The sequence below is a fragment of the Streptomyces marianii genome, assembly GCF_005795905.1.
GTDB classification, from domain to species: Bacteria; Actinomycetota; Actinomycetes; order Streptomycetales; family Streptomycetaceae; genus Streptomyces; species Streptomyces marianii.
Genome location: NZ_VAWE01000001.1, coordinates 6,688,873 through 6,802,573 on the forward strand (window position 1 = coordinate 6,688,873; position 113,701 = coordinate 6,802,573).

99 protein-coding genes, 3 rRNA genes, 3 pseudogenes and 1 riboswitch (2 of these 106 running past the window's edge) are annotated in these 113,701 nt (G+C 72.1%); of the genes and pseudogenes, 63 read left to right on the plus strand and 42 right to left on the minus strand.

Annotation, left to right across the window (positions count from 1 at the left end; translation table 11 throughout):
* Together FEF34_RS30280 and FEF34_RS30285 are read left to right on the plus strand one after the other, a co-directional pair.
* Window positions 1-174, plus strand: the 3' portion of a protein-coding gene (locus FEF34_RS30280) for an aldehyde dehydrogenase (NADP(+)) (RefSeq protein ID WP_138055997.1). Its footprint begins 1,359 nt before the window's first position; 174 of the gene's 1,533 nt are visible here — the last part of the coding sequence; its start codon lies beyond the left edge, outside the window; its stop codon occupies window positions 172-174.
* Window positions 175-632: 458 nt separating this feature from the next.
* On the plus strand, window positions 633-1,676 hold the full coding sequence (locus tag FEF34_RS30285) for an aminotransferase class V-fold PLP-dependent enzyme (protein ID WP_138055998.1): 1,044 nt from the start codon (window positions 633-635) through the stop codon (window positions 1,674-1,676).
* A gap of 637 nt (window positions 1,677-2,313) precedes the next feature.
* Here FEF34_RS30285 and thpD read toward each other — a convergent pair.
* From thpD to ectA, 4 genes are all read right to left on the minus strand, one after another.
* Window positions 2,314-3,204 carry an ectoine hydroxylase gene (thpD, locus tag FEF34_RS30290; RefSeq protein ID WP_138055999.1) on the minus strand — a complete coding sequence of 297 codons (891 nt, stop codon included), beginning with the start codon at window positions 3,202-3,204 and terminating at the stop codon, window positions 2,314-2,316.
* Window positions 3,205-3,206: 2 nt separating this feature from the next.
* A complete protein-coding gene (locus FEF34_RS30295) occupies window positions 3,207-3,635 on the minus strand; it encodes an ectoine synthase (protein WP_138056000.1) in 429 nt (142 codons plus the stop codon).
* 58 nt (window positions 3,636-3,693) lie between these two features.
* Window positions 3,694-4,962, minus strand: coding sequence for a diaminobutyrate--2-oxoglutarate transaminase (gene ectB, locus FEF34_RS30300; protein WP_138056001.1), 1,269 nt, complete (start codon window positions 4,960-4,962; stop codon window positions 3,694-3,696).
* 123 nt (window positions 4,963-5,085) lie between these two features.
* Entirely contained in the window at window positions 5,086-5,580 is a 495-nt protein-coding gene (ectA, locus tag FEF34_RS30305; RefSeq protein WP_171053151.1) for a diaminobutyrate acetyltransferase, read from the minus strand.
* A 629-nt stretch (window positions 5,581-6,209) separates the two neighbouring features.
* Here ectA and FEF34_RS30310 point away from each other — a divergent pair.
* Together FEF34_RS30310 and FEF34_RS30315 are read left to right on the plus strand one after the other, a co-directional pair.
* A complete protein-coding gene (locus FEF34_RS30310) occupies window positions 6,210-7,298 on the plus strand; it encodes an amidohydrolase family protein (protein ID WP_138056002.1) in 1,089 nt (362 codons plus the stop codon).
* Window positions 7,299-7,608: 310 nt separating this feature from the next.
* Window positions 7,609-8,526: an SCO1860 family LAETG-anchored protein gene (locus FEF34_RS30315; RefSeq protein WP_138056003.1), complete on the plus strand. Its 918-nt coding sequence runs from the start codon at window positions 7,609-7,611 to the stop codon at window positions 8,524-8,526.
* Window positions 8,527-9,071: 545 nt separating this feature from the next.
* Here the strand turns inward: FEF34_RS30315 and cobC are convergent.
* Genes cobC through FEF34_RS30330 form a run of 3 tightly spaced genes read right to left on the minus strand, consistent with a single transcriptional unit; the run spans window position 9,072 to window position 11,433 of the window.
* Window positions 9,072-10,121: an Rv2231c family pyridoxal phosphate-dependent protein CobC gene (cobC, locus tag FEF34_RS30320; RefSeq protein WP_138056004.1), complete on the minus strand. Its 1,050-nt coding sequence runs from the start codon at window positions 10,119-10,121 to the stop codon at window positions 9,072-9,074.
* Window positions 10,118-10,912 (minus strand): sirohydrochlorin chelatase, encoded by a 795-nt coding sequence (locus tag FEF34_RS30325; RefSeq protein ID WP_138056005.1) that lies wholly within the window; start codon window positions 10,910-10,912, stop codon window positions 10,118-10,120. Before FEF34_RS30325 ends, cobC begins: the two co-directional genes overlap by 4 nt.
* Window positions 10,909-11,433, minus strand: coding sequence for a cobalamin biosynthesis protein (locus tag FEF34_RS30330; RefSeq protein ID WP_138056006.1), 525 nt, complete (start codon window positions 11,431-11,433; stop codon window positions 10,909-10,911). The genes FEF34_RS30325 and FEF34_RS30330 overlap by 4 nt, the downstream gene beginning before the upstream one ends.
* A gap of 47 nt (window positions 11,434-11,480) precedes the next feature.
* On the opposite strand from FEF34_RS30330, the gene FEF34_RS30335 reads away from it, so the two are divergent.
* A complete protein-coding gene (locus FEF34_RS30335) occupies window positions 11,481-12,224 on the plus strand; it encodes a ZIP family metal transporter (RefSeq protein ID WP_138056007.1) in 744 nt (247 codons plus the stop codon).
* Between the two features lie 83 nt (window positions 12,225-12,307).
* On the opposite strand, the gene FEF34_RS30340 is transcribed toward FEF34_RS30335, so the two are convergent.
* The 7 genes from FEF34_RS30340 to FEF34_RS30370 all read right to left on the minus strand — a co-directional run bounded on the left by FEF34_RS30340 (window position 12,308) and on the right by FEF34_RS30370 (window position 20,754).
* Entirely contained in the window at window positions 12,308-13,681 is a 1,374-nt protein-coding gene (locus tag FEF34_RS30340; protein WP_138056008.1) for a cobyrinate a,c-diamide synthase, read from the minus strand.
* A 19-nt stretch (window positions 13,682-13,700) separates the two neighbouring features.
* Window positions 13,701-14,309 carry a cob(I)yrinic acid a,c-diamide adenosyltransferase gene (cobO, locus tag FEF34_RS30345; RefSeq protein WP_138056009.1) on the minus strand — a complete coding sequence of 203 codons (609 nt, stop codon included), beginning with the start codon at window positions 14,307-14,309 and terminating at the stop codon, window positions 13,701-13,703.
* Entirely contained in the window at window positions 14,309-16,372 is a 2,064-nt protein-coding gene (locus FEF34_RS30350; protein ID WP_234043267.1) for a putative cobaltochelatase, read from the minus strand. Before FEF34_RS30350 ends, cobO begins: the two co-directional genes overlap by 1 nt.
* Window positions 16,373-16,410: 38 nt before the next feature.
* Window positions 16,411-17,964 carry a cobyric acid synthase gene (locus tag FEF34_RS30355; protein ID WP_138056011.1) on the minus strand — a complete coding sequence of 518 codons (1,554 nt, stop codon included), beginning with the start codon at window positions 17,962-17,964 and terminating at the stop codon, window positions 16,411-16,413.
* Window positions 17,961-18,944 carry a cobalamin biosynthesis protein gene (locus tag FEF34_RS30360; RefSeq protein ID WP_138056012.1) on the minus strand — a complete coding sequence of 328 codons (984 nt, stop codon included), beginning with the start codon at window positions 18,942-18,944 and terminating at the stop codon, window positions 17,961-17,963. The genes FEF34_RS30355 and FEF34_RS30360 overlap by 4 nt, the downstream gene beginning before the upstream one ends.
* A gap of 31 nt (window positions 18,945-18,975) precedes the next feature.
* Window positions 18,976-19,127: riboswitch (cobalamin riboswitch) on the minus strand.
* A 136-nt stretch (window positions 19,128-19,263) separates the two neighbouring features.
* A complete protein-coding gene (locus FEF34_RS30365) occupies window positions 19,264-19,485 on the minus strand; it encodes a hypothetical protein (RefSeq protein ID WP_138056013.1) in 222 nt (73 codons plus the stop codon).
* 12 nt (window positions 19,486-19,497) lie between these two features.
* Window positions 19,498-20,754 carry an inorganic phosphate transporter gene (locus FEF34_RS30370; RefSeq protein ID WP_138056014.1) on the minus strand — a complete coding sequence of 419 codons (1,257 nt, stop codon included), beginning with the start codon at window positions 20,752-20,754 and terminating at the stop codon, window positions 19,498-19,500.
* 410 nt (window positions 20,755-21,164) lie between these two features.
* Between FEF34_RS30370 and FEF34_RS30375 the strand changes: the two genes are divergently transcribed.
* The 6 genes from FEF34_RS30375 to FEF34_RS30400 all read left to right on the plus strand — a co-directional run bounded on the left by FEF34_RS30375 (window position 21,165) and on the right by FEF34_RS30400 (window position 28,696).
* Window positions 21,165-21,881 (plus strand): class II aldolase/adducin family protein, encoded by a 717-nt coding sequence (locus tag FEF34_RS30375; protein ID WP_138056015.1) that lies wholly within the window; start codon window positions 21,165-21,167, stop codon window positions 21,879-21,881.
* Between the two features lie 59 nt (window positions 21,882-21,940).
* Window positions 21,941-23,068, plus strand: coding sequence for an alpha/beta hydrolase (locus tag FEF34_RS30380; RefSeq protein ID WP_138056016.1), 1,128 nt, complete (start codon window positions 21,941-21,943; stop codon window positions 23,066-23,068).
* Between the two features lie 565 nt (window positions 23,069-23,633).
* Window positions 23,634-25,010, plus strand: coding sequence for a hypothetical protein (locus tag FEF34_RS30385; RefSeq protein ID WP_138056017.1), 1,377 nt, complete (start codon window positions 23,634-23,636; stop codon window positions 25,008-25,010).
* Window positions 25,011-25,280: 270 nt separating this feature from the next.
* Window positions 25,281-26,879, plus strand: a complete 1,599-nt coding sequence (locus tag FEF34_RS30390; protein ID WP_138056018.1) for an ABC-F family ATP-binding cassette domain-containing protein — start codon at window positions 25,281-25,283, stop codon at window positions 26,877-26,879.
* Window positions 26,880-27,543: 664 nt separating this feature from the next.
* A complete protein-coding gene (locus FEF34_RS30395) occupies window positions 27,544-27,765 on the plus strand; it encodes a helix-turn-helix domain-containing protein (protein WP_017948860.1) in 222 nt (73 codons plus the stop codon).
* A 139-nt stretch (window positions 27,766-27,904) separates the two neighbouring features.
* Window positions 27,905-28,696 (plus strand): enoyl-CoA hydratase/isomerase family protein, encoded by a 792-nt coding sequence (locus tag FEF34_RS30400; RefSeq protein ID WP_138056019.1) that lies wholly within the window; start codon window positions 27,905-27,907, stop codon window positions 28,694-28,696.
* 304 nt (window positions 28,697-29,000) lie between these two features.
* Here FEF34_RS30400 and FEF34_RS30405 read toward each other — a convergent pair whose 3' ends face one another.
* Window positions 29,001-29,897 carry a hypothetical protein gene (locus FEF34_RS30405; RefSeq protein ID WP_407698317.1) on the minus strand — a complete coding sequence of 299 codons (897 nt, stop codon included), beginning with the start codon at window positions 29,895-29,897 and terminating at the stop codon, window positions 29,001-29,003.
* 62 nt (window positions 29,898-29,959) lie between these two features.
* Here FEF34_RS30405 and FEF34_RS30410 point away from each other — a divergent pair, with 62 nt between their 5' ends.
* The 6 genes from FEF34_RS30410 (at window position 29,960) to FEF34_RS30435 (ending at window position 32,721) form a co-directional block, all read left to right on the plus strand.
* The gene (locus FEF34_RS30410; RefSeq protein WP_171053152.1) at window positions 29,960-30,412 is read left to right on the plus strand and encodes an Asp23/Gls24 family envelope stress response protein; all 453 of its coding nucleotides are present in this window, start codon (window positions 29,960-29,962) and stop codon (window positions 30,410-30,412) included.
* 24 nt (window positions 30,413-30,436) lie between these two features.
* The gene (locus FEF34_RS30415) at window positions 30,437-30,628 is read left to right on the plus strand and encodes a hypothetical protein (protein ID WP_138056021.1); all 192 of its coding nucleotides are present in this window, start codon (window positions 30,437-30,439) and stop codon (window positions 30,626-30,628) included.
* 6 nt (window positions 30,629-30,634) lie between these two features.
* Window positions 30,635-31,057 (plus strand): Asp23/Gls24 family envelope stress response protein, encoded by a 423-nt coding sequence (locus FEF34_RS30420; protein ID WP_138056022.1) that lies wholly within the window; start codon window positions 30,635-30,637, stop codon window positions 31,055-31,057.
* Entirely contained in the window at window positions 31,054-31,728 is a 675-nt protein-coding gene (locus FEF34_RS30425) for a DUF6286 domain-containing protein (protein WP_138056023.1), read from the plus strand. Before FEF34_RS30420 ends, FEF34_RS30425 begins: the two co-directional genes overlap by 4 nt.
* Window positions 31,729-31,733: 5 nt before the next feature.
* Window positions 31,734-32,312 carry an alkaline shock response membrane anchor protein AmaP gene (gene amaP, locus FEF34_RS30430; RefSeq protein WP_138057818.1) on the plus strand — a complete coding sequence of 193 codons (579 nt, stop codon included), beginning with the start codon at window positions 31,734-31,736 and terminating at the stop codon, window positions 32,310-32,312.
* 217 nt (window positions 32,313-32,529) lie between these two features.
* Window positions 32,530-32,721, plus strand: a complete 192-nt coding sequence (locus FEF34_RS30435; RefSeq protein ID WP_171053153.1) for a DUF6381 family protein — start codon at window positions 32,530-32,532, stop codon at window positions 32,719-32,721.
* A 316-nt stretch (window positions 32,722-33,037) separates the two neighbouring features.
* Here the strand turns inward: FEF34_RS30435 and FEF34_RS30440 are convergent, their stop codons facing one another.
* The 6 genes from FEF34_RS30440 to FEF34_RS30465 all read right to left on the minus strand — a co-directional run bounded on the left by FEF34_RS30440 (window position 33,038) and on the right by FEF34_RS30465 (window position 39,028).
* A complete protein-coding gene (locus tag FEF34_RS30440; RefSeq protein ID WP_138056025.1) occupies window positions 33,038-33,793 on the minus strand; it encodes an SDR family oxidoreductase in 756 nt (251 codons plus the stop codon).
* 4 nt (window positions 33,794-33,797) lie between these two features.
* The gene (locus tag FEF34_RS30445; protein WP_138056026.1) at window positions 33,798-35,594 is read right to left on the minus strand and encodes a glycoside hydrolase family 15 protein; all 1,797 of its coding nucleotides are present in this window, start codon (window positions 35,592-35,594) and stop codon (window positions 33,798-33,800) included.
* Between the two features lie 324 nt (window positions 35,595-35,918).
* On the minus strand, window positions 35,919-36,722 hold the full coding sequence (locus FEF34_RS30450) for an SURF1 family cytochrome oxidase biogenesis protein (RefSeq protein ID WP_138056027.1): 804 nt from the start codon (window positions 36,720-36,722) through the stop codon (window positions 35,919-35,921).
* Between the two features lie 111 nt (window positions 36,723-36,833).
* Window positions 36,834-37,067, minus strand: a complete 234-nt coding sequence (locus tag FEF34_RS30455) for a hypothetical protein (protein ID WP_017948874.1) — start codon at window positions 37,065-37,067, stop codon at window positions 36,834-36,836.
* A 156-nt stretch (window positions 37,068-37,223) separates the two neighbouring features.
* Window positions 37,224-38,201: a DEDDh family exonuclease gene (locus tag FEF34_RS30460; protein WP_138056028.1), complete on the minus strand. Its 978-nt coding sequence runs from the start codon at window positions 38,199-38,201 to the stop codon at window positions 37,224-37,226.
* Window positions 38,202-38,401: 200 nt separating this feature from the next.
* Window positions 38,402-39,028: a TetR/AcrR family transcriptional regulator gene (locus tag FEF34_RS30465; protein ID WP_138056029.1), complete on the minus strand. Its 627-nt coding sequence runs from the start codon at window positions 39,026-39,028 to the stop codon at window positions 38,402-38,404.
* Between the two features lie 214 nt (window positions 39,029-39,242).
* On the opposite strand from FEF34_RS30465, the gene FEF34_RS30470 reads away from it, so the two are divergent.
* A complete protein-coding gene (locus FEF34_RS30470; protein WP_407698364.1) occupies window positions 39,243-39,914 on the plus strand; it encodes a VIT1/CCC1 transporter family protein in 672 nt (223 codons plus the stop codon).
* Between the two features lie 43 nt (window positions 39,915-39,957).
* A pseudogene (locus tag FEF34_RS30475) lies at window positions 39,958-40,202 on the plus strand (IMP dehydrogenase); the annotation flags it as partial.
* A 291-nt stretch (window positions 40,203-40,493) separates the two neighbouring features.
* On the opposite strand, the gene FEF34_RS30480 reads toward FEF34_RS30475, so the two are convergent.
* A complete protein-coding gene (locus FEF34_RS30480) occupies window positions 40,494-42,032 on the minus strand; it encodes a S8 family peptidase (RefSeq protein WP_138056031.1) in 1,539 nt (512 codons plus the stop codon).
* A gap of 275 nt (window positions 42,033-42,307) precedes the next feature.
* On the opposite strand from FEF34_RS30480, the gene FEF34_RS30485 reads away from it, so the two are divergent.
* From FEF34_RS30485 to moaA, 3 genes are all read left to right on the plus strand, one after another.
* Window positions 42,308-42,673 (plus strand): DUF485 domain-containing protein, encoded by a 366-nt coding sequence (locus FEF34_RS30485; protein WP_138056032.1) that lies wholly within the window; start codon window positions 42,308-42,310, stop codon window positions 42,671-42,673.
* Complete coding sequence (locus FEF34_RS30490) at window positions 42,670-44,304, plus strand: solute symporter family protein (RefSeq protein ID WP_138056033.1); 1,635 nt, start codon at window positions 42,670-42,672, stop codon at window positions 44,302-44,304. Before FEF34_RS30485 ends, FEF34_RS30490 begins: the two co-directional genes overlap by 4 nt.
* Window positions 44,305-44,534: 230 nt before the next feature.
* Complete coding sequence (moaA, locus tag FEF34_RS30495) at window positions 44,535-45,524, plus strand: GTP 3',8-cyclase MoaA (protein ID WP_138056034.1); 990 nt, start codon at window positions 44,535-44,537, stop codon at window positions 45,522-45,524.
* Here the strand turns inward: moaA and FEF34_RS30500 are convergent.
* Both FEF34_RS30500 and FEF34_RS30505 read right to left on the minus strand, forming a co-directional pair.
* Complete coding sequence (locus FEF34_RS30500; RefSeq protein ID WP_138056035.1) at window positions 45,507-45,767, minus strand: hypothetical protein; 261 nt, start codon at window positions 45,765-45,767, stop codon at window positions 45,507-45,509. The two genes, moaA and FEF34_RS30500, sit on opposite strands and share 18 nt — an antisense overlap.
* Before the next feature lie 202 nt (window positions 45,768-45,969).
* Complete coding sequence (locus tag FEF34_RS30505; RefSeq protein ID WP_138056036.1) at window positions 45,970-46,395, minus strand: DUF3099 domain-containing protein; 426 nt, start codon at window positions 46,393-46,395, stop codon at window positions 45,970-45,972.
* A 215-nt stretch (window positions 46,396-46,610) separates the two neighbouring features.
* On the opposite strand from FEF34_RS30505, the gene FEF34_RS30510 reads away from it, so the two are divergent.
* Window positions 46,611-46,886 (plus strand): GlsB/YeaQ/YmgE family stress response membrane protein, encoded by a 276-nt coding sequence (locus FEF34_RS30510; protein ID WP_138056037.1) that lies wholly within the window; start codon window positions 46,611-46,613, stop codon window positions 46,884-46,886.
* 150 nt (window positions 46,887-47,036) lie between these two features.
* Here FEF34_RS30510 and tyrS read toward each other — a convergent pair whose 3' ends face one another.
* The 3 genes from tyrS to FEF34_RS30525 form a co-directional block, all read right to left on the minus strand.
* A complete protein-coding gene (gene tyrS, locus FEF34_RS30515) occupies window positions 47,037-48,305 on the minus strand; it encodes a tyrosine--tRNA ligase (protein WP_138056038.1) in 1,269 nt (422 codons plus the stop codon).
* Window positions 48,306-48,388: 83 nt separating this feature from the next.
* The gene (locus tag FEF34_RS30520; protein ID WP_138056039.1) at window positions 48,389-49,780 is read right to left on the minus strand and encodes a metallopeptidase TldD-related protein; all 1,392 of its coding nucleotides are present in this window, start codon (window positions 49,778-49,780) and stop codon (window positions 48,389-48,391) included.
* Window positions 49,777-51,300 carry a TldD/PmbA family protein gene (locus tag FEF34_RS30525; protein ID WP_138056040.1) on the minus strand — a complete coding sequence of 508 codons (1,524 nt, stop codon included), beginning with the start codon at window positions 51,298-51,300 and terminating at the stop codon, window positions 49,777-49,779. The genes FEF34_RS30520 and FEF34_RS30525 overlap by 4 nt, the downstream gene beginning before the upstream one ends.
* A 201-nt stretch (window positions 51,301-51,501) precedes the next feature.
* On the opposite strand from FEF34_RS30525, the gene fabG reads away from it, so the two are divergent.
* The 3 genes from fabG (at window position 51,502) to FEF34_RS30540 (ending at window position 53,537) form a co-directional block, all read left to right on the plus strand.
* Window positions 51,502-52,221 carry a 3-oxoacyl-[acyl-carrier-protein] reductase gene (gene fabG, locus FEF34_RS30530; RefSeq protein ID WP_138056041.1) on the plus strand — a complete coding sequence of 240 codons (720 nt, stop codon included), beginning with the start codon at window positions 51,502-51,504 and terminating at the stop codon, window positions 52,219-52,221.
* Window positions 52,222-52,225: 4 nt separating this feature from the next.
* Window positions 52,226-52,996, plus strand: a complete 771-nt coding sequence (fabI, locus tag FEF34_RS30535; RefSeq protein ID WP_138056042.1) for an enoyl-ACP reductase FabI — start codon at window positions 52,226-52,228, stop codon at window positions 52,994-52,996.
* A 202-nt stretch (window positions 52,997-53,198) separates the two neighbouring features.
* Window positions 53,199-53,537 carry a hypothetical protein gene (locus FEF34_RS30540; RefSeq protein ID WP_138056043.1) on the plus strand — a complete coding sequence of 113 codons (339 nt, stop codon included), beginning with the start codon at window positions 53,199-53,201 and terminating at the stop codon, window positions 53,535-53,537.
* 252 nt (window positions 53,538-53,789) lie between these two features.
* On the opposite strand, the gene FEF34_RS30545 is transcribed toward FEF34_RS30540, so the two are convergent.
* Window positions 53,790-54,464 (minus strand): FadR/GntR family transcriptional regulator, encoded by a 675-nt coding sequence (locus tag FEF34_RS30545; RefSeq protein ID WP_138056044.1) that lies wholly within the window; start codon window positions 54,462-54,464, stop codon window positions 53,790-53,792.
* A 129-nt stretch (window positions 54,465-54,593) separates the two neighbouring features.
* Here FEF34_RS30545 and FEF34_RS30550 point away from each other — a divergent pair, with 129 nt between their 5' ends.
* The 4 genes from FEF34_RS30550 to FEF34_RS30560 all read left to right on the plus strand — a co-directional run bounded on the left by FEF34_RS30550 (window position 54,594) and on the right by FEF34_RS30560 (window position 57,288).
* Window positions 54,594-56,057, plus strand: a complete 1,464-nt coding sequence (locus FEF34_RS30550) for a CynX/NimT family MFS transporter (RefSeq protein WP_138056045.1) — start codon at window positions 54,594-54,596, stop codon at window positions 56,055-56,057.
* 4 nt (window positions 56,058-56,061) lie between these two features.
* The gene (locus FEF34_RS43785) at window positions 56,062-56,178 is read left to right on the plus strand and encodes an SGM_5486 family transporter-associated protein (RefSeq protein WP_267905275.1); all 117 of its coding nucleotides are present in this window, start codon (window positions 56,062-56,064) and stop codon (window positions 56,176-56,178) included.
* Window positions 56,179-56,326: 148 nt separating this feature from the next.
* The gene (locus FEF34_RS30555; RefSeq protein ID WP_138056046.1) at window positions 56,327-56,659 is read left to right on the plus strand and encodes a hypothetical protein; all 333 of its coding nucleotides are present in this window, start codon (window positions 56,327-56,329) and stop codon (window positions 56,657-56,659) included.
* Between the two features lie 110 nt (window positions 56,660-56,769).
* Entirely contained in the window at window positions 56,770-57,288 is a 519-nt protein-coding gene (locus FEF34_RS30560) for a SixA phosphatase family protein (RefSeq protein ID WP_138056047.1), read from the plus strand.
* A gap of 166 nt (window positions 57,289-57,454) precedes the next feature.
* On the opposite strand, the gene serB is transcribed toward FEF34_RS30560, so the two are convergent.
* Window positions 57,455-58,669, minus strand: a complete 1,215-nt coding sequence (gene serB, locus FEF34_RS30565; RefSeq protein WP_138056048.1) for a phosphoserine phosphatase SerB — start codon at window positions 58,667-58,669, stop codon at window positions 57,455-57,457.
* 889 nt (window positions 58,670-59,558) lie between these two features.
* On the opposite strand from serB, the gene FEF34_RS30570 reads away from it, so the two are divergent.
* The gene (locus FEF34_RS30570) at window positions 59,559-62,153 is read left to right on the plus strand and encodes an ABC transporter ATP-binding protein/permease (protein WP_171053154.1); all 2,595 of its coding nucleotides are present in this window, start codon (window positions 59,559-59,561) and stop codon (window positions 62,151-62,153) included.
* Between the two features lie 104 nt (window positions 62,154-62,257).
* Here FEF34_RS30570 and FEF34_RS30575 read toward each other — a convergent pair whose 3' ends face one another.
* From FEF34_RS30575 to FEF34_RS30585, 3 genes are all read right to left on the minus strand, one after another.
* Window positions 62,258-63,004, minus strand: a complete 747-nt coding sequence (locus tag FEF34_RS30575) for a transglycosylase SLT domain-containing protein (RefSeq protein WP_138056050.1) — start codon at window positions 63,002-63,004, stop codon at window positions 62,258-62,260.
* Window positions 63,005-63,294: 290 nt separating this feature from the next.
* A complete protein-coding gene (locus FEF34_RS30580; protein ID WP_138056051.1) occupies window positions 63,295-64,395 on the minus strand; it encodes an S-adenosylmethionine:tRNA ribosyltransferase-isomerase in 1,101 nt (366 codons plus the stop codon).
* Window positions 64,392-65,090, minus strand: coding sequence for an SDR family NAD(P)-dependent oxidoreductase (locus FEF34_RS30585; protein ID WP_138056052.1), 699 nt, complete (start codon window positions 65,088-65,090; stop codon window positions 64,392-64,394). Before FEF34_RS30585 ends, FEF34_RS30580 begins: the two co-directional genes overlap by 4 nt.
* Before the next feature lie 185 nt (window positions 65,091-65,275).
* Between FEF34_RS30585 and FEF34_RS30590 the strand changes: the two genes are divergently transcribed.
* From FEF34_RS30590 to FEF34_RS30600, 3 genes are all read left to right on the plus strand, one after another.
* A complete protein-coding gene (locus tag FEF34_RS30590; protein ID WP_138056053.1) occupies window positions 65,276-66,421 on the plus strand; it encodes a GAF domain-containing sensor histidine kinase in 1,146 nt (381 codons plus the stop codon).
* On the plus strand, window positions 66,414-67,109 hold the full coding sequence (locus FEF34_RS30595) for a response regulator (RefSeq protein WP_138056054.1): 696 nt from the start codon (window positions 66,414-66,416) through the stop codon (window positions 67,107-67,109). Before FEF34_RS30590 ends, FEF34_RS30595 begins: the two co-directional genes overlap by 8 nt.
* Before the next feature lie 186 nt (window positions 67,110-67,295).
* Complete coding sequence (locus FEF34_RS30600) at window positions 67,296-67,538, plus strand: chaplin (RefSeq protein WP_138056055.1); 243 nt, start codon at window positions 67,296-67,298, stop codon at window positions 67,536-67,538.
* A gap of 486 nt (window positions 67,539-68,024) precedes the next feature.
* Here the strand turns inward: FEF34_RS30600 and FEF34_RS30605 are convergent, their stop codons facing one another.
* Window positions 68,025-68,822, minus strand: a complete 798-nt coding sequence (locus FEF34_RS30605) for a hypothetical protein (RefSeq protein WP_138056056.1) — start codon at window positions 68,820-68,822, stop codon at window positions 68,025-68,027.
* Between the two features lie 127 nt (window positions 68,823-68,949).
* On the opposite strand from FEF34_RS30605, the gene FEF34_RS30610 reads away from it, so the two are divergent.
* The 4 genes from FEF34_RS30610 to FEF34_RS30625 all read left to right on the plus strand — a co-directional run bounded on the left by FEF34_RS30610 (window position 68,950) and on the right by FEF34_RS30625 (window position 72,171).
* Window positions 68,950-69,741, plus strand: a complete 792-nt coding sequence (locus FEF34_RS30610; protein WP_138056057.1) for an ABC transporter ATP-binding protein — start codon at window positions 68,950-68,952, stop codon at window positions 69,739-69,741.
* Between the two features lie 61 nt (window positions 69,742-69,802).
* Window positions 69,803-70,231 (plus strand): NfeD family protein, encoded by a 429-nt coding sequence (locus FEF34_RS30615; protein ID WP_171053155.1) that lies wholly within the window; start codon window positions 69,803-69,805, stop codon window positions 70,229-70,231.
* 115 nt (window positions 70,232-70,346) lie between these two features.
* Window positions 70,347-71,315 carry an SPFH domain-containing protein gene (locus FEF34_RS30620; RefSeq protein WP_138056058.1) on the plus strand — a complete coding sequence of 323 codons (969 nt, stop codon included), beginning with the start codon at window positions 70,347-70,349 and terminating at the stop codon, window positions 71,313-71,315.
* A gap of 79 nt (window positions 71,316-71,394) precedes the next feature.
* Window positions 71,395-72,171 (plus strand): sulfite exporter TauE/SafE family protein, encoded by a 777-nt coding sequence (locus FEF34_RS30625; RefSeq protein WP_171053156.1) that lies wholly within the window; start codon window positions 71,395-71,397, stop codon window positions 72,169-72,171.
* 111 nt (window positions 72,172-72,282) lie between these two features.
* On the opposite strand, the gene FEF34_RS30630 is transcribed toward FEF34_RS30625, so the two are convergent.
* The 3 genes from FEF34_RS30630 to FEF34_RS30640 all read right to left on the minus strand — a co-directional run bounded on the left by FEF34_RS30630 (window position 72,283) and on the right by FEF34_RS30640 (window position 74,384).
* On the minus strand, window positions 72,283-72,828 hold the full coding sequence (locus tag FEF34_RS30630; RefSeq protein ID WP_138056060.1) for an HNH endonuclease: 546 nt from the start codon (window positions 72,826-72,828) through the stop codon (window positions 72,283-72,285).
* 172 nt (window positions 72,829-73,000) lie between these two features.
* Complete coding sequence (locus tag FEF34_RS30635) at window positions 73,001-73,534, minus strand: YbhB/YbcL family Raf kinase inhibitor-like protein (protein WP_138056061.1); 534 nt, start codon at window positions 73,532-73,534, stop codon at window positions 73,001-73,003.
* A gap of 67 nt (window positions 73,535-73,601) precedes the next feature.
* A complete protein-coding gene (locus tag FEF34_RS30640) occupies window positions 73,602-74,384 on the minus strand; it encodes a sporulation protein (protein WP_138056062.1) in 783 nt (260 codons plus the stop codon).
* Between the two features lie 85 nt (window positions 74,385-74,469).
* On the opposite strand from FEF34_RS30640, the pseudogene FEF34_RS30645 reads away from it, so the two are divergent.
* Both FEF34_RS30645 and FEF34_RS30650 read left to right on the plus strand, forming a co-directional pair.
* Window positions 74,470-74,703 (plus strand): annotated as a pseudogene (locus tag FEF34_RS30645) (DNA-3-methyladenine glycosylase); the annotation flags it as partial.
* A 20-nt stretch (window positions 74,704-74,723) separates the two neighbouring features.
* Window positions 74,724-75,335, plus strand: a complete 612-nt coding sequence (locus FEF34_RS30650; protein WP_138056063.1) for a DNA-3-methyladenine glycosylase — start codon at window positions 74,724-74,726, stop codon at window positions 75,333-75,335.
* Window positions 75,336-75,495: 160 nt separating this feature from the next.
* On the opposite strand, the pseudogene FEF34_RS43310 reads toward FEF34_RS30650, so the two are convergent.
* Window positions 75,496-75,669 (minus strand): annotated as a pseudogene (locus tag FEF34_RS43310) (TetR family transcriptional regulator); the annotation flags it as partial.
* Window positions 75,670-76,726: 1,057 nt separating this feature from the next.
* Between FEF34_RS43310 and FEF34_RS30660 the strand changes: the two are divergent.
* The 5 genes from FEF34_RS30660 (at window position 76,727) to FEF34_RS30680 (ending at window position 84,070) form a co-directional block, all read left to right on the plus strand.
* Window positions 76,727-78,244 (plus strand): 16S ribosomal RNA (locus FEF34_RS30660).
* Window positions 78,245-78,555: 311 nt separating this feature from the next.
* A 23S ribosomal RNA gene (locus tag FEF34_RS30665) occupies window positions 78,556-81,673 on the plus strand.
* Window positions 81,674-81,783: 110 nt separating this feature from the next.
* A 5S ribosomal RNA gene (gene rrf / locus FEF34_RS30670) occupies window positions 81,784-81,900 on the plus strand.
* The 16S, 23S and 5S rRNA genes sit together here, the layout of an rRNA operon.
* A gap of 269 nt (window positions 81,901-82,169) precedes the next feature.
* The gene (locus tag FEF34_RS43320) at window positions 82,170-83,318 is read left to right on the plus strand and encodes a hypothetical protein (protein WP_234042617.1); all 1,149 of its coding nucleotides are present in this window, start codon (window positions 82,170-82,172) and stop codon (window positions 83,316-83,318) included.
* Complete coding sequence (locus FEF34_RS30680) at window positions 83,201-84,070, plus strand: tetratricopeptide repeat protein (protein ID WP_234043268.1); 870 nt, start codon at window positions 83,201-83,203, stop codon at window positions 84,068-84,070. Before FEF34_RS43320 ends, FEF34_RS30680 begins: the two co-directional genes overlap by 118 nt.
* A 105-nt stretch (window positions 84,071-84,175) precedes the next feature.
* Here FEF34_RS30680 and FEF34_RS30685 read toward each other — a convergent pair whose 3' ends face one another.
* A complete protein-coding gene (locus FEF34_RS30685; RefSeq protein ID WP_138057821.1) occupies window positions 84,176-85,417 on the minus strand; it encodes a DUF1015 domain-containing protein in 1,242 nt (413 codons plus the stop codon).
* A 163-nt stretch (window positions 85,418-85,580) separates the two neighbouring features.
* Here FEF34_RS30685 and FEF34_RS30690 point away from each other — a divergent pair, with 163 nt between their 5' ends.
* The 4 genes from FEF34_RS30690 (at window position 85,581) to FEF34_RS30705 (ending at window position 89,717) form a co-directional block, all read left to right on the plus strand.
* On the plus strand, window positions 85,581-86,615 hold the full coding sequence (locus tag FEF34_RS30690; RefSeq protein ID WP_138056064.1) for an HAD hydrolase-like protein: 1,035 nt from the start codon (window positions 85,581-85,583) through the stop codon (window positions 86,613-86,615).
* Window positions 86,616-86,704: 89 nt separating this feature from the next.
* Window positions 86,705-87,763, plus strand: coding sequence for a FecCD family ABC transporter permease (locus FEF34_RS30695; RefSeq protein WP_138057822.1), 1,059 nt, complete (start codon window positions 86,705-86,707; stop codon window positions 87,761-87,763).
* Entirely contained in the window at window positions 87,760-88,797 is a 1,038-nt protein-coding gene (locus tag FEF34_RS30700; protein WP_138056065.1) for a FecCD family ABC transporter permease, read from the plus strand. Before FEF34_RS30695 ends, FEF34_RS30700 begins: the two co-directional genes overlap by 4 nt.
* 65 nt (window positions 88,798-88,862) lie before the next feature.
* On the plus strand, window positions 88,863-89,717 hold the full coding sequence (locus tag FEF34_RS30705) for an ABC transporter ATP-binding protein (RefSeq protein ID WP_138056066.1): 855 nt from the start codon (window positions 88,863-88,865) through the stop codon (window positions 89,715-89,717).
* Window positions 89,718-89,756: 39 nt separating this feature from the next.
* Here the strand turns inward: FEF34_RS30705 and FEF34_RS30710 are convergent, their stop codons facing one another.
* Window positions 89,757-90,104: an SCP2 sterol-binding domain-containing protein gene (locus FEF34_RS30710; protein WP_138056067.1), complete on the minus strand. Its 348-nt coding sequence runs from the start codon at window positions 90,102-90,104 to the stop codon at window positions 89,757-89,759.
* Window positions 90,105-90,146: 42 nt separating this feature from the next.
* Here FEF34_RS30710 and FEF34_RS30715 point away from each other — a divergent pair, with 42 nt between their 5' ends.
* The 5 genes from FEF34_RS30715 (at window position 90,147) to FEF34_RS30735 (ending at window position 95,997) form a co-directional block, all read left to right on the plus strand.
* The gene (locus tag FEF34_RS30715; protein WP_138056068.1) at window positions 90,147-90,581 is read left to right on the plus strand and encodes a hypothetical protein; all 435 of its coding nucleotides are present in this window, start codon (window positions 90,147-90,149) and stop codon (window positions 90,579-90,581) included.
* A 7-nt stretch (window positions 90,582-90,588) separates the two neighbouring features.
* Window positions 90,589-91,404: a TlyA family RNA methyltransferase gene (locus FEF34_RS30720; RefSeq protein WP_138056069.1), complete on the plus strand. Its 816-nt coding sequence runs from the start codon at window positions 90,589-90,591 to the stop codon at window positions 91,402-91,404.
* A 20-nt stretch (window positions 91,405-91,424) separates the two neighbouring features.
* Window positions 91,425-92,342, plus strand: coding sequence for an NAD kinase (locus FEF34_RS30725; RefSeq protein WP_138057823.1), 918 nt, complete (start codon window positions 91,425-91,427; stop codon window positions 92,340-92,342).
* Window positions 92,343-92,710: 368 nt separating this feature from the next.
* Window positions 92,711-94,429, plus strand: coding sequence for a DNA repair protein RecN (gene recN, locus FEF34_RS30730; protein WP_138057824.1), 1,719 nt, complete (start codon window positions 92,711-92,713; stop codon window positions 94,427-94,429).
* A gap of 479 nt (window positions 94,430-94,908) precedes the next feature.
* Window positions 94,909-95,997: a glycosyltransferase family 4 protein gene (locus FEF34_RS30735; RefSeq protein ID WP_138056070.1), complete on the plus strand. Its 1,089-nt coding sequence runs from the start codon at window positions 94,909-94,911 to the stop codon at window positions 95,995-95,997.
* A 289-nt stretch (window positions 95,998-96,286) separates the two neighbouring features.
* Here the strand turns inward: FEF34_RS30735 and FEF34_RS30740 are convergent, their stop codons facing one another.
* From FEF34_RS30740 to FEF34_RS30750, 3 genes are all read right to left on the minus strand, one after another.
* Window positions 96,287-97,927 carry a PucR family transcriptional regulator gene (locus tag FEF34_RS30740; protein ID WP_138056071.1) on the minus strand — a complete coding sequence of 547 codons (1,641 nt, stop codon included), beginning with the start codon at window positions 97,925-97,927 and terminating at the stop codon, window positions 96,287-96,289.
* Window positions 97,928-97,967: 40 nt separating this feature from the next.
* Complete coding sequence (locus FEF34_RS30745; protein ID WP_138056072.1) at window positions 97,968-99,350, minus strand: FAD-binding oxidoreductase; 1,383 nt, start codon at window positions 99,348-99,350, stop codon at window positions 97,968-97,970.
* An 87-nt stretch (window positions 99,351-99,437) separates the two neighbouring features.
* Window positions 99,438-101,240, minus strand: a complete 1,803-nt coding sequence (locus tag FEF34_RS30750; protein ID WP_138057825.1) for a glycoside hydrolase family 15 protein — start codon at window positions 101,238-101,240, stop codon at window positions 99,438-99,440.
* A gap of 481 nt (window positions 101,241-101,721) precedes the next feature.
* Between FEF34_RS30750 and FEF34_RS30755 the strand changes: the two genes are divergently transcribed.
* From FEF34_RS30755 to FEF34_RS30795, 9 genes are all read left to right on the plus strand, one after another.
* The gene (locus FEF34_RS30755) at window positions 101,722-103,407 is read left to right on the plus strand and encodes a CTP synthase (RefSeq protein ID WP_138056073.1); all 1,686 of its coding nucleotides are present in this window, start codon (window positions 101,722-101,724) and stop codon (window positions 103,405-103,407) included.
* Between the two features lie 77 nt (window positions 103,408-103,484).
* Window positions 103,485-104,111: an NUDIX domain-containing protein gene (locus FEF34_RS30760; protein WP_138056074.1), complete on the plus strand. Its 627-nt coding sequence runs from the start codon at window positions 103,485-103,487 to the stop codon at window positions 104,109-104,111.
* 260 nt (window positions 104,112-104,371) lie between these two features.
* Window positions 104,372-106,471, plus strand: a complete 2,100-nt coding sequence (locus FEF34_RS30765; protein WP_138056075.1) for a tetratricopeptide repeat protein — start codon at window positions 104,372-104,374, stop codon at window positions 106,469-106,471.
* A gap of 161 nt (window positions 106,472-106,632) precedes the next feature.
* Window positions 106,633-107,748, plus strand: a complete 1,116-nt coding sequence (gene ald / locus FEF34_RS30770) for an alanine dehydrogenase (protein WP_138057826.1) — start codon at window positions 106,633-106,635, stop codon at window positions 107,746-107,748.
* A 411-nt stretch (window positions 107,749-108,159) separates the two neighbouring features.
* On the plus strand, window positions 108,160-109,305 hold the full coding sequence (locus FEF34_RS30775; RefSeq protein ID WP_138057827.1) for a ParA family protein: 1,146 nt from the start codon (window positions 108,160-108,162) through the stop codon (window positions 109,303-109,305).
* A complete protein-coding gene (locus FEF34_RS30780) occupies window positions 109,302-109,868 on the plus strand; it encodes a hypothetical protein (RefSeq protein ID WP_138057828.1) in 567 nt (188 codons plus the stop codon). The genes FEF34_RS30775 and FEF34_RS30780 overlap by 4 nt, the downstream gene beginning before the upstream one ends.
* 992 nt (window positions 109,869-110,860) lie before the next feature.
* Complete coding sequence (locus FEF34_RS30785; RefSeq protein WP_407698365.1) at window positions 110,861-111,931, plus strand: segregation and condensation protein A; 1,071 nt, start codon at window positions 110,861-110,863, stop codon at window positions 111,929-111,931.
* A 131-nt stretch (window positions 111,932-112,062) separates the two neighbouring features.
* A complete protein-coding gene (gene scpB / locus FEF34_RS30790) occupies window positions 112,063-112,635 on the plus strand; it encodes an SMC-Scp complex subunit ScpB (protein WP_234043270.1) in 573 nt (190 codons plus the stop codon).
* On the plus strand, window positions 112,635-113,701 hold the 5' portion of the coding sequence (locus tag FEF34_RS30795) for a pseudouridine synthase (protein ID WP_138056076.1). The gene runs 16 nt beyond the window's last position; the window shows 1,067 of its 1,083 coding nt (coding positions 1-1,067); it begins with the start codon at window positions 112,635-112,637; its stop codon lies beyond the right edge, outside the window. Before scpB ends, FEF34_RS30795 begins: the two co-directional genes overlap by 1 nt.

A 113,701-nucleotide genomic window follows, 5' to 3' on the forward strand; every position in this document is an offset into this window, starting at 1 on the left:
CCGGCCACCACGTCCACCTCGACCTCGGTCGGCGTCACCGCGATCGAGCGCTGGCTGCGGCCCGTCACCTACCAGTCGGCGCCGTCCGCCCTGCTCCCGCCCGAGCTGCGCGACGACAACCCGCTGGGGCTGCCGCGACGGGTAGACGGGTATCCGGAGGCCCTGCGAGGCTGACCGGGTGGCCGACGAGACGGACCCGCCCGAACTCCCTTCCCTCTGTCACCGACCCGCCCGGCCGGACGGCCTCCGCGACGGCTCCCCACCACCCCGCCGGTCCACCGGTCCCGGTCCGGGCCCCGTCACGGCCTTCCGCGGGCCGGCCGACCGGTCCTCGTCACGGCGCGGGGGCACGCGCCGGCCGCTCCGCCCGTCCCGCGTCCCCGCGGCGGACGGGCGCGACCGCCGCGCGGTCGGAGACTCAACGCACGCCCGGCGTGCGCGTTGGTGTGCCGCGCGGCCGGAGGACGGACGCCCGGCCCCGGCGGCCCGTGCGGGGGAACGCCGGGGGCCGACGCTCCGGCCCCGGGAACGAAGCGCCCTCCGCCTTGCGTCGACCGCCTCGCCGCCGGGCTGACCGCCGGCCGCGGGACGGATCACCCGGTGCGCCCGGACGCGCCGTAGGGTACGGACACATGGACACCCTGGGAGGCGCCGAGTTCGCGCCCACGTCGACCTATCTGAACACCTCGAGCTGCGGTCTGTGGCCGAGGCGCTCGGTGGAGGCCGTCGGAATGCTCGCTCAGGAGATCGCCGACGGCCGCCCGGAGGGCTCGGGGAGCACCGGTGCCGTCGAGGCGGCCCGGGCCTCCTTCGCACGGCTGACGGGCGTGTCCGCGGACCGCGTGGCACTGGGCGGCTCCGTCGCCGTCCATGTGGGGCTGATCGCGGCATCCCTCCCCGCCGGATCCGAAGTCCTCGTCCCCGAGGGCGAGTTCAGCTCCATGGTCACCCCGTTCACCACCCGGGACCTGAAAGTGCGGTACGCCCCGCTCGACTCGCTCGCCGAGGCGGTGGCGTCCGGCACCGCGCTGGTGGCCCTCTCCGCGGTGCAGTCCGCCGACGGCCGGATCGCGGACCTGCCCGCGGTGCGGGCCGCGGCGGCCGCGCACGGGGCGCGCGTCCTGCTGGACGCCAGCCAGGCAGCCGGCTGGCTGCCGCTGGACGCCGGCCGGTACGACTACACGGTCACGGGCGGTTTCAAGTACCTGATGTGCCCGCGCGGCGCCTCCTTCCTCACCGTCACCGAGGAGGCCCAGGAGTCACTGGTCCCGGTGCACGCGGGGCTGTTCGCGGCCGAGGACCCGGAGGGCAGCACGTACGGGCCCGTCGAGCGGTTCGCCCGTTCCGCCCGGCGCTACGACGAGCCGCCCTCGTACCTCGCCTACCACGCGGCCGCGCGGTCACTGCCCCTGCTTGAGGAGATCGGCATCGCGGCGGTCCACGCCCACAACACCGCGCTCGCGGCCCGGTTCCGGGAAGGACTGAGGGAGCTCGGGCACGAGCCCGTACCCGGCGACTCGGGCATCGTCGCCGTGCCCGGACTCGGCGAGCGCCGGCCCCTGCTGGCCCGCGCCGGGATCGTCGTGTCGGCCCGCGCCGGCAATCTGCGGGCCTCCTTCCACCTCTACAACTCGGCGGCGGACGTCGACCGGGCGCTCGACGTGCTCTCGGGCTGAGACGAGGGTGCCGACGGCCACGGCCGGGCCCGGCGCAACGGATGCGCCGGCGCACCCGGAGCGCTCCGACGGGTCCTGCGGCAGGGCGCACGTCGGCCCGGTCCCGGGGCGGTCCGGCGTGCTTCCGGGCCGGGATGTCGGCGCCGCCGCGCGGTGGCGGCACGCCGCCGCGGCCTCCGCGCACGGATCGCCCTCGCCCTCGGCCGGCAGCCGGCCCGGTTCGGTGCGCTCGACCTGAGGGGACTGCGTGGCCGACCTCGTCTCCTACGGCGCGCTGTTCCCCGCCGACCCCGACCCCGACCCCGACCCGGCGGCCCGGGCTGAGGGCGGACGGCCGTTCAACACCCCCGACGCCGCCACCTTCTCCGGCGGCGGGGACAAGGGCCGCACCGGCTTTCCCGGCTCTGGCCGGCTGAGCGCGGCCCGGGACGGTCATCGACCGGCTCGCGAAGGAGGGCGACCCGGAGGCGATCGCCTTCCCGCGCGGGCCGACCGGTCCCCGCGACCCCGGGCACGGGAAGGGGCCGGCCGCATGAGCGGCCGGCCCCCTGCCCGCACCTCACGGTGGCCGCACCGGGGTGCGGCCACCGCGCTCCGACGCCGTGCTCCGGAGCGTCCCCCGGAACCGGCCCCGAGCTCACCTCACCGGTGTGAAGTCCCGCGCCCCGATGAAGTCCGGGCGCGGCACCGGTGCCGCGAACGGCTCCCGCGCGGCGTTCTCCACGCTGTTGAACACGATGAAGACGTTGCTGCGCGCGTACGGGGTGATGTTGTCCCCGGAACCGTGCATCGCGTTGCAGTCGAACCAGGTCGCCGAACCGGCCTTGCCGGTGAACAGCCGGATGCCGTGCCGGTCGGCGAACGCGGTCAGCGCCTCGTCCGACGGGGTCCCGGCGTCCTGCATCTGCAGCGACTTCTTGTAGTTGTCCTTGGGCGTCTCACCGGCGCAGCCGAGGAAGGTCTTGTGCGAGCCGGGCATGATCATCAGCCCGCCGTTGGTGTCGTGGTTCTCGGTGAGGGCGATCGACACCGACACGGTCCGCATGTGCGGCAGCCCGTCCTCGGCGTGCCAGGTCTCGAAGTCCGAGTGCCAGTAGAAGCCCGAGGCCCCGAAGCCCGGCTTGACGTTGATCCGCGACTGGTGGACGTAGACGTCCGAGCCGAGGATCTGCCGCGCCCGGCCCACGACGCGCTCGTCGCGGACCAGGGCCCCGAAGATCTCACTGATCTTGTGGACCTCGAAGACCGAACGGACCGACTGCGACTTCGGCTCGACGATCGAGCGCTCGTCGGCGCGGATCAGCGGGTCGTTGACCAGCCGGTCCAGCTCGGCGCGGTAGACGTCCACCTCGGCCGGGGTGATCAGCTCCGGCATCGCGAGGAAGCCGTCGTGTTCGTACCCCTGGAGATCGGCCGCGGAGATCGGGCCCGGCGCTCCGGGCGCCGACCACACGACCGGGTCCTGGCGGGGGACGGCCGTCTCCGTGGCGCCGCGGGTCGGGTAGAGATCGGTGATCGCGGTGGTCATGGTCAGCCCTCCTCGGTGTGCTGGGGGTCCCCCCAGGCCTCGGGCTCTGGGGGAGGATAGGCGCCGTTCTCGTCGTGGTCCTCCCGCCCGGTGACGGGCGGGTTGAAGACGCAGACGCAGCGGAAGTCCGTCTTGGGACGCAGCGTGTGGCGCTCGTGGCCGTCCAGCAGGTACATCGTGCCGGGCTCGATCCAGTGCGCCTCACCGGTCTCGTCGTTGGTCAGCTCCGCCTCGCCCTCCACGCAGAGCACGGCCTCGACGTGGTTCGCGTACCACATCGACGTCTCCGTACCCGCGTACAGCACGGTCTCGTGGAAGGAGAAGCCGACCTTCTCCTTGGCGAGCACGATGCGCTTGCTCTCCCAGGTGCCGGACTTCGACTTGACGTGCCGGTCGGTGTTCTCGATGTCCTTGAGCGATCGGACGATCACGGTGTGTTCAGAACCTTTCTTTTCCTCGCCGTACGGGTGGGCCGCCGCGGGGGCGGCGTCAGGCGGTCTCGCGGACGGCTCGGGCCAGCGTGCGCAGGCCCTCGTCCAGCTCCTCGGGCGTCACGGTGAGCGGCGGCAGCAGCTTCACCACCTCGCTCTCCGGCCCCGAGGTCTCGAGCAGCAGACCGAGGTCGAACGCCCGGGCGCAGACCGCCGAAGCACGGCTCTTGTCGGTGAACTCCAGGCCCCAGACCAGACCGCGGCCGCGGTAGTGGGCGCCGAGGGCGGAGTTCTCGTCGCAGATGCCCAGGAGGGCCTGCTCGGCCTGCTCGCCGCGGGCGATGGTCTGCTTCTCCATCTGCCCGTCGGCCCAGTACGTGTCCAGCGCGGCGGCCGCCGTGACGAAGGCCGGGTTGTTGCCGCGGAACGTGCCGTTGTGCTCGCCCGGCTCCCAGAGGTCCAGCTCCGGGTTGAACAGGCAGAGCGACATGGGCAGGCCGTAGCCGCTGATGGACTTCGACAGGGTGACGATGTCCGGGGTGATGCCCGCCTCCTCGAAGGAGAAGAAGGCACCGGTGCGGCCGCAGCCCATCTGGATGTCGTCGACGATGAGCAGCATGTCCTGGCGCCGGCACAGATCGGCCAGCGCGCGGAGCCACTCGGCGCTGGCGACGTTGATGCCGCCCTCGCCCTGCACGGTCTCGACGATGACCGCGGCGGGCTTGTTCAGCCCCGACCCCTGGTCCTCGAGCAGCCGCTCGAACCAGAGGAAGTCCTGGACCTGGCCGTCCAGGTAGTTGTCGAACGGCATCGGGGTGCCGTGGACCAGCGGGACGCCGGCGCCGGCGCGCTTGAAGGCGTTGCCGGTCACGGCGAGGGAGCCGAGCGACATCCCGTGGAAGGCGTTGGTGAAGGAGACGATCGCCTCACGGCCCTTCACCTTCCGGGCCAGCTTCAGCGCCGCCTCGACGGCGTTGGTTCCGGTCGGGCCGGGGAACATCACCTTGTACGGCAGGTCACGCGGCCGCAGCACGACGTTCTGGAAGGTCTCCAGGAAGGCGCGCTTGGCGGTCGTCGCCATGTCCAGGCCGTGGGTGATGCCGTCGCGCTCCAGGTAGTCCAGCAGCGCGCGTTTCAGTACGGGGTTGTTGTGGCCGTAGTTGAGTGATCCGGCGCCGGCGAAGAAGTCCAGGTAGGTGTGACCGTCCTCGTCGGTGAGGCGTGCGCCCTGCGCGCGGTCGAACACTGCGGGCCAACCGCGGCAGTAGCTGCGCACCTCCGACTCCAGGGTCTCGAAGACACTCAGGGCGGGCGGGGTGATCGTCACAGCGTTTCACTCCTGATAGGGGGTGGACGGAGCTGGGATGCGGGTCGTGCGGTGGTCGCGCCGGGCGGGCCGGAGCCGGCCCTGCGCGGAAAGTGGGGTCCGGGATCGGCCGGTCCACCGGTCTCAGTCGCCGATGGGGCCGATGCGGTACAGCACCTCGGGCTCGTGTCCCCCGTCGGGGAAGAGCCCGCCGTCGAACAGGACCTCGCGGTCCAGTGACGCGCCGTGCCGGGCCGCGTAGGAGGTGAAGAGGCGGTCCGAGGCGGTGTTGTCCGGAGTGACGGTCGTCTCGACCGCGCGGACTCCGTGCGGGACGACTCGGTGGGTGAGCGCGTCGAGGAGCGTGCCGGCCAGTCCGCGGCCGCGGTGATCCCCGTCGACGGCGACCTGCCAGACGACCAGCACGTCAGGCCGCTCGGGCCGGATGTAGCCGGTGACGAAGGCGATCGGCTCACCGTCCGGGCCGCGGGCCACCACGGAGGTCGCGGCGAAATCGCGGCACCACAGCAAATAGCTGTACGAGGAGTTGAGGTCCAGGACCTCGGAGTCGCGGGCGATACGCCAGATGGCGGCTCCGTCCTCCACGCTCGGGCTGTCGATGCTCAATGCGGTGGTCATGCGGATTGAATTTACCGAGCAAATTCGTAAATTGCATCGTGGAGAGGGGTTGGCAGAGCTCGATGTGTGTGCTATCACGCGGGCGCGCGCACTGGCGCGAGCCGAGGGCGAACTCTGCGTATTTGACCGGGAGTTATCGGACATAAAAACATCTGTGTGGTGTCCGTCACACAGATGTAATGCCCGTGGAACGACCTCGGGATCGCGTGGGAACTCATGCGTTTAGGGTCCGAAAAAGCGGGCAGACGAATGCAGGGCGCCACTCGCGATAAATGCAGTTCCCCATGCATTCATTTAATAGTGCGCTGTTTATTTCTCGGTGAGATCGAGAGGAAGTCGGGGGAATTGGCTCTGCCGGGTTTCCGCGACCGCGCGGCGGGCGCCGACGGCATCCGCGCATGGCCGTGTTCGACGGGCGCCGTCCCCGGCGCGGTGAGTGAGGAGGGCGTCACGCCCCGGCGCGGTGAGTGAGGAGGGCGGCGACCCGTCGCCCGACGGCCGCGAAGTGCGCGGCGGTCAGCGGGGTCGGGGCCGGGTGCGGATGGGGCGCGGCGGTGCTCGCTCCGCTCGGATGGGTGTCCGGTGGTCTCCTCGGTCGAGGGTGGGCCGGGGCTCGTAGAGTGCTCGGCATGAGCGATGACGCGGTGCTGCATGTCAAGGGGCGGGTGCTCGTCGGGCCGGACGACGTACAGGACGAGCTGTGGGTGGTCGGCGGCCGCGTCACCTACCGGCGCCCGGCCGCCGGGGACGTCCGCACCGTCCGGGGCTGGGCGCTCCCCGGCCTGGTCGACGCCCACTGCCACGTCGGGCTCGACCGGCACGGCGCGGTGGACGAGGCGACCAGCGAGAAGCAGGCGCTGACCGACCGCGACGCGGGCACCCTCCTCATCCGCGACGCCGGATCTGCCGCGGACACCCGCTGGATCGACGACCGCGAGGACCTCCCGAGGATCATCCGCGCCGGTCGGCACATCGCCCGCACCCGCCGCTACATCCGCAACTACGCCCACGAGATCGAGCCGGAGGACCTCGTCGCCTACGTGGCTCGGGAGGCCCGGCGCGGCGACGGCTGGGTCAAGCTCGTCGGCGACTGGATCGACCGGGAGGCCGGCGACCTCACCGCCTGCTGGCCGCGCGGCGCCGTCGAGGCCGCCATCGCCGAGGCGCACCGCCTCGGTGCCAGGGTCACCGCGCACTGCTTCGCCGAGGACTCGCTGCGCGACCTCGTCGAGGCGGGCATCGACTGCATCGAGCACGCCACGGGACTGACCGATGACCTGATCCCGCTCTTCGCCGAGCGCGGTGTGGCCATCGTCCCGACGCTCGTCAACATCGCCACCTTCCCGGAGCTCGCGGTCGGCGGCGAGAGCAAGTTCCCGCGCTGGGCGGACCATATGCGACGGCTCCACGAGCGCCGGTACGACACCGTCCGCTCGGCCTGGGACGCGGGCATCCCCGTCTACGTCGGCACCGACGCGGGCGGCTCCCTGCCGCACGGGCTCGTCGCCGCCGAAGTCGCCGAGTTGGTCGAGGCGGGCATCCCGGCGGTGGACGCGCTCTCCGCGACCGCCTGGCGCGCCCGGAGCTGGCTCGGCCGGCCGGGTCTGGAGGAAGGCGCACCGGCGGACCTGGTCGTGTACGACAGCGACCCGAGGGCGGACGTACGGGTGCTGGCGGCGCCCCGGACGGTGGTCATGCGGGGACGCGTCGTCGGTTGACGGACCGTGACGCGGGCCGGCGCCGGCCGTTGAACCCCTTCGGTTTCGGTTCGCCCCGCGTTGCGCGTCATCCGGGAGCCGACCGGAATGCGCCCTTCGCGCCCACCCTGCGGGGGACTCGAAGGGAACGCCCGTGCCCCGGTAATCGAATGCGGGCACGGAAACATCACTTTGGAGTGAACTCACCCCAGGTGTCGGACGGTTCACTCTCGGTGCGTAAGTATTCCGGTGTTCCCGGTCGCCGCCGCCCCGCACGGTCCCTGTCGCGGGCGTGCGGCGACGTCGTGTCTCCCGTGGGGGTTCCACCACCGTGAAGAGCAACACCTTCCGCATGCCCGTACGCCGCTCGACGGCCGCGGTGGTCGCCGCCACGCTGGCCGTCGGGCCCGTGGCGCTCGCCGCCCCGGCCCGGGCGGCGGGCGGCGGCGACGGACGGTCGAGCGCGGTCGTCCTCCGGACCGGCCTGGACGTCTCGCTGCTCAACAAGAGCGTCCAGGTACCGCTGAAGACGTCCCTCAACGAGGTCCAGGCGCCCGCGAGCGCCGAGAAGACCGCGCTGGCCGTCCAACTCGAAGGTGTCGACCAGGGCAGGCCGTTCAACGTGCTGCAGGCCGAGGTGGCGAGCGCGAAGGCCTCCGCGGACAGGGACAGCGCGGAGGGCCGTGTGGAACTCGCGCACGCCAAGGTGCACGTGCCGGGGCTGCCGCGGCTCTCCCTCGTCGAGATCGGCCAGGTCACGGCGGAGGCGGTCTGCGAAGTGGGGAAGAAGCCGCTCGCCCGGTCCAACCTGCTCGGTTCCGTCACGGTGCTCGGCAGGAAGACCACGCTGTCCACGGGCGGCCCGACCGAGGTCGAGGTGCCCGGCGTCGGCGTCGTCACCCTCGACCTGTCCCGTACCGGCACGACCTCGCGCACGGCCGCGGCCACGGCGCTCGAACTCAAGCTCTCCGTCAACCCGCTGAAGCTGAACGTCGCAGAGGTCGACGGCACGCTGACGCTCGCGGAGGCGACCTGCGAGACCCCGTCGGGCGAGTCCGTCGACGAACGGCCCGTCGCGACGGCGCCCGACGTGAGGCCCCGGATCGGCGGGGAAGAGGCGAAGCCGCCCGCGACGGACGGCCTGGCGGCGACCGGCGGGGACGCGTCGATCCCGTGGTTCGCGGCGGGCTCGGTGGTCCTCCTCGCGGCCGGCGGCGGCGCGGTCGCCCTGGCCCGGCGCCGCGCCTAGGGCGTGTTGCGAAAGTAGCTCCGTCCGCCCGCAGGGCGGGGCCCCTGCGGCGTCTGGTGCATGGGGTCTGGCCCGGCCCTCCGGTCGAGGGGTGGGGTCTGGTCCGGCCCTCCGGTCGAGGGGGGTGCATGGGGTCTGGTCCGGCCCTCCGGTCGAGGGGGGTGCATGGGGTCTGGTCCGGCCCTCCGGTCGAGGGGGGTGCATGGGGTCTGGTCCGGCCCTCCGGTCGAGGGGGTGGGGTCTCCCCAGGCCCTCCGGGCCGAGGGGAAGATCGCAAGGCGGAGGATCACCCCCGTACCGGACGTACTCGGATGACTCCGCCAACGCAGCGGGCGTGCGTGCCAGACGTCGCGGGCCAGGAGGGACTTGCGCAACACGCCCCAGCCGCCGCGCCCGCCGGTGGGGCGGCGGGTCCGTGGAGCCTCCCGGGCTCCTCCGGTGGGCCCCACGGGGGCGAAGCACACACGCGTCACGCGCCCTCGGCGCAGCCACCCGCACGAAACCGCGACGCCCCGCGACGCCCGCGCCCGCGCCCGCGGCGGCGCCTACGCGCCGACGAGGGCCAGTGCCTGGTCCAGCGCCTGGAGGAAACGGTTCGTCGTGGCGCGGTCGCGGACCGCGAGGCGCAGCCAGTCACGGTCCAGCCCCGGAAACGTGTCCCCGCGCCGGGCCGCGAAGCCGAGCGCCCGCAACCGTCCGCGCACCTCGTCCGCCCGGTCGATGCGGACGAGGACGAACGGCCCCGCCGCCGCCGGCACCGCACGCACCTCGTCGAACTCCGCGAGACCGGCGAGCAGATGCGCCCGGTCCGCCGCGATCCGCTGCGCCGCCTCCGCCGCCTCCGCGAGTGCGTGCGGCGACATGCAGGCCTCGGCGGCCGCGAGCGCGGGGGTACCCACCGGCCAGAGCGGCTGGGCCCGTTCGAGCCGGGCGACCGTACCGGGCTCGGCGAGGACGTAGCCGATCCGCAGCCCCGCGAGCCCCCAGGTCTTGGTGAGGCTGCGCAGCACGACCAGCCCGGGTACGTCGGTCCGCGGTGCGAGGGCTTCCGGCTCGCCGGGCACCGCGTCCATGAACGCCTCGTCGACGACCAGGATCCGCCCCGGCCGGGCGAGCCGGGCCAGCTCGCCGGCCGGATGGAGCACCGAGGTGGGGTTGGTGGGGTTGCCGACGACGACGAGGTCCGCGGACTCGGGCACGGCCGCCGGGTCCAGCCGGAAGCCGTCCTCCGCGCGCAGCACCACGCGCGCCACGTCGTGCCCGGCGTCCCGCAGTGCCGCCTCGGGCTCCGTGAACTGGGGGTGCACCACGACCGGCCGGCTCACCCGCAGGGCCCGTGCGATCAGTACGAACGCCTCCGCCGCCCCCGCCGTCAGCAGTACGCGCTCCACGGGCAAACAGTGCCGTTCCGCGACGGCAGCCCGTGCCGCGCGGCCGTCCGGGTAGGCGGCGAGGGACGTCAGCGACGCCGCGATGCGCTCCCGCAGCCACTCCGGCGGGGTACCGGTGCGGACGTTGACCGCGAGGTCGGTCAGACGGCCGTCGCGTACCTCCGCGTCACCGTGGTGCCGCAGATCGTGGAAGTCGCCGTTCACGGGCGCCCCGCGGAGGCCGGAACCGGTGGGGCGACGGCCTCCCGGTAGCGTTCGACGACCAGATCGGCCAACTCCTCGGCTGCGCCGATCACTCCGGCCGGCCGCACGTCCGTGTCCGGGTGGGCCTCGGCCCAGCCCTCGGCGTGCAGCACGGCCCGTTCGGCCGGGCCGCCGTCGAACAGGGCGTACGGGAGGACCACGATCCGGCGTGCCCCGAGCCGTACGCACCGGTCGAGCCCCGTCGGCACGTCGGGCGCGGCCGTCGAGACGAACGCGGTCTCGACCCCCGCGTACCCACGGCCCTCCCAGAGAAGCCGCGCCGCCCGGTACACCTCCGCGTTGGCCTGTGGGTCGGCCGAGCCGGGCGCGACCAGCAGCACCGTCACGTCGGCGCGGTCCCGCGGCGAGCGCGCACCGCCGCCCAGCGCCTCGTCGAGCCGCTGTTCCAGCAGCGCGAGCAGCACCGGGTCGGGGCCGAGTGCGCGGCTCGCGCCCACGGCGAGTCCGGGCCGTTCCTCGCGGACGGCGTCGAGCGCCCTGGACAGGGCCTCCCCGCTCCGCCGGTCCGGTACCAGCGTCAGGGGAACGGCGGCCAGCCGATCGGCTCCGGCGGCGACGAGTTCGCCCACGGCCTCTTCGATCGGCCAGCGGCCGGTGCCGACGAGGCCGGCCGCGACGGGTATTCCGGGATGGCGGCTGCCCAGGTGCTCCACGAAGTCCAGCAGTGCCGCGGCTCCGGCGTCGTGTTGGACGCCGTCCGCGGCGATGAGCAGGGCGGGCGGGGAAGTCACAGGTTCTCCTTGCGGTGGTGGCGATGCCGCCGGTGCCGGCCGACCGGCCCGCCGTCGTTCACGTCCGAGATCATGTCCGGCGTCACCGGTTCCACGCACGGCGGGACCGGTCCCGGACTCGAAGTATCCGCAAGCCGCACGATGGCACAGGTCACCGCACCGGGTCGCCCCTGACCTCCGGATTTCCGTTTCCCCACCACGAGTTCTCCCCCGTCCGCGAGGGCCGCGGCCTCCGCCACCGAAGGTGTGCCCACCGCGGCCGCCGCCGCGGACGGGTTCGGCACCGGTACCCGGGCGAGCTCCGCGGCGGCGTACGTCCGCAGCGGGACGCCGAGCGCGGCCGCCGCGGCCGCGATGCCCGGTTCGCGTGCCTTGGCGGCCACCGTCGCGACCGCGACGACCGAACTCGCCGACGCCCCCGCCTCCCGCAACGCGTCCCGGACGAGAGCGAGCACCTCGTCCGCGGACGCGCCCCTGCGCGCCCCGACACCGACGACGAACCGGCCCGCGCGGCCGGTCATGGCGTGGCACCCGGCGGGGCGGTGGCGGGATCGGCTAGCAAGAACCCATGGCGGTGTTCGTCGCGCTCGGCGCGTTCCTGATGACGCTGTTCGGCGGCTGGGCGGCGCAGCGCGTCACCGACCGCCGGCACCTCGTGCTCGGTCTCGCCGGGGGACTGATGCTGGGGGTCGCCGGACTCGATCTGCTGCCGGAGGCGATGGCGGCCGCGGGGGAGGAAGTCTTCGGCGTACCGCAGGCGATGCTGCTGTTCGCCGGCGGCTTTCTGCTGGCCCACGTGGTGGAGCGGCTGCTCGCCGGCCGGCAGGCCGCGCACGGGGCGTACAACGGCGGCCGGCACGCCCACGACCACCGCGTACCGCAGGTCGGTATGACCGCCGCCGCGGCCATGGTGCTGCACAGCCTGATGGACGGCATCGCCATCGGCGCGGCCTTCCAGGCGGGCGGCGGGATGGGGCCCACCGTCGCGCTCGCGGTCATCACCCACGACTTCGCCGACGGGTTCAACACGTACACCGTCACCAGCCTGTACGGGAACGAGCGCCGCAGGGCCGTCGCCATGCTGTTCGCCGCGGCCCTCGCCCCGGTGGTCGGCGCCGCCTCGACCCTGCTGTTCACCATGCCGCCCGAGGTGCTCGGCAGCTATCTCGGCTTCTTCGGCGGCGCGTTGCTCTACCTCGCCGCCGCGGAGATCCTCCCGGAGGCCCACCACGCGCACCCGGCCCGGTCTACCCTGCTGTGCACGGTCTCGGGCGTGGCGTTCATCTGGCTGGTGACGGGCCTGGCGGAGTGACGCGCCGGGACCTGGGGCGTGTTTCGAAGGTCCCGTCTGGGCGGGGGCGGACGGAGCTGCTTTCGCAACACGCCCTGGGGCGCCTATACCGCCGCGTCCCACGCCGCGCACCTCTCCGTGAACCGCCGTGCCGCGCCCGGCGCGCCCGCCCAGTGCGTGTGCACATAGCTCGCGTGCACCCCGCCCCGGACGAAGCCCTCCACCCGGGGCTCCGGCTGCCGGAGCCCCCAGGCGGGGTCCGCGCCCGCGCCCGGCTCCGTGACGGTGCGGTGGAACTCGTGGCCGCGCATCCGGGTCCCGGCCTGGGCCAGGACGCTGTCGCTCACCGCCACGGCGTCCCGGTAGCCCAGCGTCAGCCGTTCCGACATCCGCGCGTCGGCGTCCAGCACCCCGCACATGGGCCGGCCGTCCAGCGAGCGCGCGAGGTACAGCAGCCCGGCGCACTCGGCGGCGACGGGCGCCCCCGAGCGAGCCAGCCCGGCGACCGCCTTGCGCAGACGGGAGTTGGCCGACAGCTCCGGCGCGTACACCTCGGGGAAGCCGCCCCCGACGACCAGGCCGGCCGTGCCGGCGGGCAGTTCCTCGTCGTGCAGCGGGTCGAAGGTGACGACCTCCGCGCCGGCGGCCGCCAGCAGCTCCGTGTGCTCGGCGTACGAGAAGGTGAACGCGGCGCCCCCGGCCACGGCGACGAGGGGCCGCCGGTCCCGCGCCCGGACGGCGGGGGAGCCCAGCGCCGTCCCGGGATCCCAGAGGTGCCCGGGGAGCGGCGGCGCGCTGCGCGCCAGGGCCAGCAGCGCTTCCAGGTCGCAGCCCGCGCGTACCTGCTCGGCCTGCGCCGTGACCGCGTCGACCGCCTCGCTCCGCCGCTCGGCGACCGGCACGAGCCCCAGGTGCCGCGACGGCGTCGCCACCGAGGGAGCACGCCGCAGCACCCCCAGTACCGGCACCCCGGACTCCTCCAGGGCCTCCCTCAGCAGGGCCTCGTGGCGGTCGGTGGCGACCTTGTTGAGGATCACCCCGCCGAGTCGCACCTCCGGGTCCCAGGAGGCGAATCCGTGCACCAGGGCCGCCACCGAGCGGGACTGCGAGGACGCGTCGACGACCAGCACCACCGGTGCCCCGAGCAGCTTGGCGACCTGGGCCGTGGAGGCCAGCTCACCGGCGCCCGCGGCCCCGTCGTACAGCCCCATCACGCCCTCGACGACGGCCAGTTCGCAGCCGCGCGCGCCGTGCGAGAACAGCGGGGCCATCAGCTCCGTGCCGCACATGTAAGCGTCGAGGTTGCGTCCCGGGCGCCCGGTCGCGAGCGCGTGGTACCCGGGATCGATGTAGTCGGGACCCACCTTGTGCGGGGAGACGGTGAGCCCGGCGGCCGTGAAGGCCGCCATCAGACCCGTCGCGACGGTGGTCTTGCCGCTGCCGGAGGCCGGTGCCGCGACGACGAGACGCGCTACCACGTTCTGCCTGCCACTCGCTCTACCACTCGATGCCCCGCTGGCCCTTCTGGCCCGCGTCCATCGGATGCCTGACCTTGGACATGTCGGTCACCAGGTCGGCGAACTCCTGCAGCTCCCGCGGGGCGTTGCGGCCGGTGATCACGACGTGCTGGGTGCCGGGCCGGTCGCGCAGCACCTCGATCACCTCGGCCGTGTCGATCCAGCCCCAGTGCAGCAGATAGGCGAACTCGTCGAGCACGTAGAACCGGTACGTCCCGGCGGCCAGATCGCGCTTCACCTGCTCCCATCCCTCGCGCGCCTTGTCCTCGTGGGACTGCTCGCCCTCGGCCGTCGGGCGCTGGATCCACGACCAGCCCTCGCCCATCTTGTGCCAGTGGACGGTGCCGCCCTCGCCGCTCGCCCCGAGGACCTTGAGCGCGTTCTCCTCGCCGACCTTCCACTTCGCCGACTTGACGAACTGGAACACCCCGACCGGCCAGCCCTGGTTCCAGGCGCGCAGCGCCATCCCGAAGGCGGCCGTGGACTTCCCCTTGCCGATGCCCGTGTGCACCATCACCAGCGGCCGGTTGCGGCGCTGGCGGGTGGTGAGACCGTCGTCCGGAACCACGTCCGGCTTTCCCTGCGGCACTACGCTGCCCTCCTGTTGCGGACCGTGCTGTCGGTTCCCGTCGTCGCCGCCCGTACGTCCCGGACCAGCCCCGCGATGCTGTCGGCGCGCAGCTCGTCCAGGGTGACGGCGGTGCCGCCGAGGTCACGGGCGAGGTTCCCGGCGAGGCCGAGCCGCACCGGGCCGGCCTCGCAGTCCACGACCACCGAGGCCGTGCCCTCGGCGGCGTGCAGCCGGGCCGCGCGCCCCGCGAGCGCCAGGGCGTCGCCGCCGCGCGCCCCGGTGGCCCGTCCGTCGGTCACGACCACCAGCAGCGGCCGCCGCGACGGGTCACGCAGCCGCTCCACCCGCAGGACGTCATGGGCCTTCAGCAGCCCGGCGGCCAGCGGCGTCCGGCCGCCCGTCGGCAGTTCCTCCAGCCGTGCGGCCGCGGCGTCCACGGACGAGGTCGGCGGCAGCGCCACCTCGGCGCCGGTGCCCCGGAAGGTGACCAGTCCGACCTTGTCCCGGCGCTGGTAGGCGTCCAGCAGCAGCGACAGCACCGCGCCCTTCACGGAACTCATGCGCCGGCGGGCCGCCATGGAGCCGGAGGCGTCCACGACGAAGAGCACGAGATTGCCCTCGCGGCCCTCGCGGGCGGCCTGCCGCAGATCGTCCCTGCGCACCACGAGGCCCGGCCCGGAACGGCCGCGGGCCCGCTGGTGCGGTGCCGCGGCTCGCACGGTCGCCGCCAGGTGCAGCTTGGTCAGCATCCCGCGCGGCCGGCGCGCCCCGGTGGTCCTGCCGTGCTCGGTACGGGCCCGGGAGCGGCGTCCCGCGGCGCCCTCGCCGAGGCCGGGCACGCTGAGCACCTTCGTACGGAACGGCTCCGCGGCCCGCTCGGCGGCCCGCTCGCCCGGGCCGGTGCTCGCGGCGGGCGGCCCTGCGGGTTCGGACGGCTCCGGCTGCCCGGCGGGCGACTCGGACGGCTCGGGCTGTCCGGCGGGCGGGGCGGAGTCGGGCCCCTGGCCCTGCGGCGGGACGCCTCCGCCGCCGGGGCCGCCGTCCGGGCCGGACGGGTCCGTGTCGGGGTCCGGATCGGGGTCGGCGTCCGGGTCCGGCCGGTCGTCCCCGCCGAACTGCTCCAGCGTCTCGTCGAGTTTGTCCTCGTCGAGGCCGGGCGCGTCGAACGGGTTGCGCCGGCGCCGGTGGGGGAGTGCGAGGAGCGCGGCCTGCCGCACGTCGTCCTCGCGTACGTCCGTACGGCCCGCCCACGCGGCCAGCGCCGTCGCGGTGCGGGCCATCACGATGTCGGCGCGCATGCCGTCCACCTCGAACGCCGCGCAGGTGGCGGCGATCTGCCGCAGGGCGGCGTCGCCCAGTTCCACCCGGGGCAGCAGCGTCCGGGCGGTCTCGATGCGCTCCCGCAGCGTCGCCTCCTCGTCCGCCCAGCGGGCCGCGAAGGCCGCGGGAGCGTCGTCGTAGGCGAGTCTGCGCCGGACGACCTCCACCCGCTGCTCCGGCTCCCGGGACGCGGCGACCTCCACCGTCAGCCCGAAGCGGTCGAGCAACTGCGGCCGCAGCTCCCCCTCCTCGGGGTTCATCGTGCCGACGAGCAGGAACCGCGCGGCGTGCCGTACGGACACGCCCTCGCGCTCGACGTAGGAGGCGCCCATCGCGGCCGCGTCCAGCAGCAGGTCGACCAGATGGTCGTGGAGCAGGTTGACCTCGTCGACGTACAGCACGCCCCGGTGCGCGTCGGCGAGCAGACCGGGCTCGAACGCCTTCACCCCGTCCGCGAGGGCCCGTTCGATGTCGAGCGCGCCGACGAGCCGGTCCTCCGAGGCGCCGACGGGCAGTTCGACCATTCTGGCCGGGCGTGCCGTGGCGGACGCGGCGTCGTGCGGCCCGTCCGGGCAGCCCGGGTCGGGTGCGCCGGGCGCGCAGGAGAAGCGGCAGTCCGCGACCACGTCGACATCGGGCATCAGCGCGGCGAGGGCGCGCACGGCCGTCGACTTGGCGGTGCCCTTCTCCCCGCGGACCAGCACTCCGCCGACGGCGGGGCTGACCGCGTTCAGCAGCAGCGCGAGCCGCAGGTCGTCCATGCCGACGACCGCCGTGAACGGGTAGTGGGGTGCGTTGCTCACTGTGCGGCTCCAGGGGTTCCGGCGGCGGGCGCACCGGGGAGGTCGGGTGCGCCCGGCGGGATGAACGGCAGGCCCGAGGGCGCGCCGCCCTCGATGAGACGGAGGAGCGCGTCCGTGTCCGCGTGCTCCTCCACGAGGTCGCCGAGGCGGTCGAGCTGGGCCTCGCGCAGAGCGGCGAAGGAGGTGTCCGGGGCGGGGACGAAGCGGCGGCCCGTCGCCGCGGCGACGGCCCGCAGGAACGCCCGGCGGAAGTCGTCGCTCTCCAGCGATCCGTGCCAGTGGGTGCCCCACACCTCACCGACCCGGCAGCCGTCGAGGAAGGGCTCGCCGCCGAGCACCTCGGCGACGCCGTGGTGGATCTCGTAGCCCTCGACCGGCTGCCCCAGCGCCGTGCCGGAGGGCCGGGCGAGCGTCTTCTCCGCGGCGAACCGCACCCGGACGGGGAGCAGTCCGAGCCCCGGCACGGCTCCGGCCCGGGACTCGACCTCGTCGTCGATGTGCCGGCCGAGCACCTGGAAGCCGCCGCAGATGCCGAGCACCGGCCAGCCCTCCGCGGCACGCCGGGCGAGCGCGCCGGCGAGACCGCGCTCGCGCAGCCACTCCAGGGCGCGCACGGTGCCGCGTGTGCCGGGCACGATCACCAGGTCGGCGTCGGCCAGTTCCTCGGGGCGGTCGACGAATCGCACGATCACGCCCGGTTCCGCGGCCAGCGCGTCCACGTCGGTGAAGTTGGACATCAGCGGCACGGCGCACACGGCCACGCGCAGCACGTCCTCGCCGACCGGCGGGGCCACCGCCGACTCGCGCACGGTGCCGCGCAGCGACACCCGCAGTCCGTCCTCCTCGTCGATGCCGAGCCCGTGCGCGTACGGCAGCACGCCGAACGTCCGCCGCCCGGTGAGTCCGTGGAGCATCTCCAGTCCCGGCTCCAGCAGCGTGACGTCGCCGCGGAACTTGTTGACGAGGTATCCCGCGATCAGTTCCTGGTCCTCCGGGGCCAGCAGCGCGGTCGTACCGAAGAACTGGGCGAAGACCCCGCCCCGGTCGATGTCGCCCACGACCAGCACGGGCAGGCGAGCGGCGCGGGCGATGCCCATGTTGACGATGTCCGTGCGCCGGAGATTGATCTCCGCGGGGCTGCCCGCGCCCTCGCAGATGACCGCGTCGTACGTGCTCCGCAGCTCGTCGAGGCAGCCCATCACCGGTTCGAACAGCGCCTTCTGGCGCCCTCCGTGGTAGCCGCGCGCGCTCAGCTCGCCCACGGGCCTGCCCATCAGCACGACCTGGCTGGACCGGTCGCCGCCGGGCTTCAGCAGCACCGGGTTCATCAGGGCCGTGGGCTCCACCCGTGCGGCCTGCGCCTGCATGGCCTGTGCCCGGCCGATCTCGGCGCCCTCGCGGGTGACGAAGGAGTTGAGGGACATGTTCTGCCCCTTGAAGGGTGCGACCTTCACGCCCCGGCGCACCAGCCAGCGGCAGATCCCCGCCGTGACGACGCTCTTGCCGGCGTCCGAGGTGGTGCCGGCGACCAGCAGCCCGCCCCCGCTCATGCGCGCCTCCGACTCAGGGTCCCGGCCGCGAGGCGCGCGCCCGCGCACACCGCGAGCGCCAGCACCCCCACCCGCCGCGAGAGCCGTACCGCCCGTTCGATGTCCGCGACCTCGACGGCCCTGCCGCCGGCGCCGTTGAGCACGGGCCGGTGCTCGACCCGGCCGCCGTACGAGAGCGTCCCGCCGAGCCGTACGCCGAGGGCTCCGGCGAACGCGGCTTCCACGGGACCGGCGTTGGGGCTCGGGTGCTTCGCGGCATCCCGGCGCCAGGCGCGGGCCGCGCCGCGCGGGTCGCCGCCCGCGGCGGTCGCGAGCGCCGCGGTGAGCCGGGCCCCGGGCCAGCCCAGGAGATCGTCGAGCCGGGCCGAGGCCCAGCCGTACCGCCGGTAGCGGGGTGACTTGTGACCCACCATCGCGTCCAGGGTGTTGACGGCGCGGAACCCGACGAGACCTGGCACGCCGCCGATCGCGCCCCAGAACAGCGCGCCCACGACCGCATCCGAGGTGTTCTCGGCGACGGACTCGACGACGGCGCGGGCGATGCCGGGGCCGTCCAGCGCCTGGGGGTCGCGTCCGCACAGATGCGGCAGCCGCTCCCTGGCGATCTCGATGTCCCCGGCCGCCAGCGCCCCGCCGATCGCCCGGGCCTCCCGGCCCAGCGAGGTGCCGCCGACGACGGCCCAGGTGGCGGCCGCGGTCAGGGCGGCGGCGGCGCCGCGCGACCGGCGTGCGGAGGCGGCGGCCAGTGCGCCCGCGGCGACCGCGCCGCCGGCGCACACCGCGGTGTGCAGGGCGCCCCAGCCGCGGTGGTCGCGCCAGAGTCTCCGTTCGACCGCGGCGGCGGCCCGGCCGAAGGCGGCGACCGGGTGCCCGCGGCGTGGATCGCCGAGGAGCAGGTCGCCGGCCAGCCCGGCCGCGGCGCCGTACGCGAACGTGATGTCCGGGCGCGGCACGCCCGGCCCCCCCGGTTCGGCAGGCATGTTCGTCCTCACTCAGGGTCCGCGCCCTGGCTCGACGTGACCGGCGGGAGAGAGTTCCTGGCTCCGGGGCGCTCCGTGAGGGGGAGCGCACCCGTGACAGTGGCGGGACCGCGCCGGATTCGCACCGGCTTCCTCTTCTGCCGCCGTAAATGGCTCCGGAAGTCCACCACGGTCCCCGAACGCCCGTCAACTCGCCCTTGACCTGCGACGGGACAGTGTGCCGAGGCCCACACGGGGCGGGTGCGGGCACACACACGACAGGGGCCGGACCCACCCGGAGGTGCGCCCGGCCCCTGTGCGAGGAGGTGCCGTACGGCCGTCAGACCACGATCAGATAGATCCCGAAGGCCACCGCCGCCACGCAGAGCGCGAAGCAGGCGTACGCACCCGTGCGGGCGAGGCCGGCGGAGCCTCCCTGCGCCGCCGCGGCCTCCTGCTTGGAGAGACCCGCGACACCCAGGGTGAACAGGCCCACCAGGGCGACGGTCACGACGAGACTCACGCCGAAGACGGAGCCCAGAGCTGCCCAGTCGATCTTCATGCTGTTCTTTCCTTACACCGTGGCGGCGGGCGCCGGAGTGGACTCGGATGCCTGGGCCGGAACGGTGGCCTTCGGCGCCTCGGGCTCGGTCACCGAGGTCCCGACGACACCGGCCGGGGGCGGGGTGACGGCCGCGATGGCGGCGGTGATGACGCCCGCCGGCTCGATCTCGTCGTCCGTGACGTTGGTGTGGTCGACCGGCTTGCGGCGCGAGATCACCCAGATGGCCCCGGAGCCCGCGACGAGCAGCACGGCCACGGCGGCGATGCCCCAGGTGCCCTGCTTGGTCAGGAACTCCGCGGCCGCGGCGACCAGGCCGGCGGCGGGCAGGGTCAGACCCCAGGCGACGAACATCCGGGTCGCGGTGGACCAGCGGACCACACCGCCCTTGCGGCCGAGACCCGCACCCATCACGGCACCCGAGCAGGACTGGGTGGTGGAGAGCGAGAAGCCGAGGTTCGAGGAGGCCAGGATGACCGTCGCCGCGCTGGTCTGGGCGGCGAAGCCCTGCTGCGGCTGGAGGTCGGTCAGGCCCTTGCCCATCGTGCGGATGATGCGCCAGCCGCCGAGGTAGGTACCGAGCGCGATCGCGACGCCGGCGGAGACGATGACCCACATCGGGGGGTTCGAGCCGGGCGCGAGGACGCCTCCGGTGACCAGGGCCAGGGTGATGACGCCCATGGTCTTCTGCGCGTCGTTGGTGCCGTGGGCGAGGGACACCAGGCCGGCGGAGGCGATCTGGCCGGCGCGGTAGCCCTTGGAGGTGGCCTTGTTCTCGGTCGTGCCACCGATCCGGTACGTCAGCCTGGTGGCGACCAGGGCCGCGAGGCCGGCGACGAGCGGAGCCGCGACGGCGGGGATCAGGACCTTGGTGACGATCGTGCCGCCGTTGACGGCCGAGAAGCCGGCGGACATCACGGCAGCGCCGATGAGGCCGCCGAAGAGGGCGTGCGAGGAACTGGACGGGAGGCCCAGCAGCCAGGTCAGCAGGTTCCAGAGGATCGCGCCGACGAGCGCGGCGAAGATCACTTCTGTGCGGATGCCCTCTTCGTTGATGATGCCGCCCGAGATCGTCTTGGCGACCTCGACGGAGAGGAACGCGCCGACCAGGTTCAGCACGGCGGACATCGCCACTGCTGCCTTCGGTCTCATCGCACCCGTCGAGATGGTCGTCGCCATGGCGTTGGCGGTGTCGTGGAAGCCGTTCGTGAAATCGAACACGAGTGCTGTCACGACCACAATCGCGAGCAGCAGGGTGATGTGCTCCATTTACCGGGTACCCAGGCAATCGTTCGGATGTCAGTGGCTCGGGTGAACGTAGGGTTGCCGAGTGAACGGAAGGTGAACTGGGGCGGGCTTTGGAGTGTCTCCAACTGGGGTGAGGCTCCTCCGCTTACGCCTGCGGCGGTACGCCGGGATCCCTCGGGGCCGGGACGCATCGATCGGAATCGGCCAAATCTCGGGCCTTTACCTCCCTCAGGTGGTCGCAGGATGGCTGTTGTGTGATCGGATCCCGTCATCTGGGTGAACATCGAAAGAGATTCTGGTCACTCCGGACTTTCCGTCGCCGAGTCCGTCGTCCCGTCCGTCCTCCGCGCCCGGCCGCCGGAGCGCGGCGACGGCGGCCCGGCACCGTCCCGCCGTCGCCCCCACCGGTCCGGGCTGACACGATCGGCCGCATGACGGAACAGGGGCAGCCCGACGAACATTCGGACGAACAGCCGGAGGGCGAGGAGCGGGAAGCGATATCCCGGGCCTGGTCGGACCTCGTGGCCACCGCACGCAGAACCGTCACGGACGGCCTGGTCGTCGGAACCTCGGGGAACGTCTCCGTACGCGTCCCCGGACGCGCCGGCGACATCGTGCTGGTCACCCCCAGCGGGGTGCACTACGACCGGCTCACCGCGGCGGACGCCGTCGGTGTCCGCCTCGACGGCCGGCAGGTTCTCGGGGAGCTCACACCGACCAGCGAACTCCCGATGCACCTCGCGATCCACCGCACCACCGACGCGGTGGCCGTCGTCCACACACACGCCGTGCACGCCACCGCCGTCTCCACCCTCGTCGACGAGCTGCCGCTGATCCACTACATGACTGCGGCCCTCGGCGGCCCCGTCCGTGTCGCCCCCTACGCCCTGTACGGCACCGGAGAGCTGGCGGCGCACATGCTCCGCGCCCTGGAGGACCGCACCGGCTGCCTGCTCCGCAACCACGGAGCGGTCACCTACGGATCCTCGCTCGACCAGGCCTTCGACCGCACCGCCCAGCTGGAGTGGATGTGCCGCCTCTGGCTCACCGCCGGCTCCGTCCCCGGACGCACCCCCAACCTGCTCTCCGAAGCGCAGCTCCGGGAGGTCGCCGAGAAGCTCCGCGGCTACGGGCAGCCGTCCCGCTGACGTCACTCCCGCCGCCCGGTCCACTGGCACCCCGGCACGGACCTCACCACACTGGAACGGTGCGCCCGGCAACAGCGACGGCAGCGGCCGTCACCACCCTCATCGGTCTCGGCGCGGCCGCGTTCGCCGCCGGCCGCTACGCCAGCGACGCCGCGCTCAGGGCCCCCGCAGGACGACCCCTGCCCGGTGAAGGACGGCTCACCGTGCACGCCACCGGGCCGGGCCGGGTCACCCTCACCCGCAGCCTCGTCTCCCTGCGCCCCGGCACGTACGGGCTCTGCGGGCACGACGTGCACGCCCTCGCGGGCCCCGTCCTGGCCCAGGTGCCGCACGCGGCGGACACCGTGGTCCGCAGGTTGGAGCGGGTCGAGCGCGGCAGCCTCGACCCCGGCACCAAGGTGCGGCTCACCCCTCAGCTGCACGTCGGCGACCCGGACAGCGCGCTCGGCATCGACCACGAGGACGTGGACATCCCCGGCGAACTCGGGCCCCTGCCCGGCTGGTTCGTCCCCGGACCGCGCTCGACCTGGGTCATCGCGGTGCACGGCCTCGGCACCACGCGTGAACTCACGATGAACCTCATGCCGTTCTTCACCGAGCAGCGCCTCCCGGTACTGGCGCCCGCCTACCGCGGCGACCCCGGCGCGCCCGCGTCCCCCGACGGCCTCGGGCACCTCGGCGACTCCGAATGGCGCGACCTCGACGCGGCCGTGCGCTTCGCGGTCCGCGGCGGCGCCGAGCGCGTCATCCTGCACGGCTGGTCCACCGGCGCGTCCATGGCTCTGCACGCCGCCGCCAACTCCGCGCTCCGCGAGCGGATCGCCGGACTCGTCCTGGACTCCCCGGTCCTGGACTGGGAGACCACTCTGCGGTCCCTCGCCGCGGCCCGCCGCATGCCGACCGCCCTGCTGCCGCTCGCGGTACGCGCGGCCCAGGGGCGCACGGGACTCCACGGCGACCGGCTGAGGGCGGCCGCCGACCCGGACGCACTGCGCGTACCCACGCTGGTCTTCCACGGCCCGGACGACACCATCGCCCCCTGGGGCCCGTCCCGGGAACTGGCGGCCCGGCGGCCCGATCTGGTCAGTCTGCAGACCGTGCCGCACGCCCCGCACGCGGCCATGTGGAACGCCGACCCGGCCCGCTACGAGGAGGCCCTCCGGCGCTTTCTGACCCCACTGATCTAGTGCCGCATCAGGCAACGTTCGCCCCGTCGCGGCGCCCGGCACGGCGACTCGCGGCGTTGCCGAATCAACCGAGTAGGCCCACTGCGAGGATGACTCCGGCAACGCAGCGAGCGTGCCGGGCGTCGCGGGCCAGGAGGGACTTGCGCGACACGTCCTCATGGCGCTGCCCACGGAGGCCGGGTGGGGGCGGTGGCGATCACGGGGGTGCGAACCGCGGGGCGGTGGCGATCACGGGCGTGCGAACCGCGGGGCGGGGTGAGGAGGGCGCGGCGGGCCGCGCCGACGACCGGCAACGCCGGCGTGGGGGCACCTTCGGTGCCCGAACGGCCACGGGGGAGTGCGCGCCGGACGGTCCCGCTCTGAGGGACTTCCGACAAGGCGCCCGGTGCCGCGACCGGAGCGGTGTGCTGCCGGCCCTTCCCGGTCACGGAGCCAGGGCCCGCGGCCCGGCCGGGGCCCGGCGGGGCCCCGCGAACGCCGCTCGGCAGGACCTCTGACGACCCCTCGGCACGTGTTCCCCCCTTCCGATTGGGCTTTCGGGCCGACAGCGGGGAGACTGCTCCCCGTGACGTCCCGTAACCTGCGCGACTCCAGGCTCCGTCTTGTCCGCCCGCGGCCCACCGCCACGGCTCGCCGCGCCGTGACGAACAGGCGCACGCGACCCGCTCCGCGCCCACCCGAGGGAACGCCGCCGACCGCGGAGCTGGCCGGCCAGGCACGCGGGGTCCTCGCCGACGCGGTGCGCATCGCCCGCTGGGCGGCAGCCCACCACGCCGAGGGCAGCGCCGCCGAGCGGGAACGGGCCGCCGCGGACCTGCGGCTGACACCGGGACAGGTCCACGCGGGCTGGGACCGCGCCCGGCTCGCCGGGCTCGTGGAACTGCACGGCGGCACGGCACGCCCCGGCTGGCGGCTGAACGCCTGGGACCGCGACGACACCGTCGTCCTGCGCGGCTGGGTCGCCCTGTTCGACGCCTGGTCCCTCGTACACCCCGCCCCCGCCGATGTGGCACCCGCCGCCGTCGCCGAGGTGGTGGAGGCCGTCCCCCAGGTGCTCTCCCTCCTCCAGCTCTCCGCCGGGCCCGTGCTTCTGCCGGTCCTGCTCGACCTGCTCCAGCAGCGGGTTGCGGAACTGCGCGAGGAGCGCTGCGAGGTGCCCTACGGGCCCGAGCCCGCCCCCGCCGACGTGGCGGCCGCGGCCCTCGCCGAACCGCCGGAGGCCGTGCTCCCCGCACTGCTCGACTGGGCCCTGGAGGGCCTCGCGGCCGTCGGCGCACTGACCCTCGGCGACGGCCACGCCACCCTCACCCCGCTCGGCAACTGGGCCGTGTGGGTCAAGCTCGAGCAGATCTGCGTCGCCGCGCAGAGCCCCGCGGGCCACATCGAGCAGTCCGCCGAGGAGATGCTCCGGGGCTGCGCGCGGCTCAGCCCCGGACCCGCCCGCGCCGAGTACCGGGCCTGGCTCGCCGCTCGCACCGTCTCCAGCGCGGTCACCGAACTCGTCGCCGCCGCCCGTGGCGAGGACGCCCTGTTGCGCGGACTGGCGTTCGAAGCCCTCCGGGTCGTCGGTGCGGCCGCCGAGGCCGACGTCCGAGCCGCGGCCGGGGAACCCTCACTGCGCCCGTACGCCCTGCTGTGGCTCGCCGAGCACGAGGGAGGCGACCCGGAGCACGCGGCCGAGGTGCTCACGCGCGAGGAGGCGACCTGGCTCTGGGTGGACACCGCCGCCGCTGTCGCGGACCACGGCGAGAGCGCCCTGCTGGTACGCCATCTGGACTCGGCGGTGCAGGGCACCGTCCCTGCCCTGCTCGACGAGATCCGGGCCGTCGGCCATCCGCGCACCGTGCAGGTCCTGGTCGCCCTCGCGGCCGCGCACCCGGACCCGGCCCTGGCGAAGGCCGTGCGGCGGGCCGCCTTCCAGGTGCACACCGGGGGCGCCTGACCGCGCCCCTGCAACGAGGCCGTTCCACCCGCCCCGGCCGTCCGGGGCAACGGGGTCCCGCCCGCCCTGCCCGGTTCCGCTCCGCCTGGTCGGACCCCCGCCCGCTGCCCCGCCCCCGGTGCCCCGGTGCCGTGGCGGGCGCCACAGAAATCCGGTTGCCCGGTCCCGGTAGACTGGCCCGCATGGCAATTCTCCTCATGGATCAGACGGCGTAGAAGCCTTCGCGCGCCCCGTCGTCCTTCCGCCGTCCATCCGTCCTGGAGTCTTCCCGTGATCACCGCTTCCGGCGTCGAGCTGCGCGCCGGCGCCCGCGTCCTCATCGAGTCCGCCACCTTCCGCATCGCCAAGGGCGACCGCATCGGCCTGGTCGGCCGCAACGGAGCGGGCAAGACGACCCTCACCAAGTGCCTCGCCGGCGAGGGCATCCCCGCCGCCGGCCAGATCGCCCGCTCGGGCCAGGTCGGCTATCTGCCCCAGGACCCGCGTACCGGTGACCTGGATGTGTTCGCCCGGGACCGCATCCTCTCCGCCCGCGGTCTCGACGTCCTGATCCGGAAGATGCGTGAGAACGAGCACCGCATCGCCACGGGCAAGGGCACCACCCGCGAGAAGGCGCTCAAGCAGTACGAGCGCCAGGAGACCGAGTTCCTGACCAAGGGCGGGTACGCCGCCGAGTCCGAGGCCGCCACCATCGCCGCCGCGCTCAACCTGCCCGACCGGGTCCTCGGCCAGCCGCTGCACACGCTCTCCGGCGGCCAGCGCCGCCGCGTCGAGCTCGCCCGGATCCTGTTCTCGGACGCCGACACGCTCCTGCTCGACGAGCCGACGAACCACCTCGACGCCGACTCGGTCGTGTGGCTGCGCGAGTACCTGAAGACCTACCGCGGCGGCTTCGTGGTCATCTCCCACGACGTCGACCTCGTGGAGACCGTCGTCAACAAGGTCTTCTACCTGGACGCCAACCGCTCCGCGATCGACATCTACAACATGGGCTGGAAGCTCTACCAGCAGCAGCGCGAGGCCGACGAGAAGCGGCGCAAGCGGGAGCGCCAGAACGCGGAGAAGAAGGCCGCCGCGCTCAACGCCCAGGCCGACAAGATGCGCGCCAAGGCCACCAAGACCGTCGCCGCGCAGAACATGGCCCGCCGCGCCGAGCGGCTGCTGGCCGGCCTGGAGGACGTGCGCCTCTCCGACAAGGTCGCGAAGCTGCGCTTCCCCGAGCCGGCGCCCTGCGGGAAGACCCCGCTGACGGCCGAGGGGCTGTCCAAGTCCTACGGCTCGCTCGAGATCTTCACCGATGTCGACCTGGCCATCGACAAGGGGTCCCGTGTGGTGGTCCTCGGCCTCAACGGCGCCGGCAAGACCACCCTGCTGCGGCTGCTCGGCGGCGTGGAGAAGCCCGACACCGGCGAGGTCCAGGAAGGCCACGGGCTGAAACTGGGCTACTACGCCCAGGAGCACGAGACGCTCGACCCGGACCGCACGGTCCTGGAGAACATGCGCTCGGCCGCCCCCGATCTGGACCTGGTGGAGGTCCGCAAGGTACTGGGATCCTTCCTGTTCTCCGGCGACGACGTCGACAAGCCGGCCGGGGTGCTCTCCGGCGGGGAGAAGACGCGGCTGGCCCTGGCCACGCTGGTGGTCTCCTCGGCGAACGTCCTGCTGCTCGACGAGCCGACGAACAACCTCGACCCGGCCAGCCGCGAGGAGATCCTGGGGGCCCTGCGCACGTACAAGGGCGCCGTCGTCCTGGTGACCCACGACGAGGGTGCCGTCGAGGCCCTGCAGCCGGAGCGGATCATCCTGCTGCCGGACGGGGTCGAGGACCTGTGGGGCGCGGACTACGCGGATCTCGTCGCCCTGGCCTGAGTCCGGCCCGGACCCGTGTCCGGTGGCCGACCGCCGGACACGAGGCCGTACGTCCGGTTCCGGGGCCCTGGAACTCCGGTCCGCCGTCCGGCGAGGTCCGGTCGGTTCCGGCCCGCGGTTCCGGTCCGTGGAGCCGGTCCGTGGAGGCGGCCCGCGGGTTCCGGTCCGTGGAGCCGGGTTCGAGCGGCCGGGCCCGGGAGGCACGGTCGGTTCCGGTCCGCGGCCACGTCCCGGGCCGCCGCGGGATCACCCCCGTGCCGGCCCGACGGTGCCGTGCCGGACGGGTCCGGGGCCTGACGGGCTCCGGCCGGTGATCCCGTCTGGGAAGATCCAACCGGACTGATCCACTCCGTATAGATCATTCGGCTCACGCGTGATCCTTCATCTGAGTGAGTGCGTCTCGTACCGCGGCGTGGCGGCGGGCCGAAGCGGCCCGCCACCCGTGTGGCCCAACGGTGCCGACGAGGGTGCCCCTGACCTGGAATTTCAGCCTCCGGGACGTTGGGACGGCCCGGAGACGGCCGCCGGAATATTGCATTCCGGCGGGGCTCCGGTGCGTCCCGCGGTCAAAGCTCGTCGTACGGACCTTGTCGAATGGGTGGCCATGAAGCCCGGTAGGGGTGATCATGAGAGTCCAGAGCGCACTTCCCATGAGGAGGCACGGGTGGCCGAGACTCTGAAGAAGGGCAGCCGGGTGACCGGCGCCGCGCGCGACAAGCTCGCGGCAGACCTGAAGAAGAAGTACGACTCCGGTGCGAGCATCCGGGCGTTGGCCGAGGAGACCGGCCGCTCGTATGGATTCGTCCACCGGATGCTCAGCGAGTCCGGAGTCACGCTGCGTGGACGCGGCGGGGCGACGCGAGGCAAGAAGGCGGCTTCGACCTGACGCCCGAGTTCCCGAGCGTCGTCTGAGGCGTACCGGTCTCCGGTGTCGGCCACCCGGCCGATCCCGCGGTCGGCCGGGTGGTTACTGTGCAGTCACTTGATGTTCGCTGCACTGACCGCACCGGAACCGGAGGCGCCTCATGACTTCGCTGGACTCTGTTCTCGACAAGGACGGCGTACGGCTCACCGTCGAAGACGCGGTGGCCACGGTGACCCTCACCAACCCGGCCAAGCGCAATGCCCAGTCCCCCGCTCTCTGGCGGGCGTTGGCCGAGGCCGGGCGGTCGCTGCCGGGTACCGTGCGGGTGGTCGTGCTGCGCGGCGAGGGGAAGTCCTTCTCCGCGGGGCTGGACCGACAGGCCTTCACGCCGGAGGGATTCGACGGCGAGCCGTCGTTCATCGATCTGGCGCGCGGCTCGGACGCCGAGCTCGACGCCGTCATCGCCGAGTACCAGGAGGCCTTCACCTGGTGGCGCCGTAACGACATCGTGTCCATCGCCGCTGTCCAGGGGCATGCGATCGGTGCCGGATTCCAGCTCGCCCTCGCCTGCGACCTGCGGGTCGTCTCGCAGGACGTGCAGTTCGCCATGCGCGAGACCAGCCTGGGTCTGGTCCCCGATCTCACGGGAACGCACCCTCTCGTCTCGCTGGTTGGGTACGCCCGTGCGCTGGAGATCTGTGCCACGGGCCGCTTCGTCCACGCCGACGAGGCGGAGCGGATCGGACTCGCCAACCTCGCCGTGGCCGCCGAGGAACTCGACGCTTCGGCGAGTGACTTGGCTGCCGCACTGCTTGCCGCGCCGCGTGACGCGGTGATCGAGACCAAGGCGCTGCTCCGTGGGGCCCAGTCCCGCACGTACGAGGACCAGCGCACCGCCGAGCGCGCCGCGCAGGCACGCCGCCTGCGTGATCTGGCGGGCCTCGCGGACTGAACGACGCGGGCCGGTCCCGCGTCCGGGACCGGCCCTGCTCGTGTGGCCGGTCCCGCCTGTGCCGCGGCGCAGAGCCGGTCGGTGTGCGACTCGTACGGCGCGGGCCGCCCCGTTCGCACGCGTCGGGCGGACCGGCCCTTCGGGCCGGGTCAGTGCCGGGTCGGTACGGGCGCCTTCGGACCGGGTCAGGGCGGGTCACGGCCGGATGCGGGGCGGGCCGCGGCGTGCGGCCGCTCGCAGGGCCTCCGCCGTGCGCCGGCGGGTTCCGTCTGCCGGAGAGCGGGCGTGCGCCCGCGGACGGCGCTCACCCGCCGGGGCCGACCTCCGTGACGAGGACCGTGACGGGAAGGGGCGACGGCAGGACCGAGGTGACCGCGGCACGGACGGCGCGGGCCACCTCCACGGGAGGATGGCCCGGCGCCGTCGCGCATTCGACCCGTACGGACGACTCGTCGGCCCGTACGGCCGCCCCGAGTGTGCGGGTGAGCCGGGCGACGCCCGGAACGGCGGCAGCGGCGGCGGTGATGACACCCCGAGGCTCCCCGGAACCCGCCTCGCCCCGCGGCTTCCCGTCACCGGCCGCGTCCTTCGCCTCAGCGGCGGCCGGGTGCTCCGGCTCCCGCGGGGAATCCGTGGGGCGTGCCGCGTCCGCCCCTTCCGGTTCCCGCGGTCCGGAGGCGGCCGGCCGCGAGGCCACGGAGGCGCCGGCCGGCCCCGGCATCGGCGCTTCGGGCGTCTCCGGCGGCCCGTCCAGCAGGGCCGTCACCCGGAGGTCGACGACCGCGACCGCCAGGCCGAGGCGTTCCCGGGCGGCTGTGAACAGGGCGGTGTGCAGCAACTCGGCCAGCTCCGGCAGGGGTACCGCTCCAGCGGCCGCGAACTCCGCCTCGATCCGCAGGGGCCCGGGAGGCAGTGCGGCCGGGGGCGGCGGGACGGCCGGCGTCCCGGCCGAGCCGGGGTCGGCGAGTCCGGTCCGGATGGTGCCCGGCACCACACCGGGCACCTCCCCGGCAGCCCGCCGCAGCACCGGCTCCGCCGCCCGTTCCGCCAGCCAGGCGCCGTCCTCCGCGGTACCGAGCGGAAGCAGTCTGCCCAGCCCCAGCCGGGCCCGTACCGCCCCGGTCCAGCCCTCGGCCGTCGTCATCCGTACCGCCTCGTCATTGCTCCAGCCTGCCGCATCCACCGGCGCGGGAGCGGGCAAGCGGACTTAGTGTGGTCAGCGTAGTCGGGAGTTCACCACCGCCCGGAAAGGTACGCATGGCGATGACCGACACGGATGTCAGTGTGACCAAGGAACCGGCCGGCACGGTACGGCGGGGCGGCGGCGATCCGGCCACCCGGGGCCGTACCACCATCGCCGACGGAGTCGTCGAGAAGATCGCCGCGCTCGCGGCCCGTGACGTGGTCGGTGTCCACACGATGGGCAGCGGCCTCTCCCGCACCTTCGGCGCGGTGCGCGACCGGGTGCCCGGAGGCAAACCGCCCGTCACCCGAGGGGTGAAGGCCGAGGTCGGCGAGAAGCAGACCGCCCTCGACCTCGAGATCGTCGTCGACTACGGCGTCGCGATCGCCGATGTGGCCCGCGCCGTGCGCGAGAACGTCGTCGCCGCGGTCGAGCGGATGACCGGCCTGGAAGTCGTCGAGGTCAACATCGCCGTCGGCGATGTGAAACTTCCGGACGAGGAAGACGAAGAGACGGAACCGCGGATCCAGTAGCGGAGCTCACGAGAGGAGCCCGTAATGAGCATGGCGGTGGCCGGTCTGCTGGCCGGAATGGCACTCGGATTCGCCGGGTACTTCGGTGGGTTCGCGGCGTTCCTGCTGGTGGCGGCTCTGGGGGTGGTCGGGTTCGTCGTCGGGCGCATCCTCGACGGCGATCTCGAACCGGGCGACGTCTTCAGGGGCCGCGAGCACGGCGACCGGCGGGGGTGACCCGGCGTGGCCGCCGAGACACCCGCGTCCCCGGTCCCGTCGGCACCGTCGGCGGGTCCGCCCGCACCGGTGCCCCCGCGCGCCGGAGGAGAGGGGATCCGCCCCGCCGAACGGGGGGCGATCACGATCGCCGACCGGGTGGTCGCGAAGATCGCCGCCCAGGCGGCCCGTGAGGCACTCACCCATGTGCCGGAAGGCGGATCCGCACCCCACGCGACGGTCGCCGTTCACCACGACCACGCCCGGGTGCGGATCAGCCTCGAACTCGACTACCCGTGCGACATCGGAGGCCAGTGCCGTGACGTGCGTCGCCATGTCGCGGAGCGGGTAGAGGCGTTGGCGGGAATGGCGGTGCCGGAGGTCGCCGTACAGGTCGAGCGGCTGCACTCCGTCCACACGCGCCGGGCTGCCCAGGGGAGGCTCCGATGAGCGAACCGGTGAAGGGATCCGTGCGGGGGAGCGAACCGGCCGGAGGTTCCGTACGGGACCTGGACCAGTCTGCCTCCTCCGCCGCGTACCGGCCGCTGCCCGCGGCCGAGGAGGACGACGGTGGCCACCGCCGCTTCTGGTCGCGGCGGCGGATTCCCGCCGCGCTGCTCGCGCTGGTCGTGACGGCCGGGGCGGGGCTGCTGCTGTTCGACGTCGTCTCCGTGCGGGCCGAGCGGCCCGGGATGCGCTGGCGGCGGTCGCTCGCCGACGAACTGGCGAGCAGACCGGTGGACGACACCTGGGTGCTGGCGGGCGCGGGGGCGGCCGTCGTGGTCGGAGCGTGGCTGGTGGCGCTCGCCGTGACACCGGGGCTGCGGAATCTGCTGCCCATGCGCCGCCGGGCGGGCGAGGGGGACGTACGGGCGGGACTCGACCGGGATGCCGCGGAACTGGTGCTGCGCGACCGGGCGATGGAGGTCTCGGGAGTGCAGTCCGTGCGGGTGCGGGTGAGGCGGTCCCGGGTCGGGGTACGGGCGGTGTCCCACTTCCGTGAACTCGACGAGGTCCGGTCCGACCTGGACACGGTGCTGGGCGACGGCATCCGCGAGCTCGGGCTGGTGCGGCGGCCGGCCCTGTCCGTGCAGGTGCGCCGCCCGGCGAAGAAGGGGTGAGCGGAATGCTCCGGGGCGTCAACCGCGTACTGATCGGGCTGGCCGGTCTGGTGCTCGTCCTGCTGGGGGGAGCGGTTCTGGCAGCGGGGCTGGGGCTGCCGGTCCCGTCCTGGTGGCCGTGGCGGGGAGCCGGGACCGTACTGCTGAGCGAGAGCCGGCGGCAGCGGTGGGAGGACCACGGCTGGTGGTGGCCCGTGGTGATCGCGGCGCTGGCGGTCGCCGTCCTCCTCGCGCTCTGGTGGCTGCTGGCGCAGTTCCGCCGCTCGCGGCTGGCCGAGGTGCTGGTGGACAGCGGGGACGGGGAGGGGGCGCTGTTGCGGGGGCGCGCCATGGAGGCCGTGCTCGAGCGGGAGGCCGAGGGCCTGGACGGCGTATCCCGTACCCAGGTCGTACTGCACGGCCGCCGCACCGCCCCGGCGGCCCGTGTGCGCCTTCTCCTCGAACCCTTCGCGTCGCCGGGCGAGACGCTGCACCGCCTGTCGGCCGAGGCCCTGGCGCACGCGCGCGACTCGGCGGGGCTGGCGTCGCTGCCCGCGGAGGTCCGGCTGCGGGCCCAGAGGCACCGGGCGAAGCGTGTGACATGACCCGGGCCGACGGGTCGGGGGCGGAGCGCCGCCGCGGGCGGGACGCGCTCGGCAGGTCGCCGCCGTTCCCGGGCGCCCCGCCGGAGTGATCCCTTTTCACTGGTATTCCGGATACGTCCCCCGATGAGTTCCGGGTTCGTGCGGCGTTCGGGATGCGAGCGGGCAGGCGCACTGGTTCGCTGAGAGGGGTCCGCTGAAAGCGACGTCCGAGGAGGCCATGAGCATGTCAGACGAAGTCGGCGGCCGGGTCCGGCAGATGCGGCAGAAGGCCGAGGAGCTGAAGCAGGCCGCGGATCGCGTGAGCGATCCCGAGGAGAGCCGGCGGCTCAAGGAGAAGGCGCGCAGGCTCCAGGAACAGAGTGAGCAGGAGAGCACGATGGGTTCCGGGGACATCTACCCCATGGAGTGACCCTCCGTACCGTACACACCGGCCGGTGACCGTCCGGGTCATCGGCCGGTGCGTACGGCCGGCTCGGCCGACGTGGCCCGGGCGTGGTGCGTACGCCGGCTCGTGTTCGGCCGGCGTGGGCCCGGGCGTGGTGCGTACGGGCCCACGCCCTGGTGCGTTCGGCCGGGACGCGCTCGGGCAGTGCGGGGCTCCGGTCGCGTCTGCCCGGGCGGCACGTGACGGCCGGGTGGGTGTCCGGGCCGCCCCTGCCCGGCCGGGTGACCGCACAGGCACCCGCCGGTGTGCGCACGGGGCAGGCGGCCTCACGCACACCCCGTCAGAAACCGGACCTCGCCCCGCCGTCCACCGGCAGCATCACGCCCGTGAGGTACGACGCCGCGGGCGACAGCATGAACGCCGCCGTGCGTCCGAACTCCTCCGGCGTGCCGTAGCGCCGCAGCGGAATGCGGGACTCGTTGGCCGCACGGGCCGCGTCCACGTCCCCCGACAGCGCGTCGAGCTCGCGCACCCGGTCGGTGTCGATACGGGCAGGCAGCAGTCCCACGACGCGGATCCCGCGCGGGCCCAGCTCGTCCGAGAGCGATTTGGCGAAACCGGCCAGACCGGGACGCAGGCCGTTCGAGATGGTCAGGCCGGGAATCGGCTCGTGGACCGAGCCGGACAGCACGAAGCCGACGACCCCGCCCTCACCCAGCGCCGCCGCCGCGCCCCGGGCCAGCCTGACCGCGCCCAGGAACACCGACTCGAACGCCGTCTGCCACTGCTCGTCCGTGTTGTCCGCGACGAAGCCCGGCGGGGGGCCTCCGACGCTGATCAGTACGCCGTCGAAGCGGCCGAAGTGCGCCCGGGCGGCGCCGATCAGCCGCTCGGCGGTATCGGGGTCGGCGTTGTCGGCCGCGACGCCGACGGCGTCGCGGCCGATCCCGGCCGCCGCGTCCGCGGCGGCCTTCGCGTCCCGTCCGGTGATGATCAGCTTCGCGCCCTCGGCGGCCAGTGCCCGGGCGGCGGCGTTGCCCAGCCCGCGGGTCGCCCCGGTCACGACGTAGACGCGGTCCTTCAGTCCAAGATCCATGGCCCTATCCTGCCGCGCCGCGTGCGGCGAGAGCCAGGGCGGAGCCCACCAGTCCCACATGGCTGAACGCCTGCGGGAAGTTCCCGAGCTGCCGCCGCGCCACCGGGTCGTACTCCTCCGCCAGCAGGCCGACGTCGCTGCGCAGTTCAAGCAACCGCTCGAAGAGGTCCTTGGCCTCCTCCACCCGCCCGGTCGCACGGAGGGCGTCGACCATCCAGAACGAGCAGACGAGGAACGTTCCTTCACGGCCGGGCAGCCCGTCGACGGACGGCCCCTTCGTGCTGTAGCGGTTGATCAGCCCGTTCCGGCCCAGCCCGGCCCGCACCGCGTCGACCGTGCCCACGACCCTCGGGTCGTCGGGCGGGAGGAAGCCCACCCGGGGAATGAGCAGTGCCGAGGCGTCCAGCTCCTCGGAACCGTAGTACTGGGTGAAGGTGTTCCGCTCCGCGTCGAACCCCCTGTCGCACACCTCCCGGTGCACCGCGTCCCGCATCGCCCGCCACCGGGTCACATCGCCGGGGAGCCCGGGGGCGTCCTCCAGCGTCCGTACGGCGCGGTCGGCCGCCACCCACGCCATCACCTTGGAGAACACGAAGTGGCGCCGCGGCCCGCGCACTTCCCACAAGCCCTCGTCGGGCTCCCGCCACGTCGACTCCAGGAAGCCCAGCAGACTCAGCTGGAGGTTCCAGGCGTGCGGCGGGGACTCCAGACCGGCCTCGCGGCCGAGCCACAGCGCGTCCATGACCTCGCCGTAGACGTCGAGCTGGAGTTGGTCGACGGCGCCGTTGCCGATCCGTACCGGCCCGGAGCCCTCGTAGCCGCGCAGCCAGGGCAGTTCGGTCTCCGGCAGCCTGCGTTCCCCGGCCACCCCGTACATGATCTGGAGCCCCGAGGGGTCACCCGCCACCGCGCGCACCAGCCAGTCCCGCCATGCCGCGGCCTCGTCGACGTAGCCGGTGGAGAGGAGCGCGCGGAGTGTCAGTGTGGAGTCGCGCAGCCAGCAGTAGCGGTAGTCCCAGTTCCGTACGCCGCCGGGATCCTCGGGAAGGGAGGTCGTGGGAGCGGCGACGATCCCGCCCGTCGGAGCGTACGTCAGCGCCTTCAGGGTGATCAGCGAGCGGACCACGGCGTCCCGGTACGGTCCCTCGTAGCCGCACCGCGCCGACCACTCCTGCCAGTCGTCCACGCTCGCACCCAGCGCGTGGAAGGGGTCGACGAGTCGGGGAGCCGGCTCGTGCGAGGGGTGCCAGGTGAGGACGAACGCCACGCTCTGGCCGGCGCCGACGGTGAACGACGAGACGGTGCTGAACTGCTGGCCCCAGGTCTTCACCGGCACGGAGTCAGGGTTCTCGAGCCGCAGCCACACGGAGTCGGGGCCGGCGACCGCGATCCGGTGGTCGTCCGCCCGCCGCATCCACGGGACGACCGAGCCGTAGTCGAAGCGCAGCCGCAGGGTCGCGTTCATCTCGACGCTGCCGCTGACGCCCTCCACGATCCGTACGACGTCGGGGGCCTTGTCGCGCTGCGGCATGAAGTCGGTGACCTTGACCGTGCCGGTCCGCGTCTCCCAGAACGACTCGAGGACGAGCGTGCCCGGGACGTAGCGGCGGCGGGTGCAGCTCCCGGCGCCCTTGGGCGCGAGCCGCCAGTGGCCGTTGTCGTCGTCGCCGAGCAGTGCCGCGAAGCAGGCTCCGGAGTCGAAGCGCGGCAGGCACAGCCAGTCGACCGAGCCGTCCCTGCCCACCAGACCCGCGGTCTGCAGATCGCCGATCAGGGCGTAGTCCTCGATGCGTTGGGTCACGACATGCCGTTTTCCCTCGCTGACGGCGGCCTAAGCGGTTGCGCCGACCTCGCGGGAGACGGGCTTCGCGGGCGGAGAGCGCCCGGGCGGCCCTCGGGGGTTCGGGGACGGTGGGCCACGGCTCAGCCGCCTTCGGGGCCGCGGGCCGCGGGGCCCGTTGGACGGGCCTTCCCCGGGGCGGGATCCTGGCCCGTGCCGGTCCCGCCCGTCGGGCTCCGCCGGGACGGTCCCGTCCGTCGGGCTCCGCCGGGACGGTCCCGTCCGTCGGGCTCCGCCGGGACGCTCCGGCGAGCCTGGCCGCGTCGCCGGGGCCGGGCCTGCGGCTCAGCTCGCCGTCGCGCCCGCCGTCGCGGGAGTTTCCGCGGCAGCCGGTTCGGCGGCCGCCGCGGTCCGGTCGCGCTTCTCGCGGCGTACCAGGACCACCCAGCCCACCGGGACACCGGCCGCGAACAGCCACCACTGGACCGCGTACGCCATGTGCGCGCCGATGGAGTCGTGGTCGGGCTCCGCGATCAGTTCGGGGGTGCCGCCGACCGGCTCGGGGGCGGTCTGCTGCAGGTAGCCGCCGAGCACCGGCCGGCCCAGGCTCATGGCCTGCTGCTCGCTGTCGATCAGCATGATCTGACGCGGCGGCAGCCCGCTGAGGTCCTTGATCCCGCTCGCGTCGGTGGTCTCGTCCGCCATGAGCCGGCCCGTGACGGTGACCCGGCCCTTCGGCGCCGGTGGCACGGCCGGGTACGCGGTCTGGTCGGCCGCCGCGGGCACCCAGCCCCGGTTGACCAGGACGGCACGGCCGTCGGCGAGGACCAGCGGGGTGAGGACGTGCACCCCGACCCGCTCGTCGTTGTCGGTGCGGCGGCGCACGACGACCTCGTGGGCGGTGTCGTACGTGCCCGTGGCCGTGGCGTGCCGCCAGTAGTCCGCGCGCGGGACGGTGTGCCCCGGGGAGGTCAGCTCCGTGACGGGTACCGGCCGTGCGGCGAGGTTGTCCGCGATCAGCGCGTTCTGCGCGACGCGGCGCTCGTGCCGGTGCAGCTGCCAGTAGCCCAGCTCGACCATCACGGGAATGAGGACGAGGCTGACGAGGGTGAGGATCACCCACTGCCGGGACAACAGGAAGCGGTACACCCCACGACCGTACAACTCGGTCGTGGGGTGTCCGGCGGCAGGGTCACGGGCGTGGCCCGGGAACGTGCCGGCAGGGAGGAGGGGCGGGGCGGGTGCCGGGAGGCCGCGGGGTCACACCTTGTCGACGATGCCCGTCCTCCCCTCGGCGCGGGCGCAGTGCCCGCCGCAGTACCAGTGGCCCTGGACCTCGACGCCCTGGCCGATGATCTGGACCCTGCAGTGCTCGCAGATGGGGGCCATCCGGTGGATGGCGCAGGAGAAGCAGTCGAAGACGTGCACCGCGCCCTGCGCGTGCACCTCGAAGGACATGCCGTAGTCGTTTCCGCAGACCTCGCAACGTGCCATGCGCCGCATGCTCCGGAGGGCGGCGGACCGGAGCAAGATTCCTCCGGGCGGGTCGGGGCGGCTGCACCCGACCGGCGCACGCGCCGGGCCGCCCGGCCTCCGTCCGTGACCCGTACGCCCGGGAGGCCCGACGGGCCGAAGGCCGTCGGCGGGGCGTCACGCCTCGGCCGGCGCGACGTCCCTGAGGAGCTGGGTGAACGCGGCCTCGTCGATGATCGGCGTCCCGTACGACCTCGCCCGGACCGTCTTCGACGTGGGGGCCTCCGGGTCATTCGTCACCAGGAGGCTCGTCAGCCGGGAGACGCTCGTCGCGACATGGAGGCCGGCCTCGACGGCACGGTCCTCCAGCAGTTCCCGCTCGACCGAGGTGTCGCCCGAGAAGGCCACTCGCATGCCCTGTCTGAGCGGTTTGTCCGCCTCGTAGCGCCCCGGGTTCGGGTACGGGCACGGCGGCCGCTTGCGTGACGGTCGCCAGCCGTTCGGCCGGTAGGAGGACCTCGACGCCTGCCGGCCGATCCGCGGCGCGGAGGGCGTCGTGGACCACTCCGTGAGCGCACGGCACTCCAGCAGGGGCAGCCGCACGCCCCGCTCGGCCGCCGTGTGCAGACTCGGCCGGAATGCCTCCGCCAGCACCCGGGCGTCGTCCAGGGCGTTGTGCGCGTGGCGCTGGACGACACCGAAGTGTGCCGCGAGCGACTCCAGCTTGTGGTTGGGCAGGGGCAGCGACAGCTCCTTGGACAACGCGATGGTGCACAGCCGCTGGCGCACGGGTGCGACGTGCTCCGCCCGCGCGTACTCCCTGGCGATCATGGACCAGTCGAAGACGGCGTTGTGCGCGACGAGCACCCGGCCGTCCAGCCGGTGCGCGAACTCCTGGGCGATGTCACCGAAGAGCGGCGCGCCCTCCAGCATGTCGCTCGTCAGTCCGTGGATCCACACCGGACCGGGATCCCGCTCGGGGTTGACCAGGGAGTACCAGTGGTCCTCGACGTTTCCCTGGGCGTCCAGGCGGTAGACGGCAGCCGACACTATCCGGTCGTCGCGGGCGAGGCCGGTGGTCTCCACGTCGACGACCGCGTACCCCCGTGGATACGCGGCCGGCCACGCTGCTGCTGTCGTACCGTTGTCGAGCATGGTCACAGAGCTTACGGGCCGCCACTGACACGAAAGGCTCCGGCCCGTGTACGCCCGGGCCCGGACACGGCCGGCGGGACGCACGCCTGGGCGGCCGTCAGGCCCGCACGGGAGCGGTGGAATTCACCACGAGACCGGTGCGGATCCCGCCGGATATGTTCGGAATTCCCTGTCGGGGCGGTATGCGGCCCGCTCGGGCCTCAGGTGTTCCCCTGGGCCAGCAGGGACTTGACCAGCGCCCGCAGGGACGCGGCGAACAGCCGCTCCGGGTCGGCGGGGCGCGCCAGCGCACGGGCCAGGGCCGGGTCCTTGCGCGCGCTCACGGACTTCCGCGGCAGCTCCCGTCCGGGTTCCCCCGCCGGCGCCGGCCCGCGCGCGCACTCGACCAGGACGAAGCCGACCACCTGGAACTGCACCGCGCGGACCGCCTCGGCGGCTCGCGCTCCCCGCAGTCCGGCGGTGTGCACCTCGCGGACGAGCGCGCGCTGTGCGGGCAGGAACACCCGCTCGGTCAGGCCGCGTTCATGGACCATGGCGATCAGATGGGGTCGGGCGTGCAGTTCGCCGCGCAGCCGGCGGGCGACCGAGGCGATCCGGGTGGCCGGGGTGCGTCCGGTCGGCTGTATCGCCCCCATCTCCTCCACCGCCCGATCCATGAGCGCGTCGAGCAGCGACTCGCGATTGCCGATGTGCCAGTAGATGGAGGTCACGGCCGTACCGAGCCGGGCGGCGAGCCCCCGCATGGTGAGCGCGTCGGGGCCGTGCTGTTTCACGAGGTCGTCCGCTGCCTCCAGCACCTGCTCGCGGGTCAGTACGGTACGTGACATGTAACCCCCATCTGCGGTCAACCCCGTTGAGGAAACGGATCCTTGTTCTCCATCGGCCGACGGTGTAACTGCGTTACAGGCGGGTGCCCGGCGGTATACCTCGCACCGGCACCGCCTCCGGCGCGCGTGTGGCGTCCGTCCCCGCGCCGCCGGGAGTGAGACCCTCCCTGGCGTGACGCAACCGACACCCCACCACGAGCCCCACGACACCTCCATGGGCACCCGCCTCAACTGGCTCCGCGCCGCGGTCCTCGGCGCCAACGACGGCATCGTGTCGACCGCGGGCCTCGTGGTCGGCGTGGCCGGTGCGACGAGCGACCGCGCGGCGCTGCTGACCGCCGGACTCGCCGGACTGCTCGCCGGATCCATGTCGATGGCCGCGGGCGAGTACGTCTCGGTCTCGACCCAGCGCGACTCGGAGAAGGCGGCCCTGGCCCTGGAGAAGCGGGAGCTCAGCGAACAGCCCGCGGCCGAACTCGACGAACTGACCGCTCTGCTGGCGGCCCGCGGCCTCTCCCGCGAGGTCGCCCGCGCGGCGGCGGAGCAGCTCACCGCACGCGACGCGCTCCGCGCCCACGCCGGGGTCGAGCTCGGCATCAACCCCGACGAACTCGCCAACCCCTGGCACGCGGCCGGCGCCAGCTTCCTGGCCTTCACGGTGGGTGCCCTGCTGCCGCTGCTGGCCATCGTCCTGCCGTCGACCACCGCCCGGCTGCCGGTGACGGTCGTGTCGGTGCTGCTCGCCCTCGCCTTCACCGGGTGGTGGAGCGCCCGCCTCGGCGCGGCTCCGGCCGGGCGGGCGATGGTGCGCAACGTGTGCGGGGGCGCGCTGGCGATGGGGGTCACGTACGCGGCGGGCTCGCTGCTGGGGGCCGCGGGGATCTGACGCCGCCGCGCCGCACCTCCCCGCACACTCGGCGGAAGTCGCCACGCCCTGCCCGCGGGGCGGCTTCCGGTGCTCGCCCGGCAGCGACGGCGGCCAGGGCGGGGCCGTGCGCGTCCCGTTCGCCGACGCGACCCTGGTCGGGCTCCCCGCCGCCGCGCTCTCCGACGAACGGCTGCCGGCCGCGCTCCTCGCCCTCTCCGACGTCCTCGGCAGGGCCACCACGCCGCGCTCGGCGCGGGCGTCACCAAGGGCAGCACCGTCGACGTCGTCGGTGACGGCACGGTCGGCCCGTCTCCGGTCCCCGACCTGACGGTCGGTCTGGACGGCGTCCCCGAGGGCTACCGAGCCATGGACGGGCGCACGGCCCTGAAGGTCCTCGTCAAGCCCTGAGCCGCCGGGGGGCCGCGCCGGACCTCCCGGCCGGGTTCGTCCGGTGAAACCGCGTCAGCCGGTACGGCAGCCGCCGTCCGGCCGCCCACGCCAAGGGGCCCGGGCATGATTCCCACCACGCCCGGGCCCCTCTTCCGTGCCCACGGCCGCCCGGTGGACGGCGAACCGCCTACCGGCCGACGTGACCGGCTACCAGCGCACCGCGTCCAGCGCGTCCGCCATACCGGCGCCGTAGAAGCCGTTCTTGCTCTTGCCGCCCTCGCACACCGCGTCGACCGTGCCGTCGCCGTTGATGTCGTACGGGTTGGTGCACGGACGGTCATCGGCCTGTGCGTACAGCAGGGCCTTCACCCCGGCGGCCGACAGCCGCGGGTGCTTCGACTTGATCAGCGCGACGACACCCGCGACGTGCGGGGACGCCATGGACGTGCCCGCCTTGTAGTTCCAGGTGTGGCCGCCCCTGAACGTCGTCGAGAGGATCAGCCCGCTGGTGGCGGGGGCCTCCGGCGGCTGGAGGGCGGTGGAGTCGCCGCCCGGCGCCGCGATGTCCACGATCCCGAGGCCGTAGTTCGAGTACGAGGACTTGAGCCCCTTGGCCCCGGTCGCCGACACCGTCACCACACCCGGCAGCATGGCCGGGATGTCCGGGCACTCGCGCGGGCTGACGACCCGTGAGACCGGCGTGGTGTCGTTCGGGCTCGTCGTGTCGGTGACCGCGTCGGAGGTGAGGTCGGTCCGGGAGTTGCCGGCCGAGGCGACGTTCACCACGCCCTTGCGCTCCGCGTACCTGGTGGCCCGGGCGAGAGTCTCGACGAGGGCCTTCTGGTCCTCGTCGTTCTTGCAGTTGTAGAGCCACGGGTCGACGTAGTAGCTGTTGTTGGTCACGTCGGCACCGTGGTCCGCGGCCCACATGAAGCCGCAGAGGACCGCCTCGGTGTAGAAGAACCCGTCCGGGTTCGCCACCTTCAGGCTGGACACCTTCACACCGGGCGCGACGCCCGTGACGCCGAAGCCGTTCTTCGCGGCGGCGATGGTGCCCGCCACGTGCATTCCGTGGTCGCTCTCGTCCGCCGCCGGACGCCATGCGTCGTTCTCCGTGACCGGTACGCCGCTCACGCAGTTCGCGGAGGCCCGGCGGTCGAAGTTCGGCGCGATGTCCGGGTGGGTGTCGTCGACACCCGAGTCCAGGACGGCGACCGTGACCTTGCTGCTGCCCAGCGAGCGCTGATGGGCCTTGTCGGCCTTGATGGCGGGCAGGTCCCACTGCAGGGGCTCCAGCGGGTCCTGCTCGTCGGTCGCCCTGGCCGCGGCCGCCTTCGCCTGCGCGGCGGTCAACGGCTGCTCGGCCTCGATGGCGTTGTCCCGCTGGGGGACCAGCGGGTTGGTACGCGTGGCGCCCGCCGAGGCGACGCCCTTCACGGTGCGGATCTGCCGCGCGAAGTCAGGGTTCTGCGAATGGACGACGACGACGCCGATCCGGTCGTAGGCGATCACCACCGTTCCGCCGGCCTTCGCGACCGCCCGCTTCACCCTGGCGACGGCCGATCGGCCGCCGTCCACGTTGACGACGTACGACAGCTTCGGGCCGTTGGTCGAGACGGCGGCGGGCGTGTCGTCGGCGGGGGCGGCGGTCGCCGCACCCGCGGGCAGGAATCCGAGCGAGGCCGTGAGCGCCAGACCCGCGGGCAGTGCTATCGCGCGCGTCCGTCTGGGTCGCAGATGAGCCATGGGATCTCCACATCATCCGGTTGGCCGCCCAGACACCCCGTGCGTATGGGCGGGTACATGACGAGTGAAGCTATCGCCGATCATCCGGGCGCATCAACGACCTGGGGAGTCCGGTTCCGGAAATCGGGCGGAAAAGCGAGCACGAATGCGCCGGGAGGTGAACCGCCTCGCGGTGTGCGCCGTGCCGTTGGCAGAGGGAGGGGCGAGCCGCCCCGCTCCCCGTACGAGACCCCGTCCCGTCCATGTCTGCCGCACCCGCGGCGCGAGGAGAGTCCGTGACCACCGATGCACCGCCGCCCGCAGGGGACAAGGACCTCGGTCCAGCCCAGCCCACGACCGAAGCGTTCGTCGAGGTGCAGGAGAGCGCGGAATTCGCCGAACTGCGCCGCACCTACCGCTCCTTCGCCTTCCCCCTGACCGTCGCCTTCATCCTGTGGTACCTGCTGTACGTCCTGCTGTCCAACTACGCGGGCGGCTTCATGGGCACCCGGCTCTTCGGCAACATCAACGTGGCCTTCGTCCTCGGCCTCGCCCAGTTCGCCACCACCTTCCTCATCGCCTGGTTCTACGCGCGGCACGCGGCCGAGAAGCTCGACCCCAGGGCGGATGCGCTCAAGTCCCGTATGGAGGCCGACGCATGAGCAGCACGACACTCCAGGCCGTCCGGCTCGCGGCGGCGGGCGACGCCGGTGAGCACCGCCCGCTGATCATCACCCTGTTCGCGGCCTTCGTCGTCGCGACGCTGTTCATCACCGTCTGGGCCGGCCGGCAGACCAGGGACGCCGCCGACTTCTACGCCGGCGGACGCCAGTTCACCGGCTTCCAGAACGGACTCGCCATCTCAGGCGACTACATGTCCGCCGCGTCCTTCCTCGGAATCGCCGGCGCCATCGCCCTCTTCGGGTACGACGGCTTCCTCTACTCCATCGGCTTCCTCGTCGCCTGGCTGGTCGCCCTGCTGCTCGTCGCCGAACCGCTGCGCAACTCCGGCCGGTTCACCATGGGCGACGTCCTCGCGTACCGGATGCGGCAGCGGCCGGTGCGCACCGCCGCCGGCACGTCCACGATCGTCGTCTCGATCTTCTACCTGCTCGCCCAGATGGCCGGCGCCGGCGTGCTCGTCTCGCTGCTGCTCGGCATCACCAGCGACGCCGGGAAGATCGCCATCGTCGGCCTCGTCGGCGTGCTGATGATCCTCTACGTCACCATCGGCGGGATGAAGGGCACCACCTGGGTGCAGATGGTCAAGGCCGTCCTGCTGATCGCGGGCACCCTGCTCATCACCTTCCTGGTGCTGTGGAAGTTCAACTTCAACGTCTCCGACCTGCTCGGCACCGCGGCCGCGCAGAGCGGCAAGGGCGCGGCCTTCCTGGAGCCGGGCCTGAAGTACGGCGCCACCGGCACCTCCAAGCTGGACTTCCTCTCGCTCGGCATCGCCCTGGTGCTCGGCACCGCCGGTCTGCCGCACATCCTGATCCGCTTCTACACCGTGCCCACCGCCAGGGCCGCCCGTAAGTCGGTCATCTGGGCCATCGGCATCATCGGCGCGTTCTACCTGATGACGATCGCGCTGGGCTTCGGCGCGGCCGCCCTGGTCGGTCCGGAGGAGATCACGGCCTCCAACAAGGCCGGAAACACCGCGGCCCCGCTGCTCGCCCTGCACATCGGCGGCGCCGACTCCGCCGGCGGCGCGGTCCTGCTGGCCGTGATCTCGGCGGTCGCGTTCGCCACCATCCTCGCCGTCGTCGCCGGGCTCACCCTGGCCTCCTCCTCGTCGTTCGCGCACGACATCTACGCCAGCGTCATCCGAAAGGGCCAGGCCACCGAGAAGGAGGAGGTCCGCGCGGCCCGCTGGGCGACCGTCCTCATCGGCGTCGTCTCCATCGGGCTGGGTGCCATGGCCCGCGATCTGAACGTGGCCGGGCTCGTGGCGCTCGCCTTCGCCGTCGCCGCGTCCGCGAACCTGCCGACGATCCTCTACAGCCTGTTCTGGAAGAGGTTCACGACCTCGGGTGCCCTGTGGTCCATCTACGGCGGTCTGGTCTCGTCGGTGGTGCTCGTGCTGTTCTCCCCGGTCGTCTCCGGCAAGCCCTCGTCGATGTTCCCCTCGGTGGACTTCGCCTGGTTCCCGCTGGAGAACCCCGGGCTCGTCTCCATCCCGCTGGGCTTCCTGCTCGGCTGGATCGGCTCCCTGCTGTCCGGGGAGGAGCCGGACCGGGGCAAGTACGCGGAGCTGGAGGTCAAGTCCCTCACGGGCGTCGGCGCCCACTGAGGAACCTCACCGGCGCCGGCCTGCGCCGAGGAGGAGAACGAAATGCGCCCGTACGCGGTCGCGTCGTAGGGTCCTACGACGCGGCCGCGCCGTACCTCGTGGCAAACGGCCCCTGCCGTTGTCCGAGGTCTCGCGTAGGCTCGCCCGCAGGACGAGTTCCTCATCCATGGGACGCGTGATTCACGGGACGCGTGCCAGTAAGACTTCCGAACCCGGGGAGGGGGCCGACAGTGCTCATCGACACCTACGGCCGTGTGGCCACCGACCTGCGGGTCTCGCTCACCGACCGGTGCAACCTCCGGTGTTCGTACTGCATGCCGGAAGAGGGCCTGCAGTGGCTGTCCAAGACCACCCTGCTCACCGACGACGAGATCGTCCGGCTCGTCCGCATCGCGGTGACGCGGCTCGGGATCACCGAGGTCCGCTTCACCGGCGGTGAGCCCCTGCTGCGGCCCGGCCTCGTCGGGATCGTGGAGCGCTGCGCCGTGCTGGAGCCCCGCCCCAAGCTCTCGCTGACCACGAACGGCATAGGACTGAAGCGCACCGCGACGGCCCTGAAGGCCGCCGGGCTGGACCGGGTCAACGTCTCGCTGGACACGCTCCGCCCCGACGTCTTCAAGACCCTCACCCGCCGCGACCGACACCACGACGTCGTCGAGGGCCTGGAGGCCGCCCGCGAGGCCGGGCTGACCCCCGTGAAGGTCAACACGGTGCTGATGCCGGGGCTCAACGCCGACGAGGCTCCCGAACTGCTCGCCTGGGCCGTCGAGCACGCCTACGAGCTGCGTTTCATCGAGCAGATGCCGCTCGACGCCCAGCACGGCTGGAAGCGTGACGGGATGATCACCGCGGGTGACATCCTGCAGTCCCTGCGTACCCGTTTCGAGCTCACCCCCGAGGGCGAACAGGCCCGTGGCTCCGCGCCCGCGGAGCGCTGGCTGGTGGACGGCGGCCCGCACCGCGTCGGGGTCATCGCCTCGGTCACCCGGCCCTTCTGCAGCGCCTGCGACCGCACCCGTCTGACCGCCGACGGGCAGGTCCGCACCTGTCTGTTCGCCCGCGAGGAGACCGATCTGCGCGGCGCGCTGCGCTCCGGCGCGCCGGACGAGGAGATCGCCCGGATCTGGAAGCTCGCGATGTGGGGGAAGAAGGCGGGATCGGGCCTGGACGACCCCGAGTTCCTCCAGCCGCAGCGCTCCATGTCAGCGATCGGCGGCTGAGCCCCGTCCGTCGCCGGACGCCGGGCTCTCCCACTCGTCGAGCGTCACGACGTCCTTCAGGAAGCCCCGCACCCCGAGGAACCGGGACAGGTGCTCTCGGTGCTCCTCGCAGGCCAGCCACGTCTTGCGGCGCTCCGGAGTGTGCAGCTTCGGGTTGTTCCAGGCCAGCACCCACACCGCGGCGGCTCGGCAGCCCTTCGCGGAGCAGACGGGGATCTCGGCGCTCACCGGGTCGGTACTCACCGGATCATTCTCCACAACGAGGCGACGCCGAGCAGCCACGGGGGGAGCTGCCCGGCGTCGGTCCGTCGCTCCGACGGGGGATGCGGAGCGCACTGGCAGTATGTCACGCGGAACGGGCCGTGGTGCACCGGAACTTCATGATTGATCTGAGCTTTTCCTGAGCTTGCCGGCGCGCCTGCCGTCGGCGTCGCCGAGCCGCCGCTCAGCCCTGCCGGGACTTCCGCGCCGGGGCGTCTTCCGCTCGGCATTCCGCATCGCCCTTCGCGTGCTCCGCCCCTGCCGCTGGCCCGGGGTGCGCCGCGTCCGCCGGCGCCGGCCGAGGCGCCGGCGGACCGCTCTCCAGTGCAGGCCTCGTGGGTGCCGGTACGAAGGTGGCGAGCGGCTTCGGGGCACTCTCGCGGCCCGCGTTGGCGATCACCACGGCGATGTAGGGAAGGACCGCACCGAGTACCAGTGCCACGACCGCCACATGGCGCTCGACGTTCCAGAGGACCGCGGCGAGGATCACCGCGAGGGTGCGGACCGACATGGAGATCACATAGCGGCGCTGGCGGCCGCGCACATCCTCGGCCAGCCCCTGGCGGGCGCCGGTGATCCGGAAGACCTCGGTCTCCTTGTGCTTCCGCATGTCGTTCCGCCGCTCAGCCGCCGCGCCGGGCCCTCCCCGGTGCGAACCTGTTTCCACGGTACGCCGCGGCTCCGTCGCTTTCGAGACCGGGTCCCGGGTGTCGGGCCCGAGGCTGCATCGCGCACCACGTACACCTCTGTCCGACATGCGCCGTATGGCGGATACGTCGAAACTGTCCGTAACTGCTTACGTCGATCCGAAAGCGGGAGGCAGCCATGGGCTGGTTGTGGGCGATCATCGTCGGATTCGTGCTGGGGCTGATCGCCAAGGCGATCCTGCCGGGGAAGCAGCACAGTCCGCTCTGGCTGATCACGATCTTCGGCATCATCGGCGGCATCGTCGGCAACTACCTCGCGGGAGCCTTCGGGATCGGGGAGACCCCCGGTATCGACTGGGGCCGTCACGCCCTCCAGATCATCGCCGCCCTGGTCGTCGTCGCCGTGGGCGACATGCTGTACATCGCCGTCAGCGGCAGGAAGAAGGTGGCCTGAGGGGCCCGCGCGGCTCCGCGGGCCGGACTCCTGCGAGAACGGAAGCGACGGACCCGGGCGCACGGCGGCCGGACGGGAAGGTACCCGCCCGGCCGCCGTCTTGCGTACCGCCGTGTGCCGTCTGCCGTGACCGGGGTCGTGGGCGCGGGCTCAGCCGCCCGTGACCTCCACCGCGGCCAGGTTCTTCTTGCCGCGCCGCAGCACCAGCCAGCGCCCGTGCAGCAGTTCCTCCGCGGCCGGGACCGCGTCCTCCGCGGCCACCTTCACGTTGTTCACGTAGGCGCCGCCCTCCTTGATGGTGCGACGGGCGGCCGACTTGCTCGCCACCAGCCCCACCTCCGCGAAGAGGTCCGCCACCGGAGTCGGCTCCGCCACCCGGGCGTGCGGCAGCTCGGACAGCGCCGCCGCCAGGGTCGCCTCGTCCAGGTCCCCGAGCTCGCCCTGGCCGAACAGCGCCTTCGACGCGGCGATGACGGCGGCGCACTGGTCGGCGCCGTGCACCAGCGTCGTCAACTCCTCGGCAAGCGCCCGCTGCGCGGCTCGGGCCTGCGGCCGCTCCTCGGTGAGCTCCTCCAGCTCCTCCAGCTCCGCACGGCTCCGGAAGCTCAGGATCCGCATGTACCCGGAGACGTCGCGGTCATCCACGTTCAGCCAGAACTGGTAGAACGCGTACGGCGTCGTCATCTCCGGGTCGAGCCAGACCGCGCCGCCCTCGGTCTTGCCGAACTTGGTGCCGTCCGCCTTGGTCATCAGCGGTGTGGCGAGCGCGTGCACGCTCGCGTGCGGCTCCAGTCGGTGGATCAGATCCAGACCGGCGGTCAGATTGCCCCACTGGTCGCTGCCGCCCTGCTGCAGGGTGCAGCCGTGGCGCCGGAACAGCTCCAGGAAGTCCATGCCCTGCAGCAGCTGGTAGCTGAACTCGGTGTAGCTGATGCCCTGGTCGGACTCGAGCCGGCGGGCTACCGAGTCCTTGGTCAGCATCTTGTTGACGCGGAAGTGCTTGCCGATGTCCCGGAGGAACTCGATGGCGGACATGCCCGCCGTCCAGTCAAGGTTGTTGACCATGACCGCCGCGTTCTCACCCTCGAAGGACAGGAACGGCTCGATCTGGGCGCGGACCCGCTCCACCCAGGCCGCGACGGTCTCCGGGTCGTTCAGGGTGCGCTCGGCCGTCGGCTTGGGGTCGCCGATCTGGCCGGTCGCCCCGCCCACCAGTGCCAGCGGGCGGTGGCCCGCCTGCTGGAGCCGGCGCATGGTGAGCGCCTGCACCAGATGTCCGACATGCAGGCTGGGCGCGGTCGGGTCGAAACCGCAATAGAACGTGACGGGACCGTCCGCGAGCGCCTTGCGCAAAGCGTCCTCGTCGGTGGACAGGGCGAACAGCCCGCGCCACTTCAGCTCGTCGACGATGTCCGTCACGGTTCCGGTTCTCCTCGAACAGTGGGAAGAAGGTGATGGCCGCCCCGGGGGGCATCCAGCAGTCTATGGGTTCGCCCGAAGGCTCAGACGCCCTGGCTGACGGAGCTCATGTTGAAGTCCGGGACGCGCAGCGCAGGCATGGCCGCCCTGGTGAACCAGTCGCTCCACTCCCGCGGCAGCGTCTTCTCCGTCCTCCCGGCCTCCTGGGCCCGCGACAGCAGGTCGACGGGTGACTCGTTGAAGCGGAAGTTGTTCACCTCGCCGGTGACCTCGCCGTTCTCCACGAGATAGACGCCGTCCCTGGTCAGCCCGGTCAGCAGCAGCGTGGCCGGGTCCACCTCCCGGATGTACCACAGGCAGGTCAGCAGCAGTCCCCGCCCGGTCGACGCGACCATCTCCTCCAACGACCGCCCGCCGCCCGCATCCATGATCAGGTTGTCGGCGGCGGGGGAGACCGGCAGCCCGGTCAGACCCGCGCTGTGCCGGGTGGTGATCAGTCGCTCCAGCGCGCCCTCCCGCACCCACTCGGTCGAGGGCACCGCCAGACCGTTGTCGAACACCGACGCGTCGCCGCCGGAGGAGTGCGCGATCACGAACGGGGCGCACTCGAGCCCCGGCTCGTCCGGATCGCTGCGGAGCGTGAGCGGCAGCTCGGACAGCCGCTCGCCGATGCGGGTGCCGCCACCCGGCTTGGAGAAGACCGTGCGGCCCTCGACCGCGTCCCGGCCCGAGGAGGACCACAGCTGGTAGATCAGCAGGTCCGCGACGGCCGTCGGCGGCAGCAGCGTCTCGTAGCGGCCCGCGGGCAGTTCGATCCGGCGCTCCGCCCAGCCCAGCCGGGTCGCCAGCTCGGAGTCCAGGGCCGCCGGGTCGACGTCCTTGAAGTCCCGGGTCGCGCGCCCCGCCCAGGCGGAGCGGCTGCGGTCCGGCGACTTGGCGTTGAGCTCCAGCGTCCCGTTGGGCTGGTCGTGACGGAGCCGCACCCCCGTTGACGTGCCGAGGTACGTCGAGGTCAGCTCGTGGTTGGCGAAGCCGTACAGCTCACGACCGCCCGCGCGGGCGCGTGCGAAGGACTCGCCCAGCGCGGGCGCGAAGTCGGCGAAGACGGCCGAGGAGGTCTCCGCAGGGGCGTCGGTGAAGTCGCCCACCGCCGGAACGCCGCTCACCAGCGGCTGAGCGTCCTCGGCGGGTCCCGCGGCCCGGGCAGCCGCCTCGGCCGCCCGCACCAGCGGCTCCAGGTCCGCGGCCGTCACGGCCGACCGGGACACCACTCCGGACGCGGTGCCCTGCGCCCCGTCCACGGTCGCGATCACGGTGAGGGTACGGCCCCGGGTCACGCCGTTCGTGGTGAGGGTGTTCCCGGCCCAGCGGAGATTGGCCGAAGAGTGCTCGTCGGCGATGACGACACAGCCGTCGGCGGTGGACAGTTCGAGGGCACGCTCGACGATCTCGTGCGGCTTGCTGACGGGGCTCATCGACCGGCCTCCTGGGTGGTGTTCAAGATGTTGACGCCGCGGAACAGTGCGGAAGGGCAGCCGTGCGAGACGGCCGCGACCTGACCCGGCTGGGCCTTGCCGCAGTTGAAGGCGCCTCCCAGGACATACGTCTGCGGGCCCCCGACCTTCTCCAGTGAGCCCCAGAAATCGGTCGTCGTCGCCTGGTAGGCGACATCGCGCAGCTGCCCCGTCAGCCGGCCGTTCTCGATGCGGTAGAAGCGCTGGCCGGTGAACTGGAAGTTGTACCGCTGCATGTCGATCGACCAGGACCGGTCCCCGACGACGTAGATGCCGCGCTCCACCCCGCCGATCAGGTCCTCCGTCGACAGCCCGCCCGGTTCGGGCCGGAGGGACACGTTCGCCATCCGCTGCACCGGGACGTGCGACGGCGAGTCCGCGAAGGCGCAGCCGTTGGAGCGGCCGAGGCCCGTGAGGCGCGCGATCCGGCGGTCGAGCTGGTAACCGACGAGCGTGCCGTCCTTCACCAGGTCCCAGCTCTGCGCCTGGACGCCCTCGTCGTCGTACCCGATCGTCGCCAGCCCGTGCTCCGCCGTCCGGTCCCCGGTCACGTTCATCACGGGTGAGCCGTAGCGCAGCCTGCCGAGCTTGTCGAAGGTGGCGAAGGACGTGCCCGCGTACGCCGCCTCGTAGCCCAGCGCCCGGTCCAGCTCGGTGGCGTGCCCGATCGACTCGTGGATCGTCAGCCACAGGTTCGACGGGTCCACGACCAGGTCGTACCTCCCCGCCTCGACGCTCGGCGCGCGCATCTTGGCGGCCAGCAGTTCCGGGATCTCCTCCAGCTCCGAGTCCCAGTCCCAGCCGGTGCCGGTCAGGTACTCCCAGCCGCGTCCCACCGGCGGCGCGATGGTGCGCATGGAGTCGAACTCGCCGGTGGTCTCGTCCACGGCGACCGCGGTGAGCTGCGGATGGAGCCGGACCCGCTGCTGTGTGGTGACCGTGCCCGCCGTGTCCGCGTAGAACTTGTTCTCGTGCACGGTCAGCAGCGAGGCGTCCACGTGCGCCACGCCGTCCGCCCGCAGCAGCCGCGCGCTCCAGTCCGCGAGCAGCGCGGACTTGTCCTCGTCCGGGACGGCGAACGGATCGGTCTCGTACGAGGAGATCCAGGTGCGGTCCGCGTGCACCGGCTCGTCGGCCAGCTCGACCCTCTCGTCGGAGCCGGCGGCCGCGATCACCTTCGCCGACAGCTTCGCCATCGCCACGGCCTGGCCCGCCACTCTGGCGGCACCGTCCATGGTCAGATCGACCCCGGACGCGAACCCCCAGGCCCCGCCGTGCACGACCCGCACCGCGTATCCCAGGTCGGTGGTGTCGGACGAGCCGGCCGGCTTCGCGTCGCGCAGCCGCCACGCGGCACTGCGCACCCGCTCCAGCCGGAAGTCGGCGTGCGCGGCGCCGAGCGCGCGCGCCCGTGCGAGCGCCGCGTCGGCGAGCGCCCGCAGCGGCAACGCCGTGAAGGCTTCGTCGATGGAATGAGCCACGAATGTCTCCTGTCATGGTGGGACCGGTCGGCACAGGACCGGCCGCCCCGATCATGTCGCGCCCGGATGCCCGCTGCCTACCGCTTTCTGTAGGGATCCGACAGTGCATCCGTGACGCCACTGTCAGGGGTCGATCCCCTGTGCAAGGGGTGGTACCGATAGGTTTTCGCAGTGTCAGACCGCTATGGAAAGGGTGATCCGTTGAGCCGCTCGGTTCTCGTCACCGGAGGAAACCGGGGCATCGGCCTCGCCATCGCCCGCGCTTTCGCCGAGGCCGGAGACAAGGTCGCGATCACGTACCGGTCGGGTGAGCCGCCGGCGGACCTGGTGGGGCTGGGCTGCCTGCCCGTCCGCTGCGACATCACCGACGCCGAACAGGTGGAGCAGGCCTACAAGGAGATCGAGGACAAGCACGGTCCCGTGGAGGTGCTCGTCGCGAACGCCGGCGTCACCAAGGACCAGTTGCTGATGCGGATGTCCGAGGAGGACTTCGTCACCGTCCTCGACACCAACCTCACCGGCACCTTCCGTGTCGTGAAGCGCGCCAACCGCGGCATGCTCCGCGCCAAGAAGGGCCGGGTCGTCCTGATCTCGTCCGTGGTCGGCCTGCTCGGCTCGGCCGGCCAGGCCAACTACGCCGCCTCCAAGGCCGGACTGGTGGGCTTCGCCCGGTCCCTCGCCCGCGAGCTCGGTTCGCGGAACATCACCTTCAACGTCGTCGCGCCCGGCTTCGTCGACACCGACATGACCAAGGTGCTCAACGACGAGCAGCGCGCGGGCATCGTCTCGCAGGTCCCGCTCGGCCGCTACGCGCAGCCGGAGGAGATCGCCGCCACGGTGCGGTTCCTCGCCTCCGACGACGCCTCGTACATCACTGGAGCCGTCATCCCGGTTGACGGCGGATTGGGCATGGGTCACTGATCACATGAGCGGAATCCTCGCCGGCAAGCGCATCCTCATCACCGGTGTGCTGATGGAGTCCTCCATTGCCTTCCACGCCGCGAAGCTGGCCCAGGAGCAGGGTGCGGAGATCATCCTGACGGCCTTTCCCCGGCCGACGCTGACCGAGCGCATCGCCAGGAAGCTCCCGAAGCCGACCAAGGTCATCGAGCTCGACGTCACCAACGACGAGCACCTCGGGCGCCTGGAGCAGGTCGTGCGCGACGAGCTCGGCGGTCTGGACGGAGTCGTCCACTCCATCGGTTTCGCCCCGCAGGACGCGCTCGGCGGCAACTTCCTCAACACGCCGTTCGAGTCGGTCTCGACCGCGATGCACGTCTCGGCGTTCTCGCTGAAGTCGCTGACGATGGCCTGCCTGCCGCTGTTCCCGCAGGAGGGTGCCTCGGTGGTCGGTCTGACCTTCGACGCCCAGTTCGCGTGGCCGCAGTACGACTGGATGGGTCCGGCGAAGGCGGCGCTCGAGGCCACCTCCCGCTACGTCGCCCGTGACCTGGGCAAGCAGAACGTCCGCTGCAACCTGATCTCGGCGGGTCCGCTCGGTTCGATGGCCGCGAAGTCCATCCCGGGCTTCAGCGACCTCGCGGACGTGTGGAACCACCGCTCCCCGCTGGAGTGGGACATGTCCGACCCGGACCCCGCCGGCCGCGGCATCGTCGCCCTGCTGTCCGACTGGTTCCCGAAGACCACGGGCGAGATCATCCACGTCGACGGTGGCGTGCACATGATGGGTGCGTGACGCAGCGTCGTCCTCGGACGGCATTTCACCTGGTCGCCTTCGACGCCCCGGTCACCCGCTGTGCGCGGGGGGCCGGGGCGTCGCCCGTTCGGGTCAACGCAGCGGGCGGGCGGGCGCCCGGCCGGGGGAACCTGGAGTGGCAATCCCTCCCTTGTGGTGCAGCAGCGGTGCGAGCCGCAGTACGGCCGAGGAGGTCCTGGTTGTGCGTACGTCGTGGCGATCCGCGTCCGTGCTCGGGGTGCTCGCGGTCCTGGTCTGGCCCGCCTCCACGGCGGCCGTCTCCGAGCCGCCGGGCGAGCCCGCGCCCCGGCCCTTCGGGGCCGCCTGCAGCGTCTACGTCGAGGGCTCCAGGGCCACGGCCCACTGCCACAATCCGTACCTGGACACCGACCGTGTGCAGCTCCACGTCGAGTGCGAACGCTGGTGGGACGTGGACGCGGACAGCACGCCCGTCGACCTCGGCCCGACCGGTCGCGCCACGCTCAGCGAACGCTGCTGGAAGGAGATCCGCAGCGTGCGGGTGAGCCATCTGCGGCGCTGAGGTGTCCGGGGCGGCGGTGTCCCGGTGAGTCCGGGACCACCACCCGACGAAGACGATGGCGAGCACCGCCCGGGCAGAGCCTGACAACCGGCGGCCGGACGCGGGCGCGGCCGTTCCGGTGCGTTCACTGTGTCCCACGTGTCCGAGGCGGAGGCCGGCGGGCCGGCCGACCGGCCTCCGCGCACCGCTCTCGCCCCGCCCGCCCGTCGACGGCCGCGGGGCGGGCGCGCCGGGTATCCCGCCGGGTACGGCTCACGCCCCGCCGCGCAGGCACTGGAACGGATAGCCCGCGGCCTCCGCGGCCGCCGTACCGCCGTCGTGGGCGCGGATCGCCTCGAGGAGCCGGCCGTGGTCCATGTGGTTCTCGGGGCGCAGCTCCCGGCCCACGTCGTCCCGCAGCCAGTCGCGCAGCAGATCGCCCAGGTCGGCGTAGAGCGCGGTCAGCACGTCGTTGTGGGAGGCCGCGACCACGGCCAGATGGAAGGTGGCGTCGGCGGTGACGAACTGCTCGGCGTCGCCGGACTCCCACGCCTCCTCGCGCCGGGCCAGCAGCGCGTCCAGTTGCCTCAGGTCCTTCTCGGTGCGCCGCTCCGCTGCGAGCCGCGCCGCCGAGGACTCCAGCGTGGAGCGCAGCTCGGCGATGTGGCGCGGATCGGCGTCGGCGAACCTGCGGTGCATCACCCCGGCCAGCTCGCTCGTGGCCACCACGTAGGTGCCGGAGCCCTGGCGGATGTCCAGCAGCCCGTTGTGCGCCAGCGCCCGGACCGCCTCACGGACGGTGTTGCGGGCGACGCCCAGCAACTCGACCAGCTCCGGCTCGGTCGGGATCCGTGAGCCCACCGGCCACTCGCCCGAGGTGATCTGGTTCCGCAGCTCGGTGATGACCTGGTCCGAGAGGGCGGACCGCCGGGGAGAGGTCAGCGCCATGGTGCTCCTTGTCCGGGGGAGGGTCCACGACCCGGCCGCCCCGCGTCGGCTCCGGTGCTCCCGCAGCCGGGCCTCGCGCGATCGTCCGGGATTGGACAACCAATCATCCCATGATTCTATGATGGGGCCATGCCGGACGAGACCCAGACCCTGAGCCCCGCCGCCACGGCGGTCCGTACCACCACCGATTCTTCCGCGTCCCCCGCCGGAAAGGCGCCGGCCTGGGTCCTCCGGCTCGTCCTCGCCGGCCTTGTGCTCGCCGCACTCAACCTCCGGCCCGCCATCACCAGCCTCGGCGCCCTCCTGGAGGAGGTCCAGGAGGGGCTCCGCATGAGCGGCAGCGTGGCCGGTGTGCTCACCGCCGTGCCTCCGCTCTGCTTCGCCGTCTTCGGGCTCACCGCACCCAGGCTGGCCCGCCGCTTCGGGCCCGCCGCGGTCGTCTGCGCCGGCATGGTGGCCGTCACCGCGGGCCTGGCGCTCCGCCCCTTCGCCGGAGGCACCGCGGCGTTCCTCGCCGCCAGCGCGCTGGCCCTCATGGGCATCGCCGTCAGCAACGTGCTGATGCCGGTGATCGTCAAGCGCTGGTTCCCGGACCGCATCGGCAGCGTCACCGGTCTCTACTCCATGGCGCTCTCCCTCGGCACCGCCGTCGCGGCGGCCGCGACCGTGCCCATGACCCAGGTGCTGGGAGGCGGTTGGCGCACCGGTCTGGCGGTCTGGGCCGCGCTCGCGGCCACCGCCGTACTGCCGTGGGTGCCCCTGGTCCGCGGCCGGGGCGCGGGCACCTCCGGCACGACCGCGGCCGTCGGCCTGCGCCAGGAGCCGCCGAGCCCGACCGCGACCGCCGCCCCGGGCAGCGGCGCGGCGCGAGTGCCCGGTCGCAGCCAGTACGCTGCCACCGCGCCGGGCCCGGGCCCCGCCACCGGATCGCCCGCTCCGGCGCCCGCCGGGCGCCCGGCCCGGACCGAGCCCGCCCGCGCCGGAGCCGGCCGGGCGTCCGCGCCGCGCATCGCCCGCAGCCGTACCGCCTGGGCCCTCGCCTGCTTCTTCGGCCTTCAGGCCACCGGCGCGTACATCACCATGGGCTGGATGCCGCGGATCTTCCGCGACGCAGGTGTCCCGGCCGGCACCGCGGGCGTGCTGCTCGCGGTGACCATGGTCATGGGCGTGCCACTCGCCTTCGTGATCCCCCGGCTCGCCGCCCGGCTGAGGACACAGGGCCCGATCGTCCTCGCGCTCGGGCTGTGCGGAATGACCGGCTACGCGGGCCTGTTCCTCGCCCCCGCCGCCGGCGCCTGGGCCTGGGCGCTGCTGCTCGGCATCTCCAACTGCGCCTTCCCCCTCGCGCTCACCATGATCGGCATGCGCTCCCGCACCGGCACCGGGGTCGTCCGGCTGTCGGCCTTCGCCCAGAGCACCGGCTATCTGATCTCCATCCCAGGGCCGCTGCTCGTCGGCGTCCTCCACCAGCACAGCGGTGGCTGGGGCCTGCCGCTGGCGCTGATGGCGGGGCTGACCGTGCCGCAGATGGCGGCCGGTGTCCTCGCGGGCCGGGACCGCACGGTCGAGGACGAAGCCGGGATGCGACACTGACCCCATGCCTGTGCTCGACCCGAACCCCCCGAACGGCCAGAAGAAGCTCCTGCTCGTCTTCGGCACGATGATCGGCATCACCGTGATCATCGGAATCATCGCCTCGATCGCCTCGCCGTGACCGCGGTGACGGGGGTTTTCCCCACCGTCCCCTAGGGGGCGAGTGTCAGGGGGAAGTGGGTGGCTCACCGGATGGGCGGCCCGGTCCATGATCCGTAGGTTGGAAGCAGCTCAGCGGGAGCCCAGCTTCGGACCTCACGGAGGCGGCCATGTCGGCCCGTACGCACCCCCGGCACCACGCACCGGCGGCGGCCGACGGTGGCGATGCCTGCGCGGGGAGCGGCGGCACCGGCGCGGGCGGTGCCGGTAGCGGACCGAGGACCACCGGCGGCCCGGAACGGCGCGAGGCCGTCGGCCCGCAGGGCGCCGGCACCGGCCCGTGGGCTGTCGGCACCGGGCTCAGGTGGTGGGCCCTCGTCCTGCCGGTGGTCGCCTTCTCCGCGCTCTTCCTGCTCGCCACCGCCGCGGGCCGGGCACAGGCCGCCGCCCATTCGCCGGTGGTGTTCCTCGGCTGGATCCAGCTGGCACTGACCGGTCCCTGAACCGGGCGCCACCGCCGCCCCGCCGGCCGCCGTCGGACGTGCTCGCGCTTCGTGCGGTGACCCCTCAACACCCTGCGCCCGCTGGCTGATTTCATGCGAAGCTGGGGAGCATGAGCGCCGATACACCGCGAAGGATCGTCCTACTCCGCCATGCGAAGGCCGACTGGCCCCAGGTGTCCGACCACGAGCGGCCGCTCGCCGACCGGGGCCGCACCGACGCCCCCGTCGCCGGCCGTAAGCTCGCCGATACCGGCATCCCCTTCGACCTGGCCCTGTGCTCGACCGCCACGAGGACCCGCGAGACCTGGAAGCTCGCCGTCCAGGAGTTGCCCGAGCGGCCCAGGACCGTGTACGAGGAGCGGCTCTACGAGGCTTCACTCGGAGATCTGCTGGCGCTGCTCAACGAGACCCCGGACGAGGTCACCGATCTGCTGCTCATCGGTCACAACCCCGGAATGCACGCCCTCGCCGACGCCCTCGCGGGGAAGGCGGAGGGCGACACCCTGCAGCGGATGAGCCGCGGCGGCTTCCCGACCGCGGCGTTCGCCGTGGTCGGCTTCTCCGGTTCCTGGAAGTCCGTCGAGCACGGCGTGGGCACGCTCATCGACTACTGGGCCCCGCACGACTGAGCGGGGCACGCCGCCGGGAAACGCTCCGGTGCGCACGCGGTGCACCGGGGCCCGCCCCTCCTCGCCGGCCACCGGCGCCGACCGTTCCGGGCGGCCCGCACCTGCGGCCGGGGCCGTCCGTCCGCAGGTACCGGGGCGGCGACCCCGGCCGGTCCCGGTCCGCCTCTCAGTCCTCGTGGGCGTCCGCGGCCTCGACCTCTTCGCGGGTGATCCCGAGCAGATACAGCACCGTGTCCAGAAAGGGCACGTTGACGGCCGTGTCGGCGGCCCTGCGCACCACGGGTTTGGCGTTGAAGGCGACACCGAGCCCGGCCGCGTTCAGCATGTCCAGGTCGTTCGCGCCGTCGCCGATGGCCACGGTCTGGGCGAGCGGCACCCCGGCCTCCGCCGCGAAGCGCCGCAGCAGCCGCGCCTTGCCGGCCCGGTCCACGATCTCGCCGGTGACGCGTCCGGTCAGCCTCCCGTCGACGATCTCCAGGGTGTTGGCCGAGGCGAAGTCGAGGCCCAGACGCTCCTTGAGATCGTCGGTGACCTGGGTGAACCCACCCGAGACCACGCCCACTTGGAAGCCCAGCCGCTTCAGCGTACGGATCAGGGTGCGCGCGCCCGGGGTGAGCCGCACCTCCGTGCGCACCTTGTCCACCACCGACGCGTCCAGGCCCGCCAGCAGCGCGACCCGGGCGTGCAGCGACTGCTCGAAGTCCAGCTCCCCCCGCATCGCGGCCGCCGTGACCTCGGCGACCTCCGCCTCGCAGCCCGCGTGCGCGGCGAACAGCTCGATCACCTCGTCGGTGATCAGGGTCGAGTCGACGTCCATGACCACGAGGCGCTGCGCCCGGCGGTGCAGTCCGGCCGAGACGACGGCGACGTCCACCCCGATCTCCGCCGCCTCGGTCGCCAGTGCGGTCCGCAGCGGTTCGGTCTCGCAGCCCGACACCGCGAACTCCACGGCGGTGACCGGGTACTTGGCGAGCCGGTGGATACGGTCGATGTTGCCGCCCGTGCCGGTGATCCTGGCGGCTATGGCGGCCGTGGACTCCGCGGTCAGCGGATGCCCGAGCACGGTCACGTGCGAACGCCCGCTGCCCCGGGGCCGGTTGTCTCCGAGACCCGAGATGATCTCGGCCTGCAGTCTCAACGACTCGGCCCAGCTGTGCACGGTGGCCCGCAGTTCGCCCTCGGTGCCGGCGGTCGGCTCGGTGACGAGTGCGCACAGGGTGATGCGCCCCCGCGTGACGACCTGCTCGATGTCGACCACGTCGACCGAGAAAGCGGCGAGGGTGTCGAAGAGCCCGGCCGTGATGCCGGGACGGTCCTTCCCGAAGATCTTCACCAGCAGGGTGGGGACGTCGGGCGTCTGCGGGGGCTGCGATGCGCTCATGGTGCTCCCACCGTATCGGGCACTCCGCGCCGGGCGCCGCCCCGTCCCGCGTACCGGACAGCCCCGCCCCTCCCAGGCTACGTGCAGGTGGCGCCGGGGTTGCCGCAGGGCCGAAGGGGGCCGAACGGGGGACACGGAAGGGTGGGACCCCGCGCGCCCGGCGGCGCGGTCCCGTCCGCGCCGGGGGCGGGAGGGCGGGGCTCACCCGCGCCCGGCGCGCGGAGCCGCCCGGCGCTCGCCGCCGTCCCGTGCGCCGGACGGGCAGTGCGCCACTCGGGTCGTTCCGTGCGGCGGTGCGCGGTGCGCCACTCGGGTCGTCCCGTGAGCCGGACGGCCCGGCGTCCCGTCGCCGTTCCGTGCGGCGGACCTCGGTGCGCCACCACTCGGGTCGTCCTCTGCGGCGGACGGCCCAGCGTTCCGTGCGGCGGACCGGCAGTGCGCCACTGGGTCGTTCCGTGCGGCGGAGCGCGGTGCGCCACTCGCTTCGGCGGGCCCCACCGCGGGGACCGCCGGGCGGACGGCTCGGCCCGCGGTCTTCCCACGGGGCCGCCCGCGTCTGCCGACGGCTACCCCCGCCCGGCCCGACCCGTGGCGCCGCCCGAGCGTCCGCAGCCCCGCAAGCCTCGTCGCCGGAGACCGCCGGCGTCGCGCCCCCGATCCGTTCCGAGTTGCCCCCTTCGCGCATGATTCATGGGTGCTCGTGGGCGCATACCACGTTCCGGGCGTGTTTCTCCACCCTCAACGGCGCACGGGTGGAAGGGCGGTGGCCGTCTTCACAAGGCCCGACTTTTGGATACGCGACCGTGCCTGGAATAGTTCCCCACGATGTTCGCCATCCCTAGACTCCCGTTGGCGGGGGTAGCTCGGGGGACAACTAGTGGGGCATGGAGTGCCGGAACTCGTACTGGAATTGAACGGAAGGACCTGGACCCTCGATCCGTCCAGGTCGTACACCCTGGGGCGGGATCCCCAGGGTGACGTGGTGATCGACGACGCCAGGGTGTCGTGGCGCCACGCCACGATCAGCTGGGGCGGCCGGAGTTGGGCCATCGAGGACCACGGCAGCACCAACGGCACGTATGTGCAGGGCCGGCGCATCCACCACATGGAGCTCGGCCCCGGCTCCGCGGTGCACCTCGGCAACGCCACCGACGGCCCGCGGCTGAGCCTGTCCGGCACCGAAGCCGGCGCGTACAGCGCGCAGGGGGCCGTATCGCAGCAGCCCGCCCAGGCCCAGTCGGCGCCGCAGGCCTCCGCCCAGCAGGCCTCCGCCCAGCAGGCCTCCGCCCAGCAGGCCTCCGCCCAGCAGGGCTGGGCCCAGCAGCCGGCGCACCAGCCCCAGGCCCAGCAGCAGTGGCAGCAGCCGGCCGCCGCCCAGGTGCCGCATCAGCAGGGCCCGCGCGACGACTACGTCCAGAAGACGCCCGGCGGCGCCGCGGGGGCCCCGCCGGTCCACGGCGACCGCAGCCCCACCACGTTCCACCAGCTGTCCCTGGGCCGTGTGATGCGCATCGGCCGTGCGCTGGAGAACGACCTTGTCGTCTCCGACCTCCAGGTCTCCCGCCACCACGCCGAGTTCCGCGCGACGCCCGACGGCTGTTTCGAGATCCGCGACCTCGGGTCGCACAACGGCACGTACGTCAACGGCCAGCCGCTCGCCAAGTCCGGCACCGCGGTCATCGGCCCGAACGACACCGTCGGCGTCGGTCACTCGACGTTCCGGGTCGTCGGCGACCGCCTCGAGGAGTTCGTCGACACCGGTGAGGTCTCCTTCTCCGCCCGCCACCTCACGGTGACGGTCGACGGCGGCAAGCAGATCCTCAGGGACGTCTCCTTCGGTGTCCCGGAGAAGTCGCTCATCGCGGTCATCGGCCCCTCCGGCTCCGGAAAGTCGACCCTGCTCAAGGCGCTCACGGGCTACCGTCCGGCCAACGAGGGCGACGTGCTCTACGACAACCGGAACCTGTACAAGCAGTTCGCCGAGCTGCGCCAGCGCATCGGTCTGGTCCCGCAGGACGACATCCTGCACAAGGAGCTGACCGTGAAGAAGGCGCTCACGTACGCGGCCAAACTGCGTTTCCCGGCGGACACCACGGCGGTCGAGCGCGAGGCCCGCATCGACGAGGTGCTGCGCGAGCTAAAGCTCGACATCCACAAGGACAAGAAGGTCACCTCCCTTTCCGGCGGCCAGCGCAAGCGCGTATCCGTCGCCCTGGAGCTGCTGACCAAGCCGTCACTGATCTTCCTGGACGAGCCGACCTCCGGCCTCGACCCGGGCATGGACCGCGACGTCATGCAGCTGCTGCGTGGCCTCGCCGACGACGGCCGCACCGTCCTCGTGGTCACGCACTCGGTGGCCGAGCTGGCGCTGTGCGACAAGCTGCTGGTGATGGCGCCCGGCGGTTCGGTGGCGTACTTCGGCCCGCCAGAGGAGGCGCTGAACTTCTTCGGCTACGAGACCTGGGCCGATGTGTTCTCCGCCTTCGAGAACTACCGCGACTACGACTGGGCGGGCCGCTGGAAGGGCTCGCAGCACTTCCAGATGTACGCCGCGGACATCGACGCCGTCGCCCCGCAGTCGGTGCACATGCCACCGCCGCAGGCGATGAGGCCGCCGAAGCCGCAGGGCTGGTTCTCCCAGCTCGGCACGCTGATGCGGCGCTATGTCTCGGTGGTCTCATCCGACCGGGGCTTTCTCGCGCTGACGGTGCTCCTGCCCGCCGTCATCGGCGCGGTGAGCCTGCTCATCGATCCGGACAAGGGCCTGCTGCCCAACGGTGTGAACCCGCAGAGCGGGAGGATCATCCCGAACGGCACGGCCACGACCGTGCTGCTGATCCTCGCGGCCGGCGCCTGCTTCTCCGGTGCCGCCAACTCGGTCCGCGAGCTGATCAAGGAACGGGTGATCTACGAGCGGGAGCGGGCGACCGGGCTGTCACGCTCCGCGTACCTGATGTCCAAGGTGATCGTCCTCGGCATGATCACCGTGTTCCAGGGCGCCCTGGTCGGCGCCATCGGCTTCGCCGCCCGGGAGATCCCCGAGGAGGGGCTGGTACTCGGCTCGGCCGCGCTGCTGGAACTCTCGCTGCCGATCATGGCGCTCGGCTTCGCCTCGATGATGTTCGGCCTGGTCATCTCGGCGCTGGTGAAGACGGCCGAGAAGGCCATGCCGCTGCTGGTGATGTTCGCGATCGTCCAGATCGTCTTCACCGGCTGCCTGTTCACTCTCAACGGCACCATCGGCGTGAACGAGTTCTCGTACCTGATGCCGTCCCGCTGGGCGGTCGCCGCGGCCGGCGCCACCCTGGACCTCAACAGGATCAGGCCCGACCAGGACGACCCCGGCAACACCGACCCGCTCTGGGACCACGAGGTCGGCGCCTGGGGCCTGGACATGGCGGCCCTGCTGGCGCTCGGCGCACTGTGCGGCTTCTTCGTGGCCCGCTTCCTGCGCCGCCACGAGCCGGAGGTCATGCGCAAGTAGCGGACCCCTCCGCCCGGCCCCGGGCGGTACGGACGACGCCGGAGGGCGGCACCCGATCGCGGGTGCCGCCCTCCGGCGCATGTGTGTCCCTGCCGCCGCGTCCGTCAGTAGGCGCTGTTGACGTTGTCGATCGAGCCGTAGCGGTCGGCCGCGTAGTTGCAGGCGGCGACGATGTTGGCGACCGGGTCGTACTGGTCCTTGGCGGTGCCGGGGACGTGGTAGGCGTCGAAGGTCGGCTTGATGACCTGCAGCAGGCCCTTCGACGGGACGCCGTTGACGGCGTTGATGTCCCAGTTGTTGATCGCGCGCGGGTTGCCGCTGGACTCACGCATCACGTTCTTGTGGATGCCGTGGTAGGTGCCCGGGATGTTGTGCTTCTTCATGATGTCCAGGGCCTCGCGGATCCAGCCGTCCAGGTTGTTCGCGTAGACGGGCTTGCGGGCGGCGGCACGGCTGGCGGCCTGCTCGACGGCGCGCTTCTTGGCGGCGGCCTCGGCCTTGGCGGCGGCGACGGCCTTCGCCTTCGCCCGGGCGGCGGCCTGGGCCTTGGCGGCGGCCTTGGCGTTCGCGGCGGCCTGGGCCTTCGCCTGGGCGGCGGCCTTGGCCTGGGCGGCGGTGAAGGCGTTCTGCTCGGCGATGCTGGTCTGCAGCGCGGTGGCCTTCGCGGTGTCGACGGTCGTGGACCAGGCGACCTCGGAGGCCGGCGCGGCCTGCGTCTCCGTGCCGGCGACGGCGTTGCCCGGGACGAGCGAGAACGCGAGGGCGGAGGCGCCAACGGCGGCCACACCGGCAATCGAGAACTTGTGGGTCTTGGACATACGGCGGAAGCCGGGGGTGCGGGACGCGGACATGCGAGACGTACCTCTTCGAATAGCGGGAGTCGCTTCGGCCGGGGCGGCGCAGCGCCTGCTCGGCGGCGACGGACGCAATTCTTAGCGGCCGCAAAATGCTGTGGCAAAGGTGTGACCTACGATCCCGGGTAGTGGGTCCGGAACCCCCAAAATCGGACAAGTCGCTCACCTTGGCCTGCTCACATGTCCTTTATGTATCCACTAGCGCGCTTCGTAAGTGATGTGCGTCCTATGTGCGGGCTCACATCGCACCACCGCCGCACTCACGATCCGTTGCTCCAGCAATGCGCTCAGTGAGTGTCCTGGTCCGGAAGGACGAGATGGGCGTCGCCGAACTCGTGCCAGAGGTAGAGACGCCGTACCGCCTCCGTGTAACTCCTGGTCAGCGCCTCACGTCCGGCGATCGCCGCCAGCATCAGCAGATGCGAGGCCGCCGGCTCGTGCAGGCCCGTCAGCAGGCCCTCCACCGCGCGCACTCCCCGCGCGGGTGTGACGACGAGATCCGTCCAGCCCGCCGCGGGACGCACCGTCCCGTCCGGGCCCGTCGCCGACTCCAGCGCCCGCACCGCCGTCGTCCCGACCGCCACGACCCGCCCGCCGCCACCGGCCCGGCGGCGCGCACGGGCCGCGTTCACCAGCCACGCGGTGGCCGCCGGCACCTCGAACCGCTCCGGGTAGGGCGGCTCGTGCGCCTCCGAGGAGGCCACCCCCGTGTGCAGGGTGACCGGGGCGAAGAGCACCCCGCGCCGCACCAGCTCCGCCACCAGCGGCTCCGTGAAGGGCCGCGCCGCGCTCGGCATCTCCGCCGAGCCCGCCCCGTCCCGCGCGGGCAGCGCGAACACCGTCTGGTACGCGGACAGCGGCCGGTCACGCTCGGTGTAGCCGTACCGGATCGGCCTGCCGTACCGCGCCATCAGCCCCGGCACGTCCACCGACGCGGCGGCCCACCACAGCCGGGGCGAGCCCTCCACCAGCGGCTCCCGCGGCACGAGCACTCCGCCCCCGGGGAGCCGTATCCGCGCGCCCGCAGGCCCTCCAGCCCGCGGCAGCGTGCTGCCCGTCCCGTCCGGCGACCGCAGCTCCACCGCCCACAGCCCCCCGTTCCCGGCCGCCGTCCCGGAGCGCTCCCGATCCGCGCGTGTGGAGAAGTGGACGACCAGCCGTTCCCCGCCCAGCCGCGCGTTCACGGCCGCCGGGAGCGTCGCGGAGGTGTTCACCACCAGGACGTCCCCGGCCCGCAGCAGCCCGGGCAGCCCGCGGAACGCGTGGTGCGTCACGGCCGTACCCCGCGACACCATCAGCCGTACGTCGTCGCGCCCGTCCCCGCGCTCCTCCGCCGGGACCCGCGCCGACAGCCCGTCCGGCACCCGCAGGGCCTCCAGCACGCTCATCGGCCGGCCACCAGCGCCGGAGCCGCGTACCGCCCGCTCGCCGGCCGCTCGTCCAGCAGTCGCAGGAACCCCGGCACCACCTCGTCGGGCGCCGGCCTCGGGTCGTCGTCGCCCGGTACCGCGGCCGCGTACAGATCCGTTCCCATGTCGCCGGGGTCGACCGCCCACACCCGCAGCGCCGGTTCCTCGACCGCCAGCACCGCCACCAGCCGGTCGAGGGCCGCCTTCGACGCCCCGTAACCGCCCCACGTCCCGTACGCCCCGGTCGCCGCGTCGGACGACACCGCGACCACCGCGCCCGGCGTACCGGCCCGCAGCAGCGGCAGTGCCTCCTGCACCAGACCCAGCGCCGCCACCACATTGGTCTCCAGCGCCGCTCGCAGTCCCTCCAACGGCAGCTCCTCCAGTCGCACCAGGGGCTCCGCGCCCAGCGCGCTGGCGTTGCTCACCAGCAGATCGAGGGAACCGCCCAGCTCACGGGCAGCGGCCACGAGTTCGGCGCGGTGCCGGGCGTCCGTGACATCCCCGGGCAGCGCCCTCACTCCGGTCCCGTACCGGCGCAGTTCCTCCGCCGAGGCCTCCAGGGCCGGCGCCGTCCGGGCGTCCAGCACCAGATCCCAGCCGCGCCGCGCGAACGCGGCCCCCAGTGCGTGCCCGAGCCCCTTCGAGGCTCCCGTGATGATCGCGACAGGCATGACGTCCGTCCCCTCTTACTGTGCGATGCCGTTCGGATGTGCTTCAGGCTGTCTCCGTGCAGGGGCCCGCCACCTCGTCCCCGCGCCCGTACCGGGCAGGGCACTTCGACCTAGGCCCCGGGACCGGGTCCGCCGCCGTCCACAGGCCGATACGCACCGTCACGGCACCCCGGTACGGTGATCCCATGAGCCATCGACCGAGCTCCGGGCTTGCCGCCGTCAGCACCGCCCTGCTGGCCATGAGCAGGCATCTCGAGGTCCGCGACGTCCTCAAGACGATCGTGGCCTCCGCCCGTGAGCTGCTCGACGCGGAGTACGCGGCGCTCGGCGTGCCCGACGACCACGGAGGCTTCGCCCAGTTCGTCGTCGACGGTGTCAGCGACGAGCAGTGGCGTGCGATCGGGCCGCTCCCGCGCCAGCACGGCGTCCTCGCCGCGATGTTGAGGGAGGCGAGGACCGAGCGGCTCGCGGACGTGCGGAAGGACCCCCGCTTCGAGGGCTGGCCCTCCGCCCACCCGGACATGGCCGACTTCCTGGGCCTGCCCGTCAAGGACGGCGACGAGACGATCGGCGCGCTGTTCCTCGCCAACAAGCGGTGCCCCAAGCCCGACGGGGGCTGCGGGTTCACGGAGGCGGACGAGGAACTGCTGTCGATCCTCGCCCAGCACGCCGCCATCGCTCTCACCAACGCCCGGCTGTACGAGCGCAGCCGCGAACTCACCATCGCCGAGGAGCGCTCCCGCCTCGCGCACGAGCTCCACGACGCCGTCAGCCAGAAGCTGTTCTCCCTCCGGCTGACCGCGCAGGCCGCGGCCCGCCTCGTGGACCGCGACCCGGCGCGGGCCAAGGGCGAGCTGCAGCAGGTGGCCGCGCTCGCAGCGGAGGCCGCGGACGAACTGCGCGCGGCGGTCGTCGAACTGCGCCCCGCCGCCCTGGACGAGGACGGCCTGGTCGACACGCTCCGCACTCAGATCCAGGTCCTCGACCGCGCCCACACCGCCCACGTCACCTTCGACAGCTGCGGGGTCCGCGCCCTGCCCGCCGCCCAGGAGGAGGCCCTGCTGAGGGTCGCCCAGGAAGCCCTTCACAACGCGCTGCGGCACTCCGGCGCGCCCAGGGTCGCGGTGACTCTCGCCCGGCGCGGCCATGGGGCGGTCCTCAGCGTCACCGACGACGGCAGGGGCTTCGAGCCCGCTGCGGTCCGCAGGGCCGGCCGTCATCTCGGCCTGGTTTCCATGCGCGACCGGGCGAGCGGCGTCGGCGGGACACTCACGGTGGAATCGGCGCCCGGAAAGGGCACCACGGTCGAGATGGAGGTTCCCGGTGGCTGAGAGGGAAAGCGGGAGCGCGGAGCGCCCCGCCGGCGGGGCGCCGGGGGACGGGCGGGCGATCCGCGTGCTGCTCGTGGACGACCACCAGGTGGTCCGCCGCGGTCTGCGCACGTTCCTCGAGGTGCAGGACGACATCGAGGTCGTGGGCGAGGCGGGCGACGGCGACGAGGGGGTCGCCCGCGCCGAGGAACTGCGGCCCGACGTCGTGCTGATGGACGTACGGATGCCCGGCACCGACGGCATCGAGGCGCTGCGCAAGCTGCGCGCGCTCGACAACACCGCGAAGGTCCTGATCGTGACGAGCTTCACCGAGCGGCGCACGGTCGTCCCCGCACTGCGCGCCGGTGCCTCCGGCTATGTCTACAAGGACGTCGCCCCCGATGCGCTGGCCGCGGCGATCCGCTCCGTTCACGCGGGCCATGTGCTGCTCCAGCCGGAGGTGGCGGGAGCGCTCCTGGCCCAGGACGAGCCGGGCGGCGGGCAGGGGAGGGGCACTTCGCTGACCGAGCGGGAGCGGGAGGTGCTGGGGCTGATCGCCGACGGCCGCTCCAACCGGGAGATCGCCCGGGCGCTGGTCCTCTCGGAGAAGACCGTGAAGACGCATGTGTCGAACATCCTGATGAAGCTCGACCTCGCGGACCGCACCCAGGCGGCGCTCTGGGCCGTGCGGCACGGGCTCTCCGGCTGACATCCGGAGCCGATCGGAACGTTTCGGCAGGTCATCCTGAGAGGAAAACGGACCGGTTCCCTCCGGTGTGAGATTCATACCGTCGTGTGTATGTCGCCCACACGGCGCATCTCCTCGGGCGTCCCCGGCGTTGTCCAGGGCGAGCCGCGGCGGTCCCGCCGCGGTGAAGCCTAGGAGGATCCTGAAGTGAACAACCTGAAGAAGGCCCTCGCCGTCTCCATGGTCGCCGGTGGAATCGTCGCCGCAGGCGCCGGTGTCGCGTCCGCCACCAGCGCGCACGCGGACGGCCACGCCACGCACTCCCCGGGCGTCGGCTCCGGAAACCTGATTCAGGCGCCGGTCCACATCCCGGTCAACGCCGTCGGCAACACGGTCAACGTCATCGGCGCCCTGAACCCGGCCTTCGGCAACGCGGGCGTCAACGGCTGAACGAGCCGCCGGCCCACCAGCGGCCCGCAGCACCCACCGGACCCCGGCCCCGTCCCGGGGTCCGCTGGCGTGCCCGGTGGTGTCGCGCGTCCCCAGCGGGCCGGCATCGGTGGGGCCTACGACGACGGCCCGTGCCGTCCGTATGCGTCCGTGCGCGGCGCCACTGCCCGACGGACGCTTACGACGAACACCTAAGGGGAGCATCCACGAGGACACTGCGGGGGCATCCACGGGGCCGCACGGCGGCGGCCGCTACCGCGTCCCGACCACGGAGGCGCGGCCGGCACTCGGTGCTGCCCGACCGCGACCGCACACCCCTCGGTGGCGCCCGGCTCGCGAGACGGCCGGCGCATCGATCCGGGCCGCCGACATGAGGCCGCGAGAGCGCCGTCGTCCGGTCACCGCTCCCGCCCTCCGCACACGGCGATCCGTGCCGGATCCGGGCAGGCGACCTGCGGCGGGGGCGACACCGATACCCCGTGCCCGTCAGAGACCCGCCCGGCGCTCCTGGTCCTCCACGTACGCGTTGTACGCCGCCACCTGCGCGCGCCGCGCCACGCGCTCCACCGGCCGCAGTGCCGCCCCACGGGCCGCCATCTCCGACGCGCTCATCGCCCCGCCGTGCCCGTTCTCGTATGCCAGCGACAGCAGGAGCCCGATCCGTCGCGCCAGCTCCAGGACGCGCACCGCCCGGGGCGGATAACCGGGCGCCAGCACCTCGCGGGCCGTCTTCGCCTCGGCCCGTGCCCGATACGCGTCCAGCGCCGCCTCGGCAGCCGGCCCGGAAGCCGCCACGTCCAGCCGGGACAGCACCTCCGTCGCCTCCCGCAGCCCCTCCGCGAGTTCGCGCTCCGCCTCGCCGAGGGAGGGCACGTCGGCGGGCGGGGCCTCCCGCACCGGCAGACAGTGCCAGACCACCTCGACGTGCACATCGCCGTCCGGCCCCGCCTCGTGCACCTCGGGCACCAGGCCGTAGGCGGCACCGTGGCAGACGACCGCCTCCGCCGCCTCCAGCGCCCGCGCGTTGAACTCCGGCGGCCCACTCAGGCCCAGCGGATGCCCCGGTGCGGGCAGGGCGACCCGGAACCCCCGCGCCCCGGCCGTACGCAGCCGTCCCAGCCCCAGCGTGAGCCCGACCGGTCCGTTCTCGCCGGGGAGTTCTTCGAGGCGGTGCACCGCGTCGTCCCCGACAATCGCGGTCACTGCGTCATCGGGTGATACGAATCCGGCCAGAAGGGCATTTCCCCAAGCGGCCAGGCGTCCTGAGCGTGGTTCCGAGAACATGGACCCAGCCTAGGTACCGGACCCGGGGCGGGAGCACAGGGCGGGTGGCGTAGGTTTACCTGGGGAGCCGCGCCCACAGGCGCGCAGGGCCCGAGACCCGACGACTGCATGGGGAGACAACGCGCTCATGAGCGATGTACTGGAGCTGGTGGACGTATCCGTGGTCCGCGACGGACGTGCTCTGGTGGACGACGTCTCCTGGTCGGTCAAGGAGGGCGAGCGCTGGGTGATCCTCGGCCCGAACGGCGCCGGCAAGACCACTCTCCTCAACATCGCCTCCAGCTACCTGTTCCCCACCACCGGCACCGCCACCGTCCTCGGCGACCGGCTCGGCGGGGTCGACGTCTTCGAGCTCCGCCCCCGCATCGGCATGGCCGGCATCGCCATGGCCGAGAAGCTGCCCAAGCGCCAGACGGTCCTGCAGACCGTCCTCACCGCCGCCTACGGCATGACCGCGTCCTGGCACGAGGACTACGACGCCGTCGACGAGCAACGCGCCCGCGCCTTCCTCGACCGCCTCGGTATGTCCGAGTACCTGGAGCGCAGGTTCGGCACCCTCTCCGAGGGCGAGCGCAAGCGCACCCTCATCGCCCGCGCGATGATGACCGACCCCGAACTGCTCCTCCTCGACGAGCCCGCCGCCGGCCTCGACCTCGGCGGCCGCGAGGACCTGGTGCGCCGCCTCGGTCGACTCGCCCGCGATCCGTTCGCACCCTCCATGATCATGGTGACGCACCACGTCGAGGAGATCGCGCCCGGCTTCACCCACGTCCTGATGATCCGTCAGGGCAAGGTGCTCGCCGCGGGCCCGATGGAGACCGAGCTCACCTCCCGCAACCTCTCCCTGTGCTTCGGTCTCCCGCTCGTCGTCGAGCGCAACGGTGAGCGCTGGACGGCCCAGGGCCTGCCGCTCGCCTGATCCGCCGCCGCTTCCCGGTCGCGCCCTGTCGGGGCGGCGTTCGCCGTCCTACCATGCCCTTGTGGACATCGACGCATGGGTGTGGTGGCTCGTCGCAGCGGTCGGCCTGGGGATCCCCCTCGTGATCACCGCCATGCCCGAACTCGGCATGCTCTCCGTCGGCGCGGTCGCCGGAGCCGTCACCGCGGGCCTCGGGTTCGGCGTGGTCGCGCAAGTGGTGGTGTTCGCCGCCGTCTCGGTCGCGCTCATTGCCGTCGTACGCCCCATCGCGGCGCGTCACGGCGCCCAGCGACCCCAACTCGCCACCGGAATCGACGCCCTGCGAGGCCGTCAGGCCGTCGTGCTGGAGCGGATCGACGGCGACGGCGGCCGCATCAAGCTCGCCGGCGAGATCTGGTCGGCCCGGGCCCTCGACGCCTCCCGGGTCTTCGAACCGGGGGAGCAGGTGGACGTGGCCGAGATCGACGGCGCGACGGCCGTGGTGATGTGACATACGGGTGACGGTTCGACATGATCATGTGACGGAACCTCACCCACGACCGGCCGCGGTCTGGGAAACTCGATCATCAGAGACTCATCCGGCAGCGAAGGGCACGGGAAGCACGATGCCATCGATCATCATCGTTCTGGTCATTCTGGTGGTGCTGGTCTTCATCGCCCTGATCAAGACGATCCAGGTCATCCCGCAGGCAAGTGCCGCCATCGTGGAACGGTTCGGCCGCTACACGCGTACGCTCAACGCCGGGCTGAACATCGTCGTCCCGTTCATCGACTCGATCCGCAACCGGATCGACCTCCGCGAGCAGGTCGTCCCGTTCCCGCCCCAGCCGGTGATCACCCAGGACAACCTCGTCGTCAACATCGACACCGTCATCTACTACCAGGTGACCGACGCCCGTGCCGCGACCTACGAAGTGGCCAGCTACATCCAGGCGATCGAGCAGCTCACCGTCACCACCCTCCGCAACATCATCGGCGGCATGGACCTCGAGCGCACCCTCACCTCCCGGGAGGAGATCAACGCCGCCCTCCGCGGCGTCCTCGACGAGGCCACCGGCAAATGGGGCATCCGCGTCAACCGCGTCGAACTCAAGGCCATCGAGCCGCCGACCTCCATCCAGGACTCGATGGAGAAGCAGATGCGCGCCGACCGTGACAAGCGCGCCGCCATCCTCACCGCCGAGGGCATCCGCCAGTCCCAGATCCTCACCGCCGAGGGCGAGAAGCAGTCCGCCATCCTCCGCGCCGAGGGCGAGGCCAAGGCCGCGGCCCTGCGCGCCGAAGGCGAGGCCCAGGCGATCCGCACGGTCTTCGAGTCCATCCACGCCGGTGACCCCGACCAGAAGCTGCTCTCGTACCAGTACCTCCAGATGCTCCCGAAGATCGCCGAGGGCGACGCCAACAAGCTCTGGATCGTGCCCAGCGAGATCGGCGACGCGCTCAAGGGCCTTTCCGGCGCCATCGGCAGCTTCGGCGGACCCCTGTCCGGCAACGGAGGCAACAGCGGAGGGAACTCCGGAGTCCCCCGCCAGAGCGGCGGCACGGAGCGGCGTGAGCAGCCCCCGATCGACTGACACCACCCCCGGTCGTGCATGATCGGTGCGGCCCCCCGACCTCGACGGCGGGGAGGCGACGCACTGATCATGTGAGGAGATGGCCTTGTCCGTCTGGGAAGCGGTCGCGATCTTCGTGGCCGGCACGGCAGCGGGCACGATCAACACGATCGTCGGCTCGGGAACCCTCATCACCTTCCCGGTCCTGCTGGCCACCGGACTCCCGCCCGTGACCGCGACCGTCTCGAACGCCCTCGGCCTGATACCGGGCTCGATCAGCGGAGCCATCGGCTACCGCGCCGAACTCACCGGCCAGAGGCGCCGCATCGTCCGTCTCGGCCTCGCCGCCCTCATCGGCGGACTCGCCGGCGCGATGCTCCTGCTCCTGCTGCCGCCGACGGCCTTCGAGACCATCGTCCCGGTCCTCGTGGCGCTCGCCCTCGTCCTCGTCGTCCTCCAGCCCCGGATCTCCGCCGTCGTCCAGCGCCACCGCGAGCGCCGCGGCACCGGCGCACCGCACCCCGACGGAGGACCGGTCCTCTTCACGGCCCTGATGCTCGCCAGCGTCTACGGCGGCTACTTCACCGCGGCCCAGGGGATCATCTACCTCTCGGTCATGGGCATGCTGCTCGACGACAGCCTGCAGCGGCTCAACGCCACGAAGAACGTGCTCGCCGCGATCGTCAACAGCGTGGCCGCGCTGTTCTTCCTCTTCGTCGCCCACTTCGACTGGACCGCCGTCCTGCTCATCGCGGTCGGCTCCGCGATAGGCGGCCAGATCGGCGCCAGGATCGGCCGCAGGCTCTCACCCGTGGTGCTGCGGACCTTCATCGTGCTCGTGGGATCGGCCGCCATCGTCCAGCTCGTCCTGCGGTGACGGCTCCACCCCCGCCGACAGCACACGGAAGCCCGCCCCACGAGGGAGCGGGCCTGCGCGCACATCCACGACTCACCCCGGACCGCGGGGCAGGTGCCGGCACTCGCCGGTTCAGGCCGCCGAGCACACCGCGTGCTGCTCACCCGCGGGCCCGTTGCCGTGCTGCCCGAGCCACTCCGGCAGCGACGACCGCTCACCGGCCCGCAGTGCCAGCAGCATCGCGTCCGCCGGCGTCGGCACGAACGGCTCGTGCAGCAGAGGCATCCCGGCCTGCTCCGGCGTACGGTCCGCCTTGCGGTGATTGTCCTCCGCGCACGACGCGACCGTGTTCAGCCAACTGTCCGCACCGCCCCGCGACCGCGGCACGACATGGTCCACGGTCGTCGCCCGCTTCCCGCAGTAGGCGCACCGGTGCTGGTCCCGTACCAGCACACCCCGTCTCGACCACGGCGCCTGTCTTCGAAACGGCACCCGTACGTATCTGCAGAGCCTGATCACCCGCGGCACCGGTAGTTCCACCGCGGCCGCACGCACACGGAGCGCGGGGTGGGCCTGCTCGACCACGGCCTTGTCCTGCAGCACCAGCACCACCGCACGGTTGAGCGTCACCGTCGAAAGCGGCTCGAAGCTCGCATTCAGTACCAGCGTGTCCCGCATTGTGCCCCACCTCCCGTGTGCCGGCCCGGCCCTAGTGGCGGGCTCTGGGCTGGGATCAACTCTGGCCGGGCACGCCGCGATGGACAACGCAATATCCGCGCAGACGAAAGATGCCCGCTCCTGATCTCTCCAAGACCAGGAGCGGGCAAACAACAGGCGAACGCTGGTGGAGCTAGCCGCGGTTCTCGTACTCGCCGATCAGTTGAGCCCGCGCCAGCGTGTGGAACCGCAGATTGAAGCCCACGACGGCGGGGGACACGTCGTCACCCGGGCCCAGCTTCTCGGAGTCCACCGCGTACACGGTGAACACATAGCGGTGCGGACCGTCGCCGGGCGGCGGCGCGGCGCCTCCGAAGTCCTTCGTCCCGTAGTCGTTGCGGACGTGGACGGCACCCTCCGGCAGACCCTCGAACTTCCCGCCGCCGGCACCGGCCGGCAGCTCGGTCACCGACGCCGGGATGTCGAACAGCACCCAGTGCCAGAACCCGCTGCCCGTCGGGGCGTCGGGGTCGAAGCACGTCACGGCGAAGCTCTTCGTCCCCGCCGGAAAGCCCTCCCACCGCAGTTGCGGGGACGAGTTGCCCGCCGAGTGGACCTGGGCGTCATGCAGGACGCCGCCGTCCTCGACGTCGGTACTCGTCACGGTGAACGACGGCACCGGCGGGTGGAAGTCATGAGGCAGCGGAGCCCTCTTCGCCTCGGACACGTCTGAACCTCCGTAATCGGGAGTGCTGCGCTTACGCTCGCGCGCTTACGGCACCGAGCCTAGAGCCCTACAGCCAGTTACGACGGCCGCCGACCTCAGCGAGCCACTGATTGAGGTACGCGGCGTAGTCCGTCCCCTGGAAGTCGTGCAGGTCCACCGTGAACGCCCGGTACGAGTCACTGCCCTCGCTGAACAGCCCCGGCTTCTTGTCCATCTCCAGGACCACGTCCATCTCGCGGTCGTCGGCGACGAACGTGACCTCGACCTGGTTCAGCCCCCGGTACTGCTGCGGCGCGAAGAACTCGATCTCCTGGTAGAAGGGCAGCCGCTGGCGCGTCCCGCGGATGTGTCCGCGCTCCATGTCCGCGCTCTTGAAACGGAAACCCAGCTGGATGAACGCGTCGAGGACCGCCTGCTGCGCCGGCAGCGGGTGCACGTTGATCGGGTCCAGGTCGCCAGAGTCCACCGCGCGCGCGATCTCCAGCTCGGTCGTCACACCGATGTCCATGCCGTGCAGCCGCTGTCCGGCGATCGTCGTGACCGGAGTCTCCCACGGGATCTCCAGCCCGAACGGCACCACGTGCACCGCGCCGGCCTGTACCTCGAAGGCGCCCCCGAGCCGCTGCTTGACGAACTCGATGTCCTGCTTGACCTCCTGGTCGCCGCCCTCGACCTCGACCCTCGCCTGCAGCCCGACGGACAGCCCCTCGATCTGCTGGTTGACCGAACCGCCCTGGATGCGCACCTCACCCTGGACGACTCCGCCGGGCACGACGTTGTCCTCGGTGAGCACCGTCTCGACCGACGCCCCGCCGGCCCCGAGGCTCGCGAGCAGCTTCTTGAAGCCCATGTTCCATCCCTCCTGTGTACTGACCTCTACATACGCGCGACGACGGTAACCGGTTCCCCGGAGGGGACGAGTACCCTCGTACGGCATGATCGAGAGCCCCGACCGTACGCCGCTGCCCCGGGACTTCTCCGACCGGCCCGTCCCGGAGGTCGCGCCCGACATCCTCGGCCGGACGCTGGTGCGCCGCACCGGGGAGGGGCCGACCGAACTCCGGCTCACCGAGGTGGAGGCCCGCGCGGAGGAGGCCGACCCCGCCTCGCACGCCTTCCGCGGCCGCACCGCCCGCAACGGGGTCATGCTCGGGCCGCCGGGACACGCGTACGTCACGAGGTGGTCAGCATGAACGTCGACCTCCTCGCCCATCCTGCCGAAGAGGTCGCCCCCAGGCTCCTCGAGAGCGTTCTCACCTGCAAGACCCCCGAGGGAACCGTGAGCATCGCCATCACGGAGACCGAGGCGTACTCCGGTACGGCTGACCCGGCTTCCCATGCCCACCGAGGCCGGACACCCCGCAACGCCGTCATGTTCGGACCCGCAGGACACCTGTACGTCTACCGGTCCCACGGTCTCCACTGGTGCGCCAACGTCGTCACCGGGACGGACGGCATCGCCTCGGCTGTGCTCATCCGGGCAGGCAGGGTGATCGAGGGGGAGGACCTGGCACGCGAGCGACGAGGGGAGAGGGTCGAGAGCCCACGTCTTGCCCGAGGTCCGGGGAACTTCTGCCAGGCACTCGGCATCACGGGAGAGCACAACGGCGCAGACCTCCTGACAGGTACCTCGGTCGCGTTGTCCGAGGGCGAGTCGGTACCTGCCGCGCTCATCCAGGTAGGTCCTCGGGTGGGCGTGAGCAAGGCCCACGACTGGCAACACCGGTTCCACGTCGCCGGTGATCCGACGGTCTCGGCCTACCGGCTGAGCCCCAGAGCCAGGCCGGCCGCCGGCGCCTGAGCCGTGCCTTGCTCACGGCCCGGTGAGTCGGCGCGGTGTCGGGCCGGAGGACGCGTGATCGTGCCCCAGCAGTGGGTCCGCGACCAGCCACACCAGGACGGGGGCCAGGAGGGCCAGGGCCGCAACTCCCAGGCGCCTTCTCCGCGCGCTCACTTGGCGCCCCCGAGAGTGCCCCGTGCAGGAAGACCTCCACCAGCTCCTGAGGGGTCAGGTCGGGCTCGTCCTCCGTACGCGGCCGGGTGAACAGCAGCCCGAAGAAGAGGGCCGCGATCTGCTCCGGCGGCCGGCGCAGGGCGGCCTTGTCGGGCTCCGGCAGCTCCGCGAGCGCCGCTGAACGGCCTCTCGAGGAACGCTCTCGGGATCTCCACAGACCCTTCCCCCTGCGAGGGCGTGCAGGCCTCGGACACGTCGCCCTGCACCACGATGGAGCCGGAAGTGGTGCGGTAGACGTTGCTCGACTCGCTCGCAGACCTGCCTGACGACGGTTCGCACGTAGTCGATGCGGCCTCTCGGCTCAGCAGCCTCCGCGCAGCGAGATCCGAGTGGGCGAGGAACTCGCCTGAGAACGTCGACTTTCAGCCCGCAGCAGCAGGAACTGGCCAAAGGGCCGGTTCGGCTGGCGACGGCCGTCGGTATCGACCGGACCCTCGAAGGCGCGGACGTCTGCTCCGACGCGAACGGCGCCCCCGCGCCGCTCACCGTTCTCTCGGGCACCCCGCCCGTCATCGACCAGGTACGGAACGGGCCGCCCACCGGTGTCGGCGGGAAGGGAGCCACTCACGCCCGGCTCTACTGGCTCGACGGCGACCCCACAGTGAGTGTCCGTACCGGCCCCACCCACCACGCCGTAGGGCGACTTGACTCGACGTCGCAAGGCGCCTAACGTAGCCCGAGCCGCATGAACAGGGACTGCTGTTCTACAGCCCCGGAGCGGCCATCCACTACCTACGACGAACCCCAACGGGTGTGATTTCGGCATGCCGAAATTCGCCTCGATCGCCTCGATTATGAGTCGCCGGGAGAATCGGCTAGCGTAGTGACCACGCCGAAAGGCAGCCGAAAGGCGGAAGGCCCTCCAACGGCCACCGGAAATGAATTCCGAACCGGGAACGGAACGGAAATCGGATCTGGTAGGGTTGGAAACACCGAAGGGAAGCGCCCGGAGGAAAGCCCCAGAGAATGTTCTGTGGGTGAGTACGAAGGAAGCGTCCGTTCCTTGAGAACTCAACAGCGTGCCAAAAGTCAACGCCAGATATGTTGATACCCCGTCCATCCGCACGGATGGTCGAGGTTCCTTTGAAAAAACACAGCGAGGACGCTGTGAACCGGGGAGACTATTCCTCTTCCTGGTTCCGCTCTCGTGATGTGTTCGCCCCGATCACGGGGAAGCATTCACGGAGAGTTTGATCCTGGCTCAGGACGAACGCTGGCGGCGTGCTTAACACATGCAAGTCGAACGATGAACCTCCTTCGGGAGGGGATTAGTGGCGAACGGGTGAGTAACACGTGGGCAATCTGCCCTGCACTCTGGGACAAGCCCTGGAAACGGGGTCTAATACCGGATACGACCACTGAGGGCATCCTCGGTGGTGGAAAGCTCCGGCGGTGCAGGATGAGCCCGCGGCCTATCAGCTTGTTGGTGGGGTGATGGCCTACCAAGGCGACGACGGGTAGCCGGCCTGAGAGGGCGACCGGCCACACTGGGACTGAGACACGGCCCAGACTCCTACGGGAGGCAGCAGTGGGGAATATTGCACAATGGGCGAAAGCCTGATGCAGCGACGCCGCGTGAGGGATGACGGCCTTCGGGTTGTAAACCTCTTTCAGCAGGGAAGAAGCGAAAGTGACGGTACCTGCAGAAGAAGCGCCGGCTAACTACGTGCCAGCAGCCGCGGTAATACGTAGGGCGCGAGCGTTGTCCGGAATTATTGGGCGTAAAGAGCTCGTAGGCGGCTTGTCGCGTCGGTTGTGAAAGCCCGGGGCTTAACCCCGGGTCTGCAGTCGATACGGGCAGGCTAGAGTTCGGTAGGGGAGATCGGAATTCCTGGTGTAGCGGTGAAATGCGCAGATATCAGGAGGAACACCGGTGGCGAAGGCGGATCTCTGGGCCGATACTGACGCTGAGGAGCGAAAGCGTGGGGAGCGAACAGGATTAGATACCCTGGTAGTCCACGCCGTAAACGTTGGGCACTAGGTGTGGGCGACATTCCACGTCGTCCGTGCCGCAGCTAACGCATTAAGTGCCCCGCCTGGGGAGTACGGCCGCAAGGCTAAAACTCAAAGGAATTGACGGGGGCCCGCACAAGCGGCGGAGCATGTGGCTTAATTCGACGCAACGCGAAGAACCTTACCAAGGCTTGACATACACCGGAAAGCATCAGAGATGGTGCCCCCCTTGTGGTCGGTGTACAGGTGGTGCATGGCTGTCGTCAGCTCGTGTCGTGAGATGTTGGGTTAAGTCCCGCAACGAGCGCAACCCCTGTCCTGTGTTGCCAGCGGGTCATGCCGGGGACTCACAGGAGACCGCCGGGGTCAACTCGGAGGAAGGTGGGGACGACGTCAAGTCATCATGCCCCTTATGTCTTGGGCTGCACACGTGCTACAATGGCCGGTACAATGAGCTGCGATACCGCGAGGTGGAGCGAATCTCAAAAAGCCGGTCTCAGTTCGGATTGGGGTCTGCAACTCGACCCCATGAAGTCGGAGTCGCTAGTAATCGCAGATCAGCATTGCTGCGGTGAATACGTTCCCGGGCCTTGTACACACCGCCCGTCACGTCACGAAAGTCGGTAACACCCGAAGCCGGTGGCCCAACCCTTGGGAGGGAGCCGTCGAAGGTGGGACTGGCGATTGGGACGAAGTCGTAACAAGGTAGCCGTACCGGAAGGTGCGGCTGGATCACCTCCTTTCTAAGGAGCACTTCTCACCACCATCGGTGGTCAGAGGCCAGAACATCGGCGAACGTCCGATGCTGGTAGCTCATGGGTGGAACGTTGACTACTCGGCACGATCGGGATGATGGATCACTAGTACTGCTTCGGCGTGGAACGTGAGTCTGGTCGGACTGGTCGGGTCGGGCACGCTGTTGGGTGTCTGAGGGTATGGGCCGTTGTGGCTTGTCCTTCGGATCGCCGGCCCCGGTGAACTCGCTGCTTGTTGTGGCGGGGTGGTGGGTGGCTGGTCGTTGCTTGAGAACTGCACAGTGGACGCGAGCATCTGTGGCCAAGTTTTTAAGGGCGCACGGTGGATGCCTTGGCACCAGGAACCGATGAAGGACGTGGGAGGCCGCGATAGGCCCCGGGGAGCTGTCAACCGAGCTGTGATCCGGGGGTGTCCGAATGGGGAAACCCGGCAGTCGTCATGGGCTGTCACCCGCTGCTGAACACATAGGCAGTGTGGAGGGAACGAGGGGAAGTGAAACATCTCAGTACCCTCAGGAAGAGAAAACAACCGTGATTCCGGGAGTAGTGGCGAGCGAAACTGGATGAGGCCAAACCGTATGTGTGTGAGACCCGGCAGGGGTTGCGCATGCGGGGTTGTGGGATCTCTCTTTCATCGTCTGCCGGCGATGAGGCGAGTCAGAAACCGTTGATGTAGGCGAAGGGCATGCGAAAGGCCCGGCGTAGAGGGTAAGACCCCCGTAGCTGAAACATCAGCGGCTCGTTTGAGTTATTCCCAAGTAGCACGGGGCCCGAGAAATCCCGTGTGAATCTGGCGGGACCACCCGCTAAGCCTAAATATTCCCTGGTGACCGATAGCGGATAGTACCGTGAGGGAATGGTGAAAAGTACCGCGGGAGCGGAGTGAAATAGTACCTGAAACCGTGTGCCTACAAGCCGTGGGAGCGTCGGGATCTTCGGATCCTCGTGACTGCGTGCCTTTTGAAGAATGAGCCTGCGAGTTAGCGGTGTGTAGCGAGGTTAACCCGTGTGGGGAAGTCGTAGCGAAAGCGAGTCCGAACAGGGCGGTTGAGTTGCACGCTCTAGACCCGAAGCGGAGTGATCTAGCCATGGGCAGGTTGAAGCGGAGGTAAGACTTCGTGGAGGACCGAACCCACCAGGGTTGAAAACCTGGGGGATGACCTGTGGTTAGGGGTGAAAGGCCAATCAAACTCCGTGATAGCTGGTTCTCCCCGAAATGCATTTAGGTGCAGCGTCGTGTGTTTCTTGCCGGAGGTAGAGCACTGGATAGGCGATGGGCCCTACCGGGTTACTGACCTTAGCCAAACTCCGAATGCCGGTAAGTGAGAGCGCGGCAGTGAGACTGTGGGGGATAAGCTCCATGGTCGAGAGGGAAACAGCCCAGAGCATCGACTAAGGCCCCTAAGCGTACGCTAAGTGGGAAAGGATGTGGAGTCGCAGAGACAACCAGGAGGTTGGCTTAGAAGCAGCCACCCTTGAAAGAGTGCGTAATAGCTCACTGGTCAAGTGATTCCGCGCCGACAATGTAGCGGGGCTCAAGCGTACCGCCGAAGTCGTGTCATTGCGATATGTACCCCCAACGGGGATCGTGATGGGTAGGGGAGCGTCGTGTGCCGGGTGAAGCAGCCGTGGAAGCGAGTTGTGGACGGTTCACGAGTGAGAATGCAGGCATGAGTAGCGATACACACGTGGGAAACGTGTGCGCCGATTGACTAAGGGTTCCTGGGTCAAGCTGATCTGCCCAGGGTAAGTCGGGACCTAAGGCGAGGCCGACAGGCGTAGTCGATGGACAACCGGTTGATATTCCGGTACCCGCTTTGAAACGCCCAGTATCGAGCCCATTAATGCTAAGGCCGTGAAGCCGTCGGCTGAGTCTTCGGACGAGGTCGGAGTGGTGGAGCCGCTGATCCAAGGTGGTAGTAGGTAAGCGATGGGGTGACGCAGGAAGGTAGTCCAGCCCGGGCGGTGGTTGTCCCGGGGTAAGGGTGTAGGACGTCACGTAGGCAAATCCGCGTGACACGTAGTCTGAGACCTGATGCCGAGCCGATTGTGGTGAAGTGGATGATCCTATGCTGTCGAGAAAAGCCTCTAGCGAGTTTCATGGCGGCCCGTACCCTAAACCGACTCAGGTGGTCAGGTAGAGAATACCGAGGCGTTCGGGTGAACTATGGTTAAGGAACTCGGCAAAATGCCCCCGTAACTTCGGGAGAAGGGGGGCCACGCCTGGTGATGGGATGTACTCCTTGAGCTGGGGGTGGCCGCAGAGACCAGCGAGAAGCGACTGTTTACTAAAAACACAGGTCCGTGCGAAGCCGTAAGGCGATGTATACGGACTGACGCCTGCCCGGTGCTGGAACGTTAAGGGGACCGGTTAGCTCCATTTCGGTGGGGCGAAGCTGAGAACTTAAGCGCCAGTAAACGGCGGTGGTAACTATAACCATCCTAAGGTAGCGAAATTCCTTGTCGGGTAAGTTCCGACCTGCACGAATGGCGTAACGACTTCTCGACTGTCTCAACCATAGGCCCGGTGAAATTGCACTACGAGTAAAGATGCTCGTTTCGCGCAGCAGGACGGAAAGACCCCGGGACCTTTACTACAGTTTGATATTGGTGTTCGGTTCGGCTTGTGTAGGATAGGTGGGAGACTGTGAAGCTTGGACGCCAGTTCAGGTGGAGTCGTCGTTGAAATACCACTCTGGTCGTGCTGGATGTCTAACCTGGGTCCGTGATCCGGATCAGGGACAGTGTCTGATGGGTAGTTTAACTGGGGCGGTTGCCTCCCAAAGGGTAACGGAGGCGCCCAAAGGTTCCCTCAGCCTGGTTGGCAATCAGGTGTTGAGTGTAAGTGCACAAGGGAGCTTGACTGTGAGACCGACGGGTCGAGCAGGGACGAAAGTCGGGACTAGTGATCCGGCGGTGGCTTGTGGAAGCGCCGTCGCTCAACGGATAAAAGGTACCCCGGGGATAACAGGCTGATCTTCCCCAAGAGTCCATATCGACGGGATGGTTTGGCACCTCGATGTCGGCTCGTCGCATCCTGGGGCTGGAGTCGGTCCCAAGGGTTGGGCTGTTCGCCCATTAAAGCGGTACGCGAGCTGGGTTTAGAACGTCGTGAGACAGTTCGGTCCCTATCCGCTGTGCGCGTAGGAGTCTTGAGAAGGGCTGTCCCTAGTACGAGAGGACCGGGACGGACGAACCTCTGGTGTGCCAGTTGTCCTGCCAAGGGCATGGCTGGTTGGCTACGTTCGGGAGGGATAACCGCTGAAAGCATCTAAGCGGGAAGCCTGCTTCGAGATGAGGACTCCCACCCACTTGATGGGGTAAGGCTCCCAGTAGACGACTGGGTTGATAGGCCGGATATGGAAGCCAGGTGACTGGTGGAGTTGACCGGTACTAATAGGCCGAGGGCTTGTCCTCAGTTGCTCGCGTCCACTGTGTGGTTCCCGGGTTGCGAACAGTCGCACCGGTCGAACCAGATCCACTTGATCAATTGAAAAGTGTGCTTGTTCGCTCGAACCCGATAGGGTTTCGGTGGTCATAGCGTTAGGGAAACGCCCGGTTACATTCCGAACCCGGAAGCTAAGCCTTTCAGCGCCGATGGTACTGCAGGGGGGACCCTGTGGGAGAGTAGGACGCCGCCGAACAATCTTTCAGGACCCGTGGTCCCAGCGTTCAGCTGGGACCACGGGTCCTTTTTGTTTTGTGTGTTTCCCTCGAAGCGCGTCGGTTGGCCGGCTGCGCGAGAATTGACTGCGGTACTCGAAGACAGGAGCCTCACCGATGCCCACCAACTCAGCCGACGATCGTCCTGAGCGCGAGCCGCGCCGCCGAGACGGGGGCGGCGACCGGGGCGGCTATCGCGGGGGCCCGCGTCGGGACGACAGCCGTGGGAGCGGCTACCGTCGCGACGACCGTGGTGGTTTCCGTCGCGACGACCGCGACCGTGGGGGGTCGTTCCCTCGCGACGACCGTGGCTATGGGCGCCGCGACGACCGCCGGGAGGACAGCCGCGACGGTCGCTTCCCCCGCGACGAACGAGCCTACGGTCGTCGAGACGAGCGTCGTGATGATCGTGGTCCGCGTCGTGATGACGACCGTGGTGGTTACGGGCGTCGTGATGACCGGGACCGTGGTGGTTTCCGTCGGGATGACCGGCGTGATGATCGTGGTCCGCGTCGTGACGATGACCGTGGTGGTTTCCGTCGGGACGAGCGTCGTGATGATCGTGGTCCGCGTCGTGATGACGACCGTGGTGGTTACGGGCGTCGTGATGACCGGGACCGTGGTGGTTTCCGTCGGGACGAGCGTCGTGATGATCGTGGTCCGCGTCGTGACGATGACCGTGGTGGTTTCCGTCGGGATGACCGTCGTGATGATCGTGGTCCGCGTCGTGATGACGACCGTGGTGGTTACGGGCGTCGTGATGACCGGGACCGTGGTGGTTTCCGTCGGGACGAGCGTCGTGATGATCGTGGTCCGCGTCGTGACGATGACCGTGGTGGTTTCCGTCGGGATGACCGTCGTGATGATCGTGGTCCGCGCCGTGACGATGACCGTGGTGGTTACGGGCGTCGTGATGACCGGGACCGTGGTGGTTTCCGTCGGGATGACCGTCGTGATGATCGTGGTCCGCGTCGTGACGATGACCGTGGTGGTTTCCGTCGGGACGAGCGTCGTGATGATCGTGGTCCGCGTCGTGACGATGACCGTGGTGGTTTCCGTCGGGACGAGCGTCGTGATGATCGTGGTCCGCGCCGTGATGACGACCGTGGTGGTTTCCGCCGTGACGACCGGGCGCGTGGTCCGCGCCGGGACGACCGGCGTGACGACCGGCCCCGTGGGGGCTACCGGGGCCGGGACGACCGTGGGGGGTACGGGCGCCGTGACGACCGACGTGACGACCGTGGCCGGGATCGGGACCGGGAGCCGATCAAGCGGCTGCCGATCCCCGAGGACGTCACCGGTGAGGAGATCGACAAGGACGTCCGGCAGGAGCTCCAGAGTCTGCCCAAGACACTCGCCGAGGACGTCGCGAGGAACCTGGTCATGGTCGCGCGGCTGATCGACGAGGACGCGGAGCAGGCGTACGGCTACTCGCGGGTGGCGCTGCGGCTCGCGTCCCGGGTGGCCGCGGTTCGCGAGGCCGCGGGCTTCGCCGCGTACGCGACGCAGCGGTACTCGGAGGCGCTGGCGGAGTTCCGTGCCGCGCGCCGGATGACCGGCAGTGTCGAGCTCTGGCCCGTCATGGCCGACTGCGAGCGTGGCATGGGTCGGCCCGAGCGGACACTGGCGATGGCCGGCGAGGCCGAGGTGCAGAAGCTCGACAAGGCGGGTCAGGTCGAGATGCGGCTCGTCGCGGCGGGCGCCCGCCGCGACATGGGGCAGTTGGACGCGGCCATCGTGACGCTGCAGAGCCCCGAGCTGGCGTCGAACGCACTGCAGCCGTGGACCGCGCGACTTCGGTACGCGTACGCCGACGCCTTGCTGGCCGCCGATCGGGAGTCCGAGGCGCGCGAGTGGTTCGCGAAGGCCGTCGAGGCGGACAAGGACGGTTCGACCGACGCCTCCGACCGGCTCGCCGAGCTGGACGGCGTGGAGTTCGTCGACGCGTTGGTCGACGAGAGCGACACCGAGAACGACACCGAGACCGGCACCGGGTCCGCAGCGGAGGACGCCGGGATCACGAAGGACGCCGAGGGGGGCGGTGAGACCGGCGCCCGCCCTGCCGACAGCGCCACCCCCGAGTCCGCGGGAGGGAGCTCCGCACGCGGCGAGAGCGATGTGCACGGCGAGGACCACGGCAACCAGGCCTGATCCGGTTGCCGCGCGCCCACGGGTGCGTTCGCGGACAACACCGGGGCCCGGTCCCCGAGCGGAACCGCTCGGGGACCGGGCCCCTCGTGCTTGGTCCGTGCGTGCTCAGTCCAGGTTCAGGCTGCGCAGCACCAGGCCCGTCGCCGGCTTCGGGCCGAAGGATGTCGACTTGCGCGGCATCGTGACACCCTGCCGTGCCAGGTCCCGTACGACCTCCTCGCGCACCGGGTGCATCAGGACCGCCGTGCCTCCCCGGCGTTCGGCCTGGACGACCGCGGCCTCGGTGTCGTGGATGTAGGTGATCTCCTCGGGCGAGTCCGGGATGTGCCAGATCCGCTCCAGCAGGGTGGCGTGGAGGACGGTCGCGTCGAGCCGGCGCCAGGCGTCCGGGCGGTCGGCAGGTACCGTGCGCTCCAGGAGCGCGGGGTCGGGGCGGTCGATCAGATGGAAGCGGCCGTCTCCGGCGAGGACGAACGCGTTCCCCTCGCCGACGGCCTCCGCAAGGGCGCCGAGCGCGTGCGACAGCCGCCCTTCGATCTCGCGGACGCGGAAGAGGCCGTCGACGGCCGCGAGCGCGTCCCCGATCGGCAGCCGGTTCAGCAGCCGGTGGATGGCGCGGACCTGGAGGGGATAGCGCGCGGTGTCGATGAGCAGCACCAGGCCGTAGCTCCAGGCGCCGGGCGCGGTCTGCTCGTCGCGCAGCCGGAGGTAGGTTGCCCAGCGGTGGTGGCCGTCGGCGATGAGGGCCTGCTGGCGGGCGAGGTCGGATGCGATGCCGGCGAGGTCCCCGTCGTCGGTGACCGACCAGAGGCGGTGGCTGAAGCCGTCCTCGGTCGTCGTCGACAGCAGCGGTTCCTCCTGGATGACGCGCTCGATGACGGCGCTGGCCCCGTTCGCGGGCCCCTCGCTGCGGTAGGTGAGGAGCAGGGGCTCGAGATTGGCGCCGGTGGTGCGCATCAGGGCCGTGCGGTCGGCCACCACGTGCGGCATCACGTCCTCGTGGGGGAGGACGACGCCCTCCTCGGGGGCGGACAGTGCCAGCGCCCCGATGATGCCGCGCTGCAGGATGACCCCCCTGCGCTGTTCGTAGACGTACAGCGCGGGCTGCGGGTCGGGAGCCAGGACGCCCTCGGCGATCCAGCGGTCGAGGGTCTCGGCCGCCTGCTCGTGGCGTTCGGCGGCGGTCGCCGCCTGGGGGAGGATCAGCCGGACGATGTTGTACGGGTCCGCGGACTCGAGGTGGTGCAGCCCGTCGGGCCGTACAACGACGTCGTAGGGGGGCGAGGTCACCGCGGCAAGGCTGCCGACCCGCTCGGGAACGTAACGCAGTCCACGGAACGGGACCATGTGCAGACCTTCGGTCGCCCTGCCACCTCGCGCGCTCATTGGTGCATCGTATGTGTCCGGGGTGATGCGCGATGATCGGGGGAGTGCGCGGCGATCGCGACGCGCCACCGATCGACGGCCCCGGCCGGGTGGACCGGGAGCCGGGAGCGAGGAGCGGACCAGCATGGGCGAGCAGGGCAGGACCAGGCCGGGCGGCAGCGCGCGGGCGCTGAACGAGGTGTACGACACCGCTCTGCTCGATCTCGACGGGGTGGTGTACGCCGGCGGGGAGGCGGTTCCTTACGCGGTGGAGTCGCTGGAGACCGCGCGTGCCGGCGGGATGCACCTGGCGTACGTCACCAACAACGCCCTGCGGACGCCGGACGCGGTGGCGCGACATCTCACCGAGTTGGGCGTGCCGGCGGAGGCGGTCGACGTCATCACCTCGGCGCAGGCCGTGGCCCGGCTGATCGCGGAGCAGGTCCCGGCCGGTTCCCGGGTGCTCGTCGTCGGCGGCGAGGGGCTGCGGGTGGCGCTGCGCGAGCGCGGTCTGGAGCCGGTGGACTCGGCCGACGACGACCCGGCCGCCGTGGTCCAGGGGTACGGCGGGCTCGAGCTGACGTGGGGCCGGCTCGCGGAGGCGTCGTACGCGGTGGCGCGCGGGGTGCCGTGGTTCGCCTCCAACACGGACCTGACGATCCCGAGTGCCCGCGGGATCTCGCCGGGTAACGGAGCGGCGGTCGAGGTCGTACGGATCACGACCGGTGGTGTGCCGCAGATCGCGGGGAAGCCGCTGCCCCCGATGCACCGGGAGACGGTCCTGCGGACGGGGGCCGAACGGCCGCTGGTGGTGGGTGACCGTCTCGACACCGACATCGAGGGCGCGTTCAACGGAGGGGTGGACTCGCTGCTCGTGCTGACCGGGGTGACGGACCCGGCGCAGCTGCTGCGGGCGGAGCCGCGGCACCGGCCGACCTACGTCGACGCGGACCTGCGGGGGCTGCTCACCGGACAGCCCGAGGTGGAGTCCGCCTCGTCGGGGGACGGTCTCGTCTGCGGCGGCTGGACGGCCTCCGTGCGCGACGGCGCGCTCGTGATCGAGGGGGACGGCCAACAGCTCGACGGCTTGCGGGCGTTGTGCGCCGCGGCCTGGACGCACGCGGGGGACGGGGCCGGATCCCCGGAGGCGGGGAAGGCGCTCGCCCGGCTCGGCTGGTGAACGGCCGCGCGGCGAAAGGCCGGTGGGCCGGGGTCCCGGCGGCTCCCTGATCGAAGCCGAATGGGAGGGTAGGCTAACCTAACCACGTGTTGGTCGACAGTCCCCCCGAACAGAGCGCGGCCCGGACGCCCGCGGCAGCCGCGCCCGAACCGCGCAAGCGCCACGCGCTGCGCGCGGCCGGCCTGCTGCTCGCCGTAGGTGTCCTGCTGCTGGTCTGTGTCGCGAGCATCGCGATCGGTGCCAAGGCTGTACCGGTCGCCGATGTGTGGCACGGGCTCTTCCAGAACTCCGGCACGGGCAACGACGTGGTGATCCGCGACGTCCGGGTGCCGCGCACCGTGCTCGGCCTGCTGGTGGGTGCCGCCCTGGGCCTCGCCGGCGCGGTGATGCAGGCGCTGACCCGCAATCCGCTCGCCGAGCCCGGTCTGCTCGGGGTCAACGCGGGCGCGGCCGCCGCGGTCGTCACCGCCATCGGCTTCCTCGGGGTCACCTCGATCACCGCGTATGTGTGGTTCGCCTTCCTCGGCGCCGGCGTGGTCTCGGTGGTCGTGTACGTGCTCGGCGGCAGCCGCGGCGCCACGCCGGTACGGCTCGCCCTCGCCGGTACGGCCGCCACGGCCGCGCTGTTCGGCTACGTCAACGCCGTACAACTGCTGGACTCCGCGGCCCTGGACCGGCTGCGCTTCTGGACCGTGGGCTCGCTCGCCTCGGCCGATCCCGCGACGATCGGGAAGGTGGCACCCTTCATCGGCGCCGGGGTGGTGCTGGCGCTGCTGATCGCGCGGCCGCTCAACGCACTGGAGATGGGCGACGACACCGCCCGTGCGCTCGGTGCCCGTCTGACCAGGACCCGGGTGCTGGCCATGGCCGCGGTCACTCTGCTGTGCGGTGCGGCGACCGCCGCCTGCGGGCCCATCGTCTTCATCGGGCTGATGGTCCCGCATCTCGTCCGGGCCATCACCGGCCCCGACATGCGGTGGATCCTGCCGTACGCGGCGGTGCTGTCGCCCGTGCTGCTGCTCGGGTCGGACGTCGTGGGCCGGGTGGTCGCCCGTCCCTCGGAACTGCAGGTCGGCGTCGTCACCGCGTTCATCGGCGGACCCGTGTTCATCTACCTCGTACGGCGCAAGAGGATGGCCCAGCTGTGAAGGCCGTGAAGGCGATACGCACCCCGGGCGGGCTGTCCGTCCGCGTGGACCCGAGGGCGGCGCTCGTCGCCCTGCTGCTGCTGGCAGCGGCGCTGGCCGTCGCCGTGGTGCTCGTCGGCAGCGGCGACTTCCCGATGACGCCCGGCGAGGTCGTCGCCACACTGCTGGGAGACGGCACGCCCGCACAGGAGTTCATCGTCCGGGACCTGCGGCTGCCGCGGGTCCTGGTGGCGCTGCTGGTCGGCGCGGCGCTCGCGGTCGGCGGGGCGCTCTTCCAGTCCATCTCGCGCAACCCGCTGGGCAGTCCGGACGTGCTCGGGTTCGGCCAGGGGTCGACCGTGGGCGCGCTGACGGTGATCGTGCTGTTCAGGGGCGACGCCTTCGCCACCGCGGGCGGCGCGATCGTCGGTGGACTGGTGACCGGCGCCCTCGTCTACCTCCTCGCCTGGAAGCGGGGCGTGCACGGCTACCGGCTCGTGCTGATCGGCATCGGTATCGCCGCGATGCTCACCGGCGCCATCCACTACCTGATCACCAAGGCCAACCTCGTCGACGCCACCCGCGCCGTCGTGTGGATGACGGGCTCGCTCGACGGCCGCGACTGGAGCCAGTTCTGGCCGCTGCTCGCCGTCTGCGCGGTGCTGGTGCCGCTGTCGCTGGCGTACGGACGGCCCCTGCGGATGCTGGAGATGGGTGACGACGCGGCGTACGCGCTGGGGATCCGCGTCGAACGGACCCGTGCCGTGCTCATGGGCTCCGCGGTGCTGCTCACCGCGGTCGCCACGGCGGCGGCCGGCCCGATCGTCTTCGTCGCGCTGAGCGCCCCGCAGCTCGCCCGCCGACTGACGCGCTCGCCCGGTCCGAACCTGGCCGCGAGCGCCGTGATGGGCGCCGCCCTGCTGGTCGTCGCGGACTGGGCCGCCACCTCGGCGTTCGGTGACCGCCGGCTCCCGGTCGGTGTCGTCACCGGGGTGCTCGGCGGCGTCTACCTGCTCTGGCTGCTCGTCACCGAACGCAAGGCGGGCCGGATATGACGGCCGGCGCCGGGCGTACGAGCGCAGACCCGCACCAGACCGAGAAGAACCCCAGGAGTACGTCCATGCAGCGCCTCACCGCGGAATCGGTCACCCTCGGCTACGACCGGCGGGTGATCGCCGAGGAACTCTCCGTCGAAATACCCGACAACTCGTTCACGGTCATCGTCGGCCCGAACGCCTGCGGCAAGTCCACGCTGCTGCGGGCCCTCTCACGGATGCTGAAGCCCACTCGGGGCCGGGTGCTGCTGGACGGGCAGACGATCCACTCGATGCCCGCGAAGAAGGTCGCGCGGACGCTCGGCCTGCTGCCCCAGTCGTCGGTGGCGCCGGACGGCATCACGGTCGGGGACCTGGTGGCCCGCGGCCGCTATCCGCACCAGCGCCTGCTGCGCCAGTGGTCGCCGGAGGACGAGCGGATCGTCCGGGAGTCGATGGCCGCGACCGGGGTGGGCGAACTCGCCGACCGCTATGTGGACGAACTGTCGGGCGGGCAGCGCCAGCGCGTGTGGATCGCGATGGCACTCGCGCAGCAGACTCCGCTGCTGCTGCTCGACGAGCCGACCACCTTCCTCGACATCCAGCACCAGCTGGAGATCCTCGACCTCTGCGCCGAACTGCACGAGGCCCAGGGCCGCACGCTCGTCGCCGTGCTGCACGACCTCAACCAGGCCGCGCGATACGCGACCCATCTGATCGCGATGCGGGACGGGAGGATCGCCGCCGAGGGCGCGCCCGGCGAGGTCGTCACCGCCGAGCTGGTCGAGCGGGTCTTCGGGGTCCGTGCTCAGGTGATCGACGACCCGGAAACGGGTACGCCGCTGGTGGTGCCGCTGGCCCGGCGCGGCAGGGCCGCCCCGGACGTCTCCCTGCCCTCGGCCTCCGGCGCGGCGGCAGGGGCGACCGCGGCGGCGCCCTGAGACACCGTGGCCGTGACGGGTCGTCTCAGGGCGCCGCCGTCACAGCAGTGCCCGCAGGCGCAGCAGATCGCGGAAGCTCGCCTCGAGCCCGACCCGGCCCGAGGCCCACGCCTTCGCGAAGTTCAGCTGTCCGTCGACCATCGCCAACAGGTCGTCGCCGGTCATCGCCAGCCGGATGTCGGCCTTCTCCGCGGGGGGTCCGTCGAGCGTGTCCAGGACCGCGATCCGGCCGGCCTTCAGGCGCCCGGTGAAGGTGACGTCCAGGTCCTTGATGTGGCAGCTCAGGGATCGGTCGAGCGCGGCCGCGCTGCGCACGTCCCCGTCCGCCGTTGCGAGATTGTCCGAAAGTCTGTCGAGTGCGCCGCGGCACTCCTCTGTCGTCGCCATTGTGATCGACGGTACCCCAGGGCTTCGCGGTAGCGTCTGGGCATGAGCGACTCGATCGAAACGCCCCGGACGGCGCACGAGGTGTCCGGGACGGCGCACGAGGTGTCCGGGACGGCGCCCGGCGGGCCCGTGGCGCCGTACCCGGTGCCCGGTCCGGCGGCGGGCTCCCCGTCCGCGGGGCGCGTGCCCGCCGGTGCGGACGGCGATCCGGCCGGCGGGGAGGACACCGGGAACGGTGCCGCGACCGGGGCCGTGGCCGAGGAGCCGTACGACCCGGCCGCCCCCGCACCCCTGGGCGTCGAGCGCGTCCCCACCGGTCACGCGGGGGTCGACGCGCACCTCGAGCGGCTGGCCGACGCCGACCACCTCCCGGCGGACGGCCATCTGGAGGTGTACGAGGATGTACACCAAGGGCTCCGCTCCGCGCTGACCGCGCTGGACGCCCCACCGGACGACTCGTACGACCACAGGAGCTGAACCGAACGTGGCAGGAGTGGCACGCCGCCGTCTCGACGCCGAGCTGGTACGCCGCAAGCTCGCCCGCTCGCGCGAGCACGCGAGCCAGCTGATCGCGGCGGGGCGGGTGACCGTCGGCGGCAACACCGCCGGCAAGCCCGCCACCCAGGTCGAGACCAGTGCCGCCATCGTCGTCGCCCAGGACGACGGCGACCCCGAGTACGTCTCGCGCGGCGGCCACAAGCTCGCCGGCGCGTTCGCGGCCTTCGTTCCCCGGGGGCTGCGGACGGAGGGACGGCGGGCGCTGGACGCGGGCGCCTCCACCGGCGGGTTCACCGACGTGCTCCTGCGGGCGGGCGCCGCCCATGTCGTCGCCGTCGACGTCGGCTACGGCCAGCTCGCCTGGTCTCTCCGGAGCGATGAACGCGTGACGGTCAAGGACCGTACGAATGTGCGCGAGTTGACGCTGGACGCGATCGACGGGGAGGCGGTGGACCTGATCGTCGGGGACCTGTCCTTCATTCCGCTTGGCCTGGTGCTGCCCGCGCTGGTGCGCTGCGCGGCCCCCGGCGCCGATCTCGTCCTCATGGTCAAGCCGCAGTTCGAGGTCGGCAAGGAGCGCCTCGGCAGCGGCGGAGTGGTCCGCAGCCCGGAGCTGCGTGCCGAGGCGGTGCGGACGGTGGCACGCCGGGCGGGCGAGCTGGGGCTCGGCGTGCTGGGAGTGACCGCGAGTCCGCTGCCGGGGCCCTCGGGCAATGTCGAGTACTTTCTCTGGCTCCGGGCCGGGGCACCGGAGCTCGACCCGGTGGATGTCGAGCGCGCAGTGGCGGAGGGGCCGCGTTGACCGATACCAGCGAGACCACCATGGACGCGCGGACACGGACCCGTACCGTGTTCCTGCTGGCCCACACCGGCCGGCCCGCGGCGATCCGCAGTGCCGAACTCGTCGTCCAGGGCCTGCTGCGCGCGGGGATCGGGGTGCGGGTGCTCGCCTTCGAGGCCGCAGACCTCCCGCTGCCGCAGTCGGTGGAGACCGTGCCCGAGGCGACGCCGGAGGTGCTCGACGGGTGCGAGCTGCTGATCGTGCTCGGCGGCGACGGGACGCTGCTGCGCGGTGCCGAGTTCGCCCGTGCCTCGGGGGTCCCGATGCTCGGGGTCAACCTGGGACGGGTCGGGTTCCTCGCGGAGGCGGAGCGGGACGACCTGGACAAGGTCGTCGACCGGGTCGTGACCCGGGAGTACGAGGTCGAGGAGCGGATGACGATAGACGTGGTCGTCCGCCGCAACGGCGACATCGTGCACCGTGACTGGGCGCTGAACGAGGCGGCCGTGCAGAAGGTGTCCCCGGAGCGGATGCTCGAGGTCGTCCTGGAGATCGACGGGCGGCCGGTGACCGGCTTCGGCTGCGACGGCATCGTGTGCGCCACGCCGACGGGGTCGACCGCGTACGCGTTCTCGGCGGGTGGGCCGGTGGTGTGGCCAGAGGTCGAGGCGCTGCTGATGGTGCCGATCAGCGCCCACGCCCTGTTCGCGAAGCCCCTGGTCACGTCGCCGTCCTCGGTGCTGGCGGTCGAGGTGCAGCCCAACACCCCGCACGGTGTGCTGTGGTGCGACGGGCGCCGGGCCGTCGAGCTGCCCGCCGCGGCCCGGGTGGAGGTGCGGCGCGGTGAGGTACCGGTACGACTGGCCCGGCTGCACCACGCCTCCTTCACGGACCGGCTGGTGGCGAAGTTCGCGCTGCCCGTCTCGGGCTGGCGGGGCGCCCCGCACGGCGACGCGTGAGATGAGCCCGCGCGGTCGGCGGGTGGGGTGGTGCGGGCGGCGACGGGTGCTGCGCCGTTGCGGCCCGCACGGCGACGCGTGGGGTGGGCCCGCGCGGTCGGCGGGTGGGGTGGTGCGGGCGGCGACGGGTGCTGCGCCGTTGCGGCCCGCACGGCGACGCGTGGGGTGGGCCCGCGCGGTCGCGCGGCGGTCGGCCGACAGGCGCTGCGGTGGCGCGCGGTGGAGCCTGCGGCGGGTGACGCGCGGGTCGCGCAGGCCACCCCCACGGGTGATGACGGTCGCGCCGACCTGCGGCTGAGTGCCCGGGAGGCGGGGGCCGTCGCACACCCGGCCCGGGACCTCGTAAGGTCTTCTCCGTGTTGGAGGAGATGCGGATACGGTCGCTCGGGGTCATCGACGACGCCGTCGTCGAGCTGTCGCCGGGGTTCACGGCGGTCACCGGTGAGACCGGAGCGGGCAAGACCATGGTCGTCACCAGCCTCGGGCTGCTGCTCGGCGGGCGAGCCGACCCCGCCCTCGTACGGATCGGCGCCAAGTCGGCTGTCGTGGAGGGGCGGGTCAGCGTGTCCCCGGGTGCCCCCGTGGCGGTACGGGCCGAGGAGGCCGGTGCCGAACTCGACGACGGGGCGCTGCTGATCAGCCGGACGATCTCCGCGGAGGGCCGCTCCCGGGCGCACCTCGGCGGGCGCTCGGTGCCGGTCGGCATGTTGACCGAGCTGGCGGACGATCTCGTCGCCGTGCACGGGCAGACCGACCAGCAGGGGCTTCTCAAGGCCGCTCGCCAGCGACAGGCCCTGGACCGGTACGCGGGTGACGCCGTCGCCGGGCCGCACGCCAAGTACGCGGCCGCGTACCGGCGGCTGAAGGCCGTCTCCGCCGAACTCGCCGAGCTGACCACCCGCGCCCGTGAACGCGCCCAGGAAGCCGATCTGCTGCGTTTCGGACTGGACGAGGTCGCGGCCGTCGAGCCGCGGGCCGGCGAGGACGTGGAGCTGGCCGCCGAGGCCGAGCGGCTCGGGCACGCCGAGGCCCTGGCCTCCGCCGCCTCCGTGGCGCACGCGGCGCTCGCCGGGAATCCGGAGGACCTCGAGGGTGTCGACGCGACCACGCTCGTCGCCGGTGCCGGGCGGGCCCTGGAAGCCGTCCGGTCCCACGACCCGGCGCTGGCCGCGCTCGCCGACCGGATGGGTGAGATCTCCATCCTGCTCGCCGACGTCGCGGGCGAACTCGCCGGGTACGCCGACAACCTCGACGCCGATCCGCTGCGGCTCGCGGCGGTCGAGGAACGGCGCGCCGCGCTCGGCGCGCTCACCCGCAAGTACGGCCAGGACGTCAACGCCGTCCTGGCCTGGGCCGAGGACGGCTCCGGCCGGCTCACCGAGCTGGAGGGCGACGACGACCGGATCGGCGAGCTGACGGCGGAACGCGACGCGCTGCGCGCCGAACTGTCCGGCCTCGCCCAGGCGCTGACCGACGCCCGTACGGCGGCGGCGGATCGTTTCGCGGAGGCCGTGACGGCGGAGCTGGCGCATCTCGCGATGCCGCACGCGCGCGTCACGATCGAGATCCGCCAGAGCGACGACCCCGAGGGTGTCGTGGTCGACGGGCGCACGGTCGCGTACACGTCGTCCGGTGCAGACGAGGTCGAGCTGCTGCTCGCCCCGCACCCGGGTGCCCAGCCGCGGCCGATCGCCAAGGGCGCGTCCGGCGGTGAGCTCTCGCGCGTGATGCTGGCGGTGGAGGTCGTCTTCGCGGGGACCGACCCGGTGCCGACCTATCTCTTCGACGAGGTCGACGCGGGCGTCGGCGGCAAGGCGGCCGTGGAGATCGGCCGGCGCCTCGCCAAGCTCGCGAGGACCGCGCAGGTGGTCGTGGTGACCCATCTGCCGCAGGTGGCGGCGTTCGCCGACCGGCAGCTGTTGGTCGAGAAGACCAACGACGGATCGGTGACCCGGTCCGGCGTCACCGTCCTGGAGGGCGAGGACCGGGTGCGCGAGCTGTCCCGGATGCTCGCCGGCCAGGAGGACTCGGAGACGGCGCGGGCACACGCCGAGGAACTGCTGGCGACGGCGCGCGCGGAGGTCTGAGCGCACGGGCGGGACCGGGCACGTCCGGCGGGCGCGTGGCGCGGGCGACCGACGGACCGGAGACTGCGGCGTGGTTCCGTCCGGGCGGCCGTCGCGGCCGCCGTGCGAGGCCCTCGACGGCCCACGGGCTCCGGGCGGGGCCGAGCCGGGACCGCCTACACCTGCCCGGTGCCGGGCGGGACCGTCATCTCGCAGAGGCGCTGTGGCCGTCACCCGGGTGGTGTACGGGCGCGTTGCGGGCGCACGCACGGCGGCGTGCGCGGTGGGAGCACACCAATGACGCCCTAAGCACGCCCCGAAGTCCCGGAGCAACCGTCCCCGCCCGGCAAACGCCGCCGCAAAACCGCCTCGGGCGAGCGGATGACCGCCGGTGTGCGCTCACCCGTGTGGGTGATCCGGTCGGGGCTGTTGAGGCCCCGGACACGGGAACGACATCCAGGCGGTGCCGGAACGTGCGTACGGACTGGCATCCTTGGCGCGTGACACAGCTGCGTACGGTCCAGGTACTGGGCGGCGGCAGCGCGGGCAGCAGCGCTCACGTCAGGTCACTGGCCGGGGGCCTGGTGGCGCGGGGAGTGGGGGTGACCGTGTGCGCCCCCGCACCCCTGGAGCACGAATACGACTTCCCCGGCGCCGGGGCACACTTCGTGCCCGTGCCGCGCCGCAGCGACCCCGCGTCGGTCGGGGCGCTCCGTACGGTGTGCGCGGGAGCGGACGTCGTCCACGCGCACGGTCTCGACGCCGCGGTGCGGACCGCACTGGCGATCAGCGGGCAGCGCGTGCCGTTGGTGGTCACCTGGCACACCCGGACCCAGGCCGCGGGCGCGCGCGGCAGGTTGCTGCGGATGTTGGAGCGGAGGGTCGTGAGAACCGCGGCCGTCGTGCTCGGTACGTCGTCCGAGCTGGTGGAGCGCGCCCGGAGCCGTGGCGCGCGCGACGCCAGGCTCGCCCCGGTCGCCGTACCGCCGCCGGGCCCGGACCGGCCCGAGAGCAAGGTGCGGGCCGAACTGGGCGCGGTCGAGCGGCCGTTGCTGACGGCCGTCGGCAAGCTCGAACCCGGCCGCGGCCACGGCACCCTGCTCGACGCGTCGCACCGGTGGCTCGGTCTCGACCCCGTTCCGCTGGTCGCCGTCGCGGGGGAGGGGCGGGAACGTGCCGCGCTGCAGCGGCGCATCGACCGGGAGGGCCTGCCGGTCCGGCTCCTCGGCAGCCGCGACGACGTCGGCGAACTGCTGGCGGTGTCGGACCTCGCGCTACTCCCGAGCCGCTGGGAGGCCCGTTCGCTCCTCGCCCAGGAAGCCCTCCGGCTGGGCGTGCCCCTCGTGGCGACCCGGGTCGGCGGTACGCCCGAGCTCGTGGGCACGGCAGCCGAACTCGTGCCGTACGGCGACGCCGTCGCCCTCGCCACCGCGGTCAGCCGACTGCTGGCGGATCCCGAACGCCGCCGCAGGCTCGCGGCGGCGGGCCGGGCCCAGGCGGCGACCTGGCCGACGGAGGACGAGACCATCGCCCAGGTCCTGAGCATCTACGACGAACTCACGCAGCCGCCGGGCCCGCGTACGGCCTGATCGCGGCGGCCGGCTCACGGCTCTCCCCGCTCCACTTCGCCGAGGTCCTCGAGTGGCCGGGCAGACCGTCGTTCGCCACGCCGCGGTCTCCCGCGACGGCCCACCGAGCAGCAGCACGAATCGACTCGTTCGACGGGATCACCCCATGAAGACGGGATCACCCCATGAATGGGTCATGCGTGGGAGCACCGAGCACCGCCCTCCGAATCAGCAGCCGGCGGCCCGTGAAAGCGTGCTCGGGAGCAGACCCGAGGGGCGCCGTTCCCCCTCGCTGAGTATGTCGGCGGACTCACTGAGTGTGTCGGCGGGCCCGCAGGGCCAGGGACAGGGCGAGGACGGTCTGCGGGTCGTCCAGATCCGTTCCGAGGAGTTCGGAGATGCGGGCCAGCCGGTTGTAGAGGGTCTGGCGGTTGAGATGGAGCTCGCGGGCCGTCTCGGCCTTGCGGCCGGCATGGGCGAGGAACGTCTGGAGGGTGGGCAGCAGCGGCGGGCGCGACGTGCGGTCGTGCTCCAGGAGCGGGCCGACCGCGCGGTCCACGAACGCCGCCAGGTCCGGATGGTCCCGCAGCCACCACAGCAGCAGGTCGATGTCGAGACGGCGGGCGTCGTACCACGGCCGGTCGGGCAGTCCCTGCGCCGCCGTCGCCGTCTCCGCCGCGTGCCGCAGGCCGGCCGAGGCCGCCGCCCAGCCGCCGGGGACGCCCACGACGACGACCGGTGGATGGATCCCGGCCCGGGCAGGGCCCGACATCCCCGCTCGCTCCAGGCCGGCGCGCAGCGCCGCCGCGACCCGGTCGGCCACCGCCGTCCGCTCCGACTCGGAGCGCAGGCCCAGCAGCAGCGGCACCCGCCCCTCGACGGGCCGCACTCCGAGGAGCACGGGGACGCCGACGGACGCCAGCTCATCCAGTACCGCCCGGGCGAGCAGCGCCCAGTTGCCGGACGGCGAGGACTCGGGCGCGATCCGCATCACCACCGGCAGCAGCGGGCCGTCGCCGGGCCGGAAGCCGAGGACCCTCGCCTGGGCGGGCGCGTCCTCCGCCGTGATCCGGCCCTCGCCGAGGTCGGTCAGGAAGTCGCCGCGGCCGCGCGCCGCCAGTTCCTCCTCCTGCCGGGCCTGCATGAGGACGACCGCGAGCATCCCGGCCGCGCGCTCGGCCGCCATCCGGTGCACCGGCAGCAGGGGCCCGGACACGGCCGGCAGCACGAGCCGCGCCCGTACCGCCCCGGCCCCGTGCCCTCCGCCGGGCACGTCCACGAGGACCGATCCGGACGGTGGTCCCGCCTCCCGCGCCGACCGCTGTCCGCGCAGCCCCTCCCACACCTGGAGCGGATCGGCCGCGGCCGGCCCGGTGCCGGTGCCCGCCGCGTACAGCAGCCGGCCGTCGGCGGCCTCCAGGAACACCGGGTTGGCGGTGAAATCAGCCAGGATGCGCAGCACTTGGGGGATGCCGCCGCCTTCGAGGAGCGCCCGTGTGCACTGCCGGTACACCTCTTCCGCCTGCTGCAGCAGCGCGTAGTGCCCGTTGACGATCTCGGTGTGGACCTCCTCGGTCACCGCGACGAACGGGACCTCGCGGTGGAGCTGGATCAGCGGCAGTGCGGCCGTCCTGGCGGCCTCGACGATGCTGGCGGGCAGCCGGGTGAAGCGGGGACCGAGTTCCACGACCAGCGCCGCGATCCCGCGGTCCGCGAGCCGGCGCACGAAGGCCCGCTGCTCCGCGGGCCGGGTGCCCAGGGCCAGGCCCGTCGTCAGCAGCAGTTCGCCGCCCTTGAGCAGCGAGGCGATGTTGGGCACCTCGCCGGCGTGCACCCAGCGCACGGTGCGGTTCAGCCGGTCCGCTCCGGCGACGACCTCCGGGAGTCCGCCGCGCAGCGCGGGCAGTTCGAGCGCCCGCTGCACGGTGATCCCACCGCCCTGTGTTTCCATTGCCGGGACGCTACCTGGGCGAGAGTTCGAAGGACAACTGTCAGTCCGGCTTGATGTTGTGGTTCAGCCGGAACACGTTGTCCGGGTCGTACGCGGCCTTGACGTCGGCGAGGCGCCGGTAGTTCTCGGCCCCGAATCCGGCCACCACCCGCTCCCGGCCCTCGTCGCCGATGAAGTTCAGGTACACCTGGCCGACGGACCACGGCTTCACATCGGTCCGGGCGTCGCGGACCCACTGCCGTCCGCGCTCGTCGTCCGCCGGGTCCTCCCAGATGCCGAAGGGGTGCAGGACCCATTCCGCGGTGCGCCAAGGCAGCGGCCAGCCCGAGTCGTCACGGCTCAGCGCCCCGCCCATCGGGAAGAGGATGTGCTGGGAGTTGGACGGCACGATCATGCTGTCGGCGCGGGCGCAGAACGCGTCCACAGCCGGGTCCGGCAGGTCCCGGAGGTACTCCGCCGACCAGTAGTTCCGCAGGCCGGGCGGGTCGTCGATCATGCACTGGAGCTCGGCGTACGGAAGCTCCATGAGGATCTCGGCCTCATGGCCGAGACCGAGCAGCGGCGCGGCGGTCTTGCGCAACTCCTGCTCCGGGCCGGCGTAGGTCACCAGCGCCAGGGCCACGGCGCGTCCCACCAGGTGCTCGGGCATGAAGTCCTCGGGCGGGCCGGTGAGATAGATGAAGCCGCCGCCCATCTCGTCGGGCGCGGACTCCAGCACATCCCGGTACACGGGGAGCACTTCTTCCCCGCGTTCCGAGGGGAAGAAGAGGAACGCGACGGACATGGCGGGCAGCGGGTGCAGTCGCAGCGTCAGCGACGTGGCCACCCCGAAGTTCCCGCCGCCGCCGTGCAGCGCCCAGAAGAGTTCCGGGTTCTCCTCCTCACTCGCGCGCACCTCGGCGCCGTCGGCCGTCACCAGATCCACTGCCACGAGGCTGTCGCAGGCGAGGCCGAACTTCCGCTCCAGCCAGCCGGATCCGCCGCCCAGGGTGAATCCGGCCAGTCCGGTGGTGGAGGCCCGTCCGCCCGTGGTCGCCAGCGCGTACGGCTGGGTGGCCCGGTCCAGGTCGCTCATGGTGGCCCCGCCGCCGGCACGGGCCGTCCGGGCGTCCGGATCCACCGTGACGGTGTGCATCCGCCGCATGTCGACCACGAGGCCGCCGTCGGTGGTCGCCAGCCCCGCGACGCCGTGGCCGCCACCGCGGACGGCGAGCTCGAGGCCGTGGTCCCGGGCGAACCGGACCGAAGCGGCGACGTCGGCGGCCGACTCGCACTGGGCGATCACCGAGGGCCGCCGGTCGATCATCGCGTTGAAGAGCGCCCGGGCCTCGTCATAACCGGCGGCGTCCGGGGTGATGGCCTCACCGGCCAGGGAGTCGCGGAGTCCCGTCAGAGCCGGCTCCGCGAACGGTTGGGGCGCCATGATGCCCCCTTCCGGGGCGCGAACAGGACCTTCTCATCGTAGGTACGAGCGGTCCCGCCGCGCACATCCACGGAAGGGGGCGGGGCGTCAGCCGCCGTACGCGCCGGAGGCGGTGAGCCGCAGCGCCGTGTCGATCAGCGGGACGTGGCTGAACGCCTGCGGGAAGTTGCCCACCTGACGCTGCAGCCTCGGGTCCCACTCCTCGGCCAGCAGCCCGAGGTCGTTGCGCAGCGACAGCAGCTTCTCGAACAGACGGCGTGCCTCGTCCACCCGCCCGATCATCGCCAGGTCGTCGGCGAGCCAGAACGAGCAGGCGAGGAACGCTCCCTCGTCGCCCTCGAGTCCGTCGACGCCGGCCTCGTCGCCCGCCGTCGGGTAGCGCAGCACGAAGCCGTCCGGTGTGGACAGCTCCCGCTGGATCGCCTCGATGGTGCCGATGACGCGCTTGTCGTCCGGCGGCAGGAAGCCCATCTGCGGGATGAGCAGCAGCGAGGCGTCGAGTTCCCTGGAGCCGTAGGACTGCGTGAAGGTGTTGCGCTCCTTGTCGTAGCCCTTCTCGCAGACGTCGCGGTGGATCTCGTCGCGCAGTTCGCGCCAGCGCTCCAGCGGACCGTCCGCGTCGCCCGACTCGATGAGCTTGATCGTGCGGTCGACGGCGACCCAGGCCATCACCTTGGAGTGCACGAAGTGCCGGCGCGGACCGCGGACCTCCCAGATGCCCTCGTCCGGCTGGTCCCAGTGGTCCTCCAGGTACCGGATCAGCTTCAGCTGGAGCACCGAGGCGTAGTCGTTGCGCGACAGACCCGTCATATGGGCCAGGTGCAGGGCCTCGGTGACCTCTCCGTAGACGTCCAGCTGGAGCTGGTTCGCCGCGCCGTTGCCGACCCGTACCGGGGCGGAGCCCTCGTAGCCCGGCAGCCAGTCCAGCTCCGCCTCGCCGAGCTCCCGCTCCCCGGCGATGCCGTACATGATCTGCAGGTTCTCCGGGTCGCCGGCGACGGCGCGCAGCAGCCACTCGCGCCAGGCCCGGGCCTCTTCGCGGTAGCCGGTGCGCAGCAGCGAGGAGAGGGTGATGGCGGCGTCGCGCAGCCAGGTGTAACGGTAGTCCCAGTTCCGGACGCCGCCGATCTCCTCGGGCAGCGAGGTGGTGGGCGCGGCGACGATGCCGCCGGTGGGCGCGTACGTGAGGGCCTTCAGCGTGATCAGCGAGCGGATCACGGACTCCCGGTAGGGACCGTGGTACGTGCAGTGCTCGACCCACTCGCGCCAGAAATCCTCGGTGGCGTCGAGCGACCCCTCGGGGTCGGGCAGCGCCGGCGGCTGGTGGTGGGACGGCTGCCAGCTGATGGTGAAGGCGAGCCGGTCGCCGGGGGAGATCGTGAAGTCGGAGTAGGTCGTCAGGTCCTGGCCGTAGGTGTCGGCGGGGGTGTCCAGCCACACCGAGTCGGGGCCCGCGACGGCGACCGTGCGGTTGTCCACCTTGTGCACCCAGGGCACGACCCGGCCGTAGCTGAACCGCATCCGCAGGGCCGACCGCATGGGTACGCGCCCGCTGACGCCCTCCACGATCCGGATCAGCTGGGGTGCGCCGTCACGGGGCGGCATGAAATCCGTCACGCGGACCGTGCCGCGTGGCGTGTCCCACTCCGATTCCAGGATCAGCGAGTCGCCCCGGTAGCGGCGGCGGCTGGCCGCGGGCGGCTCCGTGTCCGCCGGGTACGCCGGCCCGAGGCGCCAGAATCCGTGCTCCTCGGTGCCGAGGAGACCTGCGAAGACGGCATGCGAGTCGAAGCGGGGGAGGCACAGCCAGTCGACTGTGCCGTCCCGGCAGACCAGGGCAGCGGTCTGCATGTCTCCGATGAGTGCGTAGTCCTCGATGCGCCCGGCCACGTGGATCTCCAGTCGAACGGCCACGTCCGCCCAGCGTGGCACTTACTGCGGTCAAGGGGGTCAATCGGTCGATGACGAGCTCGCTCCGGGAAGGGTGTCCCACCCAGGCGAAACTGTGAGGGAAGGGCGGGGGTGTTGCCGTTCACCGGCCTGGCTCGGCAGCGATATTCCGAATCAAGTGTCCGAGCAGGATACGACGCACCCCGGTGATCCGCGCGACGCTCTCGACAATGCATCGCGGCCGAACGGGTGAGCGCCTGGTGAACCCCGGTGGAGCCCGCTGAAGGCCATCATGCCCTGTGTGGCCGGAAGCAGTCTCCCCCGGGCGCTGATACCCTGGTAGCCCGTGGACCGGTGGTGCCCCCACTAGGGATGGCGGCCCCCGAACCGCAGCGACGGCACCCCAGGTGATTCCCGGATGTTCCCCGTGGGGCGCCGTTACGCACAACCACCTCGCGACCACGGGAGCCCCCTCTTGGCCATGCCGGCTCGATCCTCGACATCTACGACGACCAAGCACATCTTCGTCACCGGGGGTGTCGCCTCCTCCCTCGGCAAGGGCCTGACCGCCTCCAGCCTGGGCGCGCTCCTGAAGGCGCGGGGCCTGCGGGTCACCATGCAGAAGCTCGACCCGTACCTGAACGTCGACCCGGGGACGATGAACCCGTTCCAGCACGGTGAGGTGTTCGTCACGAACGACGGTGCCGAGACCGACCTGGACATCGGCCACTACGAGCGTTTCCTCGACGTGGACCTCGACGGCTCCGCGAACGTCACCACCGGCCAGGTGTACTCGACCGTGATCGCCAAGGAGCGGCGCGGCGAGTACCTGGGCGACACGGTCCAGGTGATCCCGCACATCACCAACGAGATCAAGCACCGCATCCGCCGCATGGCCACCGACGACGTCGACGTCGTGATCACCGAGGTCGGCGGCACCGTCGGCGACATCGAGTCCCTGCCGTTCCTGGAGACCGTGCGCCAGGTCCGCCACGAGGTCGGCCGGGACAACGTCTTCGTCGTGCACATCTCGCTGCTGCCGTACATCGGGCCGTCCGGGGAGCTGAAGACCAAGCCGACCCAGCACTCGGTCGCCGCGCTGCGGAACATCGGCATCCAGCCGGACGCGATCGTGCTGCGCGCCGACCGCGAGGTCCCCACCGCCATCAAGCGCAAGATCTCGCTGATGTGCGACGTCGACGAGGCGGCCGTGGTCGCCGCCATCGACGCCAAGTCGATCTACGACATCCCCAAGGTGCTGCACACCGAGGGCCTGGACGCCTACGTCGTGCGCAAGCTCGACCTGCCGTTCCGCGACGTCGACTGGACGACCTGGGACGACCTGCTGGACCGAGTGCACAACCCCGACCATGAGGTCAGTGTCGCGCTCGTCGGCAAGTACATCGACCTGCCGGACGCCTATCTGTCGGTGACCGAGGCCATGCGGGCCGGCGGTTTCGCGAACAAGGCCCGGGTCAAGGTGAAGTGGGTCACGTCCGACGACTGCCGTACGCCGGCCGGCGCGCACAAGCAGCTCGGCGACGTGGACGCGATCCTGATCCCGGGCGGCTTCGGCGAGCGCGGCGTCGACGGCAAGGTCAGCGCGATCCGGTACGCCCGCGAGAACAGGATCCCGCTGCTGGGCCTCTGCCTCGGCCTGCAGTGCATCGTGATCGAGGCCGCCCGAAACCTGGCCGAGATCCCCGACGCCAACTCCACGGAGTTCGACGCGGGCACCGCACACCCCGTCATCTCCACGATGGAGGAGCAGCTGGCGTATGTGGAGGGCGCGGGCGACCTCGGCGGAACGATGCGCCTCGGTCTCTACCCGGCGAAGCTCGCCGAGGGCTCCATCGTCCGCGAGGTCTACGCGAACGAGCCGTACGTCGAGGAGCGCCACCGGCACCGCTACGAGGTGAACAACGCCTACCGCGCGGAGCTGGAGAAGAAGGCGGGCATCGTCTTCTCCGGAACCTCCCCGGACAACAAGCTCGTGGAGTACGTCGAGTACCCGCGCGAGGTGCACCCGTACCTGGTCGCGACCCAGGCCCACCCGGAGCTGCGCTCCCGCCCGACCCGTCCGCACCCGCTCTTCGCCGGCCTGGTGAAGGCGGCCGTGGAGCGGAAGACCGCGGGGCAGGGCGCAGGGCACAAGACGGGCAAGTGAGGCAAAGGCGTTACGGTGGGCCGGGGCACGGAACGGGACGGTTCCGAGCCCCGGTTCCGGCGTTTGGGAGGACGCACATGACCATCAAGGACACCCCCGAGGAGTGGCGGGTCACCGCGACCGCGACGCCGTTCACGGGCAACAAGACGAGTGTCCGCACCGACGACGTGGTCATGCCCGACGGCTCGGTCGCGCGCCGTGACTACCAGGTGCACCCGGGATCGGTGGCGGTCCTGGCGCTCGACGAGGACGGCCGGGTCCTGGTGCTGCGCCAGTACCGGCACCCGGTGCGGCACAAGCTCTGGGAGATCCCGGCCGGGCTGCTCGACGTCCCCGGCGAGAACCCGCTCACCGCGGCCCAGCGCGAGCTGTACGAGGAAGCGCACGTCAAGGCGGTCGACTGGCGGGTCCTCGCGGACGTCTACACCACACCGGGCGGTTGCGACGAGGCCGTACGGATCTTCCTGGCCCGTGACCTTTCCGAGGCGGAGGGCGAGCGCTTCCAGGTCTCCGAGGAGGAGGCGGACATGGAGCTGGCCCGCGTCCCGCTGCAGGACCTGGTGCGCGGCGCACTCGCCGGCGATCTGCACAACAACTGCCTGGTGGTGGGCGTCCTCTCGCTCACGGCCGCCCTCGCGGGCGACGGCCTGGACTCCCTCCGCCCCGCCGAGGCCCCCTGGCCGGCCCGCCCGTTCGAGGCGTAGGCACCGCACGGCCGGGGCGCAGGCACCGCTCGGTCCCGGCGGCGCTCCCCGGCCCGGGAGCGCCGCCGGGACCGCAGGTCCCCGTGCACGGCCTGCACGGGGTGGTGTGACCATCCGCTCATCCGATCGAGGGATCCTCCCGCCGCGCGCCGCCGCGCTCTCCCCGTTTCGGCGAGATGCCTGAATTACGCTCGGAGCGCCCCGCCCGGGCACCCGGCGCGGGTTCGGCTCGTACGGTGGCGGACTGGGGAGCGTGGCCCGTGACGGATCAGGCGGTGGACTTCGAGGAACCCTCGTCCGAGAGCCGCCCGTCGCAGGCAGGGCCCCTGTCCGGGGAGCGGGACGGTCATGGGACCGTTGGCCCTGTGGGTGGGCAATTCATCGGGCGCCAGCGGGAATTGAAGGCACTGCGGGCCGACATCGAACGGGCCGGTCTCGACACGATCTCCGGGCGCAAGGCGCCTCGCGCCCGGGTGCTGCTCGTCGCGGGGCGGCCCGGCTCGGGAAGGACCGCGCTCGCCGCGGAACTGACGCGGCGGCTGGCGGACGAGTACCCGGACGGGGTGCTGTGGGCGAGGCTCAGCGAGCCCGGCGGCGAACCGGTCCCCACCGACCGCACCGCCCGCGGACTGCTGGAGGCGCTCGGCGTCGGAGCACCGGCCGGCGCCGGAGAGGACCTGCTCACCGAGATGGTCCGCGAGGCCCTCGCGGTGCGGCGGTGCGTGCTCGTGCTGGACGACGCCGCCGACGCGGAGCAGGTGGACCCGCTGCTGCCGGACAACCCCGAATGCCTGGTCGTCGCCGTCTCCCAGGGACCGCTCACCGGGATCCCGGACGTGCGGCCGTGCACCATCGGCGGCATGGACGCCAAGTCGGCGATCGAGCTGCTGAGCCGTTTCACCGGCTCGGTGCGGGTGACCGTCGACCCTCAGGCCGCCGAGTCGCTGGTCGAGCAGTGCGGCGGGCAGCCTGCCGCGATGGTGCTGGTCGGCGGCTGGCTCGCAGCCCGCCCCAAGGCCTCCGTCGCCGACGCGACCAAGCGGCTGAAGGGACTGGCCGACGATCCGGAGGCACCCGTCGGGGCCCGGCCGCTGGCCCGGGCCTTCCGGCTCGTGCACGACTCGCTCCCGCAGTCCGCGGCACGGCTGCTGCGGCTGCTCGCTCTCGCCCCCGCCGGGCGGGCGGACGCGCACACCGCGTCCGCGCTGGCCGGCTGCTCGGTCTCGGCGGCCCGTTCGACCCTGGAGGACTTCGCCGCGCTCGGGCTGCTGCACGCGGCCGCCGGTGCGGGTGAGGCGGTCGAGCCGGTGGGGAGCCGGCAGTACGAGGTGCCGGGGTGCCTCGCCCCGCTGCTGCTCGCGCTGGTGACGGAGGAGGAGCGGCCCGCCGAGGTGCAGCTCGCCCGGGCCCGGATGCTGGAGCGGACCGTGCGGCTGCTGCAGTCCTGCCGCGCAGTCACCGAAGCGGAGGGCTCAACGGCCCGCAAGAAGCTCGCGGGGCTGCCGCGCGCCCTCCGCTTCTCCGGGCCCGGCGCCGCCGCGGCGTGGCTGGAGGAGCGCCGGCCGGCGCTCCTCGGGGCCGCCCGGATCGCGGTGGCCGACGGAGAGCTGGACACGCTGGCCCGGCGGCTGATCGCCGCGCTCGTCCGGGCGCTGGTCGCCCACCGCGGCACCGAGTCCGCCGCCCCCGAGCTCTACGGGCTGCATCAGCTCGTCCTGGACGTGGCCGTACGGCGTGAACTGCACCGGGAGCAGGCCGCCGCACTGCTGAACCTGGCCGACCTGGACGCCGGGACGGGCCGGACGGAGGAGGCGTTGGCGCGGTACCGGGCGGCTCTGGACGCGGGACGCCGCGGAAACGACCCGCACGCCGCCGCCAGGGCGATGGAATCCGTAGGCGGTGCCTACCAGGAGCTCGAGGACTGGGAGCGGGCGGCGGACTGGTACGGGCGGGCCCTCGCCCAGCGCCTCGCCCGGGGAGAGCGCGCGGACGAGGCCCGGCTGTACGGCCGGCTGGGCGGTGCGCACACCTACGCCGGGCGGTACGGGGAGGCGCTGCGCAGCTGGCGCGCGGCCGCGGCCGGATACCGGCGCCTCGGCGATCTGCCCGGTCACGCGCGGGCGTTGAGCGAGGCGGCCCGGGTCCAGGAGTACGCGGGGCGCCCGGAGGAGTCGCTGCGCACCTGCGAGGAGGCCGTGGCCTGGGCTCGCAGGGCCGGGGACCTGCGGCTCCAGGCCGCACTCCAGCTGCGGCTGGCCGACACGCTGGACCGCCTCGGCGACGCCGCCGCTGCCGGACTGCACCGTTCTGCCGCTGAGCGACTGCTGGGAGGCGATGGATCCGGCCTACGAAATCCGTAGTGTTCTCGTCGGAGAAAGTTGCTTTGCAAGGCTAGACAGCTGGAAGTCCTTCATTAGACTGGCTCTGCCGGGTGTCGCCCCGGTCCATCCGATACGCCCGGCGTATCCGGGTAAGTATGGAATTGCATCAGAATCCCCCTGAGTCAAGGACCGTGATCGACGTGAAGGTCGGCATCCCCCGCGAGGTCAAGAACAACGAGTTCCGGGTGGCCATCACCCCCGCCGGCGTGCACGAGCTCGTGCGCAACGGCCACCAGGTCTTCATCGAGGCGAACGCCGGTGTCGGCTCCTCGATCACGGACGAGGAGTTCGTCGCCGCGGGCGGGCGGATCCTGCCCACCGCCGACGAGGTCTGGGCCACCGCCGACATGGTGCTCAAGGTCAAGGAGCCCATCGCGGAGGAGTACCACCGCATGCGCAAGGACCAGGTCCTCTTCACCTACCTGCACCTTGCCGCCTCCAAGGAGTGCACGGACGCCCTGATCGAGTCAGGCACCACCGCCATCGCCTACGAGACGGTCGAGCTCGCCAACCGCGCCCTGCCGCTCCTCGCCCCGATGTCCGAGGTCGCGGGTCGGCTGGCCCCGCAGGTCGGCGCCTACCACCTGATGCGCCCGGCCGGCGGCCGCGGTGTGCTGCCCGGCGGGGTCCCGGGCGTGACCCCGGCCAAGGCCGTCGTCATCGGCGGTGGTGTCTCCGGCTGGAACGCCACGCAGATCGCCGTCGGCATGGGCTTCGAGGTGACGCTGCTGGACCGCGACATCAACAAGCTGCGCGAGGCCGACAAGATCTTCGGCACGAAGGTCAAGGCCGTCATGTCCAACTCCTTCGAGCTGGAGAAGGCCGTCCTCGACGCCGACCTCGTCATCGGCGCGGTTCTCATCCCCGGCGCCAAGGCGCCGAAGCTGGTCACCAACGAGCTCGTCTCCCGGATGAAGCCGGGAAGTGTCCTTGTCGACATCGCGATCGACCAGGGCGGCTGCTTCGAGGACTCCCGTCCGACCACGCACGCCGAGCCGACCTTCCGGGTCCACAACTCGGTCTTCTACTGCGTCGCCAACATGCCCGGCGCCGTGCCCAACACCTCCACGAACGCGCTCACCAACGCCACGCTCCCCTACGTCGTGTCGCTGGCGAACAACGGCTGGGTCGAGGCGCTCCGCCGCGACCCGGCGCTGGCCAAGGGTCTCAACGTCCATGAGGGCCAGGTCGTTTACAAGGAGGTCGCCGAGGCGCACGGCCTCGAGACCGTCGAGCTGAACACGCTGCTCGGCTGACGCGCGACGACAACCGACCGCCCTGTCAACCGGGGTCGTCAACATCACGTATCCGGCCGGACCTTGAGGAGCAGGGTCCGGCCGGACGCGTGTCCGGCCGGCGCGGGCCGCTCGTTCAACTCGCCTTGAACGTAACCCTTCAACCGATTCGCACACCGTCGAAAGGCGCGGAACGGCCGCTGTGCACCCTTGACAGCGGGAGGTTCGGTTGCCGACACATCGGGCCGGGTCCGGCGGATTGTGTTGCTGCGGACCGGTGACACGCCATAGAGTCGCCAACCGTCGGCATGGTGCCACGCTGACCTATCGATAAGTTTCCTGGTCACGTCCAAGGAGGTAAGACGACTTGTGAATGAGTCGACATTTTCTCCCGGGGGTGGCCGCCCAGGAGTGCTCCCGGTGCTGCGCCCCATGGGCGTGGAGGTACCCCCGACGCCGGGCCAGGCGCCCTCGTCCGGGCCCGAAGCTGTCGGCTCCGTCGCTGTCCGTACCTTCGCGACTCACCAGCACATGACGACGACAGCCCACACGATGAAGATGATGGACGGCCAACACGTGAACGCCATGGCCGGCAACGAGAGTGGCCGAGAGTCCACCCACTTCGCCGACTACGACGAGGTGCCCGAGGGGCACTTCTACGACCCTGACGCCGAGTACGAGCCCGATCCGGAGTACGCGGCCACGCTCGCGCCCGACGCGGCCCGCCAGCGCCGCGAGCGCATCGGCCCGACCGGGCGCCCGCTGCCGTACTTCCCGATCCCCGGCCCGCTCACCGACCACGGCCCCGCGAAGATCATCGCGATGTGCAACCAGAAGGGCGGCGTCGGCAAGACGACGTCGACCATCAACCTGGGCGCCGCGCTCGCGGAGTACGGACGCCGGGTGCTGCTCGTCGACTTCGATCCGCAGGGCGCCCTGTCGGTCGGCCTCGGTGTGAACCCGATGGAGCTCGACCTCACCGTCTACAACCTGCTCATGGAGCGGGGCATGTCCGCGGACGAGGTCCTGCTGAAGACCGCCGTGCCCAACATGGACCTGCTGCCGAGCAACATCGACCTCTCGGCGGCCGAGGTCCAGCTCGTGAGCGAGGTCGCCCGCGAGTCGACGCTGCAGCGCGCCCTGAAGCCGCTGATGCAGGACTACGACTACATCGTGATCGACTGTCAGCCGTCGCTCGGCCTGCTGACGGTGAACGCCCTGACGGCAGCCCACAAGGTGATCGTGCCGCTGGAGTGCGAGTTCTTCGCGCTGCGCGGCGTCGCCCTGCTCACCGAGACGATCGAGAAGGTCCAGGAGCGGCTCAACCCGGACCTGGAACTCGACGGCATCCTCGCTACGATGTACGACTCGCGCACGGTGCACAGTCGCGAGGTGCTGGCGCGGGTGGTCGAGGCGTTCGACGACCACGTCTACCACACGGTCATCGGGCGCACGGTGCGCTTCCCGGAGACGACCGTCGCCGGTGAGCCCATCACGACGTACGCCTCCAACTCCGTCGGCGCCGCCGCCTACCGCCAGCTCGCCAGGGAGGTGCTCGCCCGGTGTCACGCCGAGTGAGTCTGCCCGGAGCCGACGAGCTGTTCCGAACGACCGGGGGCATGGGGCTGCAGTCCTCGTCCCCGAGGCGGGGGCAGGCGGGGGCCAACGGCGAGGCGCGGGTTCCGGCGCCGGCCGGTGAGAGCGACCCGGTCGAGTCGCCTCCGGCCGCGTCGCAGCCCCCGCGGCCGGGCTCGTCCGGAGCGGGCGCCCCGGTGGCCTCGGAGGAGCATTCCCCGGCCGGTGAGGCGGAAGCCGCGGAACCCCGGAGCCGCGCGGCGGACGGCGACCAGCCGGCCGCGCCGAAGGGGCGCCGCCCGCAGGAGGCGGCCGCCCCGCGCCGCCGGGGGCGCGCGGCGAGTCGCCGGCCGAGCGGCCGGGAACGGCACGACGAGAAGATCACGGTCTATGTCTCGGCCGAGGAACTCATGGACCTCGAGCACGCGCGGCTGGTGCTGCGCGGCGAACACGGACTGGCCGTGGACCGCGGGCGCATCGTCCGCGAAGCGGTGGCGGTCGTCCTGGCGGACCTCGAGTCCCGGGGCGACGCGAGCATCCTGGTGCGGCGCCTGCGCGGTCGCTGACCGGGTAGCCTGCGCGCGACGTTCCCTCCGCTCACTGGACCACGATGCCGCCGACCGACCCCGCCGCACCCCGGCCTCCGGACCGCCCGCCCCGTCGCACGCTGGGCCGCGGCCCGGGGACAGCCCCCGCACCGTCGGCGGACCCGGCACCGGAATCCGGCGTCGCCCACGAGCGGCCCACGGAGGCCGAGTCGGGCCCCCGGGCCCCCGGTTCCGCTCCGGGCCGCTCGGACCGTCTTGGAGGGGCGTCTTCCGGCCCGGGACGGACCCTGCCGGCCCCTCATGACGGTGCGGTCGGCGACGACGGGCCCGGGGCGGTGTCAAGCGCACCCGAGCCGGGCAGGGAGCCCGGGCACGACCCCGATTCCGGGGGCGACGGCTCCGCCACCGCGTCGGCCGACGAGCCCACGGCACCGGCCCCGGCCTTCGCTCCCGTTCCCGATGGCGGTGCCGCCGAGCCGGCGGCGTCCGATGAGGACGCCGATGCCGCCGGCAGTCCCTCGACCGGTCCCGGTGGCACCACCGACGCGCCCGAGTGCGCGCGGACGGCGCCCGCGCCGGGTGGGCGGGTGTCCCAGAACGAACCCCCTGTCCCGGCCACGGGTCCGGTCGGTGGGGGAGAGGCCCCCGGGCCGGGCCGCGAGCCCGCGGCACCGGTCCCGGCCTTCGCTCCCGTTCCCGATGGCGGTGCCGCCGAGCCGGCGGCGTCCGACGAGGACGCCGATGCCGCCGGCAGTCCCTCGACCGGTCCCGGTGGCACCGCCGACGCGCCCGAGTGCGCGCGGACGGCGCCCGCGCCGGGTGGGCGGGTGTCCCAGAACGAACCCCCTGTCCCGGCCACGGGTCCGGCCGGTGGGGGAGAGGCCCCCGGGCCGGGCCGCGAGCCCGCGGCACCGGCCCCGGAACGCGCCGCACCGGGCTCCGAGTACGGCCCCGGCCGGCTGCGGGAGGGCACCGCCGGCGCGGGCGGCGAGCCGGGTACCCGCACCTCCGTGTCCGTCCCGGCGCGGGCCGAGGCCGACCGCGGCGCCGACCTTCCGGCAGACCCCGCGGGCCCCGCAGGCGCACACGGCCTGGACGCGGGTCCGCCCCCCGCGCTCGCCTCGACGGCGGCCGAGGCCCCCGGCGCCGTCGCGGCGGCCGGATCCGGTGCCGGCGTATCCGTGGCCGTCCTCGGGGGCACGGTCCACGACACCGCCGCCGAGCCGGCCGGATCCACCGAGCCCCACAGGCCGGCGGCGGGGACCGTCGCGGAGCCCGTCGAAGACGGGCGGTTCACGGTGCGGCTCGCGAACTTCGAGGGCCCGTTCGACCTGCTGTTGCAGCTGATCTCGAAGCACAAGCTCGATGTCACCGAGGTCGCCCTCTCCAAGGTCACCGACGAGTTCATGGCGCACATCCGCGCCATGGGACCCGACTGGGACCTCGACCAGACCACCGAGTTCCTGGTCGTCGCCGCGACCCTGCTGGACCTGAAGGCCGCCCGGCTGCTGCCGGCCGCCGAGGTGGAGGACGAGGCGGACCTCGCGCTCCTGGAGGCGCGGGACCTGCTGTTCGCCCGGCTGCTCCAGTACCGCGCTTACAAGCAGGTCGCGGAGATCTTCAGCAGCAGGCTCGACGAGGAGTCGCGGCGGCACCCCCGCACCGTCGGCCTGGAGGACCACCACGCCGAGCTGCTTCCCGACGTCGTCATCAGCATCGGCGCGGAGGGCTTCGCCAAGCTCGCGGTCAAGGCGATGCAGCCCAGGCCGAAGCCGCAGGTGTACGTGGACCACATCCACGCACCGCTCGTGAGCGTGCGCGAGCAGGCCGAGGTCGTCGTGGGCCTGCTGCGCGAACGCGGCAGGGCGAGCTTCCGGGAGCTGACCGACGGGGTGACGGACACCCTCACCGTGGTCGCCCGGTTCCTCGCCCTGCTGGAGCTCTATCGTGAGAGGGCCGTCGTCCTGGACCAGGAGGACGCCCTGGGGGAACTGGTGGTCACCTGGGCCGGCGGCGAGGCCGGCGCGCACGTCACGGACGAGTTCGACCGGACCCCCGAGAGCATGGAGGACAAGGCGTGAGCGACGCCCTCGAACAGCCCGCCGTGTCCGGGACACGTACCGCGGCCGTGTCCGGGACCCGGCCCGCCACCGCGCCCGGGGAGGCCCCCGCGGACCGGCCGGCCGTCAAGCCGGCACTCGAGGCCGTTCTCATGGTCGTCGACGAGCCGGCCACCGAGGAGCACCTCGCCAAGGTCCTCGAGCAGCCCCGCCGCGCCGTCGCCGACGCCCTGCGCGAGCTCGCGGACGAGTACACGGTCCAGGGCCGCGGCTTCGAGCTGCGGCTCGTCGCCGGCGGCTGGCGCTTCTACACCCGCCCCGAGCACGCCGCCGCCGTCGAGCGCTTCGTCCTCGACGGCCAGCAGGCCCGGCTCACGCAGGCCGCCCTGGAGACGCTGGCAGTCGTCGCGTACCGGCAGCCCGTCAGCCGCTCCCGGGTCTCTGCGGTGCGCGGAGTGAACTGCGACGGCGTCATGCGCACCCTCCTCCAGCGCGGTCTGGTCGAGGAGGCGGGCGCGGAACCCGAAACAGGTGCGATCCTGTACAGGACGACGAACTACTTCCTGGAGCGGATGGGCCTGCGCGGTCTGGACGAGCTCCCCGAGCTCGCGCCGTTCCTCCCCGAGGCGGAGGCGATCGAGGCCGAGACCCAGGAGGGTGTCCCGTCGTTCGATCCGGACGCCCCGGACACAGACGCAGACGACACGACGACGACGGAACTTTGATGCGAAGCAGCGGCAGGAACAGCAGCGGACGCGGCGACTACCGGGGTGCCGGTGGGGGCGCCGCCCGGTCGAGGAGCGGGGGGCAGCGCGACGACAAGCCGAAGCGCGCGGGCAAGCCCCGTCCCGAGGAGCGCCGCTACGACGTCGGGGGCTCGGCGTCCGACGGCCCGAAGAAGGGGCGCGGCGCGGCCGCCCGGGGCGGCGCCAAGGGAGGTCCGAAGCAGTCCCCGCAGCGCGGTGGCGGGCGTACGGCCCCCGCCCGCTCCCGTGAGTACGAGGCCCGTGCCGAGGAGCGCAACCGCGAGCGCTACGCGAACAAGCCCCGGACCAGCACGCCCAAGACGTTTCCGGGTGCCGAGCAGGAGGGCGAGCGGCTGCAGAAGGTGCTCGCCCGCGCCGGCTACGGTTCGCGGCGCGCCTGCGAGGAGCTGATCGACATGGCCCGTGTCGAGGTCAACGGCGAGATCGTGACCGAGCAGGGGTTGCGCGTCGACCCGGCCAAGGTCGAGATCAAGGTCGACGGGCTGACGGTCGCCACGCAGTCGTACCAGTTCTTCGCGCTCAACAAGCCGGCCGGAGTCGTTTCCACGATGGAGGACCCGGACGGCCGTCAGTGCCTCGGGGACTACGTCACCAACCGCGAGACCCGGCTGTTCCACGTCGGGCGGCTCGACACCGAGACCGAGGGCATCATCCTGCTCACCAACCACGGCGAACTGGCGCACCGGCTGACGCACCCGAAGTACGGCGTGCAGAAGACCTACCTCGCCGCGGTCCAGGGCCCCCTCCCGCGCGAGGTCGGCAAGCGCCTCAGGGAAGGCATCCAGCTGGAGGACGGGTACGCCCGAGCGGACCACTTCCGGGTCGTGGAGCAGACCGGCAAGAACTACCTCGTCGAGGTCGTGCTGCACGAGGGCCGCAAGCACATCGTCCGCCGCATGCTGGCCGAGGCGGGTTTCCCCGTCGACAAGCTCGTACGGACCGCTTTCGGCCCGATCGCGCTCGGCGACCAGAAGTCCGGCTGGCTGCGCCGGCTGAGCAACACCGAGGTCGGCATGCTGATGAA

Excerpts from the sequence above, each read along its gene's own strand:
- FEF34_RS30605 (WP_138056056.1), bottom strand. The coding sequence starts at position 68,822 with ATGTTCTCGGAACCACGCTCAGGACGCCTGGCCGCTTGGGGAAATGCC.
- fabI (WP_138056042.1), top strand. The coding sequence starts at position 52,226 with ATGAGCGGAATCCTCGCCGGCAAGCGCATCCTCATCACCGGTGTGCTG.
- FEF34_RS30560 (WP_138056047.1), top strand. The coding sequence starts at position 56,770 with ATGAGCGCCGATACACCGCGAAGGATCGTCCTACTCCGCCATGCGAAG.
- FEF34_RS30455 (WP_017948874.1), bottom strand. The coding sequence starts at position 37,067 with ATGGCACGTTGCGAGGTCTGCGGAAACGACTACGGCATGTCCTTCGAG.
- FEF34_RS30650 (WP_138056063.1), top strand. The coding sequence starts at position 74,724 with ATGAACGTCGACCTCCTCGCCCATCCTGCCGAAGAGGTCGCCCCCAGG.
- FEF34_RS30690 (WP_138056064.1), top strand. The coding sequence starts at position 85,581 with ATGGGCGAGCAGGGCAGGACCAGGCCGGGCGGCAGCGCGCGGGCGCTG.
- amaP (WP_138057818.1), top strand. The coding sequence starts at position 31,734 with ATGCTCCGGGGCGTCAACCGCGTACTGATCGGGCTGGCCGGTCTGGTG.
- serB (WP_138056048.1), bottom strand. The coding sequence starts at position 58,669 with ATGAGCGCATCGCAGCCCCCGCAGACGCCCGACGTCCCCACCCTGCTG.
- FEF34_RS30460 (WP_138056028.1), bottom strand. The coding sequence starts at position 38,201 with ATGCTCGACAACGGTACGACAGCAGCAGCGTGGCCGGCCGCGTATCCA.
- FEF34_RS30755 (WP_138056073.1), top strand. The coding sequence starts at position 101,722 with ATGCCGGCTCGATCCTCGACATCTACGACGACCAAGCACATCTTCGTC.
- FEF34_RS43785 (WP_267905275.1), top strand. The coding sequence starts at position 56,062 with ATGCCTGTGCTCGACCCGAACCCCCCGAACGGCCAGAAGAAGCTCCTG.
- ectA (WP_171053151.1), bottom strand. The coding sequence starts at position 5,580 with ATGACCACCGCATTGAGCATCGACAGCCCGAGCGTGGAGGACGGAGCC.
- FEF34_RS30400 (WP_138056019.1), top strand. The coding sequence starts at position 27,905 with ATGACTTCGCTGGACTCTGTTCTCGACAAGGACGGCGTACGGCTCACC.
- FEF34_RS30480 (WP_138056031.1), bottom strand. The coding sequence starts at position 42,032 with ATGGCTCATCTGCGACCCAGACGGACGCGCGCGATAGCACTGCCCGCG.
- FEF34_RS30590 (WP_138056053.1), top strand. The coding sequence starts at position 65,276 with ATGAGCCATCGACCGAGCTCCGGGCTTGCCGCCGTCAGCACCGCCCTG.
- FEF34_RS30440 (WP_138056025.1), bottom strand. The coding sequence starts at position 33,793 with ATGGATCTTGGACTGAAGGACCGCGTCTACGTCGTGACCGGGGCGACC.
- FEF34_RS30425 (WP_138056023.1), top strand. The coding sequence starts at position 31,054 with ATGAGCGAACCGGTGAAGGGATCCGTGCGGGGGAGCGAACCGGCCGGA.
- FEF34_RS30745 (WP_138056072.1), bottom strand. The coding sequence starts at position 99,350 with ATGGCGCCCCAACCGTTCGCGGAGCCGGCTCTGACGGGACTCCGCGAC.
- FEF34_RS30610 (WP_138056057.1), top strand. The coding sequence starts at position 68,950 with ATGAGCGATGTACTGGAGCTGGTGGACGTATCCGTGGTCCGCGACGGA.
- FEF34_RS30545 (WP_138056044.1), bottom strand. The coding sequence starts at position 54,464 with ATGGCGCTGACCTCTCCCCGGCGGTCCGCCCTCTCGGACCAGGTCATC.
- FEF34_RS30685 (WP_138057821.1), bottom strand. The coding sequence starts at position 85,417 with ATGGTCCCGTTCCGTGGACTGCGTTACGTTCCCGAGCGGGTCGGCAGC.
- recN (WP_138057824.1), top strand. The coding sequence starts at position 92,711 with ATGCGGATACGGTCGCTCGGGGTCATCGACGACGCCGTCGTCGAGCTG.
- FEF34_RS30365 (WP_138056013.1), bottom strand. The coding sequence starts at position 19,485 with ATGAAGATCGACTGGGCAGCTCTGGGCTCCGTCTTCGGCGTGAGTCTC.
- FEF34_RS30640 (WP_138056062.1), bottom strand. The coding sequence starts at position 74,384 with ATGGGCTTCAAGAAGCTGCTCGCGAGCCTCGGGGCCGGCGGGGCGTCG.
- FEF34_RS30415 (WP_138056021.1), top strand. The coding sequence starts at position 30,437 with ATGAGCATGGCGGTGGCCGGTCTGCTGGCCGGAATGGCACTCGGATTC.
- FEF34_RS30715 (WP_138056068.1), top strand. The coding sequence starts at position 90,147 with ATGAGCGACTCGATCGAAACGCCCCGGACGGCGCACGAGGTGTCCGGG.
- FEF34_RS30620 (WP_138056058.1), top strand. The coding sequence starts at position 70,347 with ATGCCATCGATCATCATCGTTCTGGTCATTCTGGTGGTGCTGGTCTTC.
- FEF34_RS30410 (WP_171053152.1), top strand. The coding sequence starts at position 29,960 with ATGACCGACACGGATGTCAGTGTGACCAAGGAACCGGCCGGCACGGTA.
- FEF34_RS30580 (WP_138056051.1), bottom strand. The coding sequence starts at position 64,395 with ATGAGCGTGCTGGAGGCCCTGCGGGTGCCGGACGGGCTGTCGGCGCGG.
- FEF34_RS30510 (WP_138056037.1), top strand. The coding sequence starts at position 46,611 with ATGGGCTGGTTGTGGGCGATCATCGTCGGATTCGTGCTGGGGCTGATC.
- FEF34_RS30555 (WP_138056046.1), top strand. The coding sequence starts at position 56,327 with ATGTCGGCCCGTACGCACCCCCGGCACCACGCACCGGCGGCGGCCGAC.
- FEF34_RS30630 (WP_138056060.1), bottom strand. The coding sequence starts at position 72,828 with ATGCGGGACACGCTGGTACTGAATGCGAGCTTCGAGCCGCTTTCGACG.
- FEF34_RS30370 (WP_138056014.1), bottom strand. The coding sequence starts at position 20,754 with ATGGAGCACATCACCCTGCTGCTCGCGATTGTGGTCGTGACAGCACTC.
- FEF34_RS30625 (WP_171053156.1), top strand. The coding sequence starts at position 71,395 with ATGGCCTTGTCCGTCTGGGAAGCGGTCGCGATCTTCGTGGCCGGCACG.
- FEF34_RS30285 (WP_138055998.1), top strand. The coding sequence starts at position 633 with ATGGACACCCTGGGAGGCGCCGAGTTCGCGCCCACGTCGACCTATCTG.
- FEF34_RS30575 (WP_138056050.1), bottom strand. The coding sequence starts at position 63,004 with ATGTCCGCGTCCCGCACCCCCGGCTTCCGCCGTATGTCCAAGACCCAC.
- FEF34_RS30585 (WP_138056052.1), bottom strand. The coding sequence starts at position 65,090 with ATGCCTGTCGCGATCATCACGGGAGCCTCGAAGGGGCTCGGGCACGCA.
- FEF34_RS30725 (WP_138057823.1), top strand. The coding sequence starts at position 91,425 with ATGGACGCGCGGACACGGACCCGTACCGTGTTCCTGCTGGCCCACACC.
- FEF34_RS30740 (WP_138056071.1), bottom strand. The coding sequence starts at position 97,927 with ATGGAAACACAGGGCGGTGGGATCACCGTGCAGCGGGCGCTCGAACTG.
- FEF34_RS30330 (WP_138056006.1), bottom strand. The coding sequence starts at position 11,433 with ATGACCGGCCGCGCGGGCCGGTTCGTCGTCGGTGTCGGGGCGCGCAGG.
- FEF34_RS30775 (WP_138057827.1), top strand. The coding sequence starts at position 108,160 with ATGGGCGTGGAGGTACCCCCGACGCCGGGCCAGGCGCCCTCGTCCGGG.
- FEF34_RS30470 (WP_407698364.1), top strand. The coding sequence starts at position 39,243 with ATGGGCACCCGCCTCAACTGGCTCCGCGCCGCGGTCCTCGGCGCCAAC.
- FEF34_RS30520 (WP_138056039.1), bottom strand. The coding sequence starts at position 49,780 with ATGAGCCCCGTCAGCAAGCCGCACGAGATCGTCGAGCGTGCCCTCGAA.
- FEF34_RS30375 (WP_138056015.1), top strand. The coding sequence starts at position 21,165 with ATGACGGAACAGGGGCAGCCCGACGAACATTCGGACGAACAGCCGGAG.
- scpB (WP_234043270.1), top strand. The coding sequence starts at position 112,063 with ATGGTCGTCGACGAGCCGGCCACCGAGGAGCACCTCGCCAAGGTCCTC.
- FEF34_RS30760 (WP_138056074.1), top strand. The coding sequence starts at position 103,485 with ATGACCATCAAGGACACCCCCGAGGAGTGGCGGGTCACCGCGACCGCG.
- FEF34_RS30335 (WP_138056007.1), top strand. The coding sequence starts at position 11,481 with ATGGCGGTGTTCGTCGCGCTCGGCGCGTTCCTGATGACGCTGTTCGGC.
- thpD (WP_138055999.1), bottom strand. The coding sequence starts at position 3,204 with ATGACCACCGCGATCACCGATCTCTACCCGACCCGCGGCGCCACGGAG.
- FEF34_RS30465 (WP_138056029.1), bottom strand. The coding sequence starts at position 39,028 with ATGTCACGTACCGTACTGACCCGCGAGCAGGTGCTGGAGGCAGCGGAC.
- FEF34_RS30505 (WP_138056036.1), bottom strand. The coding sequence starts at position 46,395 with ATGCGGAAGCACAAGGAGACCGAGGTCTTCCGGATCACCGGCGCCCGC.
- FEF34_RS30310 (WP_138056002.1), top strand. The coding sequence starts at position 6,210 with ATGAGCGATGACGCGGTGCTGCATGTCAAGGGGCGGGTGCTCGTCGGG.
- FEF34_RS30350 (WP_234043267.1), bottom strand. The coding sequence starts at position 16,372 with ATGGACGACCTGCGGCTCGCGCTGCTGCTGAACGCGGTCAGCCCCGCC.
- FEF34_RS30490 (WP_138056033.1), top strand. The coding sequence starts at position 42,670 with ATGAGCAGCACGACACTCCAGGCCGTCCGGCTCGCGGCGGCGGGCGAC.
- FEF34_RS30355 (WP_138056011.1), bottom strand. The coding sequence starts at position 17,964 with ATGAGCGGGGGCGGGCTGCTGGTCGCCGGCACCACCTCGGACGCCGGC.
- FEF34_RS30435 (WP_171053153.1), top strand. The coding sequence starts at position 32,530 with ATGAGCATGTCAGACGAAGTCGGCGGCCGGGTCCGGCAGATGCGGCAG.
- FEF34_RS30360 (WP_138056012.1), bottom strand. The coding sequence starts at position 18,944 with ATGCCTGCCGAACCGGGGGGGCCGGGCGTGCCGCGCCCGGACATCACG.
- FEF34_RS30710 (WP_138056067.1), bottom strand. The coding sequence starts at position 90,104 with ATGGCGACGACAGAGGAGTGCCGCGGCGCACTCGACAGACTTTCGGAC.
- FEF34_RS30550 (WP_138056045.1), top strand. The coding sequence starts at position 54,594 with ATGCCGGACGAGACCCAGACCCTGAGCCCCGCCGCCACGGCGGTCCGT.
- FEF34_RS30705 (WP_138056066.1), top strand. The coding sequence starts at position 88,863 with ATGCAGCGCCTCACCGCGGAATCGGTCACCCTCGGCTACGACCGGCGG.